Here is a 115,343-nt window from a genome sequence, read left to right on the forward strand (position 1 = left end):
GCGGGAGCCACGGGCGTTTCCGACAGCGTGCTGATCTCGGTGCAGGATGCCGCGAGCCAGACCTGGCCGGCGCCCGAGGTGCATGACGCTTCTGGCGGCCCCGTCACTGTCTGGAATCCGGTCGCAGACGGGCAAGGCAATATCGCCAACTTCGTGCTGCGCGACAGTCGGTTGCGGATCGGCGACACCGTGGCTCCCTTCTGGCGTCTGCCAGGCGATGTGGATCAACTCCTTGCCTGGATCCCAGTCAGTGCTGCAGGCGAAGCGCAGGCGAGTGTGCCCCCTGCCGTGCTGGCGGCCTCGCGGGGCAGGACGGTAACAGTGTTCTATGCGGTGATGCAGGGCGGTGTGGTCACCCCTCTGTCCGCGGTATTGACCCTGCGTGTCGCGGACTTTGCCGCAGGCGATCTGCCTGCGCCCGTTGTGGCAGAAGCTAGCGGAACACCCGCCGTGCTGGATTTGAACATCACCGCAGGCAACGCCACGGTGATTGTGGCGCCCTGGCCGCTGATTGCAGCGGGGCAAACGTTCTGGTTGTTGGCCAAAGGCATTCGCGACGATGGCAGCATCTACACCGAGCGCTTGTCGACACCTTATGCGGTACAACCGGCCGAGGTAGCAACGGGTATCCGCCGAGTGCTGGAACGCCCTCAACTGCTGAGGCTGGAAAACGCTTCGACGCTGCGTCTTGAACTGAAAGTTGATCTGACTGGGGGCGCTGTCGAGGCGTCCGCTACCTTATTTCCTGAAGGAGAGGTTGTCATGGCTACTGTGAATCTGGATTTGATTGCGCCAACGGTGGTGGGAGCGGTGAATGGAATATTGGATCCAGACACCATTCCGGGGAATGGGGTGGTGGTGCAAGTTCCGGTTTTTGGAGGACGGGCAGTGAGTCAGTGGGTGTCTGTAGTGTTCAATGGGCAGGGTGGATCCAAGGAAGTTACAGATAGGCAGCAGGTGACGGATGCTAGTGACGTTATGGAGTTTGTAGTTAGTAAGGCTGAGGTCTTGAAAAGTATCAATCAGGCGGTAACCTTTGAGTACAAGGTTGCACTGACGGATGGAGGCCTTTATACAACGTCCGATCCGGTCTCCTTGGAGGTTGGAGAGGGCTATCCAACACAACCGGGTGTTATTGATTTCGAAGATTTGCCGTTAGGTGATTTGGCAGGTGTTACTGACTTAGGTCCTTGCACTATAACAGCGGGCCGCATTTCTAATACTTACCCAGGAGCTCCGCACATTACGGGTAAACATTTTGAAAAACCAGAAAGAGGGGATTTCACAATTATTAGGATGCATATTCCAACGACGAGGCTGAAGTTTGGATTTAGCACTCCAGGCACGGTATACTTGTCTGTAGGCTATGAAGATGGACGTTATCTACAGTTTCCTATTACCGGCAACAGCTGGAGAGAATTTGCACAAGCAAACATAAGCAACAGAATTAAAGACATTAGTTTCGAGGCCCCTGGCGTACTCTTTAGGCTGGACAATATCACTGTGGGCTAGCTAGGCTATGTTGAGGCGGCTAGCATATGGTGATTCATCCAAACCCATGGTCCTGCGAGAAAAGTGAAGTACGCCTTACACGCACAGAGATGTACTTCCAAGATAGCTGTAAACTCCACTACGGTATTTGCAACGTGTTAAAACGTGAACTTCATTGCTAACGCGTACTACTTAGTACACGGATATTGGCCTTGGATGGCGAAATGAATAGGTTGACCAGGTAGCTTGCGAATCAGCGGCCAGGCGTGGTTATCCAGCTATGTCGGGCGCGCACACGCCGCATTCTGCGTGCAGGCGGTATTTTGTCCGCAGCAGGCTTGATGGCGGCCGATGCCAGGGGTGCTTTCGAGCACGCCGGGTGCCTGACATCCCGGTTGACCAACCTGCGTACTGTCCGCCACCCACTCGTTTGGTCACGAATGTGGCGGACTCCACTCATGTCAGGAGCTCCACCATGGTCAAGCCGACCCCCGATCCCCCCATCGTTCCACTCCCGCCCGATCAGCCTTCGTTTCATTACCCAGGCATCTCCGAACATGTCGATGGCCACACCGTGGCTACTCGTCGCAACGCACAGATGCCAGCGCCGCCGAAGCCTTGCTGTTGGCAGTCCGAGCGACGGGACTGAAGGTTGTAACGCGTAAGCGGGACGGCCGCTCGTGCTTCCCATTGATGTTGAAAGGGAAATTGACCATGGTGGAAATCATTCAAACCTGCAGTGTGCCGGTAGGGGCGTGTGGGTCGGATAAACCGGCGTTGTTCAGCGTGAATGCTGGTATTGCGCTGGAGGAGGCACTGGCGCAACTGGGAGTGTTGCTGGAATGCGCGCAACTGACGGCGAATGAGTTGTGGGATGCGCCGGATCGGAGTTTGCTGGGCGTGACGTTGCATTGCATCGAGCATGCGCAGGCGGTGGTGGCTTCGTTGCGGGTACCGCAGGATTGATTCAAGGTTCTGTGGGAGATTTGTCTGGGGTGTGTGGGGTCAGGGCTGGCCTCCTCGTGGGCAGAGCCCGATCCCACAAAGGGCGCGCGGGGGCTGGTGGGTGGTGGCGCGGTAGCGCCGCGGCCGCTACTTTTGCCCCGGTGTTGGGTGGTGGCGTATTACGCTATAATCCTCGCCTTTCGCCGCCCACCATGCCCGATCACCGCGCCCGACGATCCGAGCGAGCCAGGGTTCAACCACAACTTCGTCGTGCGAAAACGCAGCATGGTGTGCCTGAAGATACCTTCGATGTCAAAGCTGAGCAGCGTGGTCGGCGAGGCCTAGCTTAAGCAGCTGCGCGAGCAAGACTGCCTACAGGGTTGGCACCGAGAGCAAGGCTTGAACCGACGCGGCGGGCTGTCTGACGCGAGCAGCGCAGCGATGCTCGCGTCTTCCCGTGCCCCAGTTCTCCTGCTCGGCAGCGAGCACTGCATTGATCATGGCCTTGGCCGTGAGCAAGCCTTCGGGGTGACGCTGGTACAACGCTACGCCGATGTTGATTGCCAGCCGTTCGGCGGGCGTGTGCCAGTGGCGCAAGGTGCGCTGTTGCAAAGGCGTCTGCGCGTCGATGCCGTCGATCAGTACGCCTGGGCGAAAGCCTGCAGCCATGCCCAGGTATCCGTAGTGAATACCGCCCCAGAGACCGACGTGATACAGATATTGCCCTTGCTTGTGCCAGGAGGAACTCTGCAGTTGCGCGACTTTGGCGCGGTAGTTCCACTCGCGGTTTTCGTCCATCTGCTCGACCCACAGGGCCACTGCTTCGTCCTTGCAGGCCCTGGCCACCTGCTGTGGATTGCGCACCCACCAACGTGCGTGCCACGGCAGCGCTTGGTAGGTGCGCATGGCGCTGGTTGCATCGTAGCGGTTGAATTGCTTGATCTTGCTCACGACGGCGTGGCGGACGTTGCGATTGATCTCGCCGGCCATGTAGGTGGTGATCGACAGCAGCTGGTCCGGATGGCCACAATTCTGCACGGCGCTGGGCCGCGGCATTATGGTATGTCGCGCTTTGACCTTTTTCGATGACTCGTACTGGGTACTGAACGACGACGGGATCAGCAGGGCGTTGCAGGCACAGCTGCTGGTGCTGTCGAGGCTGCCGGCAACGCGTCGACCGTTGCTCTTGAGCTGCTCGACGCCGCCGACGATGTGGAACTCGCCGGTGCTTTTTCCGCAGGACACGCGATCGCCTTCGCGCGAACGCGGAACGCCGAGCAGGGTGACGCCCCGCTCGCCACCAAGGACCGTGCCGCCACACGATGTCTTGTCGCCCAACCGGATGAAGTAGCCCAGTTTCATGTCCAAACCCCCTGCTCTGCCGCTGGCCCACGCAGGGCCGCCAAGCGACAGGAGTTTCCGGGAGTTGTGGAAGTACGTCTGTAGGACCCATCCGACGCAGATGCAGGAAGAGTCCTGAATTCCGTGCGCGACGTACGTTGCGGCTACATTTCTCGGGGCAAACGCTGATCCAGCAGCACACGCAGGGCACTGCCGTCCGGCCAGTTGCGCAGCAACCGTTCACGGTCACGCTGGTGGGCAGGGGCGAAGCTGCTGTCGCTGGCGTGTTGCTGCATGGCGTCGAGGTCGATCAGGGCCCAGCGGCCGTCGTTCCAGAACAGGTTGTGGCCCTTGAGGTCGCCGTGGCTGATGCGTTCGCGGATCAGGTCGGTGAACAGCTGGTCCAGGGCCTGGAGCTGAACCTCGGGAACGTCACCCGTGTCGACATGGGCGGCGAAGGCTTCGATCAGGTCCGGGCCGCCCAGGTGTTCAGTCACCAGGTAGGCTTCGCGACGCAGCCACAGCACGCGCTTTTCCAGCACACCGAGCGGCTTGGGGGTAGCGATGCCGAGGAACAGCAGGCGATTGCCCTCGACCCACGAATGCCAGGCGCGGCTCGGGCGCCAGAAGCGCTTGCCCCAGTGCAGCAGGTTCTTGATGTTGTAGCGTTTGATCAGCAGGTCGCGGCCTTGGCTGTGCACGCGGCCGACCGTGGCGGCGCCACCGGTCTTGTAGACATGGCCTTGTTCGAGCAGGGCGTCGGCCTGCTCCAGCACGGGCAGGATGGCCGCTTCTTCTTCTCGGCGTACGGCGCGCAGGCCAGACGCGCTGTCCTGCACACTGAACAGGCTGCATTCGCGGCCCACTTTGCTCAGATAGTCCTTCAGGCGCCAGGCGCGGACCTTGTCGATCTGCTTTTGCAGGGCTTCCATGGGCAGGCCGTGCTCGCCATTGGCCAGCAGGTAATACACCAGCAGCTCTTCGGTGAAGGGCTCGAGGTGCTTGGGCAATTGGGCGAAGAAAACGCCAAGGTTTTCCAGGACCTTTTGCCGCGACAGGGGCTTGCCGGCCTCTTCGGCCTGGATGCCGGCGCCGTCGATGAGGAACACCTGACCGTTGTGGCGCAGCAGGTTGTCCAGGTGCAGGTCTTGCTGCCACAGGCCCTTGCCGTGCATCTGGCCGATAACGCCGAGCGCGTCACCAAGCACGGCGGTCTGTTCGTCGGCCAGGGGCGGCAGGGTTTCCACACGGGTCCAGTCGTCGGCCAGGCTCTGGGCGTTTTCCAGGTACTCGAACAGCAGCCAGCCGCCCTCGCCTTCCTGCAGGCCGTCGGCGAGCAGTTGCGGGGTGGTGAGGTGTTGTTCGGCCAGCAGGCGCACGCCTTCCAGTTCGCGCTGGAAATGCCGGGCAGCCTTGCTGCCGACCAGCAGTTTGGCGAGCACCGTGCGGCCGCGCCAGATACCGGCACCGACGCAACGCTGGCCGGGCAGCACGCGCAACAGGGTCAGCAGTTGCAGCTCGGCGGGGCCGGCGGCGTCAGCCAGGGTGATGCTCAGGGGCAACGCGGGAGTGCGGCCGGCTTGGGTCAGTTCAGACAGGCGCATCAGCGGCCTTCCTTGTGGTTGCGACGGCGGCTCAAACGTTGAAGCCAGGCATCGACCAGAGGGCTGGTTTCGGGCTGGGCCAAGTACGCGGCGAGCAAAACGCGAATGTCGGCGGCCTGCCAGCGCGGTGCCCGGCGCAGCAACGGTTCGAGGTCCTTGGCGCGGTCGCGCTGGCCGAACAGCAGCGGGCGAGTCTTTTCCAGGTCAATCAATTGCGCCTGGTAGCCGCTGGCCGTGGCGCGCAAAAAAATGTGCTTGGGGTAGAAGCAGCCGTGCACCTGCCCCGCCGAATGCAGGATGCGCCCCAGCTCGCCGCACGACACCAGCACTGCGCGGCGCTCTTCGGGGGCCAGGGTCGGCCACTGCTGCAGCACCGCTTCGAGGTCGGACCAGCCGTCCAGAGCGCGGGTCATGAGCATGGCACGGGTTTCACCCTGAACCTGGCGCTGACCGTAGAACACCGCCTGCAACGCCGGGATGCCCTGCTTGCGATAGCGGCTGATGTTGCGAAACTCGCGGGCGAAGGTTGGCTCGCCGAAGGGCCGGGCCAGGGTACGGGTCAAATAGTTGCTCTGCCGCTTGAGGTAGAAACCACGGCCTTCCAGGTCCAGCCGATACACGCTGCTCCAGCCGCCACGGCCGGTGTTGGGTTCGTCCACGGCGTCCAGTTGCAGGTTCCACAGTGCATCGAATGTGGCCAGCCCGTGGCGCTCGAGCAAGGCTCGCTCCTCGCTGGCGATGAAGTCGCTCATTCGCGGCCCTCGAAGAATTTGACGATTTTGCGCACGCGCAGCTTGTCCGAGGCATTGAGCTTTTCGCGGCGGCGGTACTGCAGGTAGAAGCGCAGGCGCTGGGTGTTGGACAGTTCGCTCTTGCCCAGTTTGTCCAGGCAGGCGAGGTCCTTGATGATGCGATAGCGCAACATGAAGCTGCGCCAGAACGCACCATTGGGACAGTCGATGAAGTACAGCACGTCCTTGTCGTCCACCAGCAGGTTGCGCCACTTCAGATCGTTGTGGGTGAAGTGGTTGTCATGCAGCGTGCGCGTGTGCTGTGCCAGCTGCCGGCTGATGTGGTCGACCCAGGCCCGGTTGCGCAACCGCGGATCGTCGCTCAGCGCCAGTTGGTGCAGGTCTTGGGTGTTGGGCAGTTCGCGGGTGATCAGCGCTCCGCGGTCATAGCTGGCACCGTTGCGTTCCAGGCCCCAGGCCACCACTTCGGCAGTGGGAATGCCCCACTTGGCGAAGCGCTTGAGGTTCTGCCATTCGGCCCTCACCCTTGGCTTGCCCAGGTGTGCGCGCAGGCCCTTGCCGGCACCCACGTAGCGTTTGACGTAATAGTTGACCCCACTGCGCTGCACGCGAATCACCTCGGACAACGGGTCGCGGGTCAGGCGCTCGCCGGTGAGGGCGAACACGCTGTCCAGGCTGCCGAAGTCGGCCTGCAGGTGCTCGTAGCCCGCTTCCAGGTTCCAACCCGCCATCAGAGAGCATCCCCGTAGCGCAATTTGCGGTCGTACAATTTGTTCGCCTTGCCGTCGAGCCAGCCGAGTAGTACGGCTTCTTCCTTGAGCACGCGGCGCAGGGGCCATTGAAAATAGTCACGCAGGAAGCGCAGCTTGTCGCGGCGCGTCAGGCCAATGTCCAGCGCCGAAAAATACAGCGCGGCGAGGTCCTTGTCGCGCCAGCGGCGAGTGATGCGCGGACGGACCTGGGCACGGTGCAGATCGATCACCGAGAGCTTGAAATCGTCGGCCTTGACCGGCTTGTCGGTGTGCAGCAGAAAGTGGCAGATGTAGCAGTCGCGGTGGTTCACGCCGGCGCGGTGCATCATGCCGACCATGCGCGCCACTTCGGCGATCAGTGCGCGCTTGAGCGCCGGTTGCGGCGGCTGCTTGGCCCAGTTCAGGCTCAGCACTTCCAGGTCGATGGTAGGCGCCAGCTCTTCGGTGATGATGAACGAATGCTGATCGGCCGGGTTGCTGCCGCGCTCGCCGTAGGCCACTGCCGTCATGCTCGGCACGCCGGCCTCGCGCAGGCGCTGGATGGCCTTCCACTCCTGGCCGGCGCCAAGCACCGGAAGCTTGGCGGTAAGCAGGTTCTTGGTGATTTCCGCCCAGCCGACGCCACGGTGGATCTTGACGAAATAGCCCTTGCCATCGACTTCGGTGCGCAGCGTACGGCGCGCCTCGAGCTCGCGGAACACTTCACCTTGCAGCGCTTCGACGGCCACGAACGGATCGCGCCCGGCCCACAGCGTCTTGAACGGCTCGTCGAGCACCAGCTTCATGGTCGCGCCTCCAGGATAACGTCGGCGGCATGCTCGGGCATGCTGTAGATGTCGGCGCTGTCGGCGAAGGCCAGGCCATTGGCCGACCAGGCCGCGCGGGCGCTGTCGTCCTCGAGCATGCGCTGCAGGTAGCGGTTGAGCTCTTCCTGCTCGAAGGGCTCGCTGAGCACCAGCCCGGCGTCGGCCTCGGCGATGTAATGGGCATAGCCACACACCGCCGACACCAGCACCGGCAGGCCGGCCACGGCGGCTTCGAGCAGCACGGTGCCGGTGTTCTCGTTGTAGGCAGGGTGAATCAGCACGTCGGCGCCGAGCAGGAAGCGCGGAATGTCACTGCGGCCCTTGAGGAACTGCACCCGGTCGCCCAGGCCGAGCGCTGCGCCCTGCATCTGGAACAGCTTGGGGTCGTCCTGGCCAATGACCATCAGCCGCACGCGCTTGCGCAGCGCTGCCGGCAAGGCCGCCATGGCCTTGAGGCTGCGGTCCACGCCCTTGGTCTTGAAGCCGGAGCCGATCTGCACCAACAGCAGCTCGTCGTCCTCGAGCATGAATTCGCCACGGAATTCGGCGCGGATCAGCGCCGCGTCCGGCGGCGCGCGACGGTCGTGGGCGATGCCCGGCGGCAGCAGGTGAAAGCGTGCCAGCGGGGTGTCGTAATGCTTGATGAACAGCGGTTGCTGGACCTCGGAAATCATCAGGATTTCAGTTTTCGCATCGCGCCCGAACACCGCGCGCTCGTAGTCGGCGAAATGCTTGTAGCGCCCCCAGTAGCGGTACAGCGAATGGCGCAGGTTCTGTGCTTTGTCTTCGTAGCAGCCGTCGGCCGCGTAGTAGACGTCCAGGCCGGGCATCTTGTTGAAGCCGATCAGGCGATCGACCGGGCGCCTGGCCAGGTCGGCCTGCATCCAGCTCAGCAGCTTCTCGTTGCGCCGATGGTTGAAGAACGCCTTGACCGGCGCGACGTGCACCTCGAAACCTTCGGGCACCTCGCCTTCCCAGATCAGCGTGTAGACGCGGATGCCGTGGCCACGGCGCTGGCACTCCAGGGCAATGCGCATGAAATCGCGCTGCAAGCCACCAAAGGGAAAATACTTGTAGAGCACGAATGCCAGTTGCATCAGCGAAGATCCTCGGCCAGTAACACGGTGCTCAGTCGGCTTGCCACGCGCTCGGGGTCGAGCCGGGTGAAACACAGCGGCCACTCGCGTTTGAGATCGAACCGACGCTGGTCATCCGGCGTCGGCTGGTAGGTACAGGTTTTCTGCATGCACGGCGCGCAGGGTGGGAAATCGCTGGCCAGGTGGATCTGGCCACGACCGTAGGCGCCGGTCAGGCCAACGTTGGTCGGGCCGAACAGGGAGATGGTCGGCACGTCGAGGGCGGCGGCCAGGTGGCCAAGGCCAGTGTCGACCGCCACGCAGGCGCGGGCTTCGGCCAAGGTCTGCGCCATCCCGGCCAGGTTCAACCGAGGCAGCACCACACAGTTCTTCAGGCCTGCGGCAATGCGTTGCGCGCGTTCGCGTTCGCTGTCGCTGCCCCATGGCAATCGCACCTGGATGTGGGCATGTCCCAAGCGTTCGGCCAGCTCGCGCCAGTAGGCTTCCGGCCAGTGCTTGGTGTCCCAGGTGGTGCCGTGCAGAAACACCACGAACGCCGGGCCGGGAATCAGGTCGCGCCACTGCAGGCGATTGAGGCCGTAGTCGCCGGTGCCTTTGGGCAGGTCATAGCCCAGTGCCAGGGCGAACAGCTGGCGCACGCGTTCGACCGCGTGCTGGCCGCGCGCGACGGCCAAACGCCGATGATAGAAACGACTGGCCAGGCCTTCGCGGGCCGAACCCTTGTCGAGCCCGGCCACCGGGGCCTTGACCAGACGCGTCAGCCAGGCGCTCTTGAGCAGCCCCTGGGCGTCGATCACCAAGTCATAGCGGTTGGCGCGCAGACGCTGGCGCAGTAGCTTGAATTCGCCGCTCTTGTAGGCCTGCCAAAGGTTCTTGCGCCAGCGGCGGATGGCCACTGGAATGACCGTGTCCACGGCCGGATGCCATTTCGGGATTTCGGCGAAGCCCTCCTCCACCACCCAGTCGAAACGGATGCCCGGCAAGGCGCGGGCCGCGTCGGTCAGCGCTGGAAGGGTATGAATGACGTCGCCCATGGACGAGGTCTTGATCAGCAGTACCCGCAATTCATTCCGCCTTGACTGTCAGTTCGACCGTGGCCGGCCCTTCTACCTGCTGCAACGCCTCGGCAACCCGCTGGGGTTCCAGCAGGCGCAGGCAATTGTAGTGGCCGAAGCGGCAGGTGCGGTCGAAGCACGGGCTGCAATCCAGACCCAGGCGCACCACCTCGACCTTTTCTGCCAGGGGGGGTGTGAAACCTGGCGAGGTCGAGCCGTACACCGCCACCAGCGGCCGGTTGAGCGCGGCGGCCACGTGCATCAGGCCTGAATCGTTGGACACCACGGCGTCGGCGCACGACATCAGGTCGATGGCTTCGGCCAGCGCGGTTTCACCGGACAGGTTGTAGGCTTCCTCGCGCAGGCCGGGAATCAGCCGCTCGCGGATCGCCTCGCCCACCGGGAAGTCTTTCTTGGAGCCGAACAGCCAGACCTGCCAGCCTTCACGGATCTTGATTTCGGCCACTTCGGCATAGTGCTCGGACGGCCAGCGCTTGGCTTCGCCGAACTCGGCGCCGGGGCACAGGGCGAGCACCGGGCGATCCAGGGCCAGGCCGAACTTGACCAGGGCAGCGTCGCGGCTGGCCGGGTCGATACGCAGTTCGGGGCGCGGATACGGCTGCGGCAACAGGGCGCCGGGCTCGAAGGCCAGGGCCATGAAGCGCTCGATCATCAACGGGTAGCGTTGCTTGTCCAGGGTGCGCACGTCGTTGAGCAGGCCGTAGCGAAACTCGCCGCGCCAGCCGGTGCGCTTGGGGATGCCGGCGAAGAACGGCACCAGCGCCGATTTCAACGAGTTGGGCAGCAGGATGGCCTGGTCGTAATGACCCTTGAGGCTTTTACCGATGCGCCGGCGCGTGGCCAGTTCGAGCGCGCCGTGGCCGAGCGGAAAGCTCAAGGCCGCACGCACTTCGGGCATGCGCTCCAGGATCGGGCGGCTCCATTCAGGCGCCAGCACGTCGATCAGGCAGTCGGGGTGCCGTTGCTTGAGGCTCTGGAACAGGGTCTGTGCCATTACCATGTCACCGACCCAGCTGGGCCCAATGATCAGAATTCTCATAGTTTTCCAGAACAGTCAGTCGGGTGGTGCGGTGGTGCCAGGGATTTCGGTGCCAGCCTGTTCGCGGCCACGGACCGCTCCTACAGGGATCGGGGTCACCCGTAGGAGCGGTCAGCGGCCGCGAACCAGACGCCGCGCAGTGCCTGAAAAACCGCGGAGCCCTGTTCGCGGCCACTGACCGCTCCTACGGGGCAAATAGGTGGGTACCGCCTTCAACTCAACCCCAGCTCACCCCAGATCCGCATCACCTCGCGCCGTTCATCGATGAACTGGTTGCCCGGGATCACCCCGGCCTGCTTCTGCAGGGCCTGACGATGAGCGGCCGAGCGGTAGGCCTTGTAGGCTTCGCGCAGCAACCCCGCATCGGCGGCGGGCAACAATCCGGCCTCTTCCAGGCCTTCGAGAATGCGAATGTTGTCGGTGTATCGCAGCAGGTCCGGGTGCTTGCCCGACCACGCCAGAGCCGCGTATTGCACCATAAATTCGATATCGACGATACCACCGGCGTCTTGCTTGACGTCAAAGCGCTGGCCAGCTTCGAAGGCATTGGCGCCGCGCCCTGCTGCCGTCTGCCGCGTCCCCAGGTTGTCGCGCATCTTCGCGCGCATCTCGCTGACCTCGGCACGCAGCGTATCCAGGTCGCGCGGTTTGGCCAGCACGGCGCCACGTACCTGCTCGAACTCGGCGCCCGTCTGGCGGCAGCCTACCAGCACCCGGGCGCGCACCAGCGCCTGGTGCTCCCAGGTCCAGGCCTCGGTCTGCTGGTAGCGCGAGAACGCCGCCACCGAGCTGACCAGCAGCCCCGCCGCACCGGAGGGACGCAGGCGCATGTCGACGTCGTACAGCTGGCCGGAGTTGGTCTGCGCAGTCAGCAGGTGAATGATGCGCTGGCCCAGGCGAGTGAAGAACTGGGCGCTGTCGATCGGCTTGGCGCCGTCGGTTTCCAGGCTCGGGTCGCCATCGTGGATGAACACCAGGTCCAGGTCCGAGCCATGGCCCAGCTCGATGCCGCCGACCTTGCCATAACCGACGATGACGAAGGCCGGATCACAGTCACTGCCGTCGGCCCGCTTGGGCACGCCATGGCGCGCCACGGTCTGGTGCCAGGCCAGGGCTAGCACCTGCGCAAGAATCGCTTCGGCCAGCCAGGTCAGGTAATCGCTGACCTTCATCAGCGGCAAGGCGCCGGCGATTTCCGAAGCGGCCACGCGCAGGTTGTGCGCCAGCTTGAAATGCCGCAGCGCTTCCATCTGCTGCTCCAGGTCGTCCTCGGGGATGCGCGTGAGCCGTTCGCGCAACTCGGCGGCCAGCTCCGGTGCCAACGGCGGGTTGAACAGCCGTGCTTCGTTGAGCAGTTCGTCGAGCAGCAACGGGAAACGCGCAATCTGTTCGGCGATCCATGGGCTGGCGGCGCACAGGGTCAGCAGGCGACGCAAGGCATCGGGGTTCTCCGTCAGCAGTACCAGGTACGCCGAGCGCCGCGCCACGGCTTCCACCAGCGGCAGCACCCGTTCCAGAATCAGGTCCGGGTCGGCGTGCTCCACCGCCTGAGCCAGCAGGCGCGGAATGAAGGCGTCCAGGCGCTCGCGGCTCAGGCGCTGCATCGCCCGAAGTTGCGGGCTGCTGCGCAGGTCTTCAAGACGCTTGAGCGCCTGGCGTGCGTCGCTGAAACCGGCTTCCTGCAACTGCCGGCAGGCCGCATCGGCGTCGTGGGTTTCCTCCCACAGCGGCAGCCACTCGCCGCCGATCACCATTGCCTCGCTGTTCTCGGCGTCTTCGTCCGGGTCGGCGATCACCTGCGCGAAGTGCCAGGCGGTGCGGCCGCGCCAGTGCATCAGGCGCGCGTGAAAAGCCGGCCATTCGGCGAAGCCCATCATGAAGGCGATGCGCGCACGGTCCCGCTCATCGTCGGGCAGCATCTGTGTCTGCCGATCGGCGATGGCCTGGATGGCGTGCTCGGTGTAGCGCAGGAATTCATAGCCCTCGCGCAACTCGTCCACTACCGCAGCAGGCAGATAGCCCTGCCCCTCCAGGGTTGCCAGCACCTTGAGCAAGGGTCGCTGCTGCAGGCTCAGGTCTCGCCCGCCGTGGATCAACTGGAACGCCTGGGCGATGAATTCGACTTCACGGATACCGCCCGAGCCCAGCTTGATGTTGTCGGCCATGCCCTTGCGCCGCACTTCCTGCTGGATCAGTTGCTTCATGGTGCGCAACGCGTCGATGGCGGAGAAATCCAGGTAGCGGCGATAGACGAACGGTCGCAGCATATCGAGCAGTTGCGCACCGGCCTGCTGGTCGCCGGCCACCACCCGCGCCTTGATCATGGCGTAGCGTTCCCAGTCGCGGCCCTGGTCCTGATAGTACTGCTCCAGCGCGTTGAAGCTGAGCACCAGGGCACCGGACGAGCCGTAGGGGCGCAGGCGCATGTCGACGCGGAAGACGAAACCGTCGACGGTGATCGGGTCCAGGGCCTTGATCAGGCGCTGGCCGAGGCGGATGAAAAACTCCTGGTTATCGAGGGGGCGTTTCACCCCTTGGGTTTCGCCGACTTCGGGGTAACCGAAGATCAGGTCGATGTCGGACGACAGGTTCAGCTCCACTGCCCCCAGCTTGCCCATGCCCAGCACGACCATGTGCTGCTGCTCGCCGCTGCGCCGGCCCATGGGCGTACCGAACTGCTGGCATTGGCGCGGGTACAGCCACTGATAGGCTTGGTCGATGCAGGCGTCGGCCATGTCCGACAGGTCGCGGCAGGTCTGCACCAGGTCGGCGAGGCGGTTGAGGTCGCGCCAGATGATGCGCACCTGCTGCCGCGCGCGCTGGCGGCGCAGGATGCGGGCAAGGTCGTCTTCGCTCTCGGCCTGGGCCACGGCGAGGGCGATCTGCTCGCGCAGTTCACCGGGCCTGAAGGGACGGTCGAGTTCGCCGCTGGCGATGAGGCCGAGCAGCATGGCGGGGTTCTGGATGGCCTGCTGCAGGACGAAGTCGCTGGCGGTGGTGACGCGGTCCCATTGTTGCCAGCGCTCGGTGGGCCAGTTGAAGGGGGTGGTGACTGGGGGGGGCTCTTCGCGGGCAGAGCCCGCTCCCACAGTGTGCGTGGTGCTGCTGAGATCGGCGAACAGGCCCTCAGCCCCCGCCACAGCCGCCTGGAACGACTCGCGATTGCGTGACACCAAAGGCGTGAGAACAGCCGGAATTTCGACCAGCAAAGGCAGGTTCATGGTCTATCCTTGTGCAGCGTGAAGAGCCTGGTAAAGGTCTGTATAGACAGGTTCATCTGTCCCTGATCTGTCGAACAAAGGTGATAAATAGCTGAATTTCTTCAGAACTTGGCAGAAGTCACTCACGCATAGCCCCGAGATGAATACATTCGATCACAGGTAACGATCCAACCCACAACCGGACAGGGGGCCAAAAGCCTGTATCCTGTGTCTACCCGGCTGCCCACCGCCCGCAGGGGAATGAAAAGGGCAGGGATTTGTAGTAAAACTACAGCTCGCCGGAAAAGCTGCCGGTAATCCAAGAATTCAATATCGTCTGCCCACAAGGCCAGTCGCAAACTCAGGCTTCGATTCTGGAAGCCTTTCCGCCCTGGAGCAAGCCATGCAAGACCTCGATCCCGTCGAAACCCAGGAATGGCTGGATGCCCTGGAGTCGGTCCTCGACAAAGAAGGCGAAGACCGCGCTCACTACCTGATGACCCGCATGGGCGAGTTGGCCACCCGCAGTGGTTCACAACTCCCCTACGCCATCACCACGCCGTACCGCAACACCATCCCCGTCACCCACGAAGCACGCATGCCTGGCGACCTGTTCATGGAACGCCGCATTCGCTCGTTGGTGCGTTGGAACGCATTGGCGATGGTGGTGCGCACCAACCTGCGCGACCCGGATCTGGGCGGCCACATTTCCAGCTTCGCCTCCAGCGCGACCCTGTACGACATCGGCTTCAACTACTTCTTCCAGGCCCCGACCGACGAACACGGTGGCGACCTCATCTACTTCCAGGGCCACGCTTCGCCTGGCGTCTACGCACGCGCCTTCATGGAAGGCCGCATCAGCGAAGACCAGATGAACAACTTCCGCCAGGAAGTGGACGGCAAGGGCCTGTCTTCGTATCCGCACCCTTGGCTGATGCCTGATTTCTGGCAGTTCCCGACCGTTTCCATGGGTCTGGGCCCGATCCAGGCGATCTACCAGGCGCGCTTCATGAAGTACATGGAAGCCCGCGGCTACATTCCTGCCGGCAAGCAGAAGATCTGGTGCTTCATGGGCGACGGCGAGTGCGACGAGCCGGAATCCCTGGGCGCGATCTCCTTGGCAGGCCGCGAGAAGCTGGACAACCTGATCTTCGTCATCAACTGCAACCTGCAGCGCCTCGACGGCCCGGTTCGCGGCAACGCCAAGATCATCCAGGAACTGGAAGGCGTGTTCCGTGGCGGTGGCTGGAACGTCAACAAGGTCGTGTGGGGCCGTTTCTGGGACCCACTGCTGGCCAAGGACGTCGACGGCATCCTCCAGCGTCGCATGGACGAAGTCATCGACGGCGAGTACCAGAACTACAAGGCCAAGGACGGTGCGTTCGTCCGTGAGCACTTCTTCAACTCGCCGGAACTCAAGGCCATGGTCGCCGACCTGTCCGACGACGAGATCTGGAAGCTCAACCGTGGTGGCCACGACCCGTACAAGGTCTATGCAGCCTACCATCAGGCGGTGAACCACAAGGATCAGCCAACCGTCATCCTGGCCAAGACCATCAAGGGTTACGGCACCGGTGCAGGCGAAGCCAAGAACACCGCGCACAACACCAAGAAGGTCGACGTCGACAGCCTGCGCAAATTCCGCGACCGCTTCGACGTCCCCATCAAGGACGACGAGCTGGAAAGCATGCCGTTCTACAAGCCCGAAGAAGGCAGTGCCGAAGCCCGCTACCTGAGCGAGCGCCGCGCCGCCCTGGGCGGTTTCGTGCCGCAGCGCCGGGCCAAGAGCTTCAGCATTCCGACGCCACCCCTGGAAACCCTCAAGGCGATCCTGGACGGTTCGGGCGACCGTGAAATTTCCACCACCATGGCATTCGTGCGGATTCTGTCGCAGCTGGTCAAGGACAAGGAAATCGGCCAGCGCATCGTTCCGATCATCCCGGACGAGGCCCGTACCTTCGGTATGGAAGGCATGTTCCGCCAGCTGGGCATCTACTCCTCCGTCGGTCAGCTCTACGATCCGGTCGACAAGGACCAGGTGATGTTCTACCGCGAGGACAAGAAGGGCCAGATCCTCGAGGAAGGCATCAACGAAGCCGGCGCCATGTCGTCGTTCATCGCCGCCGGTACGTCGTACAGCAACCACAACCAGCCGATGCTGCCGTTCTACATCTTCTATTCGATGTTCGGTTTCCAGCGTATCGGCGACCTGGCCTGGGCCGCTGGCGACAGCCGCACCCGTGGTTTCCTGATCGGCGGCACCGCCGGCCGTACCACCTTGAACGGCGAAGGCCTGCAGCACGAAGACGGCCATAGCCATCTGCTTGCCGCGACCATCCCCAACTGCCGCACCTATGACCCCACCTACGGCTACGAGCTGGCGGTGATCATCCAGGACGGCATGAAGAAGATGACCGAAGAGCAACAGGACATCTTCTACTACATCACCGTGATGAACGAAGCCTACACCCAGCCTGCCATTCCGGCCGGCGCCGAGGAAGGCATCATCAAGGGCATGTACCTGCTCGAGGAAGACACCAAGGAAGCGGCGCACCACGTCCAGTTGCTGGGCTCGGGCACCATCCTGCGTGAAGTCCGCGAAGCGGCGAAGATCCTGCGCGAAGAGTTCAACGTCGGCGCCGACGTGTGGAGCGTCACCAGCTTCAACGAACTGCGCCGCGACGGCCTGGCCGTCGAGCGTTCGAACCGCCTGCACCCCGGGCAGAAGCCGCAGACCACCTACGTCGAAGAGTGCCTGAGCGGCCGCAAGGGTCCGGTCATTGCCTCTACCGACTACATGAAGCTGTTCGCCGAGCAGATTCGTCAGTGGGTTCCTTCCAAGGAATTCAAAGTCCTGGGTACCGATGGCTTCGGTCGCAGCGACAGCCGCAAGAAGCTGCGTCACTTCTTCGAAGTGGATCGCAACTTCGTCGTGCTGGCTGCTCTGGAAGCCTTGGCAGATCGCGGCGATATCGAAGCGAAGGTGGTGGCCGAGGCCATCGTCAAGTTCGGTATCGACCCTGACAAACGCAACCCACTGGACTGCTGAGGAGATTTTTTGTGAGCGAACTCATTCGCGTACCTGACATCGGCAGCGGTGAAGGTGAAGTCATTGAATTGCTGGTCAAGGTCGGCGACCGCATCGAGGCGGAGCAGAGCCTGCTGACCCTCGAATCGGACAAGGCCAGCATGGAAGTACCGGCGCCCAAGGCGGGCGTCGTGAAAAGCATCAAGGTCAAGCTGGGCGACCGCCTGAAAGAAGGCGACGAACTGCTGGAGCTGGAAGTCGAGGGTGCTGAAGAAGCACCCCAGGCTTCCGAGCCTGCGGCTGCACCAAAGCTGGAAGAGAAAGCCGAGGCCGCGCCTGCCGCTGCTCCCGCTGCCGCGGCTTCGAGCCAGGACATCCACGTGCCGGACATCGGCTCGTCGGGCAAGGCGCAGATCATCGAGATTTCGGTGAAGGTGGGTGACACCGTCACCGCCGATCAGTCGCTGATCACCCTGGAGTCGGACAAGGCCAGCATGGAAATTCCATCGCCGGCTGCTGGCGTGGTGGAAAGCATCAGCGTCAAGCTGAACGACGAAGTCGGTACCGGTGACCTGATCCTCAAGCTTGCGGTCGAAGGCGCAGCCCCTGCTGCTGCCCCAGCGGCCGCCGCTCCGGCACCTGCCGCAGCGGCGCCTGCAGCGGCTGAAAAGCCGGCCGCAGCGCCTGCTGGCGAGAGCGTGCAGGACATCCACGTGCCCGACATCGGTTCGGCCGGCAAGGCCAAGATCATCGAAGTACTGGTCAAGGCCGGCGACACGGTCGAAGCCGACCAGTCGCTGATCACCCTGGAATCGGACAAGGCCAGCATGGAGATTCCTTCTCCGGCTGCCGGCGTGGTTGAAAGCGTCAGTGTCAAGCTGGAAGACGAAGTGGGTACCGGCGACCTGATTCTCAAGCTGAAAGTGGCCGGTGCTGCCCCCGCAGCGCCTGCCCAGGCAGCTGCACCGGCTGCCGCTGCGGCTGAGTCCAAGCCTGCAGCTGCCCCGGCGGCTGCCGAGAAGCCTGCTGCCGCACCCGCAGCACCTGCCGCAGCGGCCGGTGCCAAGGTGCATGCCGGCCCGGCCGTTCGCCAACTGGCGCGCGAGTTCGGTGTCGAGCTGAACGCGGTGAGCCCGACCGGCCCGCACGGTCGTATCCTCAAGGAAGACGTGCAGGTCTACGTCAAGGCGATGATGCACAAGGCCAAGGAGGCACCGGCCGCTGCTGCCGGCGCCACCGGTGGTGCTGGCATTCCGCCGATCCCGGTGGTCGACTTCAGCCGCTTCGGCGAAACCGAAGAAGTGCCGATGACCCGCCTGATGCAGGCCGGTGCTACCAACCTGCATCGCAGCTGGCTGAACGTGCCCCACGTGACCCAGTTCGATCAGGCCGATATCACCGAGCTGGAAGCGTTCCGTGTGGCGCAGAAAGCCGTGGCGGAAAAGGCCGGCGTCAAGCTGACCGTACTGCCGCTGCTGCTCAAGGCCTGTGCGCACCTGCTCAAGGAGCTGCCGGACTTCAACGCTTCACTGGCGCCCAGTGGCAAGGCGATCATCCGCAAGAAATACGTCAACGTCGGTTTCGCGGTCGATACGCCGGACGGCCTGTTGGTGCCGGTGATCAAGAACGTCGATCAGAAGAGCCTGCTGCAACTGGCTGCCGAAGCCGCCGCCCTGGCCGAAAAAGCCCGGACCAAGAAGCTCTCGGCAGACGACATGCAGGGTGCCTGCTTCACCATCTCCAGCCTCGGGCACATTGGCGGCACCGGCTTCACGCCGATCGTCAACGCGCCGGAAGTGGCGATCCTGGGTGTCTCCAAGGCTACCATCCAGCCGGTCTGGGATGGCAAGGCGTTCCAACCCAAGCTGATGCTGCCGCTGTCGCTGTCCTACGATCACCGTGTGATCAACGGCGCAGCCGCTGCGCGCTTCACCAAACGTCTGGGCGAGTTGCTGACCGATATCCGCACCATGCTGCTGTAACGCTGGCCGGATGAAAAAAACCCACCATTACCGGTGGGTTTTTTTTGCCCTGGATTCGACCGCGAAGTACGGGAACGGTGTGCAGCGCAGAGCGTAAATGCCCTCATGTAACCCGTATTTTCGGATCCAATTGCAGAATTTTGTGCGCCTGCCGACAACATGGAAGCACCGAGCCACTGTACCGCTTGTAAGCCCGAGCGCCATGATGCAACCTTGCCTGACGCGCCCGCCTGTAGGGACCCTAGCCTGTAAGGATGGTTGTCCCTGCGCGACCAGTACCCTTGAAGCGAGTTTTCAATGAAAAGCCAGCCCGATGCCGCCAACCGCATGGTGGCCGAGGTAGTGACGCAGCTGCCGGTGCCCTCGCGCCTGGGAATGCTGCGTTTCGAACGGCTGAACGAGGCCAGCTGGGCACTGCTTTATCTGGATCCGGCCTGCGAACGAACCTTCGGTCTTCCCGCTGCGCAGCTGTGCTCGCTGACCGGCTCGCCCTACGCCAGCCTGATGGAGCCGGAGGCGCGGCACCGTCTGCACGATGCCATCCAGGCGCAGTTGGTCGACAGCGCCCATTACACCGTGCGGTATACCCTGCACAGCAACCACGGCAGCCTGCACCTGATGGAGCTGGGCGAAGCCTTTCGCCAACGCAATCGGCAGCTGTTGCGGGGCTACCTGATGGTGGTCGACGCGGCCGTCGGCGACGTAGTCGACGACACGCTGAAACCCGCCAGCGTGAGCAGCCCGCTGCAGATGGCGCTGGAACTGAACCAGCGCGCGCAACAGGAACAACTGCAGCACATGGAGCGCGCCAGCGCCCAGCAGGCATTGATCCTGAGCCTGGCACAACAACGCTACGGGCCTCACAAGCCGTTGCTCGAGGCGGCCGAACTGATCACGCGCAATGCCTGCGATATCTATGCCGTGGACTGTGCCAGCCTGTGGACACTGCAAGGCCAGCAGCTGCTGCCCATTACCGCCTATTACGGTGATCGGCAGGTGCATGGCTGTCTGCAGCCTGTAGACCTGGGGGAATTCCCCGATTACCTGGCGGCCCTGCACGCCAGCCGCGCCATCGACGCCAGCGACGTGGCCAGCGATCCGCGCACGCGCCAGCTTGCCCGGCAACTGGCAATGCGCGATGTCAGCTCGGTGCTCGATGCCAGCATCCGTATCGACGGCCAGGTGGTCGGCGTGCTGTGCCTGGAGCAGAGTGGCGGTGGGCGGGTCTGGCGTGCGGACGAGATCGCCTTCGCCGGCGAGCTCGCCGACCAGTTCGCCCAGGTGATCAACAACCACGACCGTCGTGCGGCCACCAGCGCCTTGAATCTGTTCCAGCGCGCGGTCGAACAAAGCGCCAATGCCTTTCTGCTGGTCAACTGCGATGGCGTGGTCGAGTACGTCAACCCCAGCTTCACCGCGATTACCCAGTACAGCACCGAGGAAGTCCACGGCAAGCGCCTAGCGGATCTGCCAGCCCTGGAAAACCTCAGCGAGCTGTTGTTCGACGCGCCTTCGAGCCTGGCCAACGGCAACAGCTGGCAAGGCGAATTCAAGAGCCGCCGCAAGAACCTGGAACCCTACTGGGGCCAGCTGTCGATCTCCAAGGTGTACGGCGACGACCGTGAGCTGACCCATTACATCGGCATCTACGAAGACATCACCCAAAGCAAGTTGGCCCAGCAGCGCATCGAGCGCCTGGCCTACACCGACAATCTGACCAACCTGGGCAACCGCCCGGCGTTCATCCGCTGCCTGGATGAAAGCTTCGCCCACGACAGCGACCGGCCGATCAGCATGATGCTGGTGGACATCGACAACTTCAAACGGATCAACGACAGCCTTGGCCACCAGACCGGCGACAAGCTGCTGGTGAGCCTGTCGCGCCGGCTGCGCAACAGCCTGAGTCCGGCCGGCAGCCTGGCACGTTTTGCCAGCAACGAATTCGCCGTGCTGCTGCACGACACTGATCTGGAAGCCGGCCAGCGCATTGCCCAGGAGGTGCTGCTGACGCTGGACAAGCCGATGTTCGTGGATAACCAGCTGATCAACGTCACCGGCTCCGTGGGCCTGGCGTGTGCGCCGCTGCACGGGCGCGACCCGCAGACCTTGATGAAGAACGCAGGCCTTGCGCTGCACAAGGCCAAGGCCAATGGCAAGCATCAGGTGCAGGTGTTCACCGAGGCGTTGAACGCCGAGGCCAGCTACAAGCTGTTCGTGGAAAACAACCTGCGGCGCGCACTGACCCAGAACGAACTGGATGTGTTCTACCAGCCCAAGCTGTGCCTGCGCACCGGCCGCCTGCTGGGCATGGAAGCGCTGCTGCGCTGGAACCATCCGGAAAAAGGCATGATTCGCCCCGATCAGTTCATCAGCGTGGCCGAAGAGACGGGGTTGATCATCCCCATCGGCAAGTGGATCGCGCGTCAGGCCTGCCGCATGAGCAAAGCCCTCACAGCGGCCGGGCTGGGCCGCCTGCAGGTGGCGATCAACCTGTCGCCCAAGCAGTTTTCCGACCCCGACCTGGTTGCGTCCATCGCCAGCATTCTGCAGGAAGAGGCCCTGGACGCCTCGTTGCTGGAGCTGGAGCTGACCGAGGGCCTGTTGCTGGAAGCCACCGTGGACACCCATCAGCAACTCGAACAGCTCAAGCAGTTGGGCATGACCCTGGCCATGGATGACTTCGGCACGGGGTATTCTTCGCTCAGTTACCTGAAGAAATTCCCCATCGACGTGATCAAGATCGATCGCAGCTTCATCCACGAGATCCCGGACAACCAGGACGACATGGAAATTACCTCGGCAGTGATCGCCATGGCGCACAACCTCAAGCTCAAGGTCGTGGCCGAGGGTATCGAAACCGCTGCACAACTGGCCTTCCTGCGGCGTCAACGCTGCGACGTCGGCCAGGGTTATCTGTTCGACCAGCCGATTCCCGGCGCCGAACTGATCGAACGGCTCAAACGCTATCCACGCGGGCCGAAGGCCTGACGTTGCGCTGTGCCGAGGCGTAGCACCGGCAGTACGTGGCCAACGACCCGCCAGGGGATCGCGGGCCGGGCGGCACAGGGGCGCGCCTCACGCCTTGAGGGTCACTCGGCGATCAGCCAGTCCATCTTCCAGCCGCCCTGGCTCTGGCCGAGCAGATTCGCCAACCAGGGCATCAGCTCGCGCAATTCTTCTTCCAGGCCCCACGGCGGGTTGGCAATGACCAGTCCCGAACCGTTCAGGCTCTGCGGTGTGTCCAGCGGGTGCACCAGCAACTCCACGCGCAGCAGCTTCGGCGCGCCGGTGCTGGTGAGGTCCTGGTAGAAACGCTTGAGCGCACGCTCGTCGTCCTTGATCGGGTACCAGATGGCCGCCACGGTCTGGCGCATGCGGCCAATGGTTTCCTTCAGGGCAGTGGCGCAGCGCTTGAGCTCGTCGAGTTGCTCGAACGGCGGATCGATCAGCATCACCGCGCGTTTCTCGGCCACCGGCAGCAGGGCCCGCGGCACGTGCCAGCCCTCGCCCAGGTGCACGGCCACACGCGGGTCCTTCTTCATGTTTTCTTTGAGCAACTGGCCGTCTTCGGGGTGTTTCTCGTTGAGCAGCACGCGGTCCTGCTGGCGCATCAACCGGCGTGCCAGCTCGGGCGAGCCGGGGTAGTAACGCAGCTCGCCTTCGGTATTGAGACGGTTGATGACCTTGACGTAGTCGTCGGTCAGCGCCGGGCGGTCGGTGGCCTGCCACAGGCGGGCGATGCCTTCGAGCCATTCACCGGTGCGCGTGGCCTGGTCGCCGCGCAGGTCGTAGAGCCCCAGCCCGGCATGGGTGTCGAGGTAGGCGAAGGGTTGTTCCTTGCGCGACATCAGCGCAACCAGCCGGGTGAGGACGATATGTTTGAACACGTCGGCGTGATTGCCGGCGTGGAAGGCATGACGATAGTTCATGGGGACTCCTGCAGATGCGCAGGAGTCTAGCATTTCAGATGGGGTTTTTCAGGGGAGCTGGCAGCCCCCACTGCATCACTTGCCTTGGTGGAACGCCGCCTCGGCGCGCTCGAAGCGGCTGACCATGGCCGGTGACGGCCCGCGGCCCAGCTTGCTGACGATCAGGATAGCCAGGCTGGCGAACACGAAGCCTGGGATGATCTCGTACAGCCCCAGCAACTCGAAGTGTTTCCACACGATCACCGTCGCTGCACCCACCAGAATGCCCGCCAGCGCACCGTTGCGGGTCATGCCTTTCCAGACCACCGAGATCAGCACCACCGGTCCGAACGCCGCGCCGAAACCTGCCCAGGCGTAGCTGACCAGGCCCAGTACGCGGTTGTCGGGATTGGACGCCAGCCAGATGGCAACCAACGCCACCAGCAGCACCATCATGCGGCCCACCCAGACCAGTTCGCGCTGCGAGGCGCCCTTGCGCAGGAACGCCTTGTAGAAGTCTTCGGTCAGGGCGCTGGAGCACACCAGCAACTGGCAGCTGAGGGTGCTCATCACCGCAGCCAGAATGGCCGACAGCAGCACCCCGGCAATCCACGGATTGAAGAGGATCTTGGCCAGCTCGATGAACACCCGCTCGTGGTTCTCGGTGACCGGACCGGCCAGCTCGGGGTGCGCCGAGAAGTAGGCGATACCGAAGAAACCCACGGCCACGGTGCCACCCAGGCAAAGGATCATCCAGGTCATGGAAATGCGCCGCGCCTTGGCAATGGAGCGCACCGAATCGGCGGCCATGAAGCGGGCAAGAATATGCGGCTGGCCGAAATAGCCCAGCCCCCAGCCCAGCAGCGAGATGATGCCGATGAAGGTGGTACCGCGCAGCATGTCGAAATTGGCCGGGTTCTGCGCTTCGATGGCCAGAAAGGCCGTGTCGACGCCGCCAGTGGCCAGCACCACGACGATCGGCGTGAGGATCAACGCGAAGATCATCAGGGTGGCTTGCACCGTGTCCGTCCAGCTTACCGCCAGGAACCCGCCAACAAAGGTGTAGGCGATGGTCGCTGCAGCGCCGGCCCACAAGGCGGACTCGTAGGACATGCCGAAGGTGCTTTCGAACAATCGCGCGCCGGCGACGATGCCTGAGGCGCAGTAAATGGTGAAGAACACCAGGATCACTACCGCCGAGATGATCCGCAACAGGCCGCTGGTGTCTTCGAAGCGCCCGGCGAAATAGTCCGGCAGGGTCAGGGCGTCACCGTTGTGCTCGGTCTGCACGCGCAGCCGGCCTGCGACGAACAGCCAGTTCAGGTAGGCGCCGATGATCAGTCCGACGGCGATCCAACCCTCCGACAGACCGGACATGTAGATCGCGCCCGGCAGGCCCATGAGCAACCAGCCGCTCATGTCCGAGGCGCCGGCGGACAGGGCCGTGACCACGCTGCCAAGGCTGCGACCGCCGAGAATGTAGTCGGAAAGATTGTTGGTGGAACGGTAGGCGAACAGGCCGATCAGGACCATGGCAGCGATGTAGATCACGAAGGTGATCAGAGTGGGGTTGCTGACACTCATGGGTGTCTCCTTGTGTTGTTTTTATGAGCCTGCGAGCGCGCTTCGGCGCTTCATGTACAGGTCGGCAGATTGCAGGATGTCCGGGTTGACCCAACGGCGCCGAACTTTAGGCCGGCATTGGAGACGGGCGCAACCCCTTTTGGCAAGCAAGTTGCACCTCCGGAAACATCTGGATAAACACGGTGTATCTGCTTCCTTTCGGAGCATTCGCCTGTCATTCGCTACACAGCCGCACCTGCGTTGTGCAGATTCAACCCATGCAAAAAGATTTTCCGTCGAGCGGTGCAACTTTCGTCGATATACAGGTTGCACCTGGTTGCACCCCGCAAAGCGCACGGCTAATCTTGCCGCCGGCTTTATTGCCACGCACCGTGGCCCTGATGAGGACAAGAAATGGCAACCACCACCCTGGGCGTCAAATTGGACGACCCGACCCGCGAACGCCTCAAGGCTTGCGCGCAGTCCATCGACCGCACTCCACACTGGTTGATCAAGCAGGCGATCTTCAACTACCTGGAGAAGCTGGAAGGCGGCGCGACGCTGACCGAACTGACCGGCGCCGGGGTGAGTGGCAATGACGATGCGGGCGACATCCAGCCCGACCATGCCCATCAGTGTTTCCTCGAATTCGCCGAAAGCATTCTGCCGCAGTCGGTACTGCGCGCCGCGATCACCGGCGCCTATCGCCGCCCCGAGCCTGAAGTGGTGCCGATGCTGCTGGAGCAGGCGCGCCTGCCGGCCGACATGGCCGAAGCCACCAACAAGCTGGCCGCGCGTATCGCCGAGAAGCTGCGCAACCAGAAAAGCGCCGGTGGCCGTGCCGGCATCGTTCAGGGTCTGCTGCAGGAGTTCTCGCTCAGCTCCCAGGAAGGCGTGGCCTTGATGTGCCTGGCCGAGGCGCTGCTGCGCATCCCCGACAAGGGCACGCGTGACGCCCTGATCCGCGACAAGATCAGCACCGGCAACTGGCACCCGCATCTGGGCAACAGCCCCTCGCTGTTCGTCAACGCGGCAACCTGGGGCTTGCTGCTGACCGGCAAGCTGGTGTCGACGCACAACGAATCGGGCCTGTCGTCGTCGCTCAGCCGCATCATCGGCAAGAGCGGCGAGCCGATGATCCGCAAGGGCGTCGATATGGCCATGCGCTTGATGGGCGAACAGTTCGTCACTGGCGAAACCATTGGCGAGGCGCTGGCCAATGCCAGCAAGTTCGAGAACAAGGGTTTCCGCTACTCCTACGACATGCTCGGCGAGGCGGCGCTGACCGAGCACGACGCGCAGAAATACCTGGCCTCCTACGAGCAGGCGATCCATTCGATCGGCAAGGCCTCCCATGGTCGCGGCATCTATGAAGGTCCGGGCATCTCCATCAAGCTGTCGGCGCTGCACCCGCGTTACAGCCGCGCGCAGTACGAGCGCGTCATGGAAGAGCTGTACCCGCGCCTGCTGTCGCTGACTCTGCTGGCCAAGCACTACGACATCGGCCTGAACATCGACGCCGAGGAAGCCGACCGCCTGGAGCTGTCGCTGGACCTGCTCGAGCGCCTGTGCTTCGAGCCGCAACTGACCGGCTGGAACGGTATCGGTTTCGTCATCCAGGCCTACCAGAAGCGCTGCCCGTACGTGATCGACTACGTCATCGACCTGGCTCGGCGCAGCCGTCATCGCCTGATGATCCGCCTGGTGAAGGGCGCCTACTGGGACAGCGAAATCAAGCGTGCCCAGGTCGAGGGGCTGGAAGGCTATCCGGTGTACACGCGCAAGGTGTACACCGACGTGTCCTACGTGGCGTGCGCGCGCAAACTGCTGTCGGTGCCGGAAGTCATCTACCCGCAGTTCGCGACCCACAATGCCCATACGCTGGCGGCCATCTACCACATTGCCGGGCAGAACTATTACCCCGGCCAGTACGAATTCCAGTGCCTGCACGGCATGGGCGAACCGCTGTACGAACAGGTCGTAGGCAAGGTCGCCGATGGCAAGCTGAACCGTCCGTGCCGCGTGTATGCACCGGTCGGCACCCACGAAACACTGCTCGCCTACCTGGTCCGCCGCCTGCTGGAAAACGGCGCCAACACTTCGTTCGTCAACCGGATCGCCGACCAGTCCATTTCCATCCAGGAACTGGTCGCCGACCCGGTGGCCACCATCGAGCGGATGGCGACCCAGGAGGGCCAGTTCGGCCTGCCTCATCCGCGCATTCCGCTGCCGCGTGACCTGTACGGCAGCGACCGGGCCAACTCGGCCGGTATCGACATGGCCAACGAGCATCGCCTCGCGTCGCTGTCGTCGGCCCTGCTGGCCACTGCCCACACCGACTGGAAAGCCCTGCCGATGCTGGGCTGCGAGGCCAGCAACGAACCGGCCCAGCCGGTGCTGAACCCGTCCGACCTGCGCGACGTGGTCGGCCATGTTCAGGAAGCCACGGTCACCGACGTCGACAACGCGATCCAGTGCGCACTGATCAACGGCCCGATCTGGCAGGCCACGCCGCCGGCCGAACGCGCCGCCGTGCTGGAGCGTGCCGCAGACCTGATGGAAGCCGAGATCCAGCCGCTGATGGGGCTGCTCGCCCGCGAAGCCGGCAAGACCTTCGCCAACGCCATCGCCGAAGTTCGCGAGGCCGTGGATTTCCTGCGCTACTACGCGGTGCAGGCGCGCAACGACTTCAGCAACGATGCCCATCGGCCGCTGGGTCCGGTGGTGTGTATCAGCCCGTGGAACTTCCCGCTGGCGATCTTCAGTGGCCAGGTCGCTGCGGCCCTTGCCGCTGGTAACCCGGTGCTGGCCAAGCCGGCGGAGCAGACCCCGCTGGTGGCCGCTCAGGCCGTGCGCCTGCTGCTCGAAGCCGGTATCCCCGAAGGCGTGCTGCAACTGCTGCCGGGCCGCGGTGAAACCGTGGGCGCACGGCTGGTGGGCGACGAGCGCGTCAAGGGCGTGATGTTCACCGGTTCCACCGAAGTGGCGCGGTTGCTGCAACGCAACATCGCCGGGCGCCTGGACTCGCAAGGTCGTCCGATTCCGCTGATCGCCGAAACCGGTGGCCAGAACGCAATGATCGTCGATTCCTCGGCGCTGACCGAACAGGTAGTGATCGATGTCGTGTCTTCGGCCTTCGACTCCGCCGGCCAGCGCTGCTCGGCCCTGCGCGTGCTGTGCCTGCAGGAAGACTCGGCCGACCGTGTGATCGAAATGCTCAAGGGCGCCATGGCCGAAGCGCGCCTGGGCAACCCCGAGCGCCTGAACGTGGACATTGGCCCGGTGATCGACGCCGAGGCCAAGGCCGGTATCGAGAAACACATCCAGGGCATGCGCGACAAAGGCCGCGACGTGTACCAGATGGCCATAGCCGACAGTGCCGAAATCAAGCGCGGCACTTTCGTCATGCCGACCCTGATCGAGCTGGAAAGCTTCGACGAGTTGCAGCGCGAAATCTTCGGGCCGGTGCTGCACGTAGTGCGCTACAAGCGTCGCGACCTGGACCAGTTGATCGGCCAGATCAATGCTTCCGGCTATGGCCTGACCCTGGGCGTGCACACACGCATCGACGAAACCATCGCCAAGGTGATCGACAACGTTCATGCCGGTAACGTCTACGTCAACCGCAACATCGTTGGCGCTGTGGTGGGCGTGCAGCCGTTCGGCGGCGAAGGCCTGTCGGGCACCGGCCCGAAAGCCGGTGGTCCGCTGTACCTGTACCGCCTGCTGTCGACCCGGCCAAACGACGCCATCGCCCAGTCCTTCGCCCGCACCGATGCCGGTACGGCGCCGGACGTGCGTCTGCGTGACGCCCTGGGCAAACCGTTGCAGGCCCTGCAAGCCTGGGCTTCGAGCAACCAGCAGGCCGAGCTGGCGCAACTGTGCAGCGACTTCGCCGCCCAGTCGCAGAGCGGCGTGAGCCGGCTGCTCGATGGCCCCACCGGCGAGCGCAACAGCTACACCATTCTGCCGCGCGAGCACGTGCTGTGCCTGGCCGACACCGAAGCCGACCTGCTGGCGCAGCTGGCAGCGGTGATGGCCGTGGGCTCCAGAGCGGTAGTGCCCGACAACGAGCTGGGCAAGGCCGCGCGCGGGCGTTTGCCCAAGGAAGTGCAGGCGCGCATCCAGTTGGTGCCGGAGTGGAACAAGGACGAGGTGCACTTCGATGCCGTACTGCATCACGGCGACTCCGACCAGCTGCGCGCGGTGTGCGAGCAGATCGCCAAGCGCAGCGGCGCCATCGTTGGTGTGCATGGCCTGTCGCAGGGTGAAACCGGGATCTGCCTCGAGCGCCTGGTGATCGAGCGCGCGTTGAGCGTGAACACCGCCGCCGCGGGTGGTAACGCGAGCTTGATGAGCATCGGCTAACGCCGTCACGAAGGAAAACGCCACCCCGGCCTGCGCCGCGGTGGCGTTTTTTTTGCCTCTGCATCAGGCGCATCGGTCGGTATTCAGGGCTGCACGAGGCTCAGATTCTGCTCGGCCATGGCCGCCAGCAGGCCCTGCAGTGTCCAGAACCTGCGTCCATGGACCTTGTCCCAACTGGGCCGCGACAACCAGTAGCGGCCCAGCGTCTTCTCGACGGGCGTGTGGTAGATGTTGCCGTCGCGACTCAGGTGCACCACCTGGCGCTTGCCTTCTACCTTCTGCAGGTAGAAGGAGCCGGGATGAATCAACCTCGGCGGCGCCGGTTGCAGACCGACGGGCGTGTGGGTCAGCAAGGCTTCCATCTCGGTGGCCAAAGCTAGCTGCGACGCAGTGAGCTCGCCAGTGCCAGCCGACGGACGCAGATGCTGGGTGGGTACTTCCAGCTCCAGCAGAAAGTCGGCTTTGACCATGCCCTGATTGAAATGGGTCTCGAAGCCCGGATCCGAACGCAGGCCAGGTCTGCCGCCGGCATCCGGCGTACTGACCCGTACCCCGATGGCCTTGTTGAGTTCGGCCAGGCCTGGCGTGCCCTTGAAGGTGTTGGCGTGGCTGTTGCCCACCAGCGCCACCCACTTGTGCTCGCCCGTGGCGTGCTGATGGTCGGCAATGACCCGGGTTGCCAGGTAGCTGAACATGCGCTGACGCGCCGTGCTGCGCGCATCCATCACGCCCTTGGCATACCAGCTGGCAGCGCAATCGAGGCTGACCACCTGCAGACCGGCGTCGTGGGCCTTGACCACCACCTGCTCGAAGGTGAAAGGCTGCCCCGCGTCCACTCTGTGGCCGGTGTCAAGCGACTGCAACCGGGCTTTCAACGCCGGCGTCATGACGCCGCTGCCATTGAAGGCTTTGAGGTCGTCGGCCAGGAAATCCATTGGCAGATGCTCGAAGTACAAGGTCTTCACGCCAGTGGCTGCAAGCGTCGCGAAGTTGTCGATCAGAAACCGCTTGGAGGCTGCCGAGGAATGGGCTTCCCCCACCACCAGGCCATTGGCGTTTTCATACACGGCGGCAATCAAGGCAGCAGGTTGAACGTCGCTGGCCAGCACCGGCAGCGGCACGCGCGGTTCGCGCGGTGTGTGCTCGAGGTAGGCATCGGCGTCCTGCAACAACTGCCGGCGCTGGGCGAAGAACCGACTGCGGGCTGCATCCCCCGGCATGGCCTGCAGCGACGCAGCCATTTCATCGAGGTTGTAGCGCCCCCCTCGGGCCAGTACCTGGCTCATGACCGGACGATCATCCGGTACGATTAGGTAGTCGCCCATGGCGCTGGGGCCGGCAGTGGCCCCGGTGCTGCTTCCTGCACGCGAGCGGCCGCCGGCGCGTAAACCGGTATCCAGATGAGTGACGAAGCGTCCATCGGGGCCTGGTCGAACCGGATGTTCGTGGTTGTTGGCTGCGGTTCGACGCAGGCGCAAAGTGAGTTCGCCGCGGCGACGAAACACTTCGTAGGCCTGGCCATCCTGCCAGAGATAGAGCTTGCCGCCCTGTTTCCAGGTACCGGCGTCGGGTCCGCGCTGGAGCCTGGCGCCGACCAGGCTGACCGACGTCTCGTGGCCTGCGAAACCGTCGAGCCGCGTTCGCTGCGAGCTTACCTGCAGCGCAGCCGGGCGCAGGCCCTGGCGCGGCTTCAAACTGCCGCGCGCGACTTTGGCAGCCGCCATCCCCGGCAGAAATGACAGCAGGGCGAAACCGAAGTTGAGTTCGGCCGATGCCAGGCGGCGCAAGCCCAGCGCGGGGTCACTGCCCGCAAAGGCCTGCACCGCCTGCCTGGCGTCATGCCAGCCGTCGCTGAGCTGCATCAGCGTACCGATACCCGGCAGGTAGGCAAGCCCGGACATCAATAACTGTTGACCACCCTCGCGCAGTTGCCGCGCGAAAGCCGCACGCACATCCTCGCGGCTGCGAGAGATGAGGCTGGCATCATGGAGCAGCTTCGATCGGTGATCGCGCAGCAGTTTGGTCGCCAGCGGCCAGACAGGATCGGCCAACGGGGAAAACTTGATGAAGCGGCCATAGCTGCGTTGATAAGCCTGCTCGATGTAGCTTTCGCGCGCGGCCGTGGGTTGGCCGACGCCCGCTTGCCCCGCCAACCACCGGCGCACCGATGCGCTGCGCAGGCGCAAAAACAGGCTGTCGCGCAGGCCTTGAACACTGGTTGCCTGGATGAAGTGAGCGCCGTGCGGCACATCGGGCAGGTACAGGCAGTGAAGGTCTTGGGCGGGTGCCTGGATCAGCAGCAGGCCGCTGGGCAAGTCAGCCTGGCCGGGGCCAAGGCTCAGGGTGACCGCGCCGAGTGACACCCCCAGCGCCGCTTGCGCGGCGGCGGACCTGCACTGCGCCGCCCTTTCCAGCATCTGCCAGACCTGCTCGGTCAGCCAACCCTGACACCAGGCGCCAAACGCCTGCAGCCTGAATGCCGCGCTGTAGGGCAGCGCCATGATCTGCCCGTGCAGCGCGGGCCTGGCCGACGCACCCGCAGCGATGGTGAACAGCGCCTGGACGCTTTCCCGATAACGCCGGGCCACATCGAGTTCAAGCACCAACCTGCGCAAGTAGGGGATGTCCAGGCCGGCCATGCTCACCTCGGCACCGGTGTCTCGATGCACCCATTGCGCATACCCCAGGCGCAAGGTCATCTGCCGGTCGATATTGAGCAAGGCCAATTCGACGATGCTGATCGTGGAATGCGCAGCGCTGGGCACCTGAATCTGCGAGGGCACATTGGGCACCGCCTTGACCTCGACACTGTCGGGCAGCCTCAGCAGCAGTCGCTCGGGGTCGATGCTCTGCTTCAGGTCGGCCCTGAGCCGTGTTTCGAGCAGATCGGCCGCGAAGGCCCGGATCGTGGTCGGCCGACCTTGCAGATACGCCTCCTGGCCCGCCGCCAGCCGGTTGTAGTCATCGAGCAGGCCGGCATAGTGGTTTCGCTGGGTCTGCCCCGCTGTCGCCAGCCAGCGAGGCAACGCCTGCAACACGGCCTGCAGACGGCGCTGCTCAGCGATATGGCCGATGGCTGTTTCTCGTATGCCGTGCGCCGGTTGCCGCAATGCGCTCGCCAGCTCCTCTCGCAGACGCTGCCGGCCTTGGTCATCGGGCATCCGCGCTGCTGCCTGATCGTACCGATCGATGGTCGCGCGAAGGTGGCTGTCGATCCAGTCTCCTTCGACCGGCGTGGTCACCAGTGGCAGTTTTTCCAGCGCCAGCAGCGGTGCCAGGCGTTTCTGCGTATCAGCAGGGAAGCGCGCCCAGAGCGCGGTGAAGGTGGGGTCACGCAGACTGGCCGTGACGCACTGCAACAGTTGCTCGAGCGAAGCGAAGCGACGCACGCCACCGCTCTCTCCTGTCTGGAACAGCAGCGCAGGCACGACCTGTTCGGTGTTCACCCACACGCTGGCCGCAGCGATGATGTAGGCTCCAGGCAGCGTGCAGGCATAGGTCGCCTCGCCCACCGCCAATTCGGCGACCACCGTACCCTCCGCGCCCCGCAGGTGAGCGTCCGGCTGATTCACGACCTCCAGTATCCGCTCAAGGTCGGCCTGCGCAAGCGTGCCCTCGCAGACTTGCAGCCCGGCGTCATGGCGCAGGGCGTTGCTCAGTTCCAGCGCCAGCGAATGCTGGCGCGACAGGCCCTGCCCCCTGTCGTGGGCCCAGAATGCACGGGTAGGCCAGGACGCCTCTGTGGTCAGTGCCTCGAGCAGCTGTCGAGTCTTGCCTTGCGCCGCTTGCCAGGCACCGTGGAGCTGACGGTAATGCCTGTGTTCAGGGCTGTCCAGGGCATCACCTGCATACCCTTGGACACCTCCTTCGCAGGCATCCAGCTTCTGCTTGAGCAACGCCGTGGCGATATCCGGCGTGATGCCGCCAAAGGTCAGCAGCGCCCGCTGGCGCTCGCCATCCGCCCTGATGGCAGCAGCCACCACGGCACTGATGGCCTTGGGCAGAGGAAGCCAGAAGTGTGCCGATCGCTGCCCTGAGTCACTGTGTTCAGGCGGTGATCCAGCTTCGGCCTGGGCCACCACTTGGCTGGCGATACTGGTCCGCAAACCATGTTCGAGTACGCGGGCTGTGTGTGGAACGAAACGCACCCTGGCGCCCAGGCTTGTGGAAAGGCCCGATAGGCCGTTTGCCGAGAACTGCAAGGCCAGGCGCTGCCGCAGCACGTGGCCCTGGGCGGAAAACAGATACTCGATCAGACCACGTCCAGCCTCGGTGGCGCAGCCGAACTCGAACAACTGCTGTTCCAGCCCAGGGCACACCAGCAAACAGCGTCCTCCACCCCGGCGCTCGATCAACTCGGCGCCGGGCAGCATGGCGTGTGTGCCGTCGCTGGCCAGCAGCGTTACCGTGCTGCACACCAGCAGTACGGCGTCCTCGCCTGGCTGCAGAGCGTCCAGCAACAGCCTGCGCCCGGCCTCGGTCACTTCGCCCAACGCTGCCAGCAGTTGAGCGCGATGCATCAGGTCTTCGGCGCGCAGCGCCTCTGCGTGCTGTAACCGCGATAACACGGTGCCAGGGGCCAGGTCACTCCAATAAAGGTCGGTGTCCGTTTGCAGCTGCGCCCGGGCTTGGTGATCGAGAGACTGGAGCAGCGGTGCCCCTGCCGCCAGGCTCTGCTGCGCGAGCGTTGTCTGGGCAACGGCATCGACCAGGCTCTGCAGGCGATTGAGCAAAGGGGTACGCAGGTGGTCTTGCCCGACATGGGTATTGAGCAGGCTGTTCAGTTGTTCATCGAGTGAGGTGTTCATGGGTTCGCTCTTGCACATTGGGCGACCACTCTGGACAGCACGGCTCACAACAGCGCGCTACATAAGCGCTACCACCAGACGACGCTCGGTTGGTGGATACGAAGCCCGGCACTGCTTGCATGATTGGCCCACCTAGCAGGAGGCTTCCTTCTCTTGCCGATGAATCCTCCTACAGCGCAAACAGACCGGTCCGACAGAGGGTTCCCAAACATCCACGCGATACTTCCTACGCCGAAACAAAAACCTACGCACTCCCCTTGGAAAGGAGAAAGGGTGCTGATTCTTACAAACGCCCTCCTCCACATATGCAAGGCGCATCCATAAGTCCTGTAGGACTTTTCCTGCCCGTAACACCACAGCATGGCTGCTGGTGCCCGTCTGCAACACTGCCGAAGTGTGATGATTCCACGCAAGGCTTTGACAGTTATGCATTTACACAGGTTATTATCCCTTGGCACGCAGCCTGCATGAGCGACTGCCTTTTCACCTCGTTTTCAGAAACCGGAGTACCGCCCTTGGATGCCACCTTCATCAACAGCCTGTTCTTGATCGGCGCGTTGCTGGTGGGTGCGAGCATTCTGGTCAGCTCGCTGTCGTCACGCCTGGGCATCCCCATTCTGGTGATCATCCTGGCCGTAGGCATGGCCGCCGGGGTGGACGGCGGCGGTATCATCTTCAATAACTACCCCACGGCCTATCTGGTCGGTAACCTGGCGCTGGCGGTAATCCTGCTCGATGGCGGCCTGCGCACGCGGGTATCGAGCTTTCGCGTGGCGTTGTGGCCCGCCCTGTCGCTGGCCACAGTGGGGGTGCTGATCACCACCGCGCTGACTGGCGCCGTCGCCGCCTGGCTGTTCGACCTGAGCATGATCCAGGGGCTGTTGATCGGCGCCATCGTCGGTTCCACCGATGCGGCGGCGGTGTTCTCGCTGCTGGGCGGCAAGGGCCTGAACGAACGGGTGACCGCCACGCTCGAGATCGAATCGGGCAGCAACGACCCCATGGCGGTGTTCCTCACCGTGACCCTGATCGACATGATCGCCAGCGGCCAGACCGGACTGCATTGGGGCCTGCTGGGGCACCTGCTGCGCGAGTTCGGCATTGGCGGCGTGATTGGTCTGGGCGGCGGCTGGGTCATGCTGCAACTGGTCAACCGCATCAACCTGGCCGCCGGCCTGTATCCGATCCTGGTGGTAGCCGGTGGCCTGCTGGTGTTCGCTCTGACCAACGCGCTGCACGGCAGCGGCTTCCTGGCTGTCTACCTGTGCGGCCTGGTGATGGGCAACAAGCCGATCCGCAGCCGCCATGGCATTCTGCACATGCTCGATGGCATGGCCTGGCTGGCGCAGATCGGCATGTTTCTGGTGCTGGGGCTGCTGGTCACGCCCCACGACCTGCTGCCCATCGCCCTGCCCGCGCTCGCCCTGGCCCTGTGGATGATCCTGGTCGCGCGGCCGCTGTCGGTGATGGTCGGCCTGTTGCCGTTCAAAGCGTTCCATGGCCGCGAAAAAGCCTTCATTTCGTGGGTCGGCCTGCGCGGCGCGGTACCGATCATTCTTGCGGTGTTCCCGCTGATGGCCGGGCTGCCGGATGCGCAGCTGTTCTTCAACCTGGCGTTCTTCATCGTGCTGGTATCGCTGCTGGTACAGGGCACCAGCCTGCCGTGGGTAGCCAAGCTGCTCAAGGTCACCGTGCCGCCTGATCCCGCGCCGATCTCGCGTTCGGCCCTCGAGGTGCACATCACCAGCGAGTGGGAGCTGTTCGTGTATCGCCTGGGTGCGGAAAAGTGGTGCATCGGAGCAGCCCTGCGCGAGCTGAAAATGCCCGAAGGCACACGTATTGCCGCACTGTTCCGCGGCCAGCAATTGCTCCACCCATCCGGCAGTACGGTGCTGGAAGTGGACGACCTGCTGTGCGTGATCGGTCACGAGCACAACCTGCCGGCCTTGGGCAAACTGTTCAGCCAGGCACCGCAGCGCGGGCTGGACCTGCGTTTCTTCGGCGACTTCGTCCTCGAAGGCGACGCGCAATTGGGCGCAGTGTCGGCGCTCTACGGCCTCAAGCTCGATGGGCTCGACCCGCAGATGCCGCTCAGCCGCTTCATCATTCAGCGGGTTGGCGGCGCGCCGATCGTTGGCGACCACGTAGAATGGAACGGCACCGTCTGGACGGTCGCGGTCATGGACGGAAACCGGATCATGAAAGTGGGCGTCAGATTCCCCGAAGGAAGTCGTCCAGGGCCTGGGCTCTTCCTTTGAATTCCTGGCGAATGAATTCAAGCCTGCTGATGAATGAACGGTCTGCGTACTCAACAACGCCGATACGACCGTTCATCCTGTAAAAAAACATTCAGCTCCCCAACTTTGTACAAACTTTAACTACTGAAGCGAAATACCTTTTCTACTCAGCAAGTTGCGAACAGTGTGCAACATTGCGACGCCCCTCCCCCTTTGGTTTCTGCCGTTTCCGCTGGCGCGACCATTACATTGGCCCTGCTAGCCTGATTATGTCTCAACTTCCATCAGGCCAAGCCCATGCTCCCGGATACCGTACTTTCTTTTCAAGACGCAGCGGTAAATGCGCGACTGTACAACGGCTCCCAGTCACAAAGTTTCCTGTTGACCGGGAACGCTGGTGAAGATCAATTCTTGCAAAACCGCTATACACGTTATCGCTTGAGTTCCGACGGCGTTCGATTGTGGGCGCAGCCGGAAGAAGACGTTCGCACACAACGTTTCCGAATCAGGCGCTACTCGGATGACACCGTATCGATCCAGTCCGTGCTGACTGGGTACGTGCTGACCTTCAACCATCAGACACCGACCATGGAGATCCTGGTGGCCGGCAACTTGAACCAGCGCTTCCGGCTGGTCACTCAGGGCGATGGCTCCATAGGCATCCGCAGGCACCGCTGGGCGACGTTCGAGGCCACCGTGGACCGTTTCGCGGCCATGTATCGACTGGGTACGCGCTTTCCCCTGATGAACCGGCAACCAACAGGTTTCTACGCCCCCAAGAATAGCGCTTTCAAAGTGATCGTAGTACACACGGACACCCCGCCCATCGCGATGAACCTGTTCATTGGCGCCCCTTACGCCGACACGGACACGCAATACTCCCAGCAACGAATTTATCCCCTTCAACTTGGCACCAATACCATTACCGATCCTGGTGGAGGGGTCATCTATTTCCAACTGGCCAATGAAATAAACACCGCCAATGTCATTATTCTGGGTGCACAGGAACTTCCCTACTTCGAACATGGCAATACCTCGACAGCGGTCTATCACGCCATGCTCGACGCCCGGCCAACCCCGTACGTGGAGTTGTACAGCGCCCGGGTCGTTCTGACCGTCGATCGGGCATCGGCGCAGGCTTACAAGAACAGTGGCATACCGCTGCTGATGGCAACTTACGAGCGCATCATTGACGTGCAAGAGACGTTACTGGGTCTGGACAAGGCAGAAGAACTTCATGCACCGGCTCCGCTGAAATATCATCTTGTACTGGGTAACCACGGTGGCGCTGGATCGGCACATGCCACCACCGGGTACACGGCATACAACATGGCGTATGCACGAGGGCTGCTTGAACCCGAGCGCCTCAAGGCGGAGTGGGCAGTGCCTCACGAAATAGGTCATCAGAACCAGATGCGCGCCTACCTGCCCAATGATTTCAGCGAAGTGACCAACAACCTCTTCGCCATGGCGACCCAGCGGGTATTCGGTGTGCGGTCGAATCTGACTCACCCCGGCGCGAACGGCAAGGACACCTGGGACAATGCGCTGGAAAAGCAGGCCGCGGCTGATCTGGACATAACCCAGCTATCTGCGTTCGAGCGTCTGGCGGCCCTGGAGCAACTACGCCTCGGGTTCGGCGACGCTTTTTGGCCACGGTTGAACCGGATTGCCCGTGAGCATGGCCCTTGGAGCACAACGCCCTCGCGAGCCCAATCGTTCGATAACTTAGCACTGTTTGGGAGCATGGCCGCTTGGGCTGATCTGCGAGCCTTCGTGCGCGCCTGGGGGATGCCTCTTTCAACGGCAGCCGATCAGCAAATTGCCGAGATGCGCCTGCCTGCGCCGCCTGCAGATCTGCTGACGCTCAGGGAGCCTCGGGCTGGAGTGAGTGCGAGCTCCGACCCTGAGAAAGAGCCGGAATGTGGCACCGAGCCGCCCGGCGACACGTCTCTGCTCAAAGGTACCTAGACTGGCTCGAAGGGCTCTGGCTCCAGCGATTTGGTCGGGGCCGCAGTCCGGGCCCGCCCGAGACTGTGCGACGGACCGAAGGCGCATGAACCGGACTGTTCACATGACATAGCCTGGCCTGCGTCAGGCAATGCGGTCATGCACGGGAACCGGATCATGAAAGTGGGCGTCAAATTCCGCGAAGGAAGTGGTCCAGGGCCTGGACTCTTCCTCTAAACTGCCCATCTCTCTTCGAGCTGTACGACGTCTAACCTATGCGCAATTTTCTTTCCGCAGCCCTGCTGGGGCTGTGCATGGCTGTCGCCGGCGTTCAGGCTGCCGACCCCCTCAACCGTGAAACGGTGCAACAGAACCTCGACAAGATCGCCGAGCGCAAGCTGCCAGAAGCCGACCAGAAGGCGCTGCAGCAGGTGTTCGAGCAGACCCTGGGGCTGCTTGGCAACCAGGCCGACAATGAACGCAAGCTGGCCGAGCTCAAGCAGCAACTGGCCGATGCGCCGAAGCAGACCCTGGAGGCGCAGCGCGAGCTGAGCCGTCTCAAGGGCATGCCGATCATCCCTGTGAGCCAGCGCTATGCCACCTTGAGCGTGCCGCAGCTGGAGCAGATCTTCAGCGAGCGCACCACCGAGCAGGGCGAATTGCAAAAGGCCTTGTCCGATGCCAACAGCCTGATCATCACCGCGCAGACCCGCCCGGAACGCGCGCAGACCGAAATCAGCGCCAGCCAGAACCGTATCCAGCAGATCAGCGGCATTCTCAAGTTGGGCAAGAACGACGGCAAGGCGCTGACCCCCGACACGCGCAACCAGTTGGCGGCCGAACAGGCGTCGATCAATGCCTTGATCAACCTGCGCCGCCAGGAGCTGGCCGGCAACAGTACCCTGCAGGACCTGGGCAATGCCCGTCACGACCTGGTGCTGGAGAAGACCACCCGTTTGGAGCAGGAAATCCAGGACCTGCAGACGCTGATCAACCAGAAGCGCCTGGCGCAGTCCCAGGAAACCGTCACCAAGCAGTCGCTGGAAGCACAGAAAGCCGGCGGCAGCAGCGTGCTGGCCACGGAGAGTGCGACCAACGTCAAGCTGTCCGACTACCTGCTGCGCAGCACCGACCGGCTCAACGAGCTGACCCAGCAGAACCTCAAGACCCGCCAGCAGCTGGACAGCGTGACGCAGAGCGACCAGGCCCTGGACGAGCAGATCAGCGTGCTCAAGGGCAGCCTGTTGTTGTCCAAGATTCTCTACAAACAGAAGCAGGCGTTGCCGCACTTGAAGGTCGATCGCGACCTGGCCGACGAGATCGCCGACATCCGCCTCTATCAGTTCGAAGTCAACCAACAGCGCGAAGCCATCGGCAACCCGGCGGCGTACGTGGACAACCTGATGGTCAATCAGCCACAGGACCAGAACGCGCCGCAATTGCGCAAAAGCCTGCTGGAGTTGGCGGTCACCCGCAGCGACCTGCTCGAACGCCTGAACCGGGAGCTGAGCGCACTGCTCAACGAGTCGATCACCCTGCAGCTCAACCAGAAGCAACTGCTCAGCACCGCGCAGGGCCTGCGTGCCACGCTGGACGAGCAGATGTTCTGGATCCCCAGTAACAAGCCGCTGGATGACGAGTGGTTCAAAGCCGTGCCGCGACGCCTGGAAAACCAGGTCACCACCCTGCCCTGGGCATCGAGCGTAAGCGAACTGACCGATGGCCTGGTGCAGCGGCCGTTGCTGTTCCTGCCCCTGCTGCTGGTGATCGGCCTGCTGCAGTGGAAGCGCAAGTTTCTCTACCAGAAGCTCAATGCGGTCCATCAGGACATCGGCCACTTCAAGCGCGACCGGCAATGGCACACACCGGCGGCGATTCTGATCAACATTCTGCTGGCCATGCCCATGGCCCTGGGCCTGGCCCTGTGCGGCTACGCCCTGCTGATCGATGCTCGCGGGCAGAATGCCGGTCTTGGCGCGGCCATGTTGCAGATCGCCCAAGCCTGGCTGGTGTTCTACACCGCCTATCGCATCCTCGCCCCCGGCGGCGTGGCCGAGCTGCATTTTCGCTGGGAGCGTGCGCAGGTGGCCTTTCTCCAGGGCTGGGTGCGCCGGCTGGGCTTCGTCGTGCTGGCGCTGGTGTCGGTGGTGGCGGTGGCCGAACTGCAACCCTCGGCGCTGGCGGATGACGTACTCGGCATTGCCGTGGTGCTGACCTGCTACGCGTTGATGGCCTGGCTGCTGGGACGCTTGTTGGTCAGCAGCCCGACGCACAAGAGCGCTTCGCTGTTCCGCCGTACCATCGGCCTGTTGTTCACCGCGCTGCCGATCGCGCTGTTCGTGGCTGTGTGTTTTGGCTACTACTACACGGCGCTCAAGCTCACCGACCGGCTGATCGACACCCTGTATCTGCTGATGATCTGGCTGGTCATCGAAGCCGCATTCGTGCGTGGCCTGAGCGTCGCCGCCCGGCGCCTGGCCTACCAACGGGCACTGGCCAAGCGGCAGACGGCTAAGGACAGCGGCGAAGGCGAAGCCGTCGCCGAAGAGCCGACCCTGGACATCGAGCAGGTCAACCAGCAGTCCCTGCGCCTGGTGCGCCTGGCTTTGCTGGCCGGCTTCATCGGCGCGCTGTACTGGGTCTGGAGCGATTTGATCAGCGTATTCGCCTATCTGGACAACATCACCCTGTACGAGTACACCAGCGGCACCGGCGCGGCCATGAGCATGGTGCCGATCAGCCTCAGCGACTTCATCGGTGCGGCGGTGATCATCGGTATCACCTTCGTGCTGGCCGGCAACCTGCCGGGGCTGCTGGAGGTGCTGGTGCTGTCCAAGCTCAACCTGGCCCAGGGCAGCGCCTACGCCACCACGACGCTGTTGTCGTACGTGATCGCCGGGGTGGGTTTCGTGTCCACGCTGTCGACCCTGGGGGTGAGCTGGGACAAGCTGCAGTGGCTGGTCGCGGCGCTCTCGGTAGGGCTGGGTTTCGGCATGCAGGAGATCTTCGCCAATTTCATTTCCGGCATCATGATTCTGTTCGAGCGCCCGGTGCGCATCGGCGACACCATCACCATCGGCAACCTGTCGGGAACGGTGAGCAAGATCCGCATTCGCGCCACCACCATCACCGACTTCGATCGCAAGGACATCATCGTCCCCAACAAGACCTTCATCACCGGGCAACTGATCAACTGGTCGCTGACCGACACCATCACCCGGGTGACGTTGAAGCTGGGCGTGGACTACGGCTCGGACCTGGACCTGGTGCGCACCCTGCTGCTCAAGGCTGCGCGGGACAACCCGCGGGTGCTCAAGGACCCGGAGCCACTGGTGTATTTCCTCAACTTCGGCGAAAGCACCCTGGACCACGAGTTGCGCATGCACGTGCGTGACCTGGGTGACCGCAACCCGGTCCTGGACGAGATCAACCGCTTCATCAACAAGGAATTCAAGCGCCAGAACATCAACATTTCGTTCCGGCAAATGGAGATCTACCTGAAGAACACCACCGGCCGCGAGTACAAGCTGGTGCCCGCCGAGCCTGGAGAAAGTGCCGGCACCCTGCAGCCGGCGGCGACGCCTGCGCCGGCCGAGCCACCGAGCGCACCCCAGGCCGTGGAAGCACCCAAGCCACCGCCCTCGAAACTTGACTGAGCGCACCGCGCCAACGGAGAACGCACATGAAAGGCCTCGATGAACTGATCTTCGACAACCGCTTCGCCCGCCTGGGCGACGTTTTCTCCACCCACGTGCTGCCCGAGCCGATCGACAACCCACGGCTGGTAGTAGCCAGCGATGCGGCGATGAGCCTGCTGGACCTGGACCCGGCATGCGCCCGGACGCCACTGTTCGCCGAGCTGTTCAGCGGGCACAAACTGTGGAGCGAGACCGAACCACGGGCGATGATCTACTCGGGCCATCAGTTCGGCGGTTACACGCCACAGCTGGGCGATGGCCGCGGGGTGCTGCTGGGCGAGGTGTACAACGAGGCCGGCGAGCACTGGGACCTGCATCTCAAGGGTGCCGGGCAGACGCCCTACTCGCGCATGGGCGATGGCCGGGCGGTGCTGCGTTCCTCGATCCGCGAGTTCCTCGCTTCCGAAGCCTTGCATGCCTTGGGCATTCCCAGCAGTCGCGCACTGTGCGTGATTGCATCGGACACCCCGGTGTGGCGCGAGAAACAGGAACGCGCTGCCATGCTCCTGCGCCTTTCCCCCAGCCATGTGCGTTTCGGGCATTTCGAGTACTTCTACTACACGCGCCAACCCGAACTGCAGAAACAGCTGGTCGACCATGTGCTGGCAGCCCACTTCCCCGGCTGTGCAACCCAACCCGAACCCTACCTCGACATGTTCCGCGAAGTCGTCGAGCGCAACGCCGAACTGATCGCCCAGTGGCAGGCCTACGGGTTCTGTCATGGGGTGATGAACACCGACAACATGTCGATTCTGGGCATTACCTTCGACTTCGGGCCGTACGCCTTCCTCGACGATTTCGATGCGAATTTCATCTGCAACCACTCCGACCATCAAGGCCGCTACAGCTTCAGCAACCAGGTGCCCGTGGCGCACTGGAACCTCAGTGCCCTGGCTCAGTCGTTGACGCCGCTGATCAGCGTGGAGGCGCTGCAGGAAGCGTTAGCGTTGTTCTTGCCACTGTACGAGGCGGCCTGGCTGGACATCATGCGGCGGCGGCTGGGTTTCACCCTGGCCGAAGAGGGCGACAAGGTGTTGCTCGAACGTCTGCTGGGGCTGATGCAGAACAGCGGTGTGGACTACAACCTGTTCTTCCGCCGCCTGGGTGAGGATGGCTCGCTGGCCGTGCTGCGCGACGATTTCGTCGATATCCAGGGCTTCGATGCCTGGGCAGGCGATTACCAGGCGCGCATGGAGCGCGATGTGGTGGAAGGCCGCACGGAACGCATGAACCAGGTCAACCCGTTGTATATCCTGCGCAATTACCTGGCGCAAAAAGCCATCGATGCGGCCGAAGACGGTGACTATTCGGAGGTGCGCCGCCTGCACCAGGTGCTTTGCAATCCATTCGAAGCGCAGCCGGGCATGGAAGGTTACGCCGAACGGCCACCGGAGTGGGGCAAGCATCTGGAGATTAGTTGTTCGTCGTGAGCAACACTGGCCGCGAACGCTGCACCGCAGTGCATCAGGCAGACCGCATCCTGCCCTTCGCGGCCGATGACCGCTCCTACGGAGTAGGCTGTGGCGCTTGGGTTGATAACCGATCTTTCTGCCTCCAGATACGCACGGGCCATCTTTCAAATCGGAGCCGGACATGAGCGACTCACTGGTAATCCCCTGCCCGCAGTGCAACGGGCTCAATCGCATTCCTGCTTTGCGCCTGACCGACCAGCCCAAATGCGGGCGGTGCAAGGCGGCGGTGTTGCTCGATACACCCTTCGAGCTGACTCAAGGCGACTATGCCAGCCAGATCAAGGGCGATCTGCCGCTGCTGGTGGACGTCTGGGCCGACTGGTGCGGGCCATGCAAATCCTTCGCACCGGTGTTCGAGCAGGCGGCAAAGCAACTGCAGGGCCAATGCCGACTGGCCAAGCTGGACAGCCAGGCCAACCCGCAGCTGTCCACGCAGCTTGGCATCCGCTCGATACCGAGTTTGATCCTGTTCAAGAATGGTCGAGAAGTGGCGCGGCAGAGCGGCGCGATGCCGTTGCCACAGTTGCTGGCCTGGCTCGGTGCCCAGGGTATCGCCAACCTGTAGCAACCTGATGCACCGCATCGAGGCCGGACGCGGCTTGCGCCGCTGCTACAGGGGATTGAGCAAGGCCCGCCATTGGGTTGATCGCGGCGCGTGTAGCAGCGGCGCAAGCCGCGTCAGCGAACGGCGCGGTAGGTCAGGCGGATCGCGGTGCCCGTAGCAGCGGCGCAAGCCGCGTCGGCGAACGCCTCGGTGGATCAGGCAGATCGCGATGTAGCAGCGGCGCAAGCCGCGTCAGCGAACGCCTCGGTGGATCAGGCAGATCGCGGTGCCTGATTCGCGGCCGCAGAACGCTCCCACAGTCGATCACAGGGGTGGGAGGTCAGGCTTGTTCGAGCAGGTCATGCAGCTCGACGAACTGCTGGGTCAGCTTGTGTCGCGGGTCCAGGTAGATCAGCGGGATATTCAGCTCATGGGACTCGCGCATCTTGACCGAGCTGTTCAAATACACCGGCAGCACGGGCAAGCCCTCGGCGATCAGTTCGTCGAGCATCTGCTGAGGCAGGCTGGCCCGAGGCTGGAACTGGTTGACAACGATACCTTCGACTTCAAGACCCTCGTTGTGGTCCTCTTTCAACTCTGCGATTTCACTCAGCAGACCATAGAGCGCATGCCGGGAAAAGCTGTCGCAATCGAAGGGAATCAACACCCGATCCGCAGCGATCAGCGCCGACACCGCATAGAAATTCAACGCCGGCGGCGTGTCGATATAGATCCGATCATAATCTTCACTGAGCTCGTCGAGCAGTTTGCGCAGCTTGTTGATCTTGTGCTTGGCTTCCAGCTTGGGCTGCAGATCAGCCAACTCCGCCGAAGCCGTGACTACATGCAGGTTGTCATAGGGCGTTTGATGGATATCCACCTTGCCTTTCTTGCTGGCCGGACCCGACGACAGGATCTGCTTGAAGAAGTCCGCGATGCCCATCGGAATATCGTTACCCGTCAGCCCGGTGAGGTACTGGGTAGAGTTGGCCTGGGCATCGAGGTCGATCAATAACGTGCGAAAGCCCTCGTTGGCACTGACGGCCGCCAGGTTGCAGGCAATGCTGGATTTGCCTACGCCGCCCTTCTGATTGAACACCACGCGCCGCATCTATATCCCTCCATGACAGGCAAAGCCTCGAGTGTAGCGGCCAGAATATTACAGTTGCTAGCGCGCCGGGACGTTCATTCTCGGATTTTTCCTACAATTTCCTGCAGTCTGGGTGCTAGTGTTGGCAGAAATCATTAGCCAGCTATATAGTTTTTCAACTCCTGCCGCCCCCCTCCCGAGGTCACCTTGAAAACTGCTGTCGCGCCTGCTGCGCAAGCTGTTGATACCTCCCATCAAAACGCCGCTCAGTTCAACGAGCAGTACATCGAAAAAGGCACCCCGCAGTTCCTGCGCACGGTACTTGCCCTGTTCAGCGGCGGCTTCGCCACCTTTGCCCTGCTGTATTGCGTGCAACCCATGATGCCGATCCTGTCCCACGAGTTCGGCATCAACGCCGCCCAGAGCAGCCTGGTGCTGTCGGTGGCTACCGGGATGCTGGCCATCGGATTGCTGATCACCGGGCCGATTTCCGACAGTGTCGGACGCAAGCCGGTGATGGTGGCAGCCTTGTTCAGCGCAGCGCTGTGCACCCTCGGCAGTGCCTTGATGCCCACCTGGGACGGCGTGCTGTTGCTGCGCGCCTTGACCGGATTGAGCCTGAGCGGCCTGGCCGCGGTAGCCATGACCTACCTGAGCGAGGAAATTCATCCGCAACACATCGGTCTGGCAATGGGTTTGTACATTGGCGGCAACGCCATCGGCGGCATGAGTGGACGCCTGATCACCGGCGTGCTGATCGACTTCGTCAGCTGGCACACCGCGCTGTTGGTGGTCGGCGGCCTGGCCTTGGTCGCAGCGGCGGTGTTCGTCAGGATCCTCCCGGAATCGCGTAACTTCCGCCCCCGCAAGATGAACCCACGTGGCTTGCTGGAAGGCTTCACCATGCACTTCAAGGATGCCGGCCTGCCGTGGCTGTTTCTCGAAGCGTTCCTGCTGATGGGCAGCTTCGTGACGCTGTTCAACTACATTGGCTACCGCCTGTTGGCCGAGCCCTACCACATGAGCCAGGCGCTGGTGGGGCTGCTGTCGGTGGTGTACCTGGCCGGCATCTACAGCTCGGCGCAGGTGGGCTCGCTGGCCGACAAGCATGGCCGACGCAGGGTGTTCTGGATGAGCATCGTGCTGATGTTCGCAGGCCTGCTGGTGACCCTGTTCAATCCGGTACCCGTGATCCTGCTGGGGATGCTGATGTTCACCTTTGGCTTTTTCGGTGCGCACTCGGTGGCCAGCAGCTGGATCGGACGGCGTGCGTTGACGGCCAAGGGGCAGGCGTCTTCGTTGTACCTGTTCAGTTATTACGCGGGGTCAAGCGTCGCCGGGACGGCGGGAGGGATGGCCTGGCACTACGGTGGCTGGACGGGTGTGGGCGGGTTCATTGCGGGGTTGTTGACGGTGGCGTTGGTGGTGGCGGCGAGGCTGGCGAAGTTGCAGCCTGTTAGAGCGCCGAACGCGTAATCGGGCGGTACCTACAAGGATCGGAGCGCCAGCAGGCATTCCGTCTCTGGCTACCAATTTTTTTTCAGGTTCAACCCGCCCAAGCTCATGGCGCTTCTGGAATTCGCTCGATGCTCCAATCCTAACTGCTAATTGCTGTAGAACAGTCAGGGCAGGACATCGAGTGAACCCAAGTGCCCATCATGCAACAGGAAAATGCCCATTACCGTCACTGGTGACCTGCAGCTTCAGATGATGCTTATTTCCTTGGCTATCGATAGGAAAGACACTAAGGACATCGCCTCTCCCATACTGATGCGCCGAGACATCAATGATTCGTGCAGAAGTCACTTCACCGACAGCCGTATAGTCATTTACCCTGAACCGCACAACTCTGTGGGGTTCACCGATCGAGGTGTAAAGAATTTGCCGCGGCGGGGTGGGCTCATAAAAATAGTGAATTTTATTCCGGTCCGATTTTCGGATGGAGTAAAACCATCCGTCCAGAGCAATATTGCCGACAATACAACCGACAAACTTCATTGCGTAATGCTTCGGAATTTCGTTTTTAATTTTCGTGTAATACAAATCCACGTCAAAATCAGGATTACTGACGACTGTATCGACACGTCTAGAAACCCAGTCGGCCGTAGTATAGCTTATTGGACGCACCGGCCTTATATTCACAATACTTCTAAACTGCCCGCTAACAGGGTCATGTGTGCTACTGGCCGTGGTATAAACCACATCTGATCCTTTATGGATATAGGCAGCCAAGGCGCGTGGTTGGAGGTTTGTCGTGCTGAGCCAATAGGTGACCACTTGATAGCCCAGCCCCTGATCGCGCTCGTCAGTTGTTGAAGTTTCCTCTGCTACCTCACCCATTCCGGTTGACCGAATTACGCTCGTCATATCACTAGATAGTAGACATGGAGCATCTACCGATTCCACTGACGGTTGCAGGGCAGCGAAGTAAGAACCGTGGTAAATTTCATATTCTTCTCGATGTGCCGACCTGTAATCCGTGTCACTAGAAAGATCACTCATGGTCACTGCATCTATGAGCTTAAGATTTTTTAAATCATCGGCGGTCAAACTCACAATTACATTACTTGAGTCCCTGGCTTGCAATCGCACGTCGATCCTCACTTGCTGCCGCCCATTGGCGTACAGCGAGGCCGCCCCGGCTGCGACAGAATTTACATACACTTCGAAAAGTGTCAGGGATCGCCAAGCAGAGGCGCTCACGTTATTCCTTAACTTATTCATGACTACCTTACCTGCAATAGTGCCAACACGGATGTGTCAGCTCATCGTGTAAACGTCACACAAAGCGCCATGTCGAAGACTGTATGGCCGGCTTTAGACCGGGGGCATGTTTGCATCAACTCCCGGATCAACCATGCAGCAAGGCATTAGCGCCCTACTTACCCATTGGCTATCTTCAGTTCGAAACGTCCTTGGGTGCCGTCGCCGAAACTCAAGGCAATTTGGTGGTCATTCCCGTACCGATCCACAGCTTTAATGATGCACGGCCCCTTTTCCTGCAAGGCACTGTTTCGATCAAACGGTATGTTATTGCTACTTTGCAAGCTGAACGTAACGTACCCCTCCCGTGGACGACTGGCGTTCACCGCAGGCTTGAAATTGCCTAACTTGATATTGGTGTTGTAGATCAATGGCGCGGCCTGCCCAGTTGCTACAGGCTTGGCGTAACCCACCAACGATGCCCTTGTTGAGGTAGGATCGAGATCCGACCACTGGATCATACCGGCGGGCATCATATGCGCTGAGCGGAAATGGCAAAGGGCGCCGTTGAACAAGGCAATCAGGTGGTATTGGCGGATACCCACCTCCTCCGAACCTGACACTTGCTCAAGCTCAAATTGGTAATGTTGCGGTGCAATAAATTCCGGGATCTCCTCAATTGCACACTCCACTTTGGTATTGAAGCTGGCATGCTTGGCTGTGCTGTAATCGTAACGCACCTCCTTTCCTGCCTCATCCTGCATGATCCGGGTCATACTCAAATAAAACGTTTGGTGGCTCCTGGCTCGTCCAGCCTTGTTCATCAAATACAACCGGCGAGTAAGCTCGGGGTTGTCTCGGGCCTCGGATGATGCAAGGCGTGTAGCGCCCGGGTACCAATCATACTCATTCTCTACTCTTGAAAAACACCAGCCCTGAATATGGTTACCAGGCTCGCCCACGACTTCCGGCACGTCGACCACTGCGCCTTCATCGTTAAGTACGGACAGCCGAACGGTGGCCAATTCAGCAGGTGACAACGTGATGCCAGGGTCTGCTTTAAGTTTGATGGTGAGTTCGAGCTGCTGTCGACCATTAGGATACAATTTATTGACATTAAGCCCCGCAACACTGAACTTTTCCATCCACGCCCCTAAACCGGGGTCGGCCTTACTGGAATCATCAGTCATGACATCACTCCATTTATTTCAGTTATCTCGCAACGTTTAAACTAGCAGTCTTTCGCAACACGTCAATAACTATGATTATTCACAACGGCCTGTACTGAAAATTATTTAACATTCAGAAAATTCGATGAACAGCGTTGCGCTCTATTAAATAGCTCCTATGCTGCGTGTTTAAAGCACCTCTTTTCGAAGCACTTGCTTAGGGATATATGACCATGACAAACCTAAACTCGCTTACTGCGCAGCCACTCACTTTGAGCAACACAGTCTACAGTCAGGCCAGCAACTTCACGAGTGCAGTGAATACCGGGGTGGACGCACGCACAGGGTATTACACGCTCAATATTGCCTTGCCTTCCATGCAAGCCAATCGGCTCAGTGGTCCAGTGGTGTGCCCGCAGCTCCATTTCACTCCAACCGCAGGGGCCATGGACCACACACTGGGAGCCGGCTGGCACTGGGTCACCAGTGCACTGGACCTGGCTACTGGTGATCTGGTACTAAGCACAGGTGAGTCGTTCAAAGTGGACTGGCAAGCATCCGATCAAACGCCAGGCGGCCTGCTGGCATTCCACGATGTGAAGCTTAAGACTTTCCATGTCCGAAGAATGTCTACCACCGACGGTGAAGAAAGCTTTCGAGTGGAATACAAAACCGGTGACAGTGAGTGGCTGCAACAGCGGTCAGGCACCAGTATTGCCATCAGGACGCAGCAACGCAGCCATTTGGGTTACACCGCCACTTATCATTGGGAGCTGATCGACGACCACCTTCTACTGACCCATATCACCGACGAGCTGGCCACGGTTCTGCTGAGCATCGACCGACAACCGGATAAAGTTCACTTTACTCAGTTTCCGGGTACGCCAGAGGCTGCCGTCTACTCCATTGAAATTCTGGAGCAACAACTGCGCCTGTTCACCTTACCTGATGCCAGCCAATGGCAGTTCGATTATGCGACGTCAGATGGCCAGCTGGTCCCCATAAAAGTCATTGGTCCTTTGGGTAGCGAAGACTTGGTCACTTACGATGAGGGTGACGCTGGGCACCATCTTCCACCCGGCGCTCCGCTCACACGCATGCCAAGAGTCGCTTCGGTTGAGCACAAGCCAGGTCAGGAGCAACCTTCTGTTCTACGTACTTGGGAGTGGCTGAGTGACAACAATCACATGGGTGGAAATACGCTCCCCTCAGACGGTTGGAACAATGATCGCGACAACCTCTACTGGTTGCCGGCAGGCTATATCTACAGCTGCGCGGAAACGTTGTGGAATCTCAACGACCAGCCTGTCGAGGTACGCACGTTTACCTGGAACCGATTTCATCTTTTGACCAACGACGTCGTACAGCGGGGTAACAATACCGTCACTCGTATTACCACTTATCACCACACGGACCAGGAATGGGAATCGCAGCCAGCTTTCTGCCAACTACCATGGAAAGAAGAAACGACTTTCAAGGGGCCCGGCGGTGAACGTACGGAAACCACCCTGACAACTTACGACGAGTGCGGAAACCTGCTGACGCGTCAAGCACCCGATGGCAGTATCGAAACGAACACGTACTACGCCGCTGATGAAAGTGGGTTCGTACGGCGCCCTCACACGTCGACACTCACACCTGCCAGTCCAGCGCTCGGCGCGCTGCCCACCAGGAAAACCACCGTGTACGAGTCCCTGCCCCCTCGGCATCGAGACCCGGATGACATTCCTCATCCTATGCTCATCGGTGAGCGTACGGCACACCTTATAGATGGCAATGAAGCCGTCTTCACCGAGCTGACTCGGGTTTGGGAAACGGATGTCAACCATCCATTCTTCGGCAGGCCGACCTCGGAGACAGTCGTGCGCAACGGCGTAGCCCGCACCACAGCCTGGCTGAGAAGCATTGAGCAGGGAAACATCAAGGTCACGGAAACCATTCATGGCGATGGTGCTGTTTCGATCGACAGCACCACATTGCAGCACGGCCTGACGGGATCGACCTTGATCGAAACTGCCTCGACCGGTATGCAAACTCACTTTGCCTACGATGTACTGGGGCGACTGAGTGTCAGAACTGATGCGGCCAATAGCCCCTATGCTGTCACCACCTCTTACCGCTACTGCGTTCACCAAGAGGGCGAAACAGACGTCTACAAAGAGGAAATCACGATGGACGGCGTGGCCACCCGCACCCTGTTCGACGGGGACGGGAGAACCATCAAAGTCCTGCGCAAGAATACCGATACTACAGCCAGCGAGTTCAAGGTCGTCTGGACGGGCGCTTACAACGTCGAAGGATCACTGCAATCAGAGCTGACCCAAGACTGGTTGCGGGACATGGCCTTCCCTATCCGCCAGCAGGTAAACCGCTTTCTTGGTGACTGGGGAGAAGTGGCTAGCGAGTACAATCCTGACACCACCATCACCCGCACCGAGCATGATCCTATCAACCGCAGGGTCAAGAAGTGGCGCGAAACCGCTGATGGCGCGCCTGCGGGCAGCGTAATAACGACTCAACACCGGTCGGGCGCTGTAGAGCTGGCCCAATTCTTCGCAACAGACGGTAATCTGCTGCGTACGGAAAGCTGGCAGATCGACGGCTTTGGTCGTGCGGTGTCGCACAGCACTGATGCTGACGGGGTGCGGACCACATCGACCACCCAGTACGACGCACTTGACCGAGTTACCGAATTCCAACGCGCCGACGGCAACCGGGTCACGTGGGCCTACGACGGGTTCAGTGAAGAAAAACCTTCAAAAGTGACCCTTACGGCCATTGATGGCAGTCAGACGGTACTGGGAACGCGAACCTTCGATGCGCTTGGCCGGGCGACCCAAGTCAACTGCATGGGGCTCAGCCGTCATCAAGCTTTCATTGCAGGACAGTGGGAGCCGACAAGTAGCACTGACGCACTGGGGCAGACAACGACGTACACCTATGAGGCTGAACTGGGCAACCAGTTGCTGAGCGTCAGTAGAAATGGCGCTGCTGTGAACCGCTTTACCTACGCAACCCCCAATGGGCGACTGAGTGATGTTTTCGGAGGCATAGGGGAAATGCACCAAGGCTACACCCCCGACGGCCGCCCCCAGTATTCGGATTGGAAGGTCGACGGTCAGACCCTCCGTGTACAGGGAACCCAGTCTCTTGGCGGACGTCGCTCGACCGTGACGCTACCCGATGGCACCTTGCAGAATCTTAGCTACAACAGTGAGGGAAAGCTGCAAAGTCTCATCAGCGGTACAGGTGCGGCACACGTCGAGGTGCACCTCACCTACGATAGCCATGGCCGAGTCGCCCGTACCCAGACGTTCGCCAGCGGCACCCTGAGCCTTGATCAGCTGAACACTTACGATGACTTTGACCGCGAACTGACTCGCACCTGGCATTCGTCGTCCGCCGGCATTACGACTGAGAAAGTGCAAACGCTGACTTGGACGGGACGAGGCCAATTGGCCAGTCGCAGCTTTGTCGAGAACAACCGGCTGCTGAGCCAGGAACGGTATGAATACGACACCATGGGCCGACTTGTCCTGATGGAAGCCGAAGGACCGGAGGCACCGAGCGACTTGCGCACAGGTAGACAAATCGCACGTTGCGAATTCGTGCTTACTCCCCTGGATAGCTACTCTACAGTCACCACGACCTTCACTGGCGGCGAGGTGAACGTCATGAGCTTTACCTACGACAGCTGCGCACATGACCGACCTGTAATGATTATCCACCGTGGCGTGGATGACTGTGACATCGCACTGGAATGGGACGCCGCAGGGCGCCTTCGCGAGCAGCGGCGCAACGGCGAGGTCATGCGGGCCTTGCAGTGGAACGATGAGAGCAAGCTGGAAAAGGTCACCACTGCCGCAGGCAGCATCTCGTACGGTTACGACCCCATGGGCCGGCTTGCGTCGCAGACCGTCGGCGCGAGCCGGCAACTATCAATCTATAATGGCTCTGCGCTGATTGGCCAGATCTTGGCGAACGGCCAACAGGTTACTCTCGTCGGCAGTCAAAGGGCTCCTTACGCACAGAGCCATCTGGCCAGTGAGGTTCGCAAGGTGATGCTTTTGGGCGCCGACGCTCAAGGATCTGTGCGAATGGAGCTGGATCACGTGGCACGATCGATCAGCTACACGCCTCATGGTGCCGACGCCTCCGGCGCCGAAGGCTTGCTAGGATATGCGGGTGAACAACGCGACCGCTTCACCGGCCTCTATCATCTAGGCAGCTACCGGCCTTACTGCCCGGAGCTGATGCTGTTCCTAGCCCCCGACGATTCCAGCCCCTTCGGCGCAGGCGGGCTGAATCGCTACGCCTACTGCGGCGGCGACCCGGTCAATAACATTGACCCTTCGGGCCAAAGTTTCTGGAAATGGTTCGTTGTTGGCGTTGCGGTCGTTTTCGCGGTGGCTGCAACGGTGATAACCGCCGGAGCGCTCGCGGGTGCAATGGGTGTCGCCATAAGTGCTGTAGGGGCCAGCACCGCTGCGACTACGGGCGCCCTGACCATCAGTGCCGCAACCATCGCCGGCGCCGTAGGTGCCGTGGCGTTGTCGGCAGTGGGTATTGCGGCACTGACCGGAGCAGTCCTGGAAGTGGCCACGATAGGCACTGGAATTGCGGAGCCGATTCTGGAAGCACAAGGGAACGAGAAAGCTGCCGGCATCCTGGGATGGGTCACCCTCGGGCTTAGCATAGGGTCCGCAGTGTCCAGCGGGGTGGGCCTCTCCAACGTGGCCACAAAAGTAGCCAGCAAGGCGAACAGAATAGGGGCATTCGTCGGTAACTGGCAGTATCGACTGCAACACGCCGGGGGGCAATCCCCCGCCAGCAGAATCTGGGCAGAAGTCACACGCTCTGCACAAGAGTTCGCAACTACAACTCGGCAAGCCTTGACTTACTCGCCCACCCCTGTCCCGCTTTCGCCTGCAAGAGCAGTGTTGGACGCAGCGTTGACAGAGATACCAAATAATACACAACCCTTCAACCAAGCACTCAGGGGGGTCAACTCACGCCTCGGAAGTTGGGGTAACCAGGCACTGTCGACTCAACATGCTGAAAACTACGCGGACATTGCTCGGCAAGTCGCGAGCGGGGAAATCAGTAATGTGACAGGGCACTTGAACTCATCCAGGTTATGGTTCGAACGTGGAGGTGTCGACGGGGCTGTAGGGATGACTTTCAATTACGTCGGTGCGATATTGAATGCTGGCGCCGACGCCTCGAGCTACAGTACTGGCCGTTTTCTTCGAGGCGGGCGCCCATAGCGATACTGGGTTGACTGTCAGCCGTGATATTGCCCTGAAAACTCATGCACGGCGTTGATGAACGCGCCGGCATGCTCGGGATCGACTTCCGGGGTGATGCCGTGGCCGAGGTTGAACACATGGCCTGTGCCCTGCCCGTAGCTGGCGAGGATCCGCGCCACTTCGGTGCGAATCGCTTCGGGCTTGGCGTACAGCACGGTAGGGTCCATGTTGCCCTGCAGGGCGACCTTGTGGCCAACGCGGCGACGGGCTTCGCCGATGTCGCAGGTCCAGTCCAGGCCCAGCGCGTCGGCGCCGGCGTCGGCGATGCTTTCCAGCCACAGGCCGCCGTTCTTGGTGAACAGGATCACCGGCACCTTGCGCCCTTCGTGTTCGCGGATCAGGCCGCTGACGATCTTGCGCATGTAGGCCAGGGAGAATTCCTGATACGCCGCGGCCGACAGGTTGCCGCCCCAGGTATCGAAGATCTGCACCGCCTGGGCCCCGGCCATGATCTGGCCATTGAGGTAGCTGGTGACCGACTGAGCGAGCTTGTCCAGCAGCAGGTGCATGGCCTGGGGCTGGTCGTAGAGCATGGCTTTGGTCTTGCGAAAATCCTTCGACGAACCGCCTTCGACCATATAGGTGGCCAGCGTCCAGGGGCTGCCGGAAAAGCCGATCAGCGGCACCCGGCCGTTGAGTTCGCGGCGGATGGTGCTGACCGCGTCCATGACGTAGCCCAGATCCTGATGCGCATCGGGGATCGGCAGCGCTTCGATGTCGGCCAAGGTACTGACGACCTTTTTGAAGCGCGGGCCTTCGCCGGTTTCGAAGTACAGGCCCTGGCCCATGGCATCGGGGATGGTGAGGATGTCGGAGAACAGGATGGCCGCATCCAGCGGGTAGCGTTCCAACGGCTGCATGGTGACTTCGCAGGCGAACGACGGGTTCTTGCACAGGCTCATGAAGTCACCGGCCTTGGCGCGGCTGGCGCGGTACTCGGGCAGGTAGCGTCCGGCCTGGCGCATCATCCACACCGGGGTGACGTCAACGGGCTGCTTGAGCAGGGCACGCAGAAAGCGGTCGTTCTTGAGGGGAGTCATGTCAACATCCGGCAGAAAAGTATGAGGATTTTCGCAGAGCAAAGTACAACAAGCCACCGGCGAGGGCTGGGCGGTGGTCTGCGCAGCAGCACCACCCGGCCGCTTGGCTGAATCAGTCCTGCGTATCGCTGCAGCGACTCACCAGGGCGTCGATCCTGCTTTTGCACTGGTCCATGGCATGGGCGTGGCCCTGGCTCAGCTCGACCTGGCGCTGGCATAGATTGAGCGCGGCCAGCACCAGCAGGCGGTCGCCGATCAATGTCGGATGGCTGCGCTTGGTCTGCGCCAGCGTGCGCTCGAGCATGCCGAACGCCTGACGCAGCGCCTGCTGTTCGCCGGGCGGTGCTTTCACTGAATATTCGTTGCCCAGGATCGAGAAGACCTCAACCCCGTCGTCAAGGTTCATACCGCCGCCGCGGTAGCACGCTCGACCAGTGCTTGAATACGCGCGGTGGTTGCGCCCTGCTGCTCTTCCTGTTCAAGCAGACTGAGCTGCAGCGTGTCGTTGTCATCCTTGGCCTGGGCCAGCTCGCCGGCCAGCTGGGCATTGCGTTCGGCCAGTTCCCGGTTGTGCTTGACCAGGTCGTTTACCAGGCTTTCCAATTGATTCAGGGATGCTTCCAACATTTGCTATTTCCAACACTTTGTCAGGGGCGCGAACGATAAAGAAAAAACCTCGCCCGGGCCAGCTTTGATAGGACCCCGATGGACCCCCAAATCGCTGTTCGGTTCGTCCCGTTCATCGGTCTTCATCGCTTGAGCGTTCGCGATGACGCGCATCACCTGCGGCAATTTGTCCCCTTCAGACTTTTTACATTCGACCGATAAGCCGTGCAGCCCTTTCTTGTGTCGCACGGACGCGCCCTACCTTTCGGTAACCTCACATGTCTTTACGCAACATGAACATCGCCCCGCGCGCGCTGCTCGGTTTCTCCCTCATCGGCGTGCTGATGATCGTGCTCGGGGTGTTTTCCCTGGTCCAGATGAGCCACATCCGCGCCGCCGGCCAGAACATCGAGAACAACACCGTACCCAGCATCACCAGCCTGGACGAGCTGACCCAGCTGACGCTGCGCCTGCGTGTGCTGTCGTACCGCTTGTTGCTCAATCGCGAAGCCGAGATCCAGCAGAAAACCGTGCAGCTGTTCGACCAGCGCAACGAGCAGATCAACCAGGCCCAGGCCCGTTACGAGAAAATGATCTCCAATGACGAAGAGCAGGCGGCCTACGATGACTACAAGCGTTTGCTGGGCCAGTATCGCCAGCTCGAAGCTCGCATGAAGAGTTTCTCGGCCAACGGCCAGGTGGAAGAGCTGCGGACCATGCTCAACAGCGACATGCTGAGCAATTCCGAGCAGGTCAATGCCGTGCTCGAGAAACTGGTCAAGATCAACAATGTGCAAACCCGCGAGATCAATCAGCAAGCCGAGGATGAATACCGCTCGGCGTTCACCTGGGTGGTGGGCATGCTGATCGTGGCGACCCTGCTGACGTTCCTGTTTGCCTGGCTGTTGACCCGCAGCATCGTCAAGCCGATCGACCAGGCATTGGCCGCAGCCGAAGAAATCGCCGAAGGCAACCTGACCCGGCCGATCCATGCCGAGGGACGCGACGAAGCCGCGCGGTTGCTGCTGGCCATGCAGAAGATGCAGGGCAAGCTGCGCGATACCCTGCAGCGTATTTCCGGTTCGGCGACCCAATTGGCGTCGGCTGCCGAGGAACTCAACAGCGTCACCGACGAAGGTGCTCGCGGCTTGACTCAACAGAACAACGAGATCGAACAGGCCGCCACTGCAGTCAACGAGATGACCAGTGCGGTCGAAGAAGTGGCACGCAACGCCGTGAGCACCTCCGAGGCGTCCAAGGACGCGACCACGTCGGCCAGCGATGGCCGTGACCTGGTCATGGAAACCGTCAGCGCCATCGAACGCATGAGCAACGACGTGCAGAGCACCGCCGAGCTGATTGGCAACCTGGCAACCGAGTCGCGCGACATCGGCAAGGTGCTGGACGTGATTCGTGGCCTGGCCGACCAGACCAACCTGCTGGCGCTCAACGCTGCCATCGAGGCAGCACGTGCCGGCGAGGCAGGCCGCGGGTTTGCCGTGGTGGCCGACGAGGTCCGCGCGCTGGCGCACCGCACCCAGCAGTCGACCAGCGAGATCGAACGCATGATCGGCAGCATCCAGGGCGGCACCGAGCAGGCCGTGGACTCGATGCGCAACAGCACCGAGCGCGCCGAGTCGACCCTCAACATCGCCAAGGGCGCCGGTATGGCGCTGGAGACGATCAATGGCGCGATCGTGCAGATCAACGAACGCAACCTGGTGATCGCCAGCGCCGCCGAAGAGCAGGCCCAGGTGGCACGCGAAGTGGACCGCAACCTGGTGAACATTCGCGACCTGTCGGTGCAGACCGCTGCAGGTTCGGCGCAGACCACGGCAGCCAGCGGCGAACTGGCGCGCCTTGCAGTGGATCTGAACGGGCTGGTGGCGCGCTTCAAGGTGTAAGCACCGAGCGCCTGGACGCGTTCATTCATAGACACCGCGTGCACCGCCGACGCGGCTCGCGCCGCTGCTACAGAAATACCGCAATGCCTCGTCGTCCCGCCTCGACGCAGTCGTTCAAATGCACCGCAATACCTCGTAGCAGCGGCGCAAGCCGCGTCCGGCTTCGACGCAGGCGTTCAGAAACACCGCGACCCCCTGTAGCAGCGGCGCAAGCCGCGTCCGGCTTCGATGCGGTCGTCCGAAACCACGACTGACACCGCAATCGCACATCAGAACTCGATGCGCACATCTCCCTTCGGCACGCTGCAGCAGGACAGGATGTAGCCCTCGGCTTCGTCATCCTCGGTGATGCCGCCGTTGTGCTCCATCTCCACCTCGCCTCCCAGCTTGAGCACCTTGCAGGTGCCACAGATGCCCATGCCGCAGGCCTTGGGAATCATCATTCCGAGCTTGGAAGCCGCTGCGTGCACGGTTTCGCCCGGCGCCACGCGGATGCTCTTGCCGCTGGCGGTGAACTCCACCAGGTGCAGTTCCGAGACGTCCACTTCCGGCGCATCGGCCGCCTGCTCGGCCTGTTCCACGGCGTCGGCGCGCGCCTCGGGCGGCGTGGCGCCGAACGATTCCTCGTGGTAACGGGTCATGTCGAAGCCGGCGGCTTCCAGCAGGCGCTTGACCGCAGTCATGTACGGGGTCGGCCCGCAGCAATACACCTCGCGCTCCATGAAGTCGGGCGCGATCAATTCCAGCAGCTTGTGGTTCAGGTAGCCACGATAGCCCGACCACGGCTCACCCAGCCCATGCTTCTCGCAGATGATGTGCAGGCTGAAGTTGTCGACCCGCGAGGCCATGTGCTCCAGTTCGCGGTGGTAGATGATGTCCTTGGGCGAACGCGCACTGTGCACGAAAACCATGTCGACGTTGGCGTTGGTGTCGTAGAACCAGCGCGCCATCGACATCACCGGCGTGATACCGACCCCGCCGCTGAGATAGAGAATCTTCGGTGCCGGAAAGTCGATGGCATTGAATAGCCCGACCGGGCCATGTACCGCCAGCTCCTGGCCCTCGTGCAGGGTATCGTGCAACCAGTTCGAAACCCGCCCGCCCGGCACCCGCTTGATGGTGATGGAAAAGCTGTACGGCACCGACGGCGCGCTGGAGATGGTGTACGAGCGCATCACCGGCTGGCCTTCGATTTCCAGCTCCAGGGTCACGAACTGGCCTGGCTTGAAAAAGAACAGGATGGGCTGGTCGGCCATGAAGCAGAAGGTGCGCACGTCCCAGGTTTCCTGGATCACCTTGACGCAACGAACGATGTGGCGCCCATTGGCCCAGGTCTGGGTATTGACGGGCATCAGGAAGGGGTTGGACATGCTGGTCTCCAAGGTCGACTGCCGACTGTGCGTGCAGCGATTCTGCGGGTGCACCGCCACCGCCACATTCCCATCCGCGACATCCACATGCTCATGGCGACCAGCCCCATGCCGCCTAGCCTGCAGCGTCGGGAATGGATTTGGCCATGTCGCCCATGGATAAGGTTCATGGCGCGCCGAGTCGCACACTCCACCGCATCTGAACGCAGTTTCAGCCGCCTTGCGTCGACAACCGTAACAGCCACTTTTTTCGCGGCCACACTGCCTGGCCAAGAGGATGAACACGATGGATGCCACCACTACCCTGAGTCTGGGCGATCCGCTGGAACCCGCACGCAAGGCAACCGCCCAGATGCTGCAGGAACGCGAGCGTACCTTCTCGCTGCCGCAGCCGTTCTACAACGACGAACGCCTGTTCCAGATCGACATGCAGGAGATCTTCAACAAGGAATGGCTGATCGCCGGCATGACATGCGAGATCCCGGCCAAGGGCAACTACCTCACCCTGCAGATCGGCAGCAATCCGATCCTCGTGGTGCGCGGGGCCGAAGGGGTGGTGCATGCCTTTCACAACGTCTGCCGCCATCGCGGTTCGCGACTGTGCACCAAGGAAAAAGGCAAGGTGGCCAAGCTGGTCTGCCATTACCACCAGTGGACCTACGAGCTGGATGGCCGCCTGCTGTTCGCCGGCACCGAGATGGGCGCCGACTTCGACATGAAGCAGTACGGCCTCAAGCCCGTGCATGTGAAAACCTCAGGCGGCTACATTTTCATCAGCCTGGCGGAGAACCCGCCTGCGATCGACAATTTCCTCAGTACGCTGAACCATTACATGGAACCGTACGACATGGAAAACACCAAGGTCGCGGTGCAGACCGATCTGCTGGAAAAGGCCAACTGGAAACTGGTGCTGGAGAACAACCGCGAGTGCTACCACTGCGGCGGCGCCCACCCCGAATTGCTCAAGACCCTGCTGGAATGGGACGACGTCACCGACCCCCGCGCCGACCAGGCCTTCAAGGACCATGTGGCCGCCTCGGCTGCCGCCTGGGATGCCGAAAAGATCCCCTACGCCCACGCCAGCCACGGCCTGCGCAACCGCATCGTGCGCATGCCGCTGCTCAAGGGCACGCTGTCGATGACGCTGGACGGCCAGGTCGGCTGCAAGAAACTGATGGGGCGCATCAAGAATCCGGACCTGGGTTCGATGCGCATCCTGCACCTGCCGCATTCCTGGAACCACTGCATGGGTGACCACATCATCGTGTTCACGGTGTGGCCGATCAGCGCGCAGGAAACGGTGGTCACCACCAAGTGGCTGGTGCACAAGGACGCCGTGGAAGGCGTGGACTACGACGTCGCGCGGATGCGCCAGGTGTGGGACGCGACCAACGACCAGGACCGCCGCCTGGCCGAGGAAAACCAGCGCGGCATCAACTCCACCGCCTACCAGCCGGGGCCGTACTCGAAGACCTACGAATTCGGCGTGGTGAACTTCATCGACTGGTACAGCGAGCGGCTGCTGAGCAACCTGGGGGCGGAGCCTGCGGCGTATCTCAAGGGCGTGGCAGTGCACGAGTAATAGGCGCGCCCTTCGGCCGCGAAGGCTTGGTGCGGTAAACCTGACAGTGCGCGGCGCGCGTTTCGCGGCCGCGGACCGCTCCTGCGGAGCTGTGAGCACCAGTCGCCCAGCTCGGGATACATCCTGAAAAGATGCAATCTGGCGTTTGCCTGCCCAGGCATCCTATGGTCGCTGCCCAACAATAAAAGGGCGGCACCATGTCCTCTACTCCCGGCTTGCCATACGTTGCGGGCATCGATGGCCTGCGCGCGATCGCGGTACTTGCAGTCATCGTTTTCCATGTCGATTTCCTGCGCTTTCTGCCAGGAGGCTTCACCGGCGTAGACATGTTCTTCGTCATTTCCGGCTACGTGATCAGCCGCTCCCTGGCGCAAACGAGCGGCCTGCCGCTGCGCGCCTTCCTGCTGGAGTTCTACCAACGACGCCTGCTGCGCATTCTTCCGGCGTTATTGCTTGTGCTCACCGCCAGTGTCCTGATGTCGGCGTTGATCATTCCCCCGGTATGGCTCAGCAGCCAGAACGAAGACACCGGCCTGGCCGCATTCGTGGGGCTGAGCAACCTGGTTCTGGCCTGGCAGACCGACACCTATTTCTCACCGAAAGCTGAGTTCAACCCGTACCTGCACACCTGGTCGCTGGGCGTGGAAGAACAGTTCTATCTGCTATTGCCCACGGTCATCCTGCTCTGGCTGCGCTACCGCGAAAACAGCGTGATCGCGCGCTGCCTGCTGCCTGCCTTGACCCTTGCCTCGCTGGCCTGGTGCGCGGTGCAGACCCACGCCGCACCCTTGTCGGCGTTCTATCTGCTGCCCAGCCGTTTCTGGGAACTGGCCGCTGGTGCATTGCTGTTCCAGGCCATTGGCCAAGGCCGCCTGACTCGCCTGCAACCGTGGCATCGACAGGCGATGCTGGTGGCCGGGCTGGCGTTGCTGGCGGCAGGCTTCATCCTGACGCCGGCCGCACGCTTCCCGTATCCATGGGCGCTGGTCCCGGTGCTGGGCACGGTGTTGCTGATCGCCGCCGTGGTGCTCGGCAGCGATCGACCCGCAGGCCCGTTGCTGACGGTCTTGCAATGGCCAGCCCTGACGTACGTGGGGCGCCTGTCATATTCGCTGTACCTGTGGCACTGGCCCGTAGCGGTATTCCTGCGCTGGACCATTGGCCTGGAAGCACTGTGGATCCAGCTGGCCTACCCGTTGCTGGTGTTCGGCCTGGCAGCGGCGTCCTACCACTGGGTCGAAATGCCAGTGCGCCGTAGCGGCACGTGGTGGCATCGCCGTGCGGGCCTGTCGGTGTGCGGTGGGCTGAGTGCCATGGGGCTGTGCGCCGGGATTGCGGCGTGGACAATCCACTCCACCGAGCGTTTATCGCTGAGTACCGTGGCCGATAGCTACACCTGGCATGCCTACAGACACTACCCTCGGGAGCCGATCGAAAAGATCGACCAGCCGGGCCTGCACGGGCGCCAGCTTTTCGTGCTGGGCGACTCACACACCGCCGCCTACCGCACGATGCTCAACATCGTCTCGCTGCGATTGGGCATCGACGTGGTGGAATACGAACGCGGCGGCTGCGCGGTGGTCAGCCTGCTGAATGCCGATCCGCCCGCCTGCGCGACTTGGCAGAGCAGCGCGTTGGCCGATATTCAGGCACGCGCCAAGCCAGGCGATGTGGTGTTCCTGGCGTCCCTGCGCATGCCGGAGCTGGCGGGCCGCGATTGGCAGCAGGGCGAGGACGCAATCTTCGAACAAGCACGCGGCGAGCGCACTGTGCAACACGCCCAAGCGGCCCGCCAGGCCGCCGACGCCGTGCTCGAACCGCTGCAGGCGGCGGGCTTGACCGTACTGATCGACGCACCGTCGCCGGTCTTCAAGGCCCCGGCGAACCGTTGCTCGGATCCATTCAACCGAATGAATCCGATCTGCACGCCCGGACTGAGCGTGGAACACGACCGGATAGTGCAGCTACGTGCGCCGCAGATGCATCTGCTGACGATACTGACCCGCGAATACCCGGCGCTGAACGTCTGGGATCCGTTGCCGATCCTTTGCCCGGGCAACACCTGCTCGGCCTACGACTCGAACGAAACACCACTCTTCGCCGATCCCGACCACCTGAGCGGCCACGGCAACCGTGTGCTCGAACCCTCTTTCACAGCGCTTTTGATACACCTCTACGCACCCCTGCGAACGCGATGACGCACCCGGCACGGCAAGCTGAACGCGGCCTGCATCGCCGCTACAGTTGTGCGCAGCGTTGATACCGTGGGTGTTCATGGCTGGCTGCCGGGCGATCAGAGATAAAGAGGGAAATCTATCCGAGCAAGGCAGGACAGCATGTCGCCCCTTCGAAGCATCTCCGATCAACTCGCCATCCATGCCCGCACCCCGGCACTGGTGGTGTCCGACCCCCGTGGCCTGGCCGTACGTACCGTCGGTTATTACCGACGCGAAGCCGACGTCCCTGCCGAGCCCCGGGTCAGTGCCCAATGGCATGACCACGCAGGCCGTCCTGTCAGCCAGTGGGATCCGCGTCAGTTCGAGCATTTCCAGAGCGGTGTGAGCGAGACGCCGAATCAAGCAACGGTGTTCAGTCTGTCGGGCACGCCCTTGCAGCAGAACAACGTGGATTCGGGCTGGAAAGTGATGATCAACGATGCTGACGGGCTTTCGAGAGAAAGCTGGGACAGCCGAGGTACTTGCGTACGGTCGATCTACGATCAGCTCATGCGCTTGAGTGCCGTGAGCGAAATCGACGCCCAAGGCCATGAGCGAATCGCAGCGCGGCAAACTTATAGCCCCGTGGATTCAGAACAAGCAGCGCTCAACCGGTGTGGCTTGGCCTACCGGCAGGATGATGACGCGGGCAGCCTGTTCGCTGACGCGTTCAGCATTATCGGGCAGCCATTGGTCACTACACGAAAGTTTCTTGCTGAGACTCTTCTGCCCAACTGGCCAGAAAGTGTCACGGCGAGGGACGCCTTGATGGAACCTGGTCCGGGAGCTATCAGTTGCCTGAGCCATGACGCCTTGGGGAGCGTGCTGCGAACTACGGACGCCGCGGCTCACACTCAGCACCTGACCTATGACCTGAGCGGTGCTCAACGATCCTGCAGCCTGCGCAACCCCGCTGGCATGCAGACCACTCTGCTTGCTGAGATCGAGTTCGACGCTGCCGGTCGAGCGGTGTCACAGATCGCAGGCAACGGCGTTATCACGCGTCGTAATTACTCAATCGAGGACCAGCAACTTTTGCGCCTGCGTACCTGGAGAGAGGATGGTACAACGCTGCAAGACCTGACCTACACCTACGACCCCCTTGGCAACATTCTGGCTATCGCGGATGCAGCGCAACCGGTCAAACACTTTGCCAACCAGCGTACCGACCCGATCAACCGGTACGCCTATGACTCTTTCTATCAACTGATTAAAGCCACAGGCCGCGAGACCCTCGATAACGACGCTTTCGCCCCTGGACTTCCAGACTTGCTACCGATCTCCAGCGACCCAAGCGCAATGATCAATTACTGTCAAAGCTTCCGCTATGACACTGCCGGTAACCTGCAGGAGTTACGGCATGTGAACGGTGTTCGTAACCGCACCCTGCGTATGAGCGTCGCGACGCGGAACAATAGATCGCTGCCTGAGCGTAACGGCGAACTTCCCACAGAGGCTGCCTTGCGCAACGGCTTCGATCCCAACGGTAACCTGCTGGAGCTGCAATCCGGGCAACCGCTGACCTGGAACGTGCGCAACGAGTTGCAGGCAGTGACCACGGTGCAGCGCGATGACGCCGTTAATGACGACGAACGCTATATCTATGACGCCTCTGGACGACGGGTGCGCAAAATCCTCAGCCAGCAGCGACGAGCCACTACAGCATTGCAGGAAGTACGCTACCTGCCAGGCTTGGAGATCCGCACCCAGAGCAATGGTGAGCGCCTGCATGTGATCACTGCACAGGCCGGATGCAACAACGTGCGCGTGTTGCACTGGGTGGCAGGCAAGCCGCAACAGATAGCGAATGATCAAGTACGCTACAGTCTGGACAACCACCTTGGTTCGTGCACGCTGGAGCTCGACGGCACCGCGCAGCTACTGAGCCGTGAAGAGTATTATCCATTCGGAGGCACTGCCTGCCGCGCAGCACGTAGCGCTGTAGAAGCCCAATACAAAGTGATTCGCTATTCGGGCAAGGAGCGGGACGCGACGGGTCTGCATTACTACGGCTTACGCTACTACGCGCCGTGGCTGCTGCGCTGGATCAACCCGGACCCCGGCGGCGATATCGATGGGTTGAACCTGTACCGGATGGTGAGTAATAACCCTATCGGGTTGCGCGACATCGACGGCCTTGTTGGCGCTGGATGGACAACAGTTCTTGACGCGATGCAGTCAAAATCCAGCCGAATCGCACGCCGCAGCAAGGAAGCCAGTGTCGAGTACGAAAGCAAACGCAACATGGGGTATCGGCGCAGCGCAGCGGTAGGGGTGCTGAAAGATGTGCTGGATATAGTCGACCGCAAGGTGAACACCCTTGAGCAACAGGTGAACGCGGAAGAAGGCAGTGGTGCATTGGTGGCTGCGGGCGGCAAACGTGTTGCAGCGGTCGTCATATCCAACTTCGGCTCGTGGCTCGGGGGGACAGCCGGTACTGCGCTGGGCGCCGGCTTTGGCGGAGCCGTTACCGGGGGTGCCGGGGCGATCCCTGGAGGAATAGCCGGCGGCATTATGGGAGGAAAACTCGGCGGCGTACTAGGCGATAAAGCCGCCGAGAAACTTGGGCTTGGCGGTTCGGTCAACCTCCATAGCAGCGATTTGAACGCGGCAAAGATCCATAGATCTGCAGGGGCTGGGGGAGATCGCATTCCTGGAAAACTGATCGACAAAATCAAGAGCTACAACCCTGCCGATGCTCACGGGCGCGAGCACTTGGCCATAGAAGGCACGAAAAAAGTGCTAGGTCTTGTACACCCGGCGGCCGCTTACCTGCCTGACACTGTCAAGGTGCTCCACGAGATCTACAAGGCTGAACAGGGCAAAGCTCCCGATAAACTTGGCACTATCATCGAAAACGGCAGAGGGTTGATCGCTTCGCTCGATGTTGACCTCCAGCAAATAGATGCCATGCGCACATCCGATAGCGACGTGCTCATTCCCGCAGCATTCTCCAAGCTTGCGCGGATATCGAGCGATACGACCATGAGCGGACTGCAAGCTCGGGTTCGCGATACTCAAGCGCGGATAGCTTCGGTTATTGACCGGGTAACACTGTTACGCGAGTCGAAAACAGGGTTCAGTCAGCAGGTAGCGGCATAGCAGCTCAATCAACACAGAAATATTGACGTAGCGCAAGCGCGGCTACAGCCGCACCACCCCCTCCTCGATCAACGCCTTGAGCACCGCCTGAGCGCCCTCTTCGGCGCTCAGGCCCTTGAGCACCTGCCCTCCTCCGCCACTGGCCTTGGCCGTGGCGGCCTTCATGCGATCCGCGCCGCTCTTGGCCTTGATCACCTTCAAACGTTTGGGCCGGGGCTTGGCCGGCTGCAACTCGGCGCTGTCGAACAGTTCGTCGTTGATTACCTCCACCTCATCCACCGGCAGCCGTCCGCGCTGCGCCGGGCCGTAGGCGCTCTGCCGAGGCTTGGGTGCGGCATTGTCGACGGTGGCCAGCAACGGCAGCCGCACCTTGAGGCGCCGCCGTTGGCCTCGGGGCAAGGCCTGCAGCACCTGGGCCACGCCGTTGTCGATGGACTCGACCTCGGCCAGGCCAACGATCAACGGCCAGCCGAGTTTTTCCGCCAGCAGAAAGGGCAACATGCCCGAGCCTTCGCCGGTTTCGGCCTGGGTACCGGTGAGCACCACGTGCGCACCGGCCGCTTGCAGGTAGTCGCACAGGGCCGGCAAGGCATCGGCGCCTTGTGGCTGTTCGAGCACGTGCAGCTGTTGCAGGCCCATGCCCAGGTACGCGCGCAACGCAGGCTCGGCGACATCGCCGGCGTGCAGTACCTGCAGGTCATCTCCGGCCAGTTGCAGGCCCAGCTCCACGGCGCGTGAATCCTGGTCTGCGCGCCGGGGGCGGCCGGACGTCGGGTGGGCGCCGATGGAAACGAGGGTGATGACCTTGGTGTTCATGGCTGTGTCTCTCTCATCGTGGCGCCCATCAGGCGGCATCGCGCTTGGCTTGGTTGCGATAGGCCTGGATGGCGTCGATCAAGGCATGCATGATCGCCTGCCCGTCGCCGATCACCGACAGGTCGGCACGCTTGACCATGTCGCAGTTGGCGTCGAGGTTGATGGCAATGACCTTGTCGCAACCACCAATGCCTTGCAAGTGCTGGATGGCACCGGAAATGCCCACTGCCACGTAGACCCGCGCGGTCACCCAGGTACCACTGGCGCCGACCTGTCGGTCGCGCAGCATGAAACCATCGTCCACCGCCACCCGCGAGGCACCTTCGGTCGCACCCAAGGCCTGGGCCGTCCGGTGGAACAGTTCCCAGTCCTTGACCCCATTGCCCCCCGAGAATATGAATTCCGATTCGGCCATGGGCACGGCCGCCGGGTCGACTGCTACCGCACCGAGGTCTTCGATGCGCGGCAGGCTGCGCGCCGTGGCTGTGGACAACGCCACCGGCAGCGCTTCGTGACGAGTCTCGTCAACCGGTTCGGCGCACTCGGCGGCCGCCAGGATCAAGCGCGGCAGCGGTCGGGCAATGTCCTGCTGGCCGGCACCGGCACGGCTGATGCACTGGCCGTCCTTGACCTGCCACACACGTGTGGCGGGACGTTCACCCTGGCAAGCGGCAAAACGCCGACCCAGCTCGCCACCGCCGGTACGGCTGTCGGGCAGCAGCCAATGGCGTGGGCTGAACTGATTATCCACCGCGCGCAGGCCGTGGATTCGCTGTTCCGGCGCATAACCTTCGAATTCGCCGCCTTGCAGAATCAACAGCCGGTCGACGCCTGCGCTATCGAAAGCGTGTTCCTTGTGTTCGCCGAAGACGATGGCCAATACCGCGCCGCCCCCCGCTGCCAGGCGATGAGCCAGGCCCAGCACGTCGCGGTCGTGGCTGCTCAGGCGGCCGCCGACCATGTCCGGCACCACGGCGATGTAGAATTGGGGCACCGCCACCTGGTGCAAGGGCAGCTTGACTTCCACGGCTGCCGAACGCTTGCTCGCGCCGCCCTGCTGGGCGCCGCTGCGGTCGATGCGCTTGATCCCGTTGGCGCCGATGAAACCGATGCCGTGAGGGTTCTTGCGCATGACGCCATTGGGCCCCATCCACGCACTGGCCTGAGGCTGCAGGGCACTGTGCAAGGGATGCAGGCGGTTGCGGGCGATCCATTCGGCCCGCGGATCACGACGGATGAGGTCACTCATCAATGCACCTCCTCGACAACTTCACGTTTGGCCGGTGCGGGCCTGGCGGGGGCAACACTGTCCTCGACCAGCGCCTCGGCGACCAGTTCGGCGATGTCCTTGACCAACGGCCGCGGTTCCACCACGCCTTCGAGCATGGCGGTGCACTGCGGGCAGCCCACGGCCACGACGTCGGCCTGGGTTTCGCGGATGTCTTCCATGCGCATGTCGGGAATGCGCTGCTTGCCGGGTATGTCGGTGATCGGCGCGCCGCCACCGCCACCGCAACAGCGGGAACGGAAACCCGAGCGCTGCATTTCCTTGACCTCGATACCCAGCGCCTTGAGCACATCGCGCGGGGCCTGGTACTCGCCGTTGTAGCGACCCAGGTAACACGGGTCGTGGTAGGTCACGCTGCCGCCCTTGTGCTGCCCCAGATGGAGCTGGCCGGCGGTGACCAGTTCGGCCATGAAGGTGCTGTGGTGCAGCACCTGATAGTTGCCGCCCAGCGCACCGTACTCGTTCTTCAACACATGGAAGCTGTGGGGGTCGCAGGTGACGATGCGTTTGAAGCCGTACTTGGCGAGGGTGCCGATATTGCGCTTGGCCAGCAGCTGGAAGGTGGCCTCGTCGCCCAGTCGCCGCGCCACGTCTCCGCTGTCGCGCTCTTCCAGGCCGAGCACGGCGAAATCGACCTTGGCCGCTTTCAGCACTTTGACGAAGGCGCGCAAGGTGCGTTGGTTGCGCATGTCGAAGGCGCCGTCCCCAACCCAGAACAGCACGTCGATGGTTTTGCGCTCGCTCAACAATGGCAGGTTCAGGTCGGCGGCCCAGTTCATCCGGCCACCGGGATTGAAACCGCCGGGGTTGTCGGTGGCGATCAGGTTGTCCAGCACTTCGGCGCCCTTGTTGGGCGTGGCGCCTTTTTCCAGGGTCAGGTGGCGGCGCATGTCGACGATGGCATCGACGTGCTCGATCATCATCGGACACTCTTCCACGCAGGCGCGGCAGGTGGTGCACGACCACAGGGTGTCGGCATCGACCAGGCCATTGACGATAGGCTGGTGCGGGTTGCCGGCGTGTTCGCCAATGGCCTTGCCAGGATAGGGGCTGCCGGCGAAGTTCGCATCGGTGCCACCGGCCAGGCCTACGACCATGTCCTGAATGAGCTTCTTCGGGTTCAACGGTTGACCGGCGGCGAACGCCGGGCACGCGGCTTCACATTTGCCGCACTGCACGCAGGCATCGAAGCCCAGCAGCTGGTTCCAGGTGAAGTCCTTGGGTTTTTCCACGCCCAGCGGCGCAGTGGGGTCGTTCAGGTCCAACGGCTTCAGGCCGGTGGAGCGACCACCGCCAAAGCGTTCGGCGCGGCGGTGCCAGGCCAGGTGCAAGGCGCCAGCGAAAGCGTGCTTCATCGGCCCGCCCCAGGTCAGTCCGAGAAACAGTTCCGACACGCCCCACAGCACGCCGATGCCCAGCACCGCAGCCAGTACCCAACCGCCGAAATTCATCGGCAAGATACCGGCCACCGGCAAGGTGGCGATGAAGAAGGTGGCCGAGAACATCAGCAGGCTTTTCGGCAGGCGCATCCACGGGCCCTTGGACAGGCGCGCGGGCGGGTTGCGGCGGCGGGCATAGACGAAGCAGGCACCGACGAACATCAGCGCGGTGGCGAACAGCAGCGCATAGCCAAGCATGCGATTGTGCAGGCCGAAGCCATGGACCAGCACCGCCAGCACCGCCGCCAGCACAGCGCCACCGGCCGTGGCGACGTGGGTGTTGGCGATGTACTTGTCGCGCGCGACCACATGGTGCAGGTCGACCATGTAGCGCCTGGGCATGGCCAGCAGGCCGCCCAGCAGGTCGACCTGGGATGGCCGACCGCGGCGCCACATATTGATTCGCCGCACGGCGCCCAGAACAGCCAGGGCCAGGGCGGCGAACAACAGGATGGGAAGCAGTGTATTGAGCATGGTGAAGCCTCTGTGGACCCTCGTAGGAGCGGTCATCGGCCGCGAAACGGTCACTGCGCTGTATCAGGTACACCGCAGTGATCCCTTCGCGGCCGATGACCGCTCCTACGGGAGCAGGGTCAAAAATCCTTGCACAGGCGCAGCGCGTCGTAGATCGCCGCGTGGGTGTTGCGCTGGGCCACGCAGTCGCCGATACGAAACAGCAGATAGTCGTCGCCCGAAGTACTCAACGACGGCTGCGGCTGGATCGCGAACAAGGCGTCGATGTCCATCTGGCCCTTGTTGCGCGACCCCTGCTTGAGCGCGTAGTAGAGCTGTTCGTCGGGACGCACGCCGTTCTCCACCACCACTTGGTCGACCACGCGTTCTTCCTTGGCGCCGGTGTATTCGTTCTCCAGCACGGCCACCAGCTTGTCGCCTTCGCGGTAGACCTTGTCCAGCATCATGTCGCCGGTCATGATCACTTCCTTGGGGTACATGCTGCGGTAGTAGGTGGGGAACGACGTACCGCCGATGGCCACGCCCGGCTTGATGTCGTCGGTGACGATCTCCACCTGGCTGCCCTTGTCGGCGAGGAAGTCGGCCACCGACATGCCGGTGAACTCGCAGATGGTGTCGTACACCAGCACGTTCTTGCCCGGTGCGACCTTGCCGTCGAGCACGTCCCAGCTGCTGACCACCAGGCCCTCTTCGGCGCCCCAGTGCTCGTTCTGTTCCAGAAACGGGTGGCCACCCACCGCCAGCACGACGATGTCCGGGCGCAGGTCCATGATGGTATCGGCATCGGCAGCCGTGCCCAGGCGCAGGTCGACCTTCAGGCGCGCCAGTTCCAGCTGGAACCAGCGGGTAATGCCAGCGATCTGGTCACGCTGCGGCGCCTTGGACGCAGTGGTGATCTGCCCACCGATGAAGTCCTTCTTCTCGAACAACGTCACGTCGTGGCCACGCTCGGCCGCCACGCGCGCGGCCTCCATGCCGGCAGGCCCTGCGCCGACCACCACCACCTTGCGCTTCACGCCGGTGGACTTTTCGATGATGTGCGGCACGCCCATGTATTCACGCGACGTGGCCGCGTTCTGGATGCACAGCACGTCCAGCCCCTGGTACTGCCGGTCGATGCAGTAGTTGGCGCCCACGCATTGCTTGATCTGGTCGATCTGGCCCATCTTGATCTTGGCGATCAGGTGCGGGTCGGCGATGTGCGCCCGGGTCATGCCGACCATGTCGACGTAGCCGCCTTCAAGGATGCGCGTCGCCTGGTTCGGATCCTTGATGTTCTGCGCGTGCAGCACCGGGATGTTCACCACCTCCTTGATCCCTGCCGCCAGGTGTAGGAACGGCTCGGGCGGGTAGCTCATGTTGGGAATGACGTTGGCCAGGGTGTTGTGGGTGTCGCAACCCGAGCCCACCACGCCGAGGAAATCGAGCATGCCGGTGTCGCAGTAGTACTTGGCGATTTCCTTCATGTCCTCGTGGCTGAGGCCATCGGGATGGAATTCGTCGCCGCAGATGCGCAGCCCCACGCAGAAGTCGTCGCCGACTTCCTTGCGCACGGCCTTGATCACCTCCATGCCGAAGCGCATGCGGTTTTCGAAGCTGCCGCCCCACTCATCGGTGCGCTTGTTGACCCGCGGGCTCCAGAACTGGTCGATCATGTGCTGGTGCACCGCCGACAGCTCGACGCCGTCCAGGCCGCCGGCCTTGGCGCGGGCCGCAGCGCTGGCGTAGTTGCCGATCACGCGCCAGATCTCTTCAGGCTCGATGGTCTTGCAGGTGGCGCGGTGCACCGGCTCGCGGATACCCGAGGGCGACATCAGGGTCGGCCAGTGCTCGCCGTCCCAGCGCGAGCGCCGGCCCATGTGGGTGATCTGGATCATGATCTTGGCCCCATGCTTGTGCATGGCGTCGGCCAGGTTCTGGAAATGCGGAATGATCTTGTCGGTGGCCAGGTTGACCGATTTCCACCAGCCCTGGGGGCTGTCGATGGCCACGCTGGAGGAACCGCCGCAGATGGCCAGGCCTATTCCACCCTTGGCTTTCTCTTCGTAGTATTTCACGTAACGATCGGTGGTCATGCCGCCGTCGGTGGCGTAGACCTCGGCGTGCGCGGTACTGAGCACGCGGTTGCGGATCGTCAGCTTGCCGATCTGGATCGGCTGGAACATCGCTTCGAAAGCCATGACGGTTGATTCCTCGACTTACAACGGTTTCACGGTGAAGAGGCCATCTTCGTGGCCTTCTTCGGAGCCGCCGTACACTTGCTCGGCGACGGTACGAATGCTGCTGCCGCGAGCGGCGAGAATCTGGTCCATGGCGCCGGCGAACCAGCCGGTGAACATGTAGTCGACCTTGCGTCCGACCTTGCCGTACACGTAGACGAAGGCGGAATGCTCCAGCTTGACGCTACAGGTGCCCTGGTCCAGGTCGATGTCCTGGATCTTGAACAGGCCCCAGCCGCGCTGCGACAGACGCTTCATGTAGTGCTCGAACACCGCGACGCCTTCCAGGCCATGGCACTCGGCTTCTTTCTCGCACCAATGCCAGGCGGATTTGTAGCCCGCCTTGTAGAGAATCTCGGCGTAGGCGTCGGCGCCCAGCACCTCTTCGATGCCCATGTGGTTGTTGACGAAGAAGTGACGCGGCACGTACAGCATGGGCAGGGCGTCGGAGGTCCAGATACCGGTTTCGCTGTCGACTTCGATGGGCAGTTGCGGGGCGATCTTGGCCATGGTGAGTGATCTCCGATAAACATGATTCGAGCAAGCAACGCACAATCGCTTTGCTCGTAGATAGACAGTTGTGTGAATGCCTTTGGAGCCGTAGCGAGCACGTCGAGAGCAAGGAAGGACCGGAGCGAAAGGCGAGACAGTACCGAGGTACGGCGAGCTTTTCGCGAGGACCTGACGCAGCTATCGGCGAGCGCAGTAGGCTCCAGAGGTATTCACTCGCCCCAGACGTCCTTGAGGACATTGACCCAGTTCTCGCCCATGATCTTGCGCACCACGCGTTCGCTGTGGCCGCGCTTGAGCAGGGTTTCGGTCAGGTTGGGGAACTCGCCCACGGTGCGGATGCCCAGCGGATTGATGATCTTGCCGAAGCTGGTCAGGCGGCGGGCGTAGCCCTTGTCGTGGGTCAGGTATTCGAAGAAGTCCTGGCCGTGGCCCTGGGTGAAGTCGGTGCCGATGCCGATGGCGTCTTCACCGACGATGTTCATGGTGTATTCGATGGCTTCGGCGTAGTCGTCGATGGTCGAATCGATACCCTTGGCCAGGAACGGCGCGAACATGGTCACGCCGACGAAGCCGCCATGGTCGGCGATGAATTTCAGCTCTTCATCGGACTTGTTGCGCGGGTGTTCTTTCAAGCCCGACGGCAGGCAATGGGAGTAGCACACCGGTTTCTTCGATTCGAGGATGACTTCTTCGCTGGTCTTGGAGCCGACGTGGGACAGGTCGCACATCACGCCCACACGGTTCATCTCGGCGACGATTTCACGGCCGAACCCGGACAGGCCGCCGTCGCGCTCGTAGCAGCCGGTACCGACCAGGTTCTGGGTGTTGTAGCACATCTGCACGATACCCACGCCCAGCTGCTTGAACACTTCCACGTAGCCGATCTGGTCTTCGTAGGCGTGGGCGTTCTGGAAGCCGAAGAGGATGCCGGTCTTGCCGGTTTCCTTGGCCTTGCGGATGTCGGCGGTGCTGCGCACGGGCATGACCAGGTCGCTGTTCTCGCGCATCAGCTTCTGGCTCTTGCAGATGCTGTCGATGGTGGCCTGGAAACCTTCCCACACCGACACCGTGCAGTTGGCCATGGTCAGACCGCCCTTGCGCATGTCCTCGAACAGTTCGCGGTTCCATTTGGCAATGATCAGCCCGTCGATGACGATGCTGTCGGCGTGCAGTTCGGCTGGGCTCATCGGGCAGTCCCCATCAGGCAAGTCAGGCGCCGAATCGTATGTCGGCGCTTCATGGGGCCAGCATATGCCTGCGCGACAGGGCGACCGGATGCAAAAACGACAGGGGAATTGCCGAAAGCGTCAACGCACGATGCAAAAGATGACCACCCCCCTTGCAGGGGAGACATGCTTGGTCGTGCCACTGCATGAAATAAACCGCCTGGCATCGCTGCGCCCCTATGCTTTCCAGCGCCCCTGAGACAGAATCAGCGGCAATTGTCCTGCTCAACGGGTTAGGTAGATCCTCATGAGATTCACGCTGCTGATGCTTGCCCTGCTGTCCTTCGCCGCCCAGGCAGAAGAGTCCGACGGCCCCACCCCGTGCGATAACGTCGAAACCGATCAGCAGAGCTACGATTGCTCGGCCTACAACCGCAAGACATCGGAAACCGAGATGAGCGAGTCGTACACCGACCTGCTCGACCGCATCAACTCCCAGTTCCCCAAAGGCTCGCCCGAACTCAAAGCGTTCACCGACAGGCTCAAGACTGCCCAGGACCTGTGGGCCAAGTCGCGCGATGCCGATTGCGACGTGTACACCGTCAATGCCGGCAAAGGCACCAAGGCCTATGACATTGCCCAGAACGATTGTCGCGCGCAGAAAAGCGACGAGCGTTCCGAATTCCTGCAATCGGTGGGCCTGGAGTGAGCGTTAAAATAGTCGGGGTCGAGATCAAGGGCAGCGAAGCGATCTTTGCCGTGGTGGAATACGACGGTTCAGCGTTGGCGCATCTTTCCACTTCCCTCAAGAAGATCGCGCTGGAAGACGATGACATCGCGGCGAACGTGCGGCAGTTTCGCGAACAGGTGGCCGCTTTCGTCGGCGACAACGGGTTGAAGATGCTCGCCATCAAGAAGCGCGGCAAGAAAGGCGAGTTCGCCGGCGGGCCGACCACCTTCAAGATCGAAGGCGTGCTGCAGCTGCTCGAAGGCTGCGAGGCAGTGCTGGTGTCGCCGCAGACCATCAGCGCCCAGGCCAAGAAGCTGGTTGAGCTGCCAGGCAGCTTGAACAAATACCAGCACGAAGCCTACAAGGCTGCCTGCGCGGTATTGCTCAAGGCGCGCTGAAACGGTCAACAGTCGTCTTTCATTCCTCCTCGTTTACCCGGCAGTCCAAGCCGATGTCGGTCGGATTGCTGGGGTCCTGCGCCACGAACGCACGCGTCTTGTGCTCGGCATCCGCCAGGCTGTCGGCCTCCACGGGCAGATCAACCAGGGTGTTGTTCCAGGCGTCGTCGGCCTGGTTGTCGATGACCCGGCAGTCGTACCACGCCGCCGCTGCCGGCCCGGCCAATGCCAGAAGAGCCACTGCCAGAATTGGCGCACCCATGACTTGCTTGCTCATTTCGATGATTCCTTTATCGCTGAATGAGCGCGCAGGTTAGCGGCCACGTGGCGTGCACGAACGGTACATATGCATTGGCTTTACCGGCCCCTTCGCGGCCACAGGCCGCTCCTACGACACGCACACATTCCATCCGTAGGAGCGGCCAGTGCCCCAGGCGGTAGAGGGATCACAGTCCTTCCGCAGGAGCGGCCAGTGGCCGCGAAGGCAGAGGGATAACAGTCTTCCGTAGGAGCGGCCAGTGGCCGCGAAGGCAGAGGGATAACAGTCTTCCGTAGGAGCGGCCAGTGGCCGCGAAGGCGTCGGCACGGCCGCTGCATGGTGAACGACCTACCCCGACTCGCGCCCGCGCCGATCTTCCCGCGGGCAGCGGGCAAAGCGCGCCCGGTAGCTGCGGGTGAAATAAGACGGCGAGTCGAAACCGCAGGCAATGCTCACCTCCAGCACGCTCATCTGGGTCTGGCGCAGCAGCTGCCGGGCTTTTTCCAGGCGCAGGCGCAAGTAGAAGTTGCTCGGGGTGTCGTTCAGATGCAGACGGAACAAGCGCTCCAGCTGGCGGCGAGTGACCTTGGCCAGGTCGGCCAGCTGCAAGGTGCTCAGCGGCGGTTCGGTGTGCTGTTCCATCTCGCCGATCACCTGCACCAGCTTTTTGTTGCTGAGGCCGTAGCGTGAAGCGATTTCCATGCGCTGGTGGTCCTTGCGCGGGCGAATGCGCCCCACCACGAACTGCTCGGACACCTGGATGGCCAGCGAGCTGCCATGGGCCTGGCCGATCAGATCGAGCATCAGATCGATGCAGGCAGTACCGCCGGCGCAGGTGATGCGCAGGCTGTCGGTCTCGAACAGCTCCTGGCTGGCGCTGAGCGCGGGGTAGGATTCGCGAAAAGCATCCAAGGCCTCCCAGTGCAGCGCCACGCGATGGCGCTCGAGCAGGCCCGCCTCGGCCAGGACGAAACTGCCGGTGTCGATACCGCCCAGGGTCACGCCCTCGCGATCCAGCCGCCGCAGCCAATCGCGCAGCGTTGCATCAAAGGCTGCCAGCGGCTCGAAGCCCGCCACCACCAACAACGTCACGCCCTTGGTCAGCGGCCCGAGTCCCCCATCGGCATTCACCGACATGCCGTTGCTGGCCAGTACCGCGCCGCCGTCCAGGCTCAGCACCTGCCACCGGTACAGCTCGCCGCGAAAGCGGTTGGCCACGCGCAGAGGCTCGATCGCCGAGATGAAACCGATTGCGGAAAATCCGGGCAGCAACAGGAAATTGAAGTCTTGGGCCATGGTGTGCTCTGTGAGTTCTGCGGGCAGCGATCCCACAGCGCGATCCTGTGGAAGCGGGGCGGGCGGCGAGCCCTCTGCCCACGAAGAGGGCCTCTGTGAAACACCACTAATACCCACCACGTCGCCACTGTGCAAGAGCCGGTCGCCGCAGTGCGTTTTTTCCGGCAATGGCCTGCGTACCTTATGCAAACGGCGCGCAGACGCCGCCCCCATAACAATTCGAACTGCCGCCTGAGGGAGCCATCATGAACAGATTGATCAGCTGCTGCCTGCTGATGCTTACCGGTACCGCGCTGTTGACCGGCACGGCCAGCGCCGCGGAACCGGCCAGTTGCAAGAACGTGCGCCTGGGCGTAGTCAACTGGACCGACGTGATCGCCACCAGCGCCATGACCCAGGTGCTGCTCGACGACCTGGGCTACAGCGTCAAACAGACCAGCGCGTCCCAGCAGATCATCTTCGCCGGTATCCGCGACCAGCGCCTGGACATGTTTCTGGGTTACTGGAACCCGTTGATGACCCAGACCATCACTCCCTTCGTGGAACAGAAGCAGGTCCGCGTGCTGGCCGAGCCCAGCTTGAAGGACGCCCGCGCCACGTTGGCCGTGCCGACCTACCTGGCCGACAAAGGCCTGAAAAGCTTCGCCGACATTGCCAAATTCAAGAAGGAACTGGGCGGCAAGATCTACGGTATCGAACCGGGGTCGGGCGCCAACACCCAGATCAAGGACATGATCGCCAAGAACCGCTTCGGCCTGGGCGACTTTCAACTGGTGGAGTCCAGTGAAGCCGGCATGCTCTCGGCGGTGACGCGCGCGGTGAAGCGCAACGAGGCCATCGTGTTCTTCGGGTGGGCACCGCACCCGATGAACGTCAATCAGGACATGACCTACCTGAGCGGCAGTGAAGATGCCCTGGGCCCGAACGAGGGCATGGCCACTGTGTGGACAGTGACCGCACCGGACTACGCCAGCCGCTGCCCGAACGTGGACAAGCTGCTAGGCAACCTGACTTTCACGGCCGCCGACGAGAGCCGAATGATGCAGCCGCTGCTGGAGCACAAGGACGCCTTCGACTCGGCACGGCAATGGCTCAAGGACCACCCTCAGGATCGCCAGCGCTGGCTGCAAGGCGTCACCACCTTCGACGGCAAACCCGCCGCTTGAACGCACCCCTGTAGCAGCGCCGCCTGTGGCAGCAGGTTCTGTGGGAGCCGGTTCTGTGGGAGCGGGTTCTACCCGCGAATGGTTCACCACGGTAGATGAACAAGACCGCGCTGCATCAGCCACACCGCAGATACCGCCAACGCGGCTCGCGCCGCTGCTACAGAACAGCGCGCCTGCCTTGTACGTCCGGGAACAACCGCGCTGCATCAGTTACACCGCAATACCGCCGACGCGGCTCGCGCCGCTGCTACAGAACACTGCGCCTGGCTTGTACGTGCGGGAACAACCGCGCTCTGCCGGACACACCGCGATCCCCTGTAGCAGCGGCGCAAGCCGCGTCCGGCGACAACCGCGTTACATCAGACACACTCCTCAAGGAACCCTGCAATGAACCACGACGTCATCATCACCTGCGCTTTGACCGGTGCTGGCGACACCACCGCGAAAAGCCCGCATGTTCCGGTCACGCCGAAACAGATCGCCGCCGCCGCCGTAGAGGCAGCCAAGGCGGGCGCCACGGTCGTGCACTGCCATGTCCGCGACCCACAGACCGGCCGCTTCAGCCGCGACGTGGCGCTGTACCGGGAAGTCATGGAGCGCATTCGCGAGGCCGACATCGACATCATCGTCAACCTCACCGCCGGCATGGGTGGCGACCTCGAGATCGGCCCTGGGGAAACGCCGATGGCGTTCGGCCCCGGCACCGACCTGATCGGCCCGCTGGCGCGCCTGGCTCACGTCGAAGCGTTGCTGCCGGAGATCTGCACCCTGGATTGCGGCACCCTCAATTTCGGCGACGGCAACAGCATCTACGTCTCCACCCCCGCACAATTGCGTGCCGGTGCCAAACGCATCACCGAGCTGGGCGTGAAGGCCGAGCTGGAAATCTTCGACACCGGCCACCTGTGGTTCGCCAAGCAGATGATCAAGGAAGGCTTGCTGCACGATCCGCTGTTCCAGTTGTGCCTGGGCATTCCATGGGGTGCGCCGGCCGATACCACCACCATGAAGGCCATGGTCGACAACTTGCCGGCAGACGCGGTGTGGGCCGGCTTCGGCATCGGTCGCATGCAGATGCCCATGGCCGCGCAGGCGGTGCTGCTGGGCGGCAACGTACGGGTCGGGCTGGAAGACAACATCTGGCTGGAGAAAGGCGTGCTGGCCACCAACGGTCAATTGGTCGAACGCGCCGGCGAGATCCTTACCCGACTGGGCGCCCGGGTGCTGACACCGGCCGAAGGGCGGAAAAAGATGAACCTCGTCAGCCGCTGATTTTTTTGGTGCTCTCCAGGCCTCTTCGCGGGTAGCAGCTTCGCCGCCCGCCCCGCTCCCACAAAGATCCCATGTGGGAGCGGGCTCTGCCCGCGAAGAGGCCCGCATCCCCCACACACCTCTCCAGGAATGACCCATGACTTTCATCACCCACATAAAAACCTTCGCCGCCCTGGGCAGCGGTGTCATCGGCAGCGGCTGGGTCGCCCGCGCCCTGGCCCATGGCCTAGACGTAGTGGCCTGGGACCCTGCGCCCGGCGCCGAAGCCGCCTTGCGCCAACGCGTCGCCAACGCCTGGCCGGCCCTGGTCAAACAGGGCCTGGCGGCGGGTGCAGCGCAGTCGCGGCTGCGCTTTGTGGCCACCGTCGAGGACTGCGTGCGCGACGCCGACTTCATCCAGGAAAGCGCGCCAGAACGGCTGGAACTGAAACTGGACCTGCACGCCCGAATCAGCGCCGCCGCCAAGCCCGACGCCTTGATTGGTTCCAGCACGTCAGGGCTGCTGCCCAGCGAATTCTATGAAGGCGCCACACACCCGGAGCGCTGCGTGGTCGGCCATCCGTTCAACCCGGTTTACCTGCTGCCGCTGGTGGAAGTGGTCGGCGGCCGACACACCGCACCCGAGGCGATCCAGGCGGCCATCGCCGTGTACGAAAGCTTGGGCATGCGCCCGTTGCATGTGCGCAAGGAGGTGCCTGGTTTCATCGCCGACCGCCTGCTCGAGGCGCTGTGGCGCGAAGCCTTGCACCTGGTCAACGACGGTGTGGCTACCACGGGCGAGATCGACGACGCCATTCGCTTTGGCGCCGGTTTGCGCTGGTCGTTCATGGGCACGTTTCTGACCTACACCCTGGCGGGCGGCGACGCCGGCATGCGGCACTTCATGAACCAGTTCGGCCCGGCGCTGAAGCTGCCCTGGACCTACCTGCCGGCGCCGGAGCTGACCGACTCGCTGATCGACGAGGTGGTTGCGGGTACCTCGGCGCAGCTGGGCGAACACAGCATCGGCGCCCTGGAGCGCTATCGCGATGATTGCCTGCTGGCGGTGCTGGACGCAGTACGGGTGACCAAGGCCCGGCACGGCATGAGCTTCGCCGAATGATCACCTACCAGACGCCGGTGCTCGCGGAGTGGGTGGACTACAACGGGCATCTGCGCGATGCGTTCTATCTGCTGATCTTCAGCTACGCCACCGATGCGTTCATGCTGCGGATCGGAGTGGATCCGCAGCGTGACGGGCGCTCGCTGTTCACGCTGGAATGTCACCTCAACTATCTGCATGAAGTGAAACAAGGGGCGCAGGTTCAGGTGCGTACGCGGGTGCTGGCCCATGACCACAAACGGGTGCAGGTGTACCACACGCTGCACCTGCAAGGCGCGGACGAGGTGCTGGCCGCCAGCGAGCAGATGCTCTTGCATGTGGATCTGAAGGGGCCGAAGTCGGCGCTGTTCGGGGTGCCTTCATTGGCCGTGCTGGCCGAGGCTTTCGAGGCGCAGCGACAACAGCCCGAGGCGGAGTACGCAGGGCGACGGATTGCGTTGCCTGGCTGAATACCACATCGCGCCCTTCGCGGCCACGGACCGCTCCTACGGGGTTTCTGGTGCCTCGTAGGAGCGGTCATCGGCCGTGAAAGCCGCACTGCGGTCTGCCTGATACATCGCATCGCGCCCTTCGCGGCCACAGACCGCTCCTACGGGGTTTGAGGTGCCTCGTAGGAGCGGTCATCGGCCGCGAAAGCCGCACTGCGCTCTGCCTGATACATCGCATCGCGCCCCTTCGCGGCCACAGACCGCTCCTACGGGGTTTCTGGCGCCTCGTAGGAGCGGTCATCGGCCGCGAAAGCCGCACTGCGGTCTGCCTGATACATCGCATNGCCCTTCCAGCCCGACTTTGCCCTCTTCGAACAAGCGCAACCATTGCCGCCGCACGCGCATCACCCGCTCGTCATCGCGCAGCGGCAGGTGCTTGAGGGTGTACTCGGCCCGCGCCCGCACCGCTTCGGGCACCTGGTCGGTCAACACCAGTTGCAGCGACGGCAGCAACACCTCGAACCAGCCCTCGCGCACCTCGAACGGATCGAGAAAATCCTCGGCTTTCTTGCTGCCCTTGGCGCTGTTCATCCAGGCGTCGACATAACGGTAGTTGCTCCACTCATAGGCCATGCCACGGTCCTGGTCACAGCTGATGAAATGTTCCACGGTGCCGCTGGGAATGTACATGGCGCCGAACGCGCAGCGGTTGGTGAAGCCCTCGCCCAGTTCCGGGCGAAATGGCGACCAGTAGTCGCGTGGCCTGGCAGCGTCGGGATTGTCCTGCAACCAGGCATTGCCGCGTTGGCGGCAGCGCTCGTCGAAGCCGTGAGGTTCGGGCAGCGGATTGACGAGCTCGATCATGCCCCTGCTCCAGACTTGGTCACGACCCAGGCGGGCCAGAAATGATCACCGGTGGGCAGTGTGCGCAGCAGCTGCGACTCGATCGCTGCCTCACTGTCCAGCCCCTTTGGCAGCCCTGACCGCTCGCCACGCATCCAGGCCTCAGCGGCGCCGATCGCCGCTTCCGCTTCCACCGAGCGCGCCTGGCGCAGGCCAAAGCTCTCGGACACCAGCCAGTTCACGACATCGCCCTGGGGCGCCCAGACGTGTCGGTGCAGCTGTACTTCACCGGCCAGCACGCCCAAGGTGAAGAGAGCATCGCGCGCTTCGACGAACTGCGTCTCCATGGAGGCCAGCACCAGCGGCGAGTGCGTGGCTACGATCATCTGCACCGCCAGGCGTTGACGGGTCAGCGCCCCGACCACGGCCATCAGCGCCGGGACGATACGGCGCTGCCACTGAGCGTGCAGATGGCATTCGACCTCATCCACCAGGAACACCAGTTCATCGCTCGGCCGCACACCGGCCAGGCGGCAGGCGCGGCGGTGGCCTTCCCAGGTCCAGACCAGCATGTAGGCCAGGGCCACCACGCGGCGGATGGCACTGGAGGTTTCGGGCAGGGGCACCTGCCCCTGGGGCCGCTGCAAGGTCGGGTACTGGGTTTCATCCAGCAGGCCGATGTGACACGGGCGACCGGGCAGCAACAGCTCCTCGCGCGAGGGCGACAGGGCATGCAGTACTTGCTTCAAGGCGGCGAACGCCTTGCAGCCATGATTGCGCTGCCAACGCACCCAGTCGCTGATCAAACCGTTGCACAAGCGACCCTGGCCAGCCATCGAGGCGCCCTGCCACAACTGGGTTTCATCGAAGTGATAGGCTGCCAGCTCGCCCGCGTTGCGCAGCGGATCCCAGACGCTGAAGGTGCCGTTGGCGTGGGCATACACCACCAGCGAACGGCTCGGCGTGCTGTCGCCCAGCGCCGCCCAGCGGCCTTGCTGCCAGGCCCACTGCCCGGCGCTGCGGTGCGCACCCGTGAACCGATAGTCGATCACCGGCAATGCCGTCTGGTCGCGCGCCTTGATGGGTTTGCCCGCAGCCCAGGTACGGGTCAGCACCCACCAGGCGGCATCGAGCACGAAGCTCTTGCCCAGGCCGTTGTCACCGGTGATGAAGTTCAGCCGTGGCGCCAGCCCGATGGGCCCCAGCGCGGGAGAAGGGCCGACGCCCTTGAAGGAGAGAAAGTCGAGCATGTCCATTGCCGTCCATAGGAAGTGAACGGCAAGGGTATTCAGGGTTGCGTCGCACGGTGCCATACCCCGGTGCTACAAGGGCCGAACGCAGGCATGCGAAAAACGACCTGCCTGTGTGCAATCCGGCCATGGCGACCGTCGACGCTTGCCGAGCGCGTGCAGGGCTACCAGAATCGGCACACCGTCACGCCATTTGAAGAAGGATCAGCATCATGATGCATGCAGACTTGATTGATCAGGATGACCTGCTGGGCCAGCTACGCGCGCTGGGTTTCGACATGCCAGCCGGCGCCACGGCCGAGCAGGCCTGTGAATGCGCAGTGCGCGGCCTGGACAGCGGACGGGCCCAGGCCCTGCGCAAGATGGTGGAACAGATGCTGATGGGCAGCGCGACCATCCTGCCGGCAGTGCGCCAGGCGATCGACCGGACCTTGCTCCCAGCGTTGGCCCAGCATTCGAAACGGGCCTGAATTTCAGCGGCGGCCCTTTCGCGGCCGCTGACCGCTCCTACGGAAGGTCGCGATGCCTGAACTACCGTAGGAGCGGTCAGTGGCCGCGAAGGGTGCGCCGCAGTATCAGATCCTTACACTGGCAAAGGTCGATTCGTTGCGCGCCTGGCTCAATGCCGACAACGGACCTGCCAGCACCATGGCCTGCGGAATCGGCAACATCGCCACCTGCTGGGTGGTATTGGAACCAACCCGCTCGTCGCGCGGCGGAATGCCGAAATACTCGCGGTAGCACTTGGAGAAATGCGGCGTGGAAACGAAGCCGCACACCGACGCCACTTCGATGATCGACATGGGCGTCTGCTTGAGCAGCTGCCGCGCCCGAATCAGGCGCAACTTGAGGTAATAGCGCGACGGCGAACAATGCAGGTACTTCTGGAACAACCTTTCCAGCTGGCGCCGTGACACCGCCACGTACACCGCCAGTTCGTCCAGATCGATCGGCTCTTCCAGGTTGGCTTCCATCAGCGCGACGATTTCCTGCAGCTTCGGCTGGTTGGTGCCCAGCATGTGCTTGAGGGGCACGCGCTGATGATCCTGCTCGTTGCGAATGCGCTCGTAGACGAACATCTCGGAGATCGCCGCCGACAGCTCGCGGCCATGATCGCGGCTGATCAGGTGCAGCATCATGTCCAGCGGCGCGGTACCGCCCGAACTGGTAAAGCGATTGCGGTCGAGGGTGAACAGCCGTGTGCTCATGGCCACCCGAGGAAAGGCCTCCTGCATCGAGGCCAGGCATTCCCAGTGCACGCTGCATTCGAAGCCATCCAGCAGACCGGCGCAGGCCAGTGCCCAGCTACCGGTACAGACCGCACCCAGGCGCTTGGACTGCCGCGCCTGGCTCTGCAACCAGCTGACGTGGTCACGGCCCACGGCACGCTGGATACCGACACCGCCACAGACGATGACCGCGTCCAGCGGCGCAGCCTTGTGCATGGCCGCATCCGGGGTGATCTGCAGTCCGTCACTGGCCCATACCTGGCCACCGTCGGCGCTGAGGGTGGTCCACCGATACAGCTCGCGCCCAGACAACTGGTTGGCCATGCGCAGCGGTTCGACCGCCGAGGCCAGGGAGATGAGCGTGAAGTTGTCGAGCAACAGGAAGCCGATGGACTGAGGGCTGCGAGTCTGCGGTTGAGCGCCGGGGGTGAAGGACGTCATTGCGGTATCTCCTTACGCGAAGCGGATGGTGGCCTCAGGCAGGCTCTTGTTATTACCCTCTGTTTGACAGGGGCTTTGCTTTGCTACGCAAACGCCATGCCGACAATTGGTCGGGAACTCCATGGCGCCTGAAAACGACGTCGCGCAGGGCTATGCAGAGCCGTGCGCAGGGTCTTCGTCGGCGGCGTTGGATTCTTGCCAAAAGCATAGCCGCCGTGGGGTCTGAGCAATTCGGTAGCAGCCGTTGGGGCATTGCGCCGCCAAGTGTCACCGCAAGCACGTTGCCCGCTATCGCCGAGCCCTGCACGCGTGTGTCGATGGATTCCAGGCACCGCGCGCGAAAATGAGGCGTGGCGGTCACGCCTGCACGCTCGTGTGGCAACCTCATAGAGGTGGATGTACGTCGATGTCGCGGGTAAGGTCGCTGCTGCAAGCCCCATGAGCTGTAAGCGACGTCACCGACACTGGATACGACTCTGTCCGCACTGGATACGACGCACCCTGTAGGCGGTTGATTTGCGCTGGTACATGATCACTCACGGCTCATCGCTGGCACCGTGTCGGCGCACCCGCCGCATGCGCGGCGATCGAGCATCCAGACAAGCGTGGCGCGCCGTCAGGCCCACGCCGAGAAAAACCGGGAGCACACCATGAAAGGTCCATCATCGATTCTGCTGGCTACTCTGCTGGGCCTGCCTGCACTGGCTCAAGCAGCGGAACCGGCGCGATGCGCCACTGTGAATTTCTCCGATGTCGGCTGGACCGACATCACCGTTACCACCGCGGTTACCAGTGCGGTGCTGCAGTCACTGGGCTACAAGACCAAGACCACCATGATTTCCGTGCCGGTGACCTACAAGTCCCTGGCCGATGGCAAGAACATGGACGTCTTCCTCGGCAACTGGATGCCGACCATGGAAAACGACATCAAGCCCTACCGCGACGCCGGCACCGTGGAAACGGTACGGGCCAACCTGGAAAACGCCAAGTACACCCTGGCCGTGCCTCAGGGACTGTACGACAAGGGCCTCAAGGATTTCGCCGACATCGTCAAGTTCAAGAAGGAACTGGACGGCAAGATCTACGGCATCGAGCCGGGCAACGACGGCAATCGCCTGATCCAGAGCATGATCGACAAGAACGCGTTCGGCCTCAAGGACGCCGGCTTCAAGGTGGTCGAATCCAGCGAGGCCGGCATGCTGTCGCAGGTCGACCGTGCTCAGCGGCGCAACACCGACGTGGTGTTCCTGGGCTGGGAACCGCACCCGATGAACACCCGCTTCAAGGTGCAGTACCTGACCGGCGGCGATGACTTCTTCGGCCCCAACTTCGGCCAGGCCACCATCTACACCAACACCCGCAAGGGCTACACCCAAGAATGCAGCAACGTTGGCCAGTTGCTGAAAAACCTGCAGTTCAGCCTGGCCATGGAGAGCACGCTGATGGGCAATGTCCTGGACGACAAGCAGAAACCCGACGCGGCCGCACGGGCCTGGCTGAAAAACAACCCACAGGTGCTCGATACCTGGCTGGCTGGCGTCACCACCATTGATGGCAAGCCGGGTCTTGAAGCCGTCAAGGCCAAGCTCGCGCAATAACGCAGGCAAGCGGGCCGGCGGTTGCCGGCCTCACCGGCCGGCACTTTGTTCCCTCGCATGCGGACACTCACTACCATGCTGACAGACCACAAGATCCCCCTGGGCGAGTACATCGCGGCGTTCGTCGATTGGCTCACTCAACACGGGGCCTCGACGTTCGATGCCATCGCATCCACGCTCGAAGCGATCATTCATGGTTTCACCGCCGGCCTCACCTGGTTCAACCCCTACGTACTCACCGCACTGATCGCCGCGCTGGCGCACTTCATCCAACGCAAATGGGGACTCACGCTGTTCGTGGCGCTGTCGTTCCTGCTGATCCTCAATCTGGGGTACTGGCAGGAAACCATGGAGACCCTGGCGCAGGTGCTGTTCGCCACCCTGGTCTGCGTGATCATCGGCGTGCCGCTGGGCATCGTGGCCGCGCACAAACCCATGTTCTACACGATGATGCGCCCGGTCCTCGACCTGATGCAGACGGTACCGACCTTCGTCTACCTGATTCCCACGCTCACCCTGTTCGGGCTGGGCGTCGTGCCAGGCCTGATTTCCACGGTGGTGTTCGCCATCGCCGCGCCGATTCGCCTCACCTACCTGGGCATCCGCGACGTGCCGCAAGAGCTGATGGACGCCGGCAAGGCCTTCGGCTGCTCGCGACGCCAACTGCTGTCGCGCATCGAACTGCCGCACGCCATGCCGAGCATCGCCGCCGGTATCACTCAATGCATCATGCTGTCGCTGTCGATGGTGGTGATCGCCGCCCTGGTAGGCGCCGATGGCCTGGGCAAGCCGGTGGTCAACGCGCTGAACACCGCCGACATCGCCCTGGGCTTCGAAGCCGGTCTGGCCATCGTATTGCTGGCGATCATGCTGGACCGAATCTGCAAACAACCTGACGTGAAGATAGGGGGTGATGCATGAGCATTATTCGATTCGACAACGTCGATGTGATCTTCGCCAAGGATCCACGCGAAGCGCTGAAGCTGCTCGACCAGGGCCTGACCCGCAACGAGATCCTGAAAAAGACCGGGCAGATCGTGGGCGTGGAAAAAGCCAGCCTGGACGTCAACAAGGGCGAGATCTGCGTGTTGATGGGGCTGTCCGGGTCGGGCAAGTCAAGCCTGCTGCGCTGCATCAACGGGTTGAACACCGTGAGCCGCGGCAAGCTGTTCGTCGAGCATGAAGATCGCCAGATCGACATCGCCGCCTGCACACCTGCGGAACTGAAGATGATGCGCACCCAGCGCATCGCCATGGTGTTCCAGAAGTTCGCCCTGATGCCCTGGCTGACGGTGCGCGAGAACATCAGCTTTGGCCTGGAGATGCAGGGCCGTCCGGAAAAGGAACGGCGCAAGCTGGTCGACGAGAAGCTGGAGCTGGTGGGGCTGACCCAGTGGCGCAACAAGAAACCCGATGAGCTGTCCGGTGGCATGCAGCAGCGTGTGGGCCTGGCTCGGGCGCTGGCCATGGATGCCGACATCCTGCTGATGGACGAACCCTTTTCGGCGCTCGATCCATTGATCCGCCAAGGCCTGCAGGACGAGCTGCTGGAGCTGCAACGCAAGTTGAACAAGACCATCGTGTTCGTCAGCCATGACCTGGACGAGGCGCTCAAACTGGGCAGCCGTATCGCCATCATGAAAGACGGGCGGATCATTCAGTACAGCGTGCCCGAGGACATCGTGCTCAACCCGGCCGACGACTACGTGCGGACCTTCGTGGCTCACACCAATCCACTCAATGTGCTGTGCGGGCGCAGCCTGATGCGCACGCTGGACAAGTGCACGCGCGTCAATGGTTCGGTGTGCCTGGACCCAGGCGTGGATTCATGGCTGAACCTGGGCGCCGGCAACTCGCTGACCAGCGCACGTCAGGGCGATGCCGTGCTCGACCTGCAAGGCTGGGCACCGGGGCAAGCCATGGAAGGCCTGGGGCGGCGCCCGACGTTGGTCCATGCCGACATCGGCATGCGCGACGCCTTGCAGATCCGCTACCAGACCGGGCACAAACTGGTGCTGCAGGACAGCGACAAGCAGGTGGTAGGCATTCTCGGAGACACCGAGCTGTACCACGCCCTGCTGGGCAAGAACCTGGGCTGAGCTTCCCTCCGCTGGCCACACCCTGTGGGCGCCATCCCCTGTAGGAGCGGTCAGCGGCCGCGAAGGCCTCGCCGCATTCCCCCTGATCCACCGCGCCGTCCTTTTCGCGGCCACCGACCGCTCCTACACGACTGTTCGATTCCCTGTAGGAGCGGTCAGCGGCCGCGAAGGCCTCGCCGCATCCCCCCTGATCCACCGCGCCGCCCTTTTCGCGGCCACGGACCGCTCCTACACGACTGTACGATTCCCTGTAGGAGCGGTCAGCGGCCGCGAAGGCCTTGCCGCATTCCCCCTGATCCACCGCGCCGTCCTTTTCGCGGCCACCGACCGCTCCTACACGACTGTGCGATTCCCTGTAGGAGCGGTCAGCGGCCGCGAATGCATCACCGCAACCTACCTGACACCCCCCTCTCGAAGCCCATTGCCTTCCCCTTCCCAATCCTCTAAAACCACGCGCACATTCACCTGTCCTTTTTTATTGATTGATCGTTCAATAAAAATAAACTAGACTGGCTTCAGTCGGCTGTCACTCACTGCCCGTACTGCAGGCCCAAGGAGATTTGCCCAATGCCCAAGGTCGGTATGCAACCCATCCGCCGCCAACAGTTGATCGAAGCCACGCTCCAGGCGGTCGATCAGGTCGGCATGAGTGACGCCAGCATCGCTTTGATTGCCCGTCTGGCCGGTGTGTCGAACGGCATCATCAGTCACTACTTTCAGGACAAGAACGGCCTGATCGCGGCGACCATGCGCCACTTGATGAACGTTCTGATCGACAACGTCGCCACACGGCGACAAGCCTTGAACGACGACAGCGCCAGGGCGCACCTGCAGGTGATCATCGAAGGCAACTTCGACGCCAGCCAGGTCAACGCTCCGGCCATGAAGACTTGGCTGGCCTTCTGGGCCACCAGCATGCATCAGCCGTCTCTGCACAGGTTGCAGCGGATCAACGATCACCGCCTGTATTCCAACCTGTGCTGCCAGTTTCGCCGTGAATTGCCGGTGGAACAGGCACGCAACGCCGCACGCGGCCTGGCCGCCCTGATCGACGGTCTGTGGTTGCGCGGCGCGCTGTCGGGCGATGCCTTCGACACCGCCCAGGCTCACCGTATCGCCTGCGAATACATGGACATGCAACTGGCAAAACAGCAGCGCTGAAGCTTCGCGCCTCGCCTGCTGCCACCTTAACTGCACCGCGAGGATCTTATGGCCCGTTTCCCAACGCAAAAACTCTACATCGATGGCGGCTACGTGGACGCCAGCGGCAGCGGCACCTTCGATGCCGTCAACCCGGCCACCGGTGAGGTGCTGGCGCAGGTCCAGCGCGCCACTGCCCAGGACGTCGAGAAAGCCGTCGCCAGCGCCGAGAAAGGCCAGAAAGTCTGGGCCGCGATGACCGCCATGGAGCGCTCGCGAGTGCTGCGCAAAGCCGTCGACCTGCTGCGCGAACGCAACGACGAACTGGCCCTGCTGGAAACCCTGGACACCGGCAAGTCCTATTCGGAAACCCGCTACGTCGACATCGTGACCGGTGCCGACGTGCTGGAGTACTACGCCGGCCTGGTGCCCGCCATCGAAGGCGAACAGATCCCGCTGCGCGACACTTCCTTCGTCTACACCCGCCGCGAGCCCTTGGGCGTGACCGCCGGTATCGGCGCCTGGAACTACCCGATCCAGATCGCCTTGTGGAAGTCCGCACCGGCGCTGGCCGCCGGTAACGCGATGATCTTCAAGCCCAGCGAAGTCACCTCGCTGACCACGCTCAAGCTGGCCGAGATCTACACCGAAGCCGGTCTGCCCGATGGCGTGTTCAACGTGCTCACCGGCAGCGGCAGCGAAGTCGGTGCGTGGCTCACCGAGCATCCGCGTATCGAGAAGATCTCGTTTACCGGCGGCGTCAGCACCGGCAAGAAGGTCATGGCCAGCGCCTCGAGCTCTTCGCTCAAGGAAGTGACCATGGAACTGGGCGGCAAGTCGCCGCTGATCATTTTCGACGATGCCGACCTCGACAAGGCCGCCGACATCGCCATGATGGCCAACTTCTACAGCTCCGGCCAGGTGTGCACCAACGGCACCCGAGTGTTCGTGCCCAACGCGCTGAAGGCCCAGCTGGAAGCGAAGATCCTGGAACGTGTGCAGCGTATCCGCATCGGTAACCCTGAAGACGAGAACACCAATTTCGGTCCGCTGGTGAGCTTTGCCCACATGGAAAACGTGCTGGGCCACATCGCCAAGGGCAAGGCCGAAGGCGCGCGCCTGCTGTGCGGCGGCGAGCGGCTGAGCGAAGGTGAACTGGGCAAGGGTGCGTTCGTCGCCCCGACCGTGTTCACCGACTGCAGCGACGAGATGACCATCGTGCGTGAAGAAATCTTCGGCCCGGTGATGAGCATCCTCGGCTACGACAGCGAAGAAGAAGTGATCCGCCGCGCCAACGCCACCGAGATGGGCCTGGCTGCCGGTGTGGTCACCCGCGATCTGAACCGTGCGCACCGTGTGATCCATCAGCTCGAAGCAGGCATTTGCTGGATCAACGCCTGGGGCGAGTCCGACGCGAAGATGCCGGTGGGTGGCTACAAGCAATCCGGTGTGGGCCGCGAGAACGGTATCAGTTCGCTGGCGCAGTACACCCGGATCAAATCGGTACAGGTAGAACTGGGCGATTACGTTTCGGTGTTCTGACCCGGGACCGCAGCGCGCCGTTCGCGGCCGATGACCGCTCCTACAGGGTCATCAGCCCCACCGACCCATTTTTTCAAAGAGGGAACCTCCATGTCCCAGGAATTCGACTACATCATCATCGGCGCCGGTTCGGCCGGCAACACCTTGGCCACGCGCCTGACCGAAGATCCGGGCGTGACGGTCCTGCTGCTTGAAGCCGGCGGACCGGACTATCGTCTGGACTTCCGTACCCAGATGCCCGCCGCCCTCGCCTTTCCACTGCAGGGCCGCCGCTACAACTGGGCCTACGAGACCGAGCCCGAGCCGCACATGGACAACCGTCGCATGGAATGTGGCCGCGGCAAGGGCCTGGGTGGCTCTTCGCTGATCAATGGCATGTGCTACATCCGCGGCAACGCCATGGACTACGACGGCTGGGCCAAGCTGCCAGGCCTGGAAGACTGGAGCTACCTGGACTGCCTGCCGTATTTCCGCAAGGCCGAAACCCGTGACATCGGCCCCAACGATTACCACGGTGGCGAAGGTCCGGTCAGCGTCACCACGCCCAAGCCCGGCAACAACCCATTGTTCGCCGCCATGGTCGAAGCCGGTGTGCAAGCAGGCTTTCCGCGCACCGACGACCTCAACGGCTACCAGCAGGAAGGCTTCGGTCCCATGGACCGCACCGTGACGCCCAAGGGCCGACGCGCCAGCACCGCGCGCGGCTATCTGGACCAGGCCAAGCAACGCGACACCCTGACCATCGTCACTCACGCCCTGACCGACAAGATCGTCTTCGACGGCAAGCGCGCGGTTGGCGTCAGCTACCTGGTCGGTGACAGCGACGAGCGTATTCAGGCCCGCGCCCGCAAGGAAGTGCTGCTGTGCGGCGGCGCCATCGCCTCGCCACAGATTCTGCAGCGCTCCGGCGTCGGCCCGGCCGAGGTGCTCCACCCCCTGGGCATCGACGTCGTGCATGACTTGCCAGGCGTGGGTCAGAACCTGCAGGACCACCTGGAAATGTACCTGCAATACAGCTGCACCCAGCCGGTCTCGCTGTACCCGTCGCTGAAGTGGTGGAACCAGCCGCAGATCGGCGCCGAATGGATGTTTCTGGGCACCGGCATCGGCGCCAGCAACCAGTTCGAGGCCGGTGGTTTCATCCGCTCGCGCCCTGAGTTCGAATGGCCGAACATCCAGTACCACTTCCTCCCGGTGGCGATCAATTACAACGGCACCAAGGGCGTTCAGGAACACGGCTTCCAGGCTCACGTGGGCTCGATGCGCTCGCCGAGTCGCGGCCGCGTCAACGTCAAGTCGAAGAACCCGCGCGACTACCCGAGCATCCTGTTCAACTACATGGCCAGCGAGCAGGACTGGCAGGAGTTCCGCGACGGCATTCGCCTGACCCGCGAGATCATGCAGCAGCCGGCGCTGGACCAGTACCGCGGGCGTGAAATCAGCCCAGGCATCGAAGTGCAGACGGACGAGCAACTGGACCAGTTCATCCGCGAGCATGCCGAAACGGCTTATCACCCGTCGTGCTCGTGCAAGATGGGCACCGACGACATGGCCGTGGTCGATGGTCAGGGTCGCGTGCATGGCCTGCAAGGCTTGCGTGTGGTCGACGCTTCGATCATGCCGATCATCACCACCGGCAACCTGAACGCGCCGACCATCATGATCGCCGAGAAGATCGCCGACCGCATTCGTGGCCGCAAGCCCGAAGCGCGTTCGACCGCGGCCTACTATGTCGCCGGCGATGCGCCAGTACGCGGCAAGCCGATGCGCGAAGTGGGCGCGACCACCCGCGGCTGATCCGGATTTGCTCCGTGCCGGTGGCAGGCCTAAGCTGTGGGCCTGCCAGATTCCGGGTCGGTCTGCGGGCCCTTTGGCGGCCGCGTGCTGTTCCTACAGGACACTGTAATCCCCTGTAGGAGCGGCCTGCGGCCGCGAAAAGGCCAAGCGCCGACGCCCTCCAGAGGCCCGTCCATGTTCGATTTCACCGCCCCCCTGCAACAACGTTTCGCCGCCTTGCGCACCCGCGCCGAATTCTTCTCCCTGCGCCACGTGCGCCAATCCAGCCAGCACCTGGCCGTGCGCAAGAACATTGCCGAACCGCCGAGCCTGAATCTCGACGAAGGGGTGATGATCACCGTTCGAGTGAATGGCGTGGAAGCCTATGCCGCCACCGGCGACCTTTCCCTGCGGGGGTTGCAGCAGGCATTGACGCGTGCCGAACAGCAGGCAGGCGCGATCGCCGCCCATGCCCTGCTCGACCTGAATGAGCAACCCGTCAGCAGTGCGCGCAACGACTACCTCTCGCCTGACGTACAGGCTGCCTTTCCAACGCTCGCGCAGTGCTACCAACTGCTCAATGAAGAATCGGCCAGCGTGCCCGACGACTCCCGCCTGGTCAGCTGGTATGCCGGCCTGGGCGTCACCGATGTCGAACAGATCTACCTGAACAGTGCCGGCGCGCAGATCCGCCAGGCGCAGCGCTTCGTCTTTCCTGGCTTGAGCGTCACCGCTTTCGATGGCAACGACAGCCAGACCCGCAGCCTGGGCCGCGACAATTTCGGCCAGCAAGGCGGTGTCGACGTGATAGAGCGCTGCGGCATCGTTGGCGCGGCTCGCCAGGTCGCCGACCAGGCCCTGCAGTTGCTGCTGGCGCCCAACGCCCCACAGGGCCCGCGCGACCTGCTGCTGACGCCCGACCAGATGATGCTGCAGATTCACGAATCCATCGGCCACCCCTTGGAGCTGGACCGCATCCTGGGTGATGAGCGCAACTACGCGGGCACCAGCTTCGTCAAGGTCGAAGACTTCGGTCACCTGCAGTATGGCTCGCCGCTGCTCAATGTGACCTTCGACCCGGACATTCCCCACGAGCTGGCCAGTTATGCCCATGACGACGACGGCACTGCAGCGAGCAAGCAGTGGCTGATTCGCGATGGCGTACTGGTCCGGCCACTGGGCGGCGCGCTGTCGCAATACCGCAGCGGCATGGCGGGCGTGGCCAACAGCCGCGCCAGCAGCTGGAACCGGGCGCCGATCGACCGCATGGCCAACCTCAACATCGAACCGGGCGAGCACAGCCAGGCGCAATTGATCGCCGGCATCGAGCACGGCATCCTGATGTCCACCAACCGTTCCTGGTCGATCGACGATGCGCGCAACAAATTCCAGTTCGGCTGCGAATGGGGTCGGTTGATCGAGAACGGCGAACTCAAGGGCGTGGTCAAGAACCCCAACTATCGCGGTATTTCCGCGAGCTTCTGGAAAAAACTCAGCGCCGTGGGCGACGCCAGCACGCTGCAGGTGCTGGGCACGCCCAACTGCGGCAAGGGCGAGCCCAACCAGGTCATCCGTGTGGGGCACGCTTCGCCCAGTTGCGTGTTCAGCCAGATCGACGTTTTTGGAGGTGACGCATGAGCCATCACGCCGAGCATTTCCAGGCACTGGTGCAGTGGCTGCGCCAGGCTGCGGCCCCAACCCAGCGCTTCACCCTGAGCTACAACGCCGAGGCCTCGGATTTCATCCGTTTCAACCACGCCCGGGTACGCCAGGCGGGGCAGGTTGCCCAGGCCACGGTGTCGCTGAAGCTGATCGAAGACGGTCGTCAGGCCGAGCTGCAACTGACCTTGGCCGAGGACCTGGAGGTGGACCGGCAGCGTCTGACCCAGGCCCTGCACCAGTTGAGCCAGACGCTGCCGCTGCTGCAACCGGACCCCTACCTGCAACTCGACACCTCGCCGTGGCAGACCCGTCATGTCGACGACACGCCCTTGCCCGATGCGGGTCAGGTGGTCGAACAGATAGGTTCGGCGGCCAGCGGCCTGGACCTGGTCGGCATCTATGCCGCGGGCACGATCTGCCGCGGTTTCGCCAACAGCGACGGGGCCTGCGGTTGGCATCAGGCCAACAGTTTCAATTTCGATTTCAGCCTCTTCCATGCCAACGGCGAGGCAGTCAAGGCGAACTATGCCGGCCAGCAGTGGCAGGCACGCGCCTTCGCCGATCGCCTGGCCCAGGCCCGCGAGCAGCTGGAGCACCTGAGCCGACCGCCCAAGGTGCTGTTGCCGGGCGCGTATCGCGCCTACCTGGCGCCGGCGGCCCTGGATGAAATCATCGGCATGCTCGGCTGGGGCGGTTTCTCTGCACAAGCCATCGCCAGCAAGAACAGCCCCCTGCAACGGCTGTACGCCGGCGAGGCACGCTTGAGTGCGCAGGTGAGCTTCGAGGAGCGCATCAGCGGTTCGTTGACCCCGGCGTTTTCCCAGGAAGGCTATCCGCGCAAGGACCTCTCGCTGGTCAGCCACGGTTTGGCCGTCGAACGCCTGGTGGACTCGCGCAGCGCGGCCGAATACGGCCTGCAAGGCAACGGCGCGGACAACTCGGAAATGCCCGGCGCGCTGCAGATGGCCGCCGGCGACCTGCCTTTGGCCCAGGTGCTGCAACGCCTCGGCACCGGGCTGTACATCAGTAACCTGTGGTACCTGAACTACTCCGACATGCCAGCGGCGCGCATGACCGGGCTGACTCGGTTCGCCACTTTCTGGGTGGAAGATGGTCAGATCGTTGCACCGGTCCAGACCATGCGTTTCGACGACAGCGTCTACAGTGTCCTGGGTGACCAGTTGGAAACGTTGACAGTGGAGCGCGAGCTGATTCTGTCGACCAGCACCCACGGCGAGCGTCAGACCAGCTCCAGCCTGTTGCCGGGCGCGCTGGTCAAACGGTTGCTGTTGACGCTGTAGGAGCGGTCCGTGGCCGCGAAAAGGGCACCGCCATCGGCCTGACACACCTCGGCGACCCCTTCGCGGCCGATGACCGCTCCTACAGTAGGTTGCGGCATTGCGGTCACTGTAGGAGCGGCCCGTGGCCGCGAAAAGGGCGCCGCAGAGCGTCAGGTACACCGCGGCAACCCTTCGCGGCCGGTGACCGCTCCTACGACAGGTCGCGGCGACGCGGTAACCGTAGGAGCGGTCCGTGGCCGCGAAAGGTACACCGTAGAGTGTCAGGTACACCGCGGCGCACTTGTCGCGGCCGGTGACCGCTGCTACGGGGTTTGCCATGAACATTCGTCATCCACCTCAAACAACAAGAGGCCCCATGTCCACGCGCCCAACACTGGATCCCGCTACCGCTCGCTGGCTGCCCTGGGTCATCGCCATTGCCTTCTTCATGCAGGCCCTGGACGGCACCATCCTCAACACCGCGCTGCCGGCCATGGCCAGCGACCTGGCGGAAAACCCGTTGCGCATGCAATCGGTAATCATCGCCTACATGCTGACGGTCGCGCTGCTGATCCCCGCCTCAGGCTGGATTTCCGACCGCTTCGGCACGCGCAAGGTGTTCTTCAGCGCCATCATGCTGTTCAGCATCGGCTCGCTGCTGTGTGCACTGTCCCAGAGCCTGGCGATGCTGGTCGCGGCTCGGGTCATTCAAGGCCTGGGCGGTGCCCTGATGCTGCCGGTGGGCCGGCTGGTGGTGCTGCGCGCCTACCCGCGCTCGGAACTGGTGCGCATCCTCAGCTTCATCACCGTGCCTGCCTTGCTCGGCCCGCTGCTGGGGCCGACCCTGGGTGGCTGGATGGTCGAATGGCTGAGCTGGCACTGGATCTTTCTCATCAACCTGCCGGTGGGCGCACTGGGCTGCTGGGCGGTGTGGCACTTCGTGCCCGACCTGCGCGGCGCCGCACGCACGCGCTTCGATGGCATCGGCTTCGTGCTGTTCGGGGCGGCGATGGTACTCATCACCATCGCCATGGAGGGCCTGGGCGAGCTGCACTTGCCGCACCTGCGAGTGATGCTGCTGCTGTTCGTCGGCATGGCCTGCCTGGCCGCCTACTGGCTGCGGGCGGGGCAGATCGACAACCCGCTGTTCTCGCCGAACCTGTTTCGCACGCGCACCTTTGCCATCGGCATTCTCGGCAATCTGTTCGCCCGCCTGGGCAGCGGCGCCCTGCCGTTCATGGTGCCGTTGCTGCTGCAAGTGGCCCTGGGGCATTCGCCTTCGGAAGCCGGCATGAGCATGATTCCACTGGCGGCAGCCGCCATGGTTTCCAAGTCGTTTTCCCGGCCGATCATCGAACGCTTCGGCTATCGCATCGTGCTCACCGGCAACACCTTGCTGCTGGGCGTGTTGCTGGCCAGCCTCGGCCTGGTCTCGGAAACCACCCCCTACTGGTTGCTGTTGACCCAGCTGGGCTTGCTCGGCGCAGTCAACTCGCTGCAGTTCGCGGCGATGAACACCGTGACCCTGATCGATCTGGACGACGAAAGCGCCAGCAGTGGCAACGGTCTGCTCTCGGTGGTGGCGCAGCTCTCCCTCGGCCTGGGCGTGGCCTGCGCCGGTGCACTGCTGGGCGGATTCACCGCGTCCCTGGGCAACGAGGGTGTGGACACGGTGCTGGGTGCGTTCCAGGCCACGTTCCTGACCATCGGGTTGATGGCGATGCTGGCTGCCGGGATCTTCGTGCAACTGTCCGACAGCGATGGACGGCGCGCACCTCGTCAGGAACCTCCGGTGGAGCACTAAGCAGGCTTAGGGCGAAAGGCCACGGGGCTGATACACTGCGCGACATTTTGTTTTGCAGGCCCGTCCCGTGACCACCATTGCCACTGCTTTCAACACGCTGCCCCTGTCCGCCGCCATGCTGGCCAACCTGGAATCCCTCGGGTATGCCCAGATGACGCCGATCCAGGCGCAGAGCCTGCCGGTGATTCTCAAGGGCATGGACCTGATCGCCCAGGCCAAGACCGGCAGCGGCAAGACGGCCGCGTTCGGCATCGGCCTGCTGAACCCGATCAACCCGCGCTATTTCGGCTGCCAGGCGCTGATCATGTGCCCCACGCGCGAGCTGGCCGACCAGGTGGCCAAGGAAATCCGTCGCCTGGCCCGCGCCGAAGACAACATCAAGGTGCTGACCCTGTGCGGCGGCGTGTCGTTCGGCCCGCAGATCGCCTCGCTGGAACACGGCGCGCACATCATCGTCGGCACGCCGGGACGCATCCAGCAACACCTGCGCAAAGGTTCGCTGGTGCTCGACGGGCTCAACACGCTGGTGCTCGACGAAGCCGACCGCATGCTCGACATGGGCTTCTACGACTCTATCGCCGACATCATCGAGCAGACCCCGGAACGCCGGCAGACCTTGCTGTTCTCGGCCACCTACCCGGTCGGCATCAAGCAGCTGTCGTCCAAGTTCATGCGCGACCCCCAGCAGGTCAAGGCCGAGGCACTGCATGCCGACAGCCAGATCGAGCAGCGTTTCTACGAAATCTCGCCGGATGACCGCATGGCCGCCGTGGTGCGCGCCCTGGGCCACTTCCGCCCACAGTCGTGCGTTGCCTTCTGCTACACCAAGCAGCAATGCCAGGAAGTGGTCGATCACCTGACCAGCAAGGGGATCAGCGCCGTGGCGCTGCATGGCGACCTGGAACAGCGCGACCGCGACCAGGTTCTGGCAATGTTCGCCAACCGCAGTACGTCCGTGCTGGTGGCCACCGACGTGGCCGCCCGTGGCCTGGACATCGATGCCCTGGACATGGTGATCAACGTCGAGCTGGCGCGTGACTCGGAAATTCATATCCACCGCGTGGGCCGTACCGGTCGCGCCGGCGAGAAAGGCCTGGCCATCAGCTTCGTCGCTCCCGCCGAGGCGCACCGCGCCCAGGCCATCGAGCAACTGCAGAAGTCGCCGCTGGCCTGGGCCGAACTCGACAGCCTGACTTCCAAGGGCGGCGAGCCGCTGCTGCCGCCAATGAGCACCCTGTGCATCGGCGCCGGGCGCAAGGACAAGGTACGGCCGGGCGACATCCTCGGCGCGCTGACTGGCGATGCGGGCATTCCCGGTACCCAGGTCGGCAAGATCGCCATTTTCGATTTCCAGGCCTACGTGGCCGTGGAACGCGGGATCGCCAAGCAGGCGCTGCAGCGTCTGAACAGCGGCAAGATCAAGGGCCGTTCGCTGCGCGTGCGGATTCTCTGACCGCAGGCCAGGCCTCTTCGCGGGCAGAGGGCTCGCCGCCCGCCCCGCTCCCACAGGGTGATGTCCGAACGCTTAACCTTGTGGGAGCGAGGCTCTGCCCGCGAAGAGGCCTCCCCTGACACCCCCGATTCGAGAGGACCCAGCAGTGCGCTCTACCCCCGTCATCATCATCGGCGCCGGTGCCGCCGGCCTCATGTGCGCCTTAAGCGCTGCACAGCGAGGCCGCGAGGTACTGCTGATCGACCACGCCAACAAGCCGGGCAAGAAGATCCTCATGTCCGGCGGCGGTCGCTGCAACTTCACCAACATGTACACCGAACCGGCCAACTTCCTCTCGCAGAACCCGCACTTCTGCAAGTCTGCCCTGGCGCGCTATACCCAGTGGGATTTCATCGCCATGGTGGCCAAGCACGGCGTGCTCTACCACGAGAAGAAACTCGGCCAACTGTTCTGCGACAACAAGTCCAGTGACATCCTCGGCCTGCTGCTGGCCGAGTGCGAAAGCGCCGGCGTCGAGTTGCGTATGGACACCTCGGTGCAGTCCATCGAGAAAACCGCCGAAGGCTATCGTTTGCAGACTTCATTGGGCCTGCTGGCGTGCCAGTCGTTGGTGGTGGCCACTGGCGGGCTGTCGATTCCGACCCTGGGCGCGACCGGCTTCGGCTACCAGATCGCCCGCCAGTTCGGTCACAGTGTGCTGCCCACCCGCGCAGGGCTGGTGCCGTTCACCATCACCGACCAGCTCAAGGACATCTGCACCGAGTTGTCCGGCACCTCGGTGGATTGTGTGGCCAGCTGCAACGACCAGGCGTTTCGCGAGAACCTGCTGTTCACCCATCGCGGCCTGAGCGGGCCGGCGATCCTGCAGATTTCCTCGTTCTGGCAGCCCGGCGACACCGTCGAGATCAACCTGCTGCCCGATCACGATGCGTTGGCGTGGCTGCAGCAACAGCAGGCCGAGCGGCCCAATTCGGAGCTCAAGACCCTGCTGGGTGAAGTCTTCACCAAGAAAATGGCCAACCTGTTGGCCGAGCACTGGTTCGTGTCCAAGCCGATGAAGCAGTACACCCCGGCCGAGCTGCAGACGGTAGCGAACGCACTGGGCGCCTGGCAGTTGGTGCCGGCCGGCACCGAAGGCTATCGCACCGCCGAGGTGACCCTGGGCGGCGTCGATACCCGCGAGGTGTCGTCCAAGACCCTGGAATCGCTGAAGAGCCCAGGGTTGTATTTCATCGGCGAGGTGCTCGATGTCAGCGGGCATCTGGGCGGCTTCAATTTCCAGTGGGCGTGGGCCTCCGGATACGCAGCCGCGCAGTACGTGTAGCACGCCGGGGATCTGCGACGCTGCCGGACGCGGCTCGCGCCGCTGCTACAGAGTCCCCACACTCTCTCGATCCGCCACCGCCCCTGTAGCAGCGGCGCAAGCCGCGTCAGGGGCCGCCGCGCAGTATCGGGCGTGCGCCGACAATGGTAGATTGACGCCGTTCATCAGTTCCCTCGCCTACAGGTCGACTCCTTCTTCATGGCATCCAGGTCGTTCCGTCAATCGATGCGCCGCTTGTGGGCGCTGGACAAATTCAGCTACAGCGTACGGGTGTTCATCGCGCTGTCCGGCAGCATGGCGCTGTGCTGGTACGAAAACGAGATGCGCCTGCTGGTGCCACTGTTCCTGGGCATCATCGCCTGCGCCCTGGCTGAAACCGACGACAACTGGCAAGGCCGCATCCGCGCCCTGGCAGCCACCCTGTCGTGCTTCACCGTCGCCGCTTTCGCCGTTGAACTGTTGTTCCCCTACCCCTACATCTTCGTCACGGCCCTGGCCGTGGCCAGCTTCGCCCTGACCATGCTCGGCGCGCTCGGCGAGCGCTACGGTGCCATCGCCTACGCCACCCTGATCCTCTCGGTCTACACCATGATCGGCGTCGACCAGCGTGGCGGCGAAGTCAGCAACCTGTGGCGCGAGCCGGTGCTGCTGGTGGCCGGCGCCGCCTGGTATGGCCTGCTGTCGGTGCTGTGGCAGGTGCTGTTTTCCAACCAGCCGGTGCAACAGGCCCTGGCGCGGCTGTTCAGCGAGCTGGGGCAGTACCTCAAGCTCAAGTCGAGCCTGTTCGAACCGATCCGCCAGCTGGACGTGGAAGCCCGCCGCCTGGAGCTCGCCAAGCAGAACGGTCGGGTCGTGGCCGCGCTCAACGCGGCCAAGGAAATCATCCTGCACCGAGTCGGCAACGGCCGTCCCGGCTCCAAGGTCAGCCGCTACCTGAAGCTGTACTTCCTGGCCCAGGACATCCACGAGCGCGCCAGTTCCTCGCACTACCCCTACAACGCATTGGCCGACGCCTTCTTCCACAGTGATGTGCTGTTTCGCTGTCAGCGCCTGCTGCGCCAGCAGGGCGTGGCCTGCCAGCGGCTGGGCGAGTCGATCCAGTTGCGCCAGCCGTTCATCTACGACGACAGCTTCGCCGAGGCCTTGAGCGACCTGCACGCTTCGCTCGAACACCTGCGGATCCAGAGCAACCCGGCCTGGCGCGGCCTGTTGCGGTCGCTGCGCGCGCTGGCGGCCAACCTCGGCACCCTCGACCGCCTGCTCAGCGACGCCGGCAATCCCGACCGCCTGGCCGATGCCCGCGACAGCAGCCTGCTGGACCGCTCGCCGCACACTCTGAAAGACTTCTGGGGCCGCATCCGGCAGAACCTCACGCCCACCTCGCTGCTTTTCCGCCATGCCCTGCGCCTGCCCCTGGCACTGGTGATCTGCTACGCCATGGTCCACCTGATCCACCCCAGCCAGGGCTACTGGATCATGCTGACGACCTTGTTCGTGTGCCAGCCCAGCTACGGCGCCACCCGGCGCAAGCTGGGCCAGCGGATCATCGGCACCGCCATCGGCCTGACCGTGGGCTGGGCGCTGTTCGACCTGTTCCCCAGCCCCATCGTGCAGTCGCTGTTCGCCATCGGCGCCGGCCTGGTGTTCTTCGTCAACCGCACCACGCGCTACACCCTGGCAACCGCCGCCATCACCTTGATGGTGCTGTTCTGCTTCAACCAGACGGGCGACGGCTACGGGCTGTTCCTGCCACGGCTGTTCGACACCCTGCTCGGCAGCCTGATCGCCGGCCTGGCGGTGTTCCTGTTCCTGCCCGACTGGCAGGGTCGCAAGCTGAACAAGGTGCTGGCCAACACCTTGACCTGCAACAGCATCTACCTGCGCCAGATCATGCAGCAATACGCCAACGGCAAGAGCGACGACCTCGCCTATCGCCTGGCACGGCGCAACGCCCACAATGCCGACGCTGCGCTTTCCACCACCTTGGCCAACATGCTCATGGAGCCCGGCCACTTCCGCAAGGAAGCCGACGTCGGCTTCCGCTTCCTGGTGCTGTCGCACACCCTGCTCAGCTACCTGTCCGGGCTGGGTGCCCACCGTGGCACCGAGTTGCCGGCCGAAGCGCGCGAACAATTGATCGGGGGGGCCGGCGAAAGCCTGGCGCGCAGCATCGACGAAATTGCCACGGGCCTCGCCACGCGTGTGCCGGTGCAGGTGCAGAGCGACAGCGAGGAAGCGCTGGCCGACGAACTGGAACAGATGCCCGAGGAGATCGACGAAGGCCAGCGTCTGATGCAGACCCAACTGGCGCTGATCTGTCGGCAGCTGGGGCCACTGCGCACCCTGGCCGCGCACTTGATCAAAGGCCCGACCGCAGCTGCCGCCAGCTAGCGGCGCAACCGAAACCTTGAACGAGGTAACCATGGCCATCGAATGGATGTGCATGCACCACAGCGAGCTGGATGTGCACCAGCTGTACGAAATCCTGCGCCTGCGCAGCGAAGTCTTCGTGGTCGAGCAGCAATGCCCCTATCAGGATGTCGATGGGCAGGACCTGTACGCCGACACCTGTCACCTGCTGGCTTGGAGCGAGGGCCGCCTGGTGGCCTACCTGCGCCTGCTCGACCCTTCCACACAGAGCGGTGACGTGGTGATCGGCCGAGTGATCACTGCCCCATCTGCGCGCGGTACCGGCCTGGGCCACGCGCTGCTGGCCAACGCTCTGGAGCACGCCGCGCGGCGCTGGCCGCAAATGCCGATAAAGCTATCGGCCCAGGCTCATCTGCAAGGCTATTACGGCCGCTACGGCTTCATTGCCCACGGCCAGGAATACCTGGAGGACAACATTGCGCACATCGCCATGTACCGGCGCGTCGAGGCTCAGGGGTAACCGAGTACCTGACGGATCTGCCCCAGGTTCTGGCCGATCCATTCACGGTCGATCGCCCCCCACTGCCTGATCACGTAGCGACCGATGTGGTTGCGCTCGCCATCCTGCTGCTCGAATTCGCAGGCGATGTCCAGGTCGGCCAGCGCCGCAATGGTGTCCTGGGCCGTGCGCCGGGGCATCCCGGTAGCCTCGATGAGGGCCGGCACAGTGGCCGCCTGGCCACTGTCGATCAGCCAGGCCACGTAGAGCCGGCGATAGAAACTGCTGCGGGTCTTGCTGACTTGCATGGGAATATCCTTCACGGCGGCGGGGGCAGATCACGGTAGGTCAGGTAGACACGCAGGTCGAATTCCAACTGTTGATAACCGGGCAGCATGTGTTCGCACAGCTGGTAGAACGCCTTGTTGTGGTCGCTCTCGCGGAAATGCGCCAGCTCATGCACCACGATCATCTGCAGAAACTGCGGCGCCGCGTCCTTGAACAGCGAAGCGATGCGGATTTCCTTCTTGGCCTTGAGCTTGCCGCCCTGAACCCGCGAAACCGCGGTGTGCAGGCCCAGTGCGCGATGCGTCAGGTCCAGGCGGTTGTCGAACAGCACCTTGTCGATGGCCGGCGCGTTGCGCAGGTACTCCTGCTTCAGGGCCATGGCATAGTTGTACAGCGCCTTGTCGCTCTGCACGGCGTGGCGATCCGGATAGCGCTGGCTCAGGTAGCCCGCCAGCTGTCCGCGCGCGATCAGTTGCCGGACCTGCTCCTGCAGTGCGGGTGGGTAGGCTTGCAGGTACTTCAGCGCGGTCATGGTGCCTGTTTCGACTTGAGAAAGGTGTCCAGTGTAACGCCTGCGCGGCGCTGGCGTCACACCGCTGCCGGCTGCACGCCCGCGCTGACCAGCGGAAAGTCGCTGGCGGCCTGCGCCGTCAATGGCCGGGCGATCACGAAGCCCTGGATCCACTCGCAACCGGCGGCGCGCAGCCACTGACATTGCTCGGCGGTTTCCACCCCCTCGGCGATCACCGTGATGTCGAACGCGTTGCAGGCCTGGATAACACTGCGCGCGAACACGCCATCGGGCTTGGAGTCGGGCAGTCGAGCGATCAGGTGACGGTCCAGCTTGAGCGTGTCGATGGGCAAGTCGCGCAGCAGTTTCAGCGAGCACGGGCCGGTACCGAAATCATCCAGGGCGATACGCACACCGAGGTTGCGCAGCTGCTGCAACTGCGCTGTTGCCTGGGGCAGGTTGTGCATCAGCGAGCACTCCACTACCTCCACCTCGAGCTGACGCGGGCGCAACCCATGCAAGGCAATCGCGCGTTGCAGTTCGGCCACCAGGTTGGGCATGGCGAACTGGGCATTGCTCAGGCTGATGCTGAGCACCAGTTCGGCGGGAAAACGGCTGGACCAGGCGCGGCGCTGGGCGGCGCCTTCGGTGTAGATCCAGCTCGCCAGGCGACTGATCAGTCGCGCCTGTTCGAGCAAGGGAATGAACAGCCCCGGCTGTACGTCGCCGACGCTGGGATGACACCAGCGCAACAGCGCCTCGAAACCGCGCAGACGCCCATCGAGCAGGGACACCTGGGGCTGGTAGACCAAACTGAAATCACGGTTCTCGATGGCTTCACCGACACTGGTTTCCAGCAGCAGACGCGAGCGCGCGCGACCGTTCAAATCCTGATCGTAATAGCGGTATTGCTGGCGACCGGCCTGCTTGGCGGCATACATGGCGATATCGGCAGCGCGCAGCAGGCTGTCCAGATTGGTGCCACATTCGGGGTAGGTGGCAATGCCGATGCTGACGCCCAGGCTGATGTCCACGCCATCCACGGTCTGCTCGATGGCGATGCGTTCCATGAGCTTTTCGGCCACCTTGGCGGCCTGCTCGGGGTAGTCGAGGTTGTCCAGCAGCGCAGTGAATTCGTCGCCACCCATGCGCGCCACCACGTCGAAGGGCCGCAGCACCGCTTTGAGCTGTTCGGCCACCCAGCGCAGGGCCCTGTCCCCAGCGTCGTGACCATGGCTGTCGTTGATACGCTTGAAGCCGTCCAGATCCAGATACAGCAGCGCCTGAGCCTTTTCCGCACGCTCGTTGCGCACCAGCGCGCTCTCCACGGCCTGATAGAAACCGCGGCGGTTGAGCAGCCCGGTCAGCGGGTCGGTCACCGCCTGGTATTCCAACTGCTGGTGCAGGCTGCGCACCACCGACATGTCGAGGATCGTCACCACCATGGCGCGCTGCTCGCCGGGCAACGGCGCGCACGACAGAGCCACCGGCAACTGCTGGCCGTTGGCCGTGCGCAGCAGCGCATCATGCACCCGGTAGGTATTGCGCGTGCTGTAGGCGCGGTAGAAGTCGGACTCGGACCATTCGGGAATCTGCGGCTTGTGCAGGTAATCCGCCAGCACGCCGCGCTGCAGTTGCTCGACCGTGGCGCCCAGCAGGCGCGAGATGGCCGGATTGGCGAAGGTGATCAGACCGTGCTCGTTGACCACCAGAATGCCCTCACCGGCATTTTCCAGCACCGAGGCATTGAAGGCGCGGGCCGCTTCCAGGTCACGGCTCAAACGCTGCAGGTCACGCCGGTTGCGCTGCTGTTCGAGCAACGCCTGGACCTTGGGCCGCAGGATCTGCGGGTCGAACGGTTTGAACAGATAGTCCACCGCCCCTGTGGCGTAGCCCTTGAGCACGGAAGCCTGCGACTGCTCGTTGGCAGTCAGGAAGATGATCGGGGTCAGGCGCGTGCGCTGGCTGCCGCGCATCAGACGAGCCACTTCGAAACCGTCCATACCCGGCATCTGCACGTCGAGCAGCACCAGATCGACCTCATGCTCTAGCAGTTTGCCCAGCGCTTCGACACCGGAAGCTGCGGTCACCACCTGCCAGTCCTGGCGCTCGAGCAGGGCTCTCATGCTCAGCAGGTTTTCCGGATAATCGTCGACCACCAACAACGTGGAACCACCGTCAACGGACGGATCAGGGGCGCATTCCATGCTAATACTCGTTCAGACGTGCTGAATCCGGATTCGCCCGGAAACTTCTTGCGTTACTTTAGACGGGCTCGGCACAAAGCTGTAGGACAATTTCCCACGGTTTGCGTCACGAATGAGCACTCGCCGATGGACGGCGCGCCCTGCTCAAAAGGCAGTACCCTGCCCAGAACACCGCGCCAGAACGAAAAAACCCGCCAACAGGCGGGTTTTTCGACAGCGGTAAGGCTTAGTTGACCTTGGCGTTCAACTCGCCGCTGGCATAGCGCTGGAACATGCCTTCCAGGGAGATCGGCTTGATCTTCGAGGCGTTGCCGGCGGTGCCGAATGCTTCGTAGCGGGCGATGCAGACGTCACGCATGGCTTTCACGGTTTCGGCGAAATATTTGCGCGGGTCGAACTCGGCCGGGTTCTGCGCCATGAAACGGCGGATCGCACCGGTGGAGGCCAGGCGCAGGTCAGTGTCGATGTTGACCTTGCGCACGCCGTACTTGATACCTTCGACGATTTCCTCGACCGGCACGCCGTAGGTTTCCTTGATGGCGCCGCCGTACTCGTTGATGATCGCCAGCCATTCCTGCGGCACCGACGAGGAGCCGTGCATCACCAGGTGAGTGTTGGGAATGCGCGCATGGATCGCCTTGATGCGGTCGATCGCCAGGATGTCGCCGGTAGGCGGCTTGGTGAACTTGTAGGCGCCGTGGCTGGTGCCGATGGCGATGGCCAGGGCGTCGACCTGGGTCTTGGCGACGAAATCGGCCGCCTCTTCCGGGTCGGTGAGCATCTGGCTGTGATCCAGGATGCCTTCGGCGCCCACGCCGTCTTCTTCACCGGCCTGACCGGTTTCCAGCGAACCCAGGCAGCCCAGCTCGCCCTCTACCGACACACCGCAGGCGTGGGCGAAGGAAACGGTCTGCGAAGTCACGCGCACGTTGTAGTCGTAGTCGGTAGGGGTCTTGCCGTCGACGCCCAGCGAGCCGTCCATCATCACCGAGCTGAAGCCCAGCTGGATCGAACGCTGGCAGATGTCGGGGCTGGTGCCGTGGTCCTGGTGCATGCACACCGGGATGTGCGGGAATTCTTCGATCGCCGCCAGGATCAAGTGGCGCAGGAACGGCGCACCGGCGTATTTGCGGGCGCCGGCCGAAGCCTGGACGATGACCGGGGAATCGGTCTTGTCGGCCGCTTCCATGATGGCGCGCATCTGCTCGAGGTTGTTGACGTTGAAAGCTGGTACGCCGTAGCCGAATTCGGCGGCGTGATCCAGCATCTGACGCATGCTGATAAGTGCCATTGTCTTGTGTCTCCCGGTTCAGGGTCGTTGATCGTTGCAGCTCGCCGCATCGGCGGCCGCTCTTGAAGTAATGCCTATCATCGGTCTGGCGCAGTGGGCCCAGCCGTCACGGAGCCTTGCAGCCCCGGCCAATCAAATCGTCGGTGGCGACCCAGTACACCAGGCCTTCGTCACCTTTCTTGTGGAACGCCAGCACACCATCGCTGAACAGCTCGCCCTCGGCGCCGGCCTGGGGCGTCAAGGCGTACTGCTTGTCGCTGCCGGCGAGGCGCACCTGCATCGCGCTCTTGTCGGCGACACTGTACCGCCATTGCACCTCGACCTGGCTGTCGCACTGCCAGCGTGTCCAGTCGGGGGACACCGGCATCGGCTTATCCAGGTAGGCGCAGCCAGAAAGCAGCGCCATTGCCATTATTGCCAAACCGCCTTTCATTCATATACCTCTGGGCACTGGCTCACGCGCCGCAATCCTGTGCCGTGTTCCGGGCACCGGCCGGCGCACCAGTGGCGTTGGTCTGCACCCGTTGATCGTCCTGAGTCGTGGGCGTCACCACAGACACCGGGCTGAACACTTCACAGGCGCTGCCGGCGCCTGAACTCATGCAACCGCTGGACAGCGCCGCTGCCAGCAGGGTGGCCAAACCGAATGTCGCGGAACCGATCTTCATGGTGAACTCCTTGTGCCGCAGGCACAGATAATCTTGGTGCCAAAGGCAGTGATAATCGTGAAACTCACCACAGAAGACCCCTGGCAAGCGCCATTGGTTGCCCTCACGGACAACCCGGTGCCTGCGCCTGCTGTTCCGGCTCGTAGCGCTCCAGAGCCTCAGGCCCCATGCGCTTGCCGACCACTGGGATGCTTTCGGCCTGCCACTGCGACTGCGAACAGCCGCCACGGATCGCCGCCGGACCGTCGTCGACCGATGTTGCCGGCGCACCGGAACAGCCGGCCAGCAGGCCGATCAGCAACGCCAGGGTGGGTGCCTTGAGCATCCGCTTCTCCTCGAGCCTCAAAGGACGTCAGGCCTTGGCCCGCTGTTCCAGCATTTCCACGGCCGGCAGCACCTTGCCCTCGACGAACTCGAGGAACGCACCGCCGCCAGTCGAGATGTAGGAGATGTCGCCAGCGACGCCGTACTTGTCGATGGCCGCCAGGGTATCGCCGCCACCGGCAATGGAAAAGGCCGGGCTCTGCGCGATCGCCTTGGCCAATACCTGGGTGCCGTTGCTGAACTGATCGAACTCGAACACCCCTACCGGGCCGTTCCACAGAATGGTCTTGGACGACTTGAGCAGCTCGGCAAAGTGCTCGGCGGTCTGTGGACCGATGTCGAGGATCATGTCGTCATCGGCTACGTCGGCAATGAGCTTGACCGTGGCTTCGGCGCTTTCGGCGAACTCCTTGGCCACCACCACATCGACCGGCAGCGGCACGCTGACTTTGGCCGCGATGGCGCGCGCCGTGTCGAGCAGGTCAGGCTCGTACAGCGACTTGCCAACCTTGTGCCCGGCTGCGGCCAGGAAGGTGTTGGCAATGCCACCGCCCACGATCAGCTGGTCGCAGATGCCGCTGAGGCTATTGAGCACGTCCAGCTTGGTCGAGACCTTGGAGCCGGCAACGATGGCGGCCATCGGCTTGGCCGGGGCGCCCAGTGCCTTGCCCAGCGCTTCAAGCTCTGCGGACAGCAGCGGGCCGGCTGCGGCCACCTTGGCGAACTTGGCCACGCCGTGGGTAGAGCCTTCGGCGCGGTGCGCAGTGCCGAATGCGTCCATCACGAACACGTCGCACAGCGCCGCGTAGCGTTGAGCCAGCTCGTCGGCGTTCTTTTTCTCGCCCTTGTTGAAGCGCACGTTCTCGAACAGCACCACATCACCCGCCTCGACCTGGACGCCGTCCAGGTAGTCGGCGACCAGCGGCACGTCGCGGCCCAAGGCCTTGCTCAGGTACTCGGCCACCGGCTTGAGGCTGTTCTCGGCAGAGAATTCGCCTTCGGTGGGCCGGCCCAGGTGCGAGCAGACCATTACCGCCGCGCCCTTCCCCAGGGCCAGCTTGATGGTGGGCAACGAGGCGAGGATGCGCGCGTCGCTGGTTACCTTGCCATCCTTGACGGGTACGTTGAGGTCTTCGCGAATCAGTACGCGCTTACCTTGCAGGTCGAGGTCGGTCATCTTCAACACGGTCATTGCGTTCAGTCCTTTCAAGCTCGTTTGGAATTGTTCATGACGCGCAGGTAATGCCCCGCAACGTCGAGCATTCGATTGGCAAAACCCCATTCGTTGTCGAACCAGGCCAGCAGGTTCACCAGGCGCGGGCCGGAAACGCGGGTCTGGCTGGCATCGACGATGGCCGAATGAGGGTCGTGGTTGAAATCACAACTGGCGTGCGGCAACTCAGTGTAGGCCAGCAGCCCCTGCAACGGACCACTGCACGCTGCTTCGTAGAGAATCCGGTTGACCTCCACGGCACAGGTGTCGCGCGCCATCTGCAGGGTAATGTCCAGGCATGACACGTTGACGGTCGGCACGCGCACTGCTTTGGCCTGGATTCGACCGGCAAGTTCCGGCAGCAGCCGTTCGATGCCACGGGCCAGGCCGGTGGAAACCGGAATGACCGACTGGAATGCCGAGCGCGTTCGACGCAGGTCTTCGTGGTGGTAGGCGTCGATCACCGGCTGGTCGTTCATGGCCGAGTGAATGGTGGTGATGGACACGTATTCCAGGCCGATGGCCTGATCCAGCAGGCGCAACAGTGGCACGCCGCAATTGGTGGTGCAGGACGCGTTGGAAACCAGCCGTTCGCGTCCGCTGAGGCAATCCTGATTGATACCGAACACGATGGTGGCATCGACGTCGGCTTCGCTGGCCATGGGCTGGGAAAACAGCACGGCCGGTGCGCCGGCGGCCAGGAAACGCTGGCCGTCGCCGCGGGTGTTGTAGGCCCCGGAGCATTCGAGCACCAGGTCGATGTCGAGCGCGGCCCAGTCGATCGCTTCGGGCGTGGCACTGCGGGTGACGCGTATGAGTTGACCGTTGATCAACAGGTGGTCGGCATCCACCGTGACTTCACCGGGAAAGCGGCCGTGGGTCGAATCGAAGCGCGTGAGGTACTCGATGCTGGCCATGTCGGCCAGGTCGTTGATCGCCACCACCTCGAACTCGGCCTGCGCACCGCGCTCGCACAACGCACGCAGCACGCAGCGACCGATGCGGCCGTAACCGTTGAGAGCGACTCTGTAGGGGCGTGGAGAAGACATGAGCAAGTACGCCTGGAATTATTATGAGCATCCGAGGACCACCCGTAGGAGCGGTCCGTGGCCGCGAAAGCCTCGCCGCGGTACACCTGACACACCGCAGCACGCCCTTCGCGGCCCATGACCGCTCCTACGCGGGTGTGGATCAGTCTTCGAGCAATTCTTCGGCGGTGGCCAGGATATTCTCCAGGGTGAAACCGAACTCTTCGAACAAGGCGGGCGCCGGTGCCGACTCGCCAAAGCTGGTCATGCCGATCACGCGGCCTTCCAGGCCCACGTACTTGTACCAGTAGTCGGCATGCGCCGCCTCGATGGCGATGCGCGCGCTGACCTGCAGCGGCAACACCGACTGCTTGTAGCCTGCGTCCTGCGCGTCGAACACGCTGGTGCACGGCATCGACACGACGCGCACGTTGCGGCCCTGCTCGGTGAGTTTGTCGAATGCCTTCACCGCCAGACCAACCTCGGAACCGGTGGCAATCAGGATCAACTCAGGCTCGCCAGCACAATCCTTGAGCACATAGCCGCCACGGGTGATATCGGCCAGTTGGGCCTGGTCGCGGGTCTGGTGATCGAGGTTCTGACGCGAGAAGATCAGCGCCGATGGACCGTCGTTGCGCTCCAGGGCGAATTTCCATGCTACCGCCGACTCGACCGCATCGGCAGGACGCCAGGTGTCGAGGTTCGGGGTGCAGCGCAGGCTGGCCAGCTGTTCGATCGGCTGGTGGGTCGGGCCATCTTCGCCCAGACCGATGGAGTCGTGGGTGAATACGTAGATCACGCGCTTCTTCATCAGCGCCGACATGCGTACCGCGTTGCGTGCGTATTCCATGAAGATCAGGAAGGTCGCGCCGTACGGCACGAAGCCGCCATGCAGGGCGATGCCGTTCATGATCGCGCTCATGCCGAATTCGCGTACGCCATAATAGATGTAGTTGCCGGCGGCGTCATCTGCTTCGACACCCTTGCAGCCTTTCCACAGGGTCAGGTTGGAACCGGCCAGGTCGGCCGAGCCACCGAGAATTTCCGGCAGCAATGGGCCAAAGGCGTTCAAGGCGTTCTGGCTGGCCTTGCGGCTGGCGATGGTCTCGCCCTTGGCGGCCACTTCGGCGATGTAGGCGCTGGCCTTTTCGGAGAAATCGGCTGGCAGCTCACCGCTCATGCGCCGCACGAATTCATTGGCCAGTTCGGGGTAGGCGGCGGAATAGGCAGCGAAGCGCTGGTTCCACTCGGCTTCCACGGCAACGCCGGCTTCCTTGGCGTCCCATTCCTTGTAGATGTCGGCCGGGATTTCGAACGGGCCGTGGTTCCACTTCAGCGCGGCGCGGGTCAAAGCGATCTCTTCGGCACCCAGTGGCGCGCCGTGGCAGTCTTCCTTGCCCTGCTTGTTCGGCGAGCCAAAGCCGATGGTGGTCTTGCAGCAGATCAGGGTGGGCTGCTCGCTCTTGCGTGCGGTCTCGATGGCGGTCTTGATTTCGTCCGCATCGTGGCCGTCGACGTTGCGAATCACTTGCCAGCCGTAGGCTTCGAAGCGTTTCGGCGTGTCGTCGGTGAACCAGCCCTCGACTTCGCCGTCGATGGAGATGCCGTTGTCATCGTAGAAAGCGATCAGCTTGCCCAGGCCCAGGGTGCCGGCCAGCGCGCTCACTTCGTGGGAGATGCCTTCCATCATGCAGCCGTCGCCGAGGAACACATAGGTGTTGTGATCGACGATCTTGTGGCTGTCGCGGTTGAACTGCGCCGCCAGCACTTTTTCTGCAATGGCGAAACCGACGGCGTTGGCCAGGCCCTGACCCAGTGGGCCGGTGGTGGTTTCCACGCCTGGGGTGTAGCCGTACTCGGGGTGGCCCGGGGTGCGGCTGTGCAGCTGGCGGAAATTCTTCAGGTCCTCGATGCCCAGGTCGTAGCCGGTGAGGTGCAGCAGCGAATAGACCAGCATCGAGCCGTGGCCGTTGGACATGACGAAACGGTCGCGGTTGGCGAACGCCGGGTTGGCCGGGTTGTGCTTGAGGAAGTCACGCCACAGCACTTCGGCGATATCCGCCATGCCCATGGGGGCACCTGGGTGGCCGCTGTTGGCTTTTTGCACGGCATCCATGCTCAGTGCACGAATGGCATTGGCGCGCTCACGACGGCTGGGCATCGCATGTCTCCTGGGGTCTGTGTAGGCAGGGATACAACAAAGAACGACATTTTCCCCCACCGGCAGGGGGTTGGGCAATCGGACATTTGCCCCAGCGGGCAAATGCACGGCCGCACCAGCTGCGAACCAATATCAAAACTTTTTGATATTGGTCTTGCGAGGCTGCGCATCGCTCACTAGACTGCCGAACCTATGAACCTGCGCGCCCCTGCTTTCGACCATCAGGCAAGTGACGATCTGGCGGCCCTGTGCAAGGCCGGCGGCGATCCACTGCGCCTCAACGTGCTGCGCGCGCTGGCCAGCGATTCGTTCGGCGTGCTGGAGCTGGCGCAGATCTTCGCAGTGGGCCAGTCGGGCATGAGCCATCACCTCAAGGTGCTCGCCCAGGCCGACCTGGTGGCTACCCGCCGCGAGGGCAACGCGATTTTCTACCGCCGCGCCCTGCCCAACGCTCGCGCGCTGGGCGGGCGCCTGCACAGCGCCTTGCTCGAAGAGGTCGACGCGTTGAGCCTGCCGGCCGAGGCCCAGGTGCGCATGGCCGTGGTGCAGCGCCAGCGCGCGGCGGCCAGCGAAGATTTCTTCTCGCGCATGGAAGAAAAATTCCGCGCCCAGCAGGACCTCATCGCCGGCTTGCCGCAGTACCGCGAAAGCCTGCTGGCCCTGCTCGACAAACTTAGCTTCGCCAGCCAGGCCAGCGCCTTGGAAGTGGGCCCTGGCGACGGCGGCTTCTTGCCCGAGCTGGCGCGGCGCTTTGCTCAGGTCACGGCGCAGGACAACAGCCCGGCCATGCTCGAACTGGCGCGTCAGGTCTGCCTGCGCGAGCGGTTGGGCAACGTGCGCCTGGAGCTGGTCGATGCCTTGGCACCCACCAGCCTGCGCGCCGACTGCGTGGTGCTGAACATGGTCCTGCACCACTTCAGCGACCCGCAGCAGGCCCTCGGTCATCTGGCCCAGCGCGTGCAACCGGGTGGCAGTCTTTTGGTCACAGAATTGTGCAGCCACAACCAGAGTTGGGCCAAGGAGGCCTGCGGTGATCTCTGGTTGGGTTTCGAACAGGAAGATCTGGCCCGTTGGGCCACCGCTGCGGGGCTTGTACCCGGAGAGAGCCTCTACGTGGGCTTACGTAATGGTTTCCAGATTCAGGTCCGACATTTCTCGCGGCCGGCTGGCGACACTCACCATCGGTCAATTTAGGAAACCGTCGAGATGAGCGAATACTCCCTTTTCACCTCCGAGTCCGTCTCTGAAGGACACCCGGACAAGATCGCCGACCAGATTTCCGACGCGGTGCTGGACGCCATCATCACCCAGGACAAGTTCGCCCGCGTGGCTTGCGAAACCCTGGTCAAGACCGGCGTGGCGATCATCGCCGGCGAAGTCAGCACGTCGGCCTGGGTCGACTTGGAAGACATCGTGCGCAAGGTCATCGTCGACATCGGCTACAACAGCTCCGATGTCGGCTTCGACGGCGCCACCTGTGCGGTCATGAACATCATCGGCAAGCAGTCGGTGGACATCGCCCAGGGCGTGGACCGCAGCAGGCCGGAAGATCAGGGCGCAGGCGACCAGGGCCTGATGTTCGGCTATGCCAGCAACGAAACCGACGTGTTGATGCCCGCGCCGATCTGCTTCTCGCATCGCCTGGTCGAGCGCCAGGCCGAAGCGCGCAAGTCCGGCCTGCTGCCGTGGCTGCGCCCCGATGCCAAGTCGCAGGTCACCTGCCAGTACGAAGGCGGCAAGGTCGTGGGCATCGATGCAGTGGTGCTGTCGACCCAGCACAACCCGGACGTGTCCTACAAGGACCTGCGCGAAGGCGTGATGGAGTTGATCGTCAAGCACGTGTTGCCGGCCGAACTGCTGCACAAGGACACCCAGTTTCACATCAACCCGACCGGCAACTTCATCATCGGTGGCCCGGTGGGTGACTGTGGCCTGACCGGACGCAAGATCATCGTCGACAGCTACGGCGGCATGGCCCGCCACGGTGGCGGTGCGTTCTCCGGCAAGGATCCGTCCAAGGTCGACCGCTCTGCGGCCTACGCCGGTCGCTACGTGGCCAAGAATATCGTCGCCGCCGGCCTGGCCGAGCGCTGCGAGATCCAGGTGTCCTACGCCATCGGCGTGGCCCAGCCCACGTCGATCTCGATCAACACCTTCGGCACCGGCAAGATCAGCGACGACCAGATCGTCAAGCTGGTGCGTGCGCACTTCGACCTGCGTCCGTATGCCATCACCACCATGCTCGACCTGCTGCACCCGATGTACCAGGCCACCGCGGCCTACGGCCACTTCGGCCGGGCGCCGGTGGAAATGACCGTAGGCGACGACACCTTCACCGCGTTCACCTGGGAGCGCACCGACCGTGCCGCGGCCCTGCGCGACGCCGCCGGCCTCAAGTAAGCCAGGCGCCTGACAGCAGTACACGAAAAGCCCCGGCCGGGTGACTGGCCGGGGCTTTTTTTCGTGTCGCCGCCAACGGCGCTGGCCTTCCTGAGACGAGACAGCTTTGACCTGGCCGGCAAAAGGTCCTTCAATGGATGGATGATGTGGCGGGCCACTGGAGCATCGTGATGCCTGCTGACACGAATAGGATTCGTCCTACAGACATTTACTTCAATTCATCGTCAACTATTCAGAATCATATTCACGGAGTCACCATGAACAAGCTTTCCTCCCTGTGCGCTTTGTTGGTCACCGGTGTGCTCGTCGCCCCGGCGATGGCTGCCCCTCCTGCCCCCGCCGTGGCGGCAGTGGCCACCGGTTGCACCGCCAAGCAGCAGAACGTGCAGGCACAGATCGCCGTTGCCAAGGCCAACGGCAACCAGAATCAGGTCGATGGCCTGAACACCGCACTGCGCGAGATCCAGACCAACTGCACCGACAATTCGCTGCGCAAGGAACGGGAAGGCAAAGTGCTCGATGCCAAGCGCGAAGTCAGCAAGCGTCAAAGCGACCTGGACAAAGCCATGAAGAAGGGCGATTCGGAGAAGATCAACAAGCGCAAGGACAAACTCGCCGAGTCGC

78 protein-coding genes and 2 pseudogenes (1 of these 80 running past the window's edge) are annotated in these 115,343 nt (G+C 62.9%); 41 read left to right on the top strand and 39 right to left on the bottom strand.

The genetic code is table 11. From position 1 onward, the window contains the following. Both IFT75_RS11900 and IFT75_RS11905 read left to right on the top strand, forming a co-directional pair. A pseudogene (locus IFT75_RS11900) lies at positions 1–1,512 on the top strand (hypothetical protein); the annotation flags it as partial. 693 nt (positions 1,513–2,205) lie between these two features. Beyond that, entirely contained in the window at positions 2,206–2,457 is a 252-nt protein-coding gene (locus IFT75_RS11905; protein WP_192054949.1) for a DUF3077 domain-containing protein, read from the top strand. A 351-nt stretch (positions 2,458–2,808) separates the two neighbouring features. Here the strand turns inward: IFT75_RS11905 and IFT75_RS11910 are convergent, their stop codons facing one another. From IFT75_RS11910 to glnE, 9 genes are all read right to left on the bottom strand, one after another. Beyond that, positions 2,809–3,798 carry a PAAR domain-containing protein gene (locus tag IFT75_RS11910; protein ID WP_192054950.1) on the bottom strand — a complete coding sequence of 330 codons (990 nt, stop codon included), beginning with the start codon at positions 3,796–3,798 and terminating at the stop codon, positions 2,809–2,811. A gap of 143 nt (positions 3,799–3,941) precedes the next feature. Continuing rightward, positions 3,942–5,381: a lipopolysaccharide kinase InaA family protein gene (locus IFT75_RS11915; protein ID WP_192054952.1), complete on the bottom strand. Its 1,440-nt coding sequence runs from the start codon at positions 5,379–5,381 to the stop codon at positions 3,942–3,944. Next, a complete protein-coding gene (locus tag IFT75_RS11920) occupies positions 5,381–6,133 on the bottom strand; it encodes a lipopolysaccharide kinase InaA family protein (protein WP_192054954.1) in 753 nt (250 codons plus the stop codon). Before IFT75_RS11920 ends, IFT75_RS11915 begins: the two co-directional genes overlap by 1 nt. Then, the gene (locus tag IFT75_RS11925; protein WP_185794789.1) at positions 6,130–6,864 is read right to left on the bottom strand and encodes a lipopolysaccharide kinase InaA family protein; all 735 of its coding nucleotides are present in this window, start codon (positions 6,862–6,864) and stop codon (positions 6,130–6,132) included. The genes IFT75_RS11920 and IFT75_RS11925 overlap by 4 nt, the downstream gene beginning before the upstream one ends. Beyond that, positions 6,864–7,670: a lipopolysaccharide core heptose(I) kinase RfaP gene (gene rfaP / locus IFT75_RS11930; protein ID WP_192054955.1), complete on the bottom strand. Its 807-nt coding sequence runs from the start codon at positions 7,668–7,670 to the stop codon at positions 6,864–6,866. Before rfaP ends, IFT75_RS11925 begins: the two co-directional genes overlap by 1 nt. Continuing rightward, positions 7,667–8,788, bottom strand: a complete 1,122-nt coding sequence (locus tag IFT75_RS11935; protein ID WP_192054957.1) for a glycosyltransferase family 4 protein — start codon at positions 8,786–8,788, stop codon at positions 7,667–7,669. The genes rfaP and IFT75_RS11935 overlap by 4 nt, the downstream gene beginning before the upstream one ends. After that, complete coding sequence (gene waaC, locus IFT75_RS11940) at positions 8,788–9,852, bottom strand: lipopolysaccharide heptosyltransferase I (RefSeq protein ID WP_192054959.1); 1,065 nt, start codon at positions 9,850–9,852, stop codon at positions 8,788–8,790. Before waaC ends, IFT75_RS11935 begins: the two co-directional genes overlap by 1 nt. A 1-nt stretch (position 9,853) precedes the next feature. Further along, positions 9,854–10,903 (bottom strand): lipopolysaccharide heptosyltransferase II, encoded by a 1,050-nt coding sequence (gene waaF / locus IFT75_RS11945; protein ID WP_192054961.1) that lies wholly within the window; start codon positions 10,901–10,903, stop codon positions 9,854–9,856. A 212-nt stretch (positions 10,904–11,115) separates the two neighbouring features. Continuing rightward, positions 11,116–14,124: a bifunctional [glutamate--ammonia ligase]-adenylyl-L-tyrosine phosphorylase/[glutamate--ammonia-ligase] adenylyltransferase gene (gene glnE, locus IFT75_RS11950; RefSeq protein WP_192054963.1), complete on the bottom strand. Its 3,009-nt coding sequence runs from the start codon at positions 14,122–14,124 to the stop codon at positions 11,116–11,118. Positions 14,125–14,506: 382 nt separating this feature from the next. On the opposite strand from glnE, the gene aceE reads away from it, so the two are divergent. The 3 genes from aceE to IFT75_RS11965 all read left to right on the top strand — a co-directional run bounded on the left by aceE (position 14,507) and on the right by IFT75_RS11965 (position 22,101). Further along, entirely contained in the window at positions 14,507–17,152 is a 2,646-nt protein-coding gene (aceE, locus tag IFT75_RS11955; protein ID WP_122479762.1) for a pyruvate dehydrogenase (acetyl-transferring), homodimeric type, read from the top strand. Positions 17,153–17,163: 11 nt separating this feature from the next. Then, complete coding sequence (gene aceF, locus IFT75_RS11960) at positions 17,164–19,113, top strand: dihydrolipoyllysine-residue acetyltransferase (RefSeq protein WP_192054965.1); 1,950 nt, start codon at positions 17,164–17,166, stop codon at positions 19,111–19,113. A gap of 297 nt (positions 19,114–19,410) precedes the next feature. Next, positions 19,411–22,101, top strand: a complete 2,691-nt coding sequence (locus IFT75_RS11965) for a sensor domain-containing phosphodiesterase (protein WP_192054967.1) — start codon at positions 19,411–19,413, stop codon at positions 22,099–22,101. 101 nt (positions 22,102–22,202) lie between these two features. Here IFT75_RS11965 and IFT75_RS11970 read toward each other — a convergent pair whose 3' ends face one another. Together IFT75_RS11970 and putP are read right to left on the bottom strand one after the other, a co-directional pair. Beyond that, positions 22,203–23,042: a 23S rRNA (adenine(2030)-N(6))-methyltransferase RlmJ gene (locus IFT75_RS11970; protein WP_122479765.1), complete on the bottom strand. Its 840-nt coding sequence runs from the start codon at positions 23,040–23,042 to the stop codon at positions 22,203–22,205. 75 nt (positions 23,043–23,117) lie between these two features. After that, complete coding sequence (gene putP, locus IFT75_RS11975) at positions 23,118–24,605, bottom strand: sodium/proline symporter PutP (RefSeq protein ID WP_122479766.1); 1,488 nt, start codon at positions 24,603–24,605, stop codon at positions 23,118–23,120. A 393-nt stretch (positions 24,606–24,998) separates the two neighbouring features. Here putP and putA point away from each other — a divergent pair, with 393 nt between their 5' ends. Next, the gene (gene putA, locus IFT75_RS11980; protein WP_192054969.1) at positions 24,999–28,952 is read left to right on the top strand and encodes a trifunctional transcriptional regulator/proline dehydrogenase/L-glutamate gamma-semialdehyde dehydrogenase; all 3,954 of its coding nucleotides are present in this window, start codon (positions 24,999–25,001) and stop codon (positions 28,950–28,952) included. Between the two features lie 83 nt (positions 28,953–29,035). Here the strand turns inward: putA and IFT75_RS11985 are convergent, their stop codons facing one another. Beyond that, on the bottom strand, positions 29,036–33,760 hold the full coding sequence (locus IFT75_RS11985) for a membrane-targeted effector domain-containing toxin (RefSeq protein ID WP_192054971.1): 4,725 nt from the start codon (positions 33,758–33,760) through the stop codon (positions 29,036–29,038). Between the two features lie 515 nt (positions 33,761–34,275). Between IFT75_RS11985 and IFT75_RS11990 the strand changes: the two genes are divergently transcribed. The 5 genes from IFT75_RS11990 to trxC all read left to right on the top strand — a co-directional run bounded on the left by IFT75_RS11990 (position 34,276) and on the right by trxC (position 43,682). Beyond that, entirely contained in the window at positions 34,276–36,018 is a 1,743-nt protein-coding gene (locus IFT75_RS11990) for a potassium/proton antiporter (protein WP_122479769.1), read from the top strand. A 276-nt stretch (positions 36,019–36,294) separates the two neighbouring features. Continuing rightward, the gene (locus IFT75_RS11995) at positions 36,295–37,968 is read left to right on the top strand and encodes a M60 family metallopeptidase (RefSeq protein ID WP_192054973.1); all 1,674 of its coding nucleotides are present in this window, start codon (positions 36,295–36,297) and stop codon (positions 37,966–37,968) included. Between the two features lie 254 nt (positions 37,969–38,222). Next, positions 38,223–41,603, top strand: coding sequence for a mechanosensitive channel MscK (mscK, locus tag IFT75_RS12000; protein ID WP_122479771.1), 3,381 nt, complete (start codon positions 38,223–38,225; stop codon positions 41,601–41,603). A gap of 26 nt (positions 41,604–41,629) precedes the next feature. Beyond that, entirely contained in the window at positions 41,630–43,075 is a 1,446-nt protein-coding gene (selO, locus tag IFT75_RS12005) for a protein adenylyltransferase SelO (RefSeq protein WP_185794779.1), read from the top strand. A 163-nt stretch (positions 43,076–43,238) separates the two neighbouring features. Continuing rightward, the gene (trxC, locus tag IFT75_RS12010) at positions 43,239–43,682 is read left to right on the top strand and encodes a thioredoxin TrxC (RefSeq protein WP_122479773.1); all 444 of its coding nucleotides are present in this window, start codon (positions 43,239–43,241) and stop codon (positions 43,680–43,682) included. Positions 43,683–44,001: 319 nt separating this feature from the next. On the opposite strand, the gene IFT75_RS12015 is transcribed toward trxC, so the two are convergent. Next, positions 44,002–44,772, bottom strand: a complete 771-nt coding sequence (locus tag IFT75_RS12015) for a ParA family protein (protein WP_122479774.1) — start codon at positions 44,770–44,772, stop codon at positions 44,002–44,004. A 186-nt stretch (positions 44,773–44,958) separates the two neighbouring features. Between IFT75_RS12015 and IFT75_RS12020 the strand changes: the two genes are divergently transcribed. Then, on the top strand, positions 44,959–46,227 hold the full coding sequence (locus IFT75_RS12020; protein ID WP_192054975.1) for an MFS transporter: 1,269 nt from the start codon (positions 44,959–44,961) through the stop codon (positions 46,225–46,227). Positions 46,228–46,407: 180 nt separating this feature from the next. Here the strand turns inward: IFT75_RS12020 and IFT75_RS12025 are convergent, their stop codons facing one another. Next, entirely contained in the window at positions 46,408–47,475 is a 1,068-nt protein-coding gene (locus IFT75_RS12025; protein ID WP_192054977.1) for a hypothetical protein, read from the bottom strand. 158 nt (positions 47,476–47,633) lie between these two features. Further along, positions 47,634–48,644, bottom strand: a complete 1,011-nt coding sequence (locus tag IFT75_RS12030; RefSeq protein WP_192054978.1) for a hypothetical protein — start codon at positions 48,642–48,644, stop codon at positions 47,634–47,636. 212 nt (positions 48,645–48,856) lie between these two features. On the opposite strand from IFT75_RS12030, the gene IFT75_RS12035 reads away from it, so the two are divergent. Next, positions 48,857–53,890 carry an RHS repeat-associated core domain-containing protein gene (locus IFT75_RS12035; RefSeq protein ID WP_192054980.1) on the top strand — a complete coding sequence of 1,678 codons (5,034 nt, stop codon included), beginning with the start codon at positions 48,857–48,859 and terminating at the stop codon, positions 53,888–53,890. Between the two features lie 17 nt (positions 53,891–53,907). On the opposite strand, the gene hemE is transcribed toward IFT75_RS12035, so the two are convergent. The 3 genes from hemE to IFT75_RS12050 all read right to left on the bottom strand — a co-directional run bounded on the left by hemE (position 53,908) and on the right by IFT75_RS12050 (position 55,599). Beyond that, positions 53,908–54,972 carry a uroporphyrinogen decarboxylase gene (gene hemE, locus IFT75_RS12040; protein WP_185794776.1) on the bottom strand — a complete coding sequence of 355 codons (1,065 nt, stop codon included), beginning with the start codon at positions 54,970–54,972 and terminating at the stop codon, positions 53,908–53,910. 112 nt (positions 54,973–55,084) lie between these two features. After that, positions 55,085–55,378, bottom strand: coding sequence for a cell division protein ZapA (locus IFT75_RS12045; protein ID WP_122479777.1), 294 nt, complete (start codon positions 55,376–55,378; stop codon positions 55,085–55,087). Beyond that, positions 55,375–55,599: a hypothetical protein gene (locus tag IFT75_RS12050; protein ID WP_185794775.1), complete on the bottom strand. Its 225-nt coding sequence runs from the start codon at positions 55,597–55,599 to the stop codon at positions 55,375–55,377. The genes IFT75_RS12045 and IFT75_RS12050 overlap by 4 nt, the downstream gene beginning before the upstream one ends. A gap of 272 nt (positions 55,600–55,871) precedes the next feature. On the opposite strand from IFT75_RS12050, the pseudogene IFT75_RS21655 reads away from it, so the two are divergent. Both IFT75_RS21655 and IFT75_RS21660 read left to right on the top strand, forming a co-directional pair. Continuing rightward, a pseudogene (locus IFT75_RS21655) lies at positions 55,872–56,627 on the top strand (MCP four helix bundle domain-containing protein); the annotation flags it as partial. Beyond that, on the top strand, positions 56,619–57,482 hold the full coding sequence (locus IFT75_RS21660) for a methyl-accepting chemotaxis protein (RefSeq protein ID WP_446731071.1): 864 nt from the start codon (positions 56,619–56,621) through the stop codon (positions 57,480–57,482). The pseudogene IFT75_RS21655 and the gene IFT75_RS21660, both read left to right, overlap by 9 nt. Before the next feature lie 269 nt (positions 57,483–57,751). On the opposite strand, the gene gbcB is transcribed toward IFT75_RS21660, so the two are convergent. After that, entirely contained in the window at positions 57,752–58,852 is a 1,101-nt protein-coding gene (gene gbcB / locus IFT75_RS12060) for a glycine-betaine demethylase subunit GbcB (RefSeq protein ID WP_122480122.1), read from the bottom strand. Between the two features lie 286 nt (positions 58,853–59,138). Here gbcB and gbcA point away from each other — a divergent pair, with 286 nt between their 5' ends. From gbcA to IFT75_RS12075, 3 genes are all read left to right on the top strand, one after another. Then, positions 59,139–60,434: a glycine-betaine demethylase subunit GbcA gene (gene gbcA / locus IFT75_RS12065; RefSeq protein WP_122480123.1), complete on the top strand. Its 1,296-nt coding sequence runs from the start codon at positions 59,139–59,141 to the stop codon at positions 60,432–60,434. A gap of 197 nt (positions 60,435–60,631) precedes the next feature. Next, positions 60,632–62,632, top strand: a complete 2,001-nt coding sequence (locus IFT75_RS12070) for an acyltransferase family protein (RefSeq protein WP_192054983.1) — start codon at positions 60,632–60,634, stop codon at positions 62,630–62,632. Between the two features lie 138 nt (positions 62,633–62,770). Beyond that, entirely contained in the window at positions 62,771–65,752 is a 2,982-nt protein-coding gene (locus IFT75_RS12075) for an RHS repeat domain-containing protein (RefSeq protein ID WP_192054984.1), read from the top strand. A 42-nt stretch (positions 65,753–65,794) separates the two neighbouring features. On the opposite strand, the gene etfB is transcribed toward IFT75_RS12075, so the two are convergent. The 6 genes from etfB to IFT75_RS12105 all read right to left on the bottom strand — a co-directional run bounded on the left by etfB (position 65,795) and on the right by IFT75_RS12105 (position 73,688). Next, on the bottom strand, positions 65,795–66,568 hold the full coding sequence (etfB, locus tag IFT75_RS12080) for an electron transfer flavoprotein subunit beta (RefSeq protein ID WP_192054985.1): 774 nt from the start codon (positions 66,566–66,568) through the stop codon (positions 65,795–65,797). A 28-nt stretch (positions 66,569–66,596) separates the two neighbouring features. Then, positions 66,597–67,817, bottom strand: a complete 1,221-nt coding sequence (etfA, locus tag IFT75_RS12085; protein WP_192054986.1) for an electron transfer flavoprotein subunit alpha — start codon at positions 67,815–67,817, stop codon at positions 66,597–66,599. After that, entirely contained in the window at positions 67,817–69,769 is a 1,953-nt protein-coding gene (gene dgcB, locus IFT75_RS12090; RefSeq protein ID WP_192054987.1) for a dimethylglycine demethylation protein DgcB, read from the bottom strand. The genes etfA and dgcB overlap by 1 nt, the downstream gene beginning before the upstream one ends. 119 nt (positions 69,770–69,888) lie before the next feature. Further along, positions 69,889–71,949: a dimethylglycine demethylation protein DgcA gene (gene dgcA, locus IFT75_RS12095; protein ID WP_185794768.1), complete on the bottom strand. Its 2,061-nt coding sequence runs from the start codon at positions 71,947–71,949 to the stop codon at positions 69,889–69,891. Positions 71,950–71,967: 18 nt separating this feature from the next. Beyond that, on the bottom strand, positions 71,968–72,498 hold the full coding sequence (locus tag IFT75_RS12100; RefSeq protein WP_122479786.1) for a DUF5943 domain-containing protein: 531 nt from the start codon (positions 72,496–72,498) through the stop codon (positions 71,968–71,970). A 212-nt stretch (positions 72,499–72,710) separates the two neighbouring features. Continuing rightward, positions 72,711–73,688 (bottom strand): dipeptidase, encoded by a 978-nt coding sequence (locus IFT75_RS12105; RefSeq protein ID WP_122479787.1) that lies wholly within the window; start codon positions 73,686–73,688, stop codon positions 72,711–72,713. 286 nt (positions 73,689–73,974) lie between these two features. Between IFT75_RS12105 and IFT75_RS12110 the strand changes: the two genes are divergently transcribed. Then, on the top strand, positions 73,975–74,376 hold the full coding sequence (locus tag IFT75_RS12110) for a lysozyme inhibitor LprI family protein (protein WP_122479788.1): 402 nt from the start codon (positions 73,975–73,977) through the stop codon (positions 74,374–74,376). After that, positions 74,373–74,795, top strand: a complete 423-nt coding sequence (locus IFT75_RS12115) for a DUF3010 family protein (protein ID WP_192054988.1) — start codon at positions 74,373–74,375, stop codon at positions 74,793–74,795. The genes IFT75_RS12110 and IFT75_RS12115 overlap by 4 nt, the downstream gene beginning before the upstream one ends. 19 nt (positions 74,796–74,814) lie before the next feature. On the opposite strand, the gene IFT75_RS12120 is transcribed toward IFT75_RS12115, so the two are convergent. Both IFT75_RS12120 and IFT75_RS12125 read right to left on the bottom strand, forming a co-directional pair. Continuing rightward, complete coding sequence (locus IFT75_RS12120; protein WP_122479790.1) at positions 74,815–75,072, bottom strand: hypothetical protein; 258 nt, start codon at positions 75,070–75,072, stop codon at positions 74,815–74,817. 330 nt (positions 75,073–75,402) lie between these two features. Next, a complete protein-coding gene (locus IFT75_RS12125; RefSeq protein ID WP_192054989.1) occupies positions 75,403–76,350 on the bottom strand; it encodes a GlxA family transcriptional regulator in 948 nt (315 codons plus the stop codon). Between the two features lie 245 nt (positions 76,351–76,595). Here IFT75_RS12125 and choX point away from each other — a divergent pair, with 245 nt between their 5' ends. The 4 genes from choX to IFT75_RS12145 all read left to right on the top strand — a co-directional run bounded on the left by choX (position 76,596) and on the right by IFT75_RS12145 (position 80,339). Continuing rightward, positions 76,596–77,516, top strand: coding sequence for a choline ABC transporter substrate-binding protein (choX, locus tag IFT75_RS12130; protein ID WP_185794763.1), 921 nt, complete (start codon positions 76,596–76,598; stop codon positions 77,514–77,516). Positions 77,517–77,903: 387 nt separating this feature from the next. Continuing rightward, entirely contained in the window at positions 77,904–78,788 is an 885-nt protein-coding gene (locus IFT75_RS12135) for a 3-keto-5-aminohexanoate cleavage protein (RefSeq protein WP_122796258.1), read from the top strand. Positions 78,789–78,924: 136 nt separating this feature from the next. Beyond that, positions 78,925–79,890 carry an L-carnitine dehydrogenase gene (locus IFT75_RS12140; RefSeq protein ID WP_122715894.1) on the top strand — a complete coding sequence of 322 codons (966 nt, stop codon included), beginning with the start codon at positions 78,925–78,927 and terminating at the stop codon, positions 79,888–79,890. After that, on the top strand, positions 79,887–80,339 hold the full coding sequence (locus tag IFT75_RS12145; protein ID WP_185794761.1) for a thioesterase family protein: 453 nt from the start codon (positions 79,887–79,889) through the stop codon (positions 80,337–80,339). The genes IFT75_RS12140 and IFT75_RS12145 overlap by 4 nt, the downstream gene beginning before the upstream one ends. An 839-nt stretch (positions 80,340–81,178) precedes the next feature. On the opposite strand, the gene IFT75_RS12155 is transcribed toward IFT75_RS12145, so the two are convergent. Then, positions 81,179–82,411, bottom strand: a complete 1,233-nt coding sequence (locus IFT75_RS12155; protein ID WP_192054993.1) for an AAA family ATPase — start codon at positions 82,409–82,411, stop codon at positions 81,179–81,181. 212 nt (positions 82,412–82,623) lie between these two features. Here IFT75_RS12155 and IFT75_RS12160 point away from each other — a divergent pair, with 212 nt between their 5' ends. After that, positions 82,624–82,881, top strand: coding sequence for a hypothetical protein (locus IFT75_RS12160; protein WP_185794758.1), 258 nt, complete (start codon positions 82,624–82,626; stop codon positions 82,879–82,881). Between the two features lie 105 nt (positions 82,882–82,986). Here IFT75_RS12160 and gbdR read toward each other — a convergent pair whose 3' ends face one another. Next, complete coding sequence (gbdR, locus tag IFT75_RS12165; protein ID WP_122479798.1) at positions 82,987–84,081, bottom strand: choline metabolism transcriptional regulator GbdR; 1,095 nt, start codon at positions 84,079–84,081, stop codon at positions 82,987–82,989. Positions 84,082–84,731: 650 nt separating this feature from the next. Here gbdR and IFT75_RS12170 point away from each other — a divergent pair. The 13 genes from IFT75_RS12170 to IFT75_RS12230 all read left to right on the top strand — a co-directional run bounded on the left by IFT75_RS12170 (position 84,732) and on the right by IFT75_RS12230 (position 102,649). Beyond that, positions 84,732–85,679 carry a choline ABC transporter substrate-binding protein gene (locus IFT75_RS12170; RefSeq protein ID WP_122479799.1) on the top strand — a complete coding sequence of 316 codons (948 nt, stop codon included), beginning with the start codon at positions 84,732–84,734 and terminating at the stop codon, positions 85,677–85,679. Positions 85,680–85,754: 75 nt separating this feature from the next. After that, positions 85,755–86,600 (top strand): choline ABC transporter permease subunit, encoded by an 846-nt coding sequence (gene choW, locus IFT75_RS12175; RefSeq protein WP_043192362.1) that lies wholly within the window; start codon positions 85,755–85,757, stop codon positions 86,598–86,600. Next, positions 86,597–87,778 carry a choline ABC transporter ATP-binding protein gene (choV, locus tag IFT75_RS12180; RefSeq protein ID WP_122715900.1) on the top strand — a complete coding sequence of 394 codons (1,182 nt, stop codon included), beginning with the start codon at positions 86,597–86,599 and terminating at the stop codon, positions 87,776–87,778. The genes choW and choV overlap by 4 nt, the downstream gene beginning before the upstream one ends. A gap of 567 nt (positions 87,779–88,345) precedes the next feature. After that, positions 88,346–88,939 (top strand): transcriptional regulator BetI, encoded by a 594-nt coding sequence (betI, locus tag IFT75_RS12185; protein ID WP_122479801.1) that lies wholly within the window; start codon positions 88,346–88,348, stop codon positions 88,937–88,939. 48 nt (positions 88,940–88,987) lie between these two features. Continuing rightward, a complete protein-coding gene (betB, locus tag IFT75_RS12190) occupies positions 88,988–90,460 on the top strand; it encodes a betaine-aldehyde dehydrogenase (RefSeq protein ID WP_122479802.1) in 1,473 nt (490 codons plus the stop codon). Between the two features lie 90 nt (positions 90,461–90,550). Continuing rightward, entirely contained in the window at positions 90,551–92,257 is a 1,707-nt protein-coding gene (gene betA / locus IFT75_RS12195) for a choline dehydrogenase (RefSeq protein ID WP_192054995.1), read from the top strand. 174 nt (positions 92,258–92,431) lie between these two features. Further along, on the top strand, positions 92,432–93,874 hold the full coding sequence (locus IFT75_RS12200) for a TldD/PmbA family protein (RefSeq protein ID WP_192054997.1): 1,443 nt from the start codon (positions 92,432–92,434) through the stop codon (positions 93,872–93,874). Next, on the top strand, positions 93,871–95,199 hold the full coding sequence (locus IFT75_RS12205; RefSeq protein ID WP_192054998.1) for a TldD/PmbA family protein: 1,329 nt from the start codon (positions 93,871–93,873) through the stop codon (positions 95,197–95,199). Before IFT75_RS12200 ends, IFT75_RS12205 begins: the two co-directional genes overlap by 4 nt. 355 nt (positions 95,200–95,554) lie before the next feature. Beyond that, positions 95,555–96,982 (top strand): multidrug transporter subunit MdtD, encoded by a 1,428-nt coding sequence (gene mdtD / locus IFT75_RS12210; RefSeq protein ID WP_192055000.1) that lies wholly within the window; start codon positions 95,555–95,557, stop codon positions 96,980–96,982. A 115-nt stretch (positions 96,983–97,097) separates the two neighbouring features. Further along, a complete protein-coding gene (dbpA, locus tag IFT75_RS12215) occupies positions 97,098–98,435 on the top strand; it encodes an ATP-dependent RNA helicase DbpA (RefSeq protein WP_244652461.1) in 1,338 nt (445 codons plus the stop codon). A gap of 145 nt (positions 98,436–98,580) precedes the next feature. Next, entirely contained in the window at positions 98,581–99,759 is a 1,179-nt protein-coding gene (locus IFT75_RS12220; RefSeq protein ID WP_192055003.1) for an aminoacetone oxidase family FAD-binding enzyme, read from the top strand. Between the two features lie 198 nt (positions 99,760–99,957). After that, positions 99,958–102,150 carry a YccS family putative transporter gene (gene yccS / locus IFT75_RS12225; RefSeq protein WP_185794750.1) on the top strand — a complete coding sequence of 731 codons (2,193 nt, stop codon included), beginning with the start codon at positions 99,958–99,960 and terminating at the stop codon, positions 102,148–102,150. A gap of 31 nt (positions 102,151–102,181) precedes the next feature. After that, positions 102,182–102,649 carry a GNAT family N-acetyltransferase gene (locus IFT75_RS12230; RefSeq protein WP_192055005.1) on the top strand — a complete coding sequence of 156 codons (468 nt, stop codon included), beginning with the start codon at positions 102,182–102,184 and terminating at the stop codon, positions 102,647–102,649. Here IFT75_RS12230 and IFT75_RS12235 read toward each other — a convergent pair. From IFT75_RS12235 to tkt, 10 genes are all read right to left on the bottom strand, one after another. After that, a complete protein-coding gene (locus tag IFT75_RS12235; RefSeq protein ID WP_049861413.1) occupies positions 102,640–102,936 on the bottom strand; it encodes a winged helix-turn-helix domain-containing protein in 297 nt (98 codons plus the stop codon). The two genes, IFT75_RS12230 and IFT75_RS12235, sit on opposite strands and share 10 nt — an antisense overlap. An 11-nt stretch (positions 102,937–102,947) precedes the next feature. Next, a complete protein-coding gene (locus tag IFT75_RS12240; protein WP_192055006.1) occupies positions 102,948–103,448 on the bottom strand; it encodes a M48 metallopeptidase family protein in 501 nt (166 codons plus the stop codon). Between the two features lie 56 nt (positions 103,449–103,504). Beyond that, positions 103,505–105,634, bottom strand: a complete 2,130-nt coding sequence (locus tag IFT75_RS12245) for a putative bifunctional diguanylate cyclase/phosphodiesterase (RefSeq protein ID WP_122479812.1) — start codon at positions 105,632–105,634, stop codon at positions 103,505–103,507. 226 nt (positions 105,635–105,860) lie between these two features. Beyond that, positions 105,861–106,925: a class II fructose-bisphosphate aldolase gene (fba, locus tag IFT75_RS12250; protein WP_043192347.1), complete on the bottom strand. Its 1,065-nt coding sequence runs from the start codon at positions 106,923–106,925 to the stop codon at positions 105,861–105,863. A 106-nt stretch (positions 106,926–107,031) separates the two neighbouring features. Beyond that, complete coding sequence (locus IFT75_RS12255; protein WP_122479813.1) at positions 107,032–107,358, bottom strand: MliC family protein; 327 nt, start codon at positions 107,356–107,358, stop codon at positions 107,032–107,034. Positions 107,359–107,380: 22 nt separating this feature from the next. Continuing rightward, positions 107,381–107,593: a hypothetical protein gene (locus IFT75_RS12260; RefSeq protein WP_122479814.1), complete on the bottom strand. Its 213-nt coding sequence runs from the start codon at positions 107,591–107,593 to the stop codon at positions 107,381–107,383. A 103-nt stretch (positions 107,594–107,696) separates the two neighbouring features. After that, entirely contained in the window at positions 107,697–107,918 is a 222-nt protein-coding gene (locus tag IFT75_RS12265; protein WP_122479815.1) for a hypothetical protein, read from the bottom strand. Between the two features lie 27 nt (positions 107,919–107,945). Beyond that, positions 107,946–109,109, bottom strand: coding sequence for a phosphoglycerate kinase (locus tag IFT75_RS12270; protein WP_192055008.1), 1,164 nt, complete (start codon positions 109,107–109,109; stop codon positions 107,946–107,948). A gap of 14 nt (positions 109,110–109,123) precedes the next feature. Next, the gene (gene epd / locus IFT75_RS12275; RefSeq protein ID WP_192055009.1) at positions 109,124–110,179 is read right to left on the bottom strand and encodes an erythrose-4-phosphate dehydrogenase; all 1,056 of its coding nucleotides are present in this window, start codon (positions 110,177–110,179) and stop codon (positions 109,124–109,126) included. A gap of 142 nt (positions 110,180–110,321) precedes the next feature. Beyond that, complete coding sequence (tkt, locus tag IFT75_RS12280; protein ID WP_122479818.1) at positions 110,322–112,319, bottom strand: transketolase; 1,998 nt, start codon at positions 112,317–112,319, stop codon at positions 110,322–110,324. Positions 112,320–112,511: 192 nt separating this feature from the next. Here tkt and IFT75_RS12285 point away from each other — a divergent pair, with 192 nt between their 5' ends. The 3 genes from IFT75_RS12285 to IFT75_RS12295 form a co-directional block, all read left to right on the top strand. Continuing rightward, complete coding sequence (locus tag IFT75_RS12285) at positions 112,512–113,513, top strand: metalloregulator ArsR/SmtB family transcription factor (RefSeq protein WP_185794744.1); 1,002 nt, start codon at positions 112,512–112,514, stop codon at positions 113,511–113,513. A 12-nt stretch (positions 113,514–113,525) separates the two neighbouring features. Further along, entirely contained in the window at positions 113,526–114,719 is a 1,194-nt protein-coding gene (gene metK / locus IFT75_RS12290) for a methionine adenosyltransferase (protein WP_122479820.1), read from the top strand. A 257-nt stretch (positions 114,720–114,976) separates the two neighbouring features. Next, positions 114,977–115,343 carry the 5' portion of a DUF1090 domain-containing protein gene (locus IFT75_RS12295; protein ID WP_122479821.1) on the top strand. Its footprint extends 41 nt past the window's final position, so 367 of the gene's 408 nt are visible here — the first part of the coding sequence; the start codon lies at positions 114,977–114,979; its stop codon lies off the right edge, out of view.

The organism is Pseudomonas sp. CFBP 8758 (genome assembly GCF_014841725.1).
In the GTDB taxonomy this organism is placed as follows: domain Bacteria; phylum Pseudomonadota; class Gammaproteobacteria; order Pseudomonadales; family Pseudomonadaceae; genus Aquipseudomonas; species Aquipseudomonas baltica.

Coding starts and splice junctions, on each gene's coding strand:
- IFT75_RS11985 (WP_192054971.1), bottom strand. CDS start 33,760: ATGAACACCTCACTCGATGAACAACTGAACAGCCTGCTCAATACCCAT.
- IFT75_RS12025 (WP_192054977.1), bottom strand. CDS start 47,475: ATGAATAAGTTAAGGAATAACGTGAGCGCCTCTGCTTGGCGATCCCTG.
- IFT75_RS12235 (WP_049861413.1), bottom strand. CDS start 102,936: ATGCAAGTCAGCAAGACCCGCAGCAGTTTCTATCGCCGGCTCTACGTG.
- IFT75_RS12170 (WP_122479799.1), top strand. CDS start 84,732: ATGAAAGGTCCATCATCGATTCTGCTGGCTACTCTGCTGGGCCTGCCT.
- IFT75_RS11970 (WP_122479765.1), bottom strand. CDS start 23,042: ATGAACTATCGTCATGCCTTCCACGCCGGCAATCACGCCGACGTGTTC.
- IFT75_RS12135 (WP_122796258.1), top strand. CDS start 77,904: ATGAACCACGACGTCATCATCACCTGCGCTTTGACCGGTGCTGGCGAC.
- epd (WP_192055009.1), bottom strand. CDS start 110,179: ATGTCTTCTCCACGCCCCTACAGAGTCGCTCTCAACGGTTACGGCCGC.
- IFT75_RS11965 (WP_192054967.1), top strand. CDS start 19,411: ATGAAAAGCCAGCCCGATGCCGCCAACCGCATGGTGGCCGAGGTAGTG.
- hemE (WP_185794776.1), bottom strand. CDS start 54,972: ATGACTCCCCTCAAGAACGACCGCTTTCTGCGTGCCCTGCTCAAGCAG.
- IFT75_RS12035 (WP_192054980.1), top strand. CDS start 48,857: ATGACAAACCTAAACTCGCTTACTGCGCAGCCACTCACTTTGAGCAAC.
- putA (WP_192054969.1), top strand. CDS start 24,999: ATGGCAACCACCACCCTGGGCGTCAAATTGGACGACCCGACCCGCGAA.
- waaF (WP_192054961.1), bottom strand. CDS start 10,903: ATGAGAATTCTGATCATTGGGCCCAGCTGGGTCGGTGACATGGTAATG.
- etfA (WP_192054986.1), bottom strand. CDS start 67,817: ATGAGTGACCTCATCCGTCGTGATCCGCGGGCCGAATGGATCGCCCGC.
- IFT75_RS12240 (WP_192055006.1), bottom strand. CDS start 103,448: ATGACCGCGCTGAAGTACCTGCAAGCCTACCCACCCGCACTGCAGGAG.
- IFT75_RS12265 (WP_122479815.1), bottom strand. CDS start 107,918: ATGCTCAAGGCACCCACCCTGGCGTTGCTGATCGGCCTGCTGGCCGGC.
- aceE (WP_122479762.1), top strand. CDS start 14,507: ATGCAAGACCTCGATCCCGTCGAAACCCAGGAATGGCTGGATGCCCTG.
- tkt (WP_122479818.1), bottom strand. CDS start 112,319: ATGCCCAGCCGTCGTGAGCGCGCCAATGCCATTCGTGCACTGAGCATG.
- betA (WP_192054995.1), top strand. CDS start 90,551: ATGTCCCAGGAATTCGACTACATCATCATCGGCGCCGGTTCGGCCGGC.
- mdtD (WP_192055000.1), top strand. CDS start 95,555: ATGTCCACGCGCCCAACACTGGATCCCGCTACCGCTCGCTGGCTGCCC.
- IFT75_RS12120 (WP_122479790.1), bottom strand. CDS start 75,072: ATGAGCAAGCAAGTCATGGGTGCGCCAATTCTGGCAGTGGCTCTTCTG.
- IFT75_RS12070 (WP_192054983.1), top strand. CDS start 60,632: ATGTCCTCTACTCCCGGCTTGCCATACGTTGCGGGCATCGATGGCCTG.
- IFT75_RS12125 (WP_192054989.1), bottom strand. CDS start 76,350: ATGGCCCAAGACTTCAATTTCCTGTTGCTGCCCGGATTTTCCGCAATC.
- fba (WP_043192347.1), bottom strand. CDS start 106,925: ATGGCACTTATCAGCATGCGTCAGATGCTGGATCACGCCGCCGAATTC.
- IFT75_RS12255 (WP_122479813.1), bottom strand. CDS start 107,358: ATGAAAGGCGGTTTGGCAATAATGGCAATGGCGCTGCTTTCTGGCTGC.
- gbcB (WP_122480122.1), bottom strand. CDS start 58,852: ATGTCCAACCCCTTCCTGATGCCCGTCAATACCCAGACCTGGGCCAAT.
- glnE (WP_192054963.1), bottom strand. CDS start 14,124: ATGAACCTGCCTTTGCTGGTCGAAATTCCGGCTGTTCTCACGCCTTTG.
- dgcB (WP_192054987.1), bottom strand. CDS start 69,769: ATGCTCAATACACTGCTTCCCATCCTGTTGTTCGCCGCCCTGGCCCTG.
- IFT75_RS11995 (WP_192054973.1), top strand. CDS start 36,295: ATGCTCCCGGATACCGTACTTTCTTTTCAAGACGCAGCGGTAAATGCG.
- yccS (WP_185794750.1), top strand. CDS start 99,958: ATGGCATCCAGGTCGTTCCGTCAATCGATGCGCCGCTTGTGGGCGCTG.
- IFT75_RS12145 (WP_185794761.1), top strand. CDS start 79,887: ATGATCACCTACCAGACGCCGGTGCTCGCGGAGTGGGTGGACTACAAC.
- IFT75_RS12155 (WP_192054993.1), bottom strand. CDS start 82,411: ATGCTCGACTTTCTCTCCTTCAAGGGCGTCGGCCCTTCTCCCGCGCTG.
- IFT75_RS11920 (WP_192054954.1), bottom strand. CDS start 6,133: ATGAGCGACTTCATCGCCAGCGAGGAGCGAGCCTTGCTCGAGCGCCAC.
- IFT75_RS11925 (WP_185794789.1), bottom strand. CDS start 6,864: ATGGCGGGTTGGAACCTGGAAGCGGGCTACGAGCACCTGCAGGCCGAC.
- selO (WP_185794779.1), top strand. CDS start 41,630: ATGAAAGGCCTCGATGAACTGATCTTCGACAACCGCTTCGCCCGCCTG.
- etfB (WP_192054985.1), bottom strand. CDS start 66,568: ATGAACACCAAGGTCATCACCCTCGTTTCCATCGGCGCCCACCCGACG.
- IFT75_RS12285 (WP_185794744.1), top strand. CDS start 112,512: ATGAACCTGCGCGCCCCTGCTTTCGACCATCAGGCAAGTGACGATCTG.
- IFT75_RS12045 (WP_122479777.1), bottom strand. CDS start 55,378: ATGAACCTTGACGACGGGGTTGAGGTCTTCTCGATCCTGGGCAACGAA.
- IFT75_RS11905 (WP_192054949.1), top strand. CDS start 2,206: ATGGTGGAAATCATTCAAACCTGCAGTGTGCCGGTAGGGGCGTGTGGG.
- IFT75_RS12245 (WP_122479812.1), bottom strand. CDS start 105,634: ATGGAATGCGCCCCTGATCCGTCCGTTGACGGTGGTTCCACGTTGTTG.
- IFT75_RS12030 (WP_192054978.1), bottom strand. CDS start 48,644: ATGACTGATGATTCCAGTAAGGCCGACCCCGGTTTAGGGGCGTGGATG.
- IFT75_RS12050 (WP_185794775.1), bottom strand. CDS start 55,599: ATGTTGGAAGCATCCCTGAATCAATTGGAAAGCCTGGTAAACGACCTG.
- IFT75_RS12140 (WP_122715894.1), top strand. CDS start 78,925: ATGACTTTCATCACCCACATAAAAACCTTCGCCGCCCTGGGCAGCGGT.
- IFT75_RS11935 (WP_192054957.1), bottom strand. CDS start 8,788: ATGCAACTGGCATTCGTGCTCTACAAGTATTTTCCCTTTGGTGGCTTG.
- IFT75_RS12200 (WP_192054997.1), top strand. CDS start 92,432: ATGTTCGATTTCACCGCCCCCCTGCAACAACGTTTCGCCGCCTTGCGC.
- putP (WP_122479766.1), bottom strand. CDS start 24,605: ATGAGTGTCAGCAACCCCACTCTGATCACCTTCGTGATCTACATCGCT.
- mscK (WP_122479771.1), top strand. CDS start 38,223: ATGCGCAATTTTCTTTCCGCAGCCCTGCTGGGGCTGTGCATGGCTGTC.
- IFT75_RS12205 (WP_192054998.1), top strand. CDS start 93,871: ATGAGCCATCACGCCGAGCATTTCCAGGCACTGGTGCAGTGGCTGCGC.
- dgcA (WP_185794768.1), bottom strand. CDS start 71,949: ATGGCTTTCGAAGCGATGTTCCAGCCGATCCAGATCGGCAAGCTGACG.
- IFT75_RS12160 (WP_185794758.1), top strand. CDS start 82,624: ATGATGCATGCAGACTTGATTGATCAGGATGACCTGCTGGGCCAGCTA.
- choV (WP_122715900.1), top strand. CDS start 86,597: ATGAGCATTATTCGATTCGACAACGTCGATGTGATCTTCGCCAAGGAT.
- choW (WP_043192362.1), top strand. CDS start 85,755: ATGCTGACAGACCACAAGATCCCCCTGGGCGAGTACATCGCGGCGTTC.
- trxC (WP_122479773.1), top strand. CDS start 43,239: ATGAGCGACTCACTGGTAATCCCCTGCCCGCAGTGCAACGGGCTCAAT.
- IFT75_RS11915 (WP_192054952.1), bottom strand. CDS start 5,381: ATGCGCCTGTCTGAACTGACCCAAGCCGGCCGCACTCCCGCGTTGCCC.
- metK (WP_122479820.1), top strand. CDS start 113,526: ATGAGCGAATACTCCCTTTTCACCTCCGAGTCCGTCTCTGAAGGACAC.
- IFT75_RS12270 (WP_192055008.1), bottom strand. CDS start 109,109: ATGACCGTGTTGAAGATGACCGACCTCGACCTGCAAGGTAAGCGCGTA.
- dbpA (WP_244652461.1), top strand. CDS start 97,098: ATGCTGGCCAACCTGGAATCCCTCGGGTATGCCCAGATGACGCCGATC.
- choX (WP_185794763.1), top strand. CDS start 76,596: ATGAACAGATTGATCAGCTGCTGCCTGCTGATGCTTACCGGTACCGCG.
- IFT75_RS12015 (WP_122479774.1), bottom strand. CDS start 44,772: ATGCGGCGCGTGGTGTTCAATCAGAAGGGCGGCGTAGGCAAATCCAGC.
- IFT75_RS12105 (WP_122479787.1), bottom strand. CDS start 73,688: ATGAGCCCAGCCGAACTGCACGCCGACAGCATCGTCATCGACGGGCTG.
- betI (WP_122479801.1), top strand. CDS start 88,346: ATGCCCAAGGTCGGTATGCAACCCATCCGCCGCCAACAGTTGATCGAA.
- IFT75_RS12260 (WP_122479814.1), bottom strand. CDS start 107,593: ATGAAGATCGGTTCCGCGACATTCGGTTTGGCCACCCTGCTGGCAGCG.
- gbdR (WP_122479798.1), bottom strand. CDS start 84,081: ATGACGTCCTTCACCCCCGGCGCTCAACCGCAGACTCGCAGCCCTCAG.
- gbcA (WP_122480123.1), top strand. CDS start 59,139: ATGGATGCCACCACTACCCTGAGTCTGGGCGATCCGCTGGAACCCGCA.
- betB (WP_122479802.1), top strand. CDS start 88,988: ATGGCCCGTTTCCCAACGCAAAAACTCTACATCGATGGCGGCTACGTG.
- IFT75_RS12075 (WP_192054984.1), top strand. CDS start 62,771: ATGTCGCCCCTTCGAAGCATCTCCGATCAACTCGCCATCCATGCCCGC.
- IFT75_RS11910 (WP_192054950.1), bottom strand. CDS start 3,798: ATGAAACTGGGCTACTTCATCCGGTTGGGCGACAAGACATCGTGTGGC.
- rfaP (WP_192054955.1), bottom strand. CDS start 7,670: ATGAAGCTGGTGCTCGACGAGCCGTTCAAGACGCTGTGGGCCGGGCGC.
- IFT75_RS12110 (WP_122479788.1), top strand. CDS start 73,975: ATGAGATTCACGCTGCTGATGCTTGCCCTGCTGTCCTTCGCCGCCCAG.
- IFT75_RS12230 (WP_192055005.1), top strand. CDS start 102,182: ATGGCCATCGAATGGATGTGCATGCACCACAGCGAGCTGGATGTGCAC.
- IFT75_RS12100 (WP_122479786.1), bottom strand. CDS start 72,498: ATGGCCAAGATCGCCCCGCAACTGCCCATCGAAGTCGACAGCGAAACC.
- IFT75_RS21660 (WP_446731071.1), top strand. CDS start 56,619: ATGCAGGGCAAGCTGCGCGATACCCTGCAGCGTATTTCCGGTTCGGCG.